The organism is Pseudomonas sp. PDM01 (assembly GCF_014852325.1).
Classification (GTDB): Bacteria; Pseudomonadota; Gammaproteobacteria; order Pseudomonadales; family Pseudomonadaceae; genus Aquipseudomonas; species Aquipseudomonas migulae.
The window spans coordinates 402,255-517,597 of record NZ_JACVBK010000004.1; the positions used below are offsets into that span (position 1 = coordinate 402,255).

At 60.3% G+C, this 115,343-nt stretch carries 91 protein-coding genes and 2 pseudogenes (1 of these 93 only partly in view); 49 read left to right on the forward strand and 44 right to left on the reverse strand.

Annotation, left to right across the window (positions count from 1 at the left end; translation table 11 throughout):
• The 8 genes from IB246_RS12620 to IB246_RS12655 form a co-directional block, all read left to right on the forward strand.
• Positions 1-219, forward strand: partial view of an amino acid ABC transporter permease gene (locus IB246_RS12620; RefSeq protein WP_032832562.1) — the final stretch only. 453 nt of this gene lie to the left of the window's left edge; the window shows 219 of its 672 coding nt (coding positions 454-672); its start codon lies off the left edge, out of view; its stop codon occupies positions 217-219.
• Positions 216-950 carry an amino acid ABC transporter ATP-binding protein gene (locus IB246_RS12625; RefSeq protein ID WP_008032183.1) on the forward strand — a complete coding sequence of 245 codons (735 nt, stop codon included), beginning with the start codon at positions 216-218 and terminating at the stop codon, positions 948-950. The genes IB246_RS12620 and IB246_RS12625 overlap by 4 nt, the downstream gene beginning before the upstream one ends.
• A gap of 151 nt (positions 951-1,101) precedes the next feature.
• Positions 1,102-3,003 (forward strand): sensor histidine kinase, encoded by a 1,902-nt coding sequence (locus IB246_RS12630; protein WP_008040854.1) that lies wholly within the window; start codon positions 1,102-1,104, stop codon positions 3,001-3,003.
• The gene (locus IB246_RS12635) at positions 3,000-4,328 is read left to right on the forward strand and encodes a sigma-54-dependent transcriptional regulator (protein ID WP_008040853.1); all 1,329 of its coding nucleotides are present in this window, start codon (positions 3,000-3,002) and stop codon (positions 4,326-4,328) included. The genes IB246_RS12630 and IB246_RS12635 overlap by 4 nt, the downstream gene beginning before the upstream one ends.
• A gap of 8 nt (positions 4,329-4,336) precedes the next feature.
• Positions 4,337-4,666, forward strand: a complete 330-nt coding sequence (locus IB246_RS12640) for a GlpM family protein (protein ID WP_177318184.1) — start codon at positions 4,337-4,339, stop codon at positions 4,664-4,666.
• A gap of 243 nt (positions 4,667-4,909) precedes the next feature.
• A complete protein-coding gene (locus IB246_RS12645; RefSeq protein WP_008040851.1) occupies positions 4,910-5,830 on the forward strand; it encodes a hypothetical protein in 921 nt (306 codons plus the stop codon).
• Positions 5,827-6,201, forward strand: a complete 375-nt coding sequence (locus tag IB246_RS12650) for an EamA family transporter (RefSeq protein ID WP_008032192.1) — start codon at positions 5,827-5,829, stop codon at positions 6,199-6,201. Before IB246_RS12645 ends, IB246_RS12650 begins: the two co-directional genes overlap by 4 nt.
• 10 nt (positions 6,202-6,211) lie before the next feature.
• Positions 6,212-6,610 (forward strand): transporter, encoded by a 399-nt coding sequence (locus tag IB246_RS12655; protein ID WP_008040850.1) that lies wholly within the window; start codon positions 6,212-6,214, stop codon positions 6,608-6,610.
• Positions 6,611-6,724: 114 nt separating this feature from the next.
• Here the strand turns inward: IB246_RS12655 and IB246_RS12660 are convergent, their stop codons facing one another.
• A complete protein-coding gene (locus IB246_RS12660) occupies positions 6,725-7,486 on the reverse strand; it encodes a MipA/OmpV family protein (protein ID WP_008040849.1) in 762 nt (253 codons plus the stop codon).
• Between the two features lie 231 nt (positions 7,487-7,717).
• On the opposite strand from IB246_RS12660, the gene IB246_RS12665 reads away from it, so the two are divergent.
• Genes IB246_RS12665 through IB246_RS12690 form a run of 6 tightly spaced genes read left to right on the forward strand, consistent with a single transcriptional unit; the run spans position 7,718 to position 14,984 of the window.
• The gene (locus tag IB246_RS12665; protein ID WP_008040848.1) at positions 7,718-8,416 is read left to right on the forward strand and encodes an MtnX-like HAD-IB family phosphatase; all 699 of its coding nucleotides are present in this window, start codon (positions 7,718-7,720) and stop codon (positions 8,414-8,416) included.
• Positions 8,409-9,803: an aspartate aminotransferase family protein gene (locus tag IB246_RS12670; RefSeq protein WP_008040847.1), complete on the forward strand. Its 1,395-nt coding sequence runs from the start codon at positions 8,409-8,411 to the stop codon at positions 9,801-9,803. The genes IB246_RS12665 and IB246_RS12670 overlap by 8 nt, the downstream gene beginning before the upstream one ends.
• The gene (locus IB246_RS12675) at positions 9,800-10,678 is read left to right on the forward strand and encodes an alpha/beta hydrolase (protein ID WP_008040846.1); all 879 of its coding nucleotides are present in this window, start codon (positions 9,800-9,802) and stop codon (positions 10,676-10,678) included. The genes IB246_RS12670 and IB246_RS12675 overlap by 4 nt, the downstream gene beginning before the upstream one ends.
• Positions 10,679-10,692: 14 nt before the next feature.
• Entirely contained in the window at positions 10,693-11,820 is a 1,128-nt protein-coding gene (locus IB246_RS12680; RefSeq protein ID WP_008040845.1) for a GNAT family N-acetyltransferase, read from the forward strand.
• Positions 11,821-11,830: 10 nt separating this feature from the next.
• Entirely contained in the window at positions 11,831-13,603 is a 1,773-nt protein-coding gene (locus IB246_RS12685; RefSeq protein WP_008040844.1) for a sensor histidine kinase, read from the forward strand.
• Positions 13,593-14,984 carry a sigma-54-dependent transcriptional regulator gene (locus tag IB246_RS12690; protein ID WP_008040843.1) on the forward strand — a complete coding sequence of 464 codons (1,392 nt, stop codon included), beginning with the start codon at positions 13,593-13,595 and terminating at the stop codon, positions 14,982-14,984. Before IB246_RS12685 ends, IB246_RS12690 begins: the two co-directional genes overlap by 11 nt.
• A gap of 889 nt (positions 14,985-15,873) precedes the next feature.
• Here the strand turns inward: IB246_RS12690 and IB246_RS12695 are convergent.
• From IB246_RS12695 to metE, 3 genes are all read right to left on the reverse strand, one after another.
• Entirely contained in the window at positions 15,874-16,539 is a 666-nt protein-coding gene (locus IB246_RS12695; RefSeq protein WP_008043582.1) for a DsbA family oxidoreductase, read from the reverse strand.
• Positions 16,540-16,762: 223 nt separating this feature from the next.
• On the reverse strand, positions 16,763-17,797 hold the full coding sequence (locus IB246_RS12700; RefSeq protein WP_008043579.1) for an alpha/beta fold hydrolase: 1,035 nt from the start codon (positions 17,795-17,797) through the stop codon (positions 16,763-16,765).
• A 227-nt stretch (positions 17,798-18,024) separates the two neighbouring features.
• Entirely contained in the window at positions 18,025-20,337 is a 2,313-nt protein-coding gene (metE, locus tag IB246_RS12705; protein ID WP_008032214.1) for a 5-methyltetrahydropteroyltriglutamate--homocysteine S-methyltransferase, read from the reverse strand.
• Between the two features lie 108 nt (positions 20,338-20,445).
• Between metE and metR the strand changes: the two genes are divergently transcribed.
• Positions 20,446-21,363, forward strand: coding sequence for a transcriptional regulator MetR (gene metR / locus IB246_RS12710; RefSeq protein ID WP_008032216.1), 918 nt, complete (start codon positions 20,446-20,448; stop codon positions 21,361-21,363).
• 120 nt (positions 21,364-21,483) lie between these two features.
• On the opposite strand, the gene IB246_RS12715 is transcribed toward metR, so the two are convergent.
• The 4 genes from IB246_RS12715 to IB246_RS12730 form a co-directional block, all read right to left on the reverse strand.
• On the reverse strand, positions 21,484-21,981 hold the full coding sequence (locus tag IB246_RS12715; RefSeq protein WP_008043578.1) for a GNAT family N-acetyltransferase: 498 nt from the start codon (positions 21,979-21,981) through the stop codon (positions 21,484-21,486).
• Positions 21,982-21,983: 2 nt separating this feature from the next.
• Positions 21,984-22,622 carry a LysE family translocator gene (locus IB246_RS12720; RefSeq protein ID WP_008032220.1) on the reverse strand — a complete coding sequence of 213 codons (639 nt, stop codon included), beginning with the start codon at positions 22,620-22,622 and terminating at the stop codon, positions 21,984-21,986.
• Positions 22,623-22,644: 22 nt separating this feature from the next.
• On the reverse strand, positions 22,645-23,079 hold the full coding sequence (locus IB246_RS12725) for an NUDIX hydrolase (RefSeq protein WP_008043577.1): 435 nt from the start codon (positions 23,077-23,079) through the stop codon (positions 22,645-22,647).
• A 201-nt stretch (positions 23,080-23,280) separates the two neighbouring features.
• Positions 23,281-24,660, reverse strand: a complete 1,380-nt coding sequence (locus IB246_RS12730) for an HD domain-containing phosphohydrolase (protein WP_008043575.1) — start codon at positions 24,658-24,660, stop codon at positions 23,281-23,283.
• 258 nt (positions 24,661-24,918) lie between these two features.
• Here IB246_RS12730 and IB246_RS12735 point away from each other — a divergent pair, with 258 nt between their 5' ends.
• Genes IB246_RS12735 through IB246_RS12755 form a run of 5 tightly spaced genes read left to right on the forward strand, consistent with a single transcriptional unit; the run spans position 24,919 to position 33,290 of the window.
• On the forward strand, positions 24,919-27,204 hold the full coding sequence (locus IB246_RS12735; RefSeq protein ID WP_008043573.1) for a putative bifunctional diguanylate cyclase/phosphodiesterase: 2,286 nt from the start codon (positions 24,919-24,921) through the stop codon (positions 27,202-27,204).
• Complete coding sequence (locus IB246_RS12740) at positions 27,201-29,075, forward strand: putative bifunctional diguanylate cyclase/phosphodiesterase (protein WP_008043572.1); 1,875 nt, start codon at positions 27,201-27,203, stop codon at positions 29,073-29,075. Before IB246_RS12735 ends, IB246_RS12740 begins: the two co-directional genes overlap by 4 nt.
• A gap of 44 nt (positions 29,076-29,119) precedes the next feature.
• Positions 29,120-30,079: a cytochrome-c peroxidase gene (locus tag IB246_RS12745; RefSeq protein WP_008043570.1), complete on the forward strand. Its 960-nt coding sequence runs from the start codon at positions 29,120-29,122 to the stop codon at positions 30,077-30,079.
• Positions 30,076-31,887 (forward strand): DAHL domain-containing protein, encoded by a 1,812-nt coding sequence (locus tag IB246_RS12750; protein ID WP_008043569.1) that lies wholly within the window; start codon positions 30,076-30,078, stop codon positions 31,885-31,887. Before IB246_RS12745 ends, IB246_RS12750 begins: the two co-directional genes overlap by 4 nt.
• A complete protein-coding gene (locus IB246_RS12755) occupies positions 31,884-33,290 on the forward strand; it encodes an ATP-binding protein (protein WP_008043568.1) in 1,407 nt (468 codons plus the stop codon). The genes IB246_RS12750 and IB246_RS12755 overlap by 4 nt, the downstream gene beginning before the upstream one ends.
• 113 nt (positions 33,291-33,403) lie before the next feature.
• Here the strand turns inward: IB246_RS12755 and IB246_RS12760 are convergent, their stop codons facing one another.
• The gene (locus IB246_RS12760) at positions 33,404-34,729 is read right to left on the reverse strand and encodes an APC family permease (protein ID WP_008032234.1); all 1,326 of its coding nucleotides are present in this window, start codon (positions 34,727-34,729) and stop codon (positions 33,404-33,406) included.
• Between the two features lie 224 nt (positions 34,730-34,953).
• Positions 34,954-35,775, reverse strand: a complete 822-nt coding sequence (locus IB246_RS12765) for a carbon-nitrogen hydrolase family protein (protein WP_008043565.1) — start codon at positions 35,773-35,775, stop codon at positions 34,954-34,956.
• Positions 35,776-35,901: 126 nt separating this feature from the next.
• Here IB246_RS12765 and IB246_RS12770 point away from each other — a divergent pair, with 126 nt between their 5' ends.
• The 3 genes from IB246_RS12770 to IB246_RS12780 all read left to right on the forward strand — a co-directional run bounded on the left by IB246_RS12770 (position 35,902) and on the right by IB246_RS12780 (position 38,816).
• The gene (locus IB246_RS12770; RefSeq protein WP_008032237.1) at positions 35,902-36,702 is read left to right on the forward strand and encodes a helix-turn-helix transcriptional regulator; all 801 of its coding nucleotides are present in this window, start codon (positions 35,902-35,904) and stop codon (positions 36,700-36,702) included.
• 152 nt (positions 36,703-36,854) lie between these two features.
• The gene (locus IB246_RS12775) at positions 36,855-38,474 is read left to right on the forward strand and encodes an FMN-binding glutamate synthase family protein (RefSeq protein WP_008043564.1); all 1,620 of its coding nucleotides are present in this window, start codon (positions 36,855-36,857) and stop codon (positions 38,472-38,474) included.
• 57 nt (positions 38,475-38,531) lie between these two features.
• A complete protein-coding gene (locus tag IB246_RS12780) occupies positions 38,532-38,816 on the forward strand; it encodes a putative quinol monooxygenase (RefSeq protein WP_008043562.1) in 285 nt (94 codons plus the stop codon).
• Between the two features lie 9 nt (positions 38,817-38,825).
• Here IB246_RS12780 and IB246_RS12785 read toward each other — a convergent pair whose 3' ends face one another.
• Both IB246_RS12785 and IB246_RS12790 read right to left on the reverse strand, forming a co-directional pair.
• Positions 38,826-40,334 (reverse strand): glucosyltransferase domain-containing protein, encoded by a 1,509-nt coding sequence (locus tag IB246_RS12785; protein ID WP_008043560.1) that lies wholly within the window; start codon positions 40,332-40,334, stop codon positions 38,826-38,828.
• 1 nt (position 40,335) lies between these two features.
• Entirely contained in the window at positions 40,336-41,277 is a 942-nt protein-coding gene (locus IB246_RS12790) for a glycosyltransferase family 2 protein (protein WP_008043559.1), read from the reverse strand.
• Positions 41,278-41,525: 248 nt separating this feature from the next.
• Between IB246_RS12790 and IB246_RS12795 the strand changes: the two genes are divergently transcribed.
• Positions 41,526-42,674, forward strand: a complete 1,149-nt coding sequence (locus tag IB246_RS12795; RefSeq protein ID WP_008043557.1) for an OpgC family protein — start codon at positions 41,526-41,528, stop codon at positions 42,672-42,674.
• 820 nt (positions 42,675-43,494) lie between these two features.
• Here IB246_RS12795 and IB246_RS12800 read toward each other — a convergent pair.
• Complete coding sequence (locus IB246_RS12800; RefSeq protein WP_008044175.1) at positions 43,495-44,916, reverse strand: amino acid permease; 1,422 nt, start codon at positions 44,914-44,916, stop codon at positions 43,495-43,497.
• 877 nt (positions 44,917-45,793) lie between these two features.
• On the opposite strand from IB246_RS12800, the gene IB246_RS12805 reads away from it, so the two are divergent.
• Positions 45,794-48,910: a transglycosylase domain-containing protein gene (locus IB246_RS12805; protein ID WP_008043448.1), complete on the forward strand. Its 3,117-nt coding sequence runs from the start codon at positions 45,794-45,796 to the stop codon at positions 48,908-48,910.
• A 408-nt stretch (positions 48,911-49,318) separates the two neighbouring features.
• Positions 49,319-54,145: an NEL-type E3 ubiquitin ligase domain-containing protein gene (locus tag IB246_RS12810; RefSeq protein ID WP_332841061.1), complete on the forward strand. Its 4,827-nt coding sequence runs from the start codon at positions 49,319-49,321 to the stop codon at positions 54,143-54,145.
• A 44-nt stretch (positions 54,146-54,189) separates the two neighbouring features.
• Here IB246_RS12810 and IB246_RS12815 read toward each other — a convergent pair whose 3' ends face one another.
• From IB246_RS12815 to IB246_RS12835, 5 genes are all read right to left on the reverse strand, one after another.
• Positions 54,190-55,419: a hypothetical protein gene (locus IB246_RS12815; RefSeq protein WP_032832805.1), complete on the reverse strand. Its 1,230-nt coding sequence runs from the start codon at positions 55,417-55,419 to the stop codon at positions 54,190-54,192.
• 89 nt (positions 55,420-55,508) lie between these two features.
• Entirely contained in the window at positions 55,509-56,000 is a 492-nt protein-coding gene (locus tag IB246_RS12820) for a CS1 type fimbrial major subunit (protein ID WP_008043445.1), read from the reverse strand.
• Positions 56,001-56,005: 5 nt separating this feature from the next.
• The gene (locus IB246_RS12825) at positions 56,006-56,746 is read right to left on the reverse strand and encodes a hypothetical protein (RefSeq protein ID WP_008043444.1); all 741 of its coding nucleotides are present in this window, start codon (positions 56,744-56,746) and stop codon (positions 56,006-56,008) included.
• Positions 56,747-56,785: 39 nt separating this feature from the next.
• Positions 56,786-59,308, reverse strand: a complete 2,523-nt coding sequence (locus IB246_RS12830; RefSeq protein WP_192230046.1) for a CS1-pili formation C-terminal domain-containing protein — start codon at positions 59,306-59,308, stop codon at positions 56,786-56,788.
• A gap of 109 nt (positions 59,309-59,417) precedes the next feature.
• Positions 59,418-59,909 carry a CS1 type fimbrial major subunit gene (locus IB246_RS12835; RefSeq protein WP_008043263.1) on the reverse strand — a complete coding sequence of 164 codons (492 nt, stop codon included), beginning with the start codon at positions 59,907-59,909 and terminating at the stop codon, positions 59,418-59,420.
• A 506-nt stretch (positions 59,910-60,415) separates the two neighbouring features.
• Between IB246_RS12835 and IB246_RS12840 the strand changes: the two genes are divergently transcribed.
• Both IB246_RS12840 and IB246_RS12845 read left to right on the forward strand, forming a co-directional pair.
• Entirely contained in the window at positions 60,416-60,991 is a 576-nt protein-coding gene (locus IB246_RS12840) for a PadR family transcriptional regulator (protein WP_008026701.1), read from the forward strand.
• Positions 60,988-61,773: a siderophore-interacting protein gene (locus IB246_RS12845; protein WP_008043265.1), complete on the forward strand. Its 786-nt coding sequence runs from the start codon at positions 60,988-60,990 to the stop codon at positions 61,771-61,773. Before IB246_RS12840 ends, IB246_RS12845 begins: the two co-directional genes overlap by 4 nt.
• A gap of 103 nt (positions 61,774-61,876) precedes the next feature.
• Here IB246_RS12845 and IB246_RS12850 read toward each other — a convergent pair whose 3' ends face one another.
• Positions 61,877-62,527 (reverse strand): Pr6Pr family membrane protein, encoded by a 651-nt coding sequence (locus IB246_RS12850; protein WP_032832785.1) that lies wholly within the window; start codon positions 62,525-62,527, stop codon positions 61,877-61,879.
• Between the two features lie 2 nt (positions 62,528-62,529).
• On the reverse strand, positions 62,530-62,760 hold the full coding sequence (locus IB246_RS12855; protein ID WP_008043269.1) for a VF530 family DNA-binding protein: 231 nt from the start codon (positions 62,758-62,760) through the stop codon (positions 62,530-62,532).
• Between the two features lie 387 nt (positions 62,761-63,147).
• Here IB246_RS12855 and IB246_RS12860 point away from each other — a divergent pair, with 387 nt between their 5' ends.
• Together IB246_RS12860 and IB246_RS12865 are read left to right on the forward strand one after the other, a co-directional pair.
• Positions 63,148-64,530 (forward strand): carbohydrate porin, encoded by a 1,383-nt coding sequence (locus tag IB246_RS12860; protein ID WP_032832786.1) that lies wholly within the window; start codon positions 63,148-63,150, stop codon positions 64,528-64,530.
• Positions 64,531-64,741: 211 nt separating this feature from the next.
• Positions 64,742-67,150, forward strand: coding sequence for a glucose/quinate/shikimate family membrane-bound PQQ-dependent dehydrogenase (locus tag IB246_RS12865; RefSeq protein ID WP_008042488.1), 2,409 nt, complete (start codon positions 64,742-64,744; stop codon positions 67,148-67,150).
• Positions 67,151-67,382: 232 nt separating this feature from the next.
• On the opposite strand, the gene IB246_RS12870 is transcribed toward IB246_RS12865, so the two are convergent.
• On the reverse strand, positions 67,383-67,694 hold the full coding sequence (locus IB246_RS12870; protein WP_032828634.1) for a YqfO family protein: 312 nt from the start codon (positions 67,692-67,694) through the stop codon (positions 67,383-67,385).
• Between the two features lie 5 nt (positions 67,695-67,699).
• Positions 67,700-71,596: a phosphoribosylformylglycinamidine synthase gene (gene purL / locus IB246_RS12875; RefSeq protein WP_008042487.1), complete on the reverse strand. Its 3,897-nt coding sequence runs from the start codon at positions 71,594-71,596 to the stop codon at positions 67,700-67,702.
• Positions 71,597-71,870: 274 nt separating this feature from the next.
• Here purL and mltF point away from each other — a divergent pair, with 274 nt between their 5' ends.
• A complete protein-coding gene (gene mltF / locus IB246_RS12880; protein WP_032832725.1) occupies positions 71,871-73,331 on the forward strand; it encodes a membrane-bound lytic murein transglycosylase MltF in 1,461 nt (486 codons plus the stop codon).
• A 129-nt stretch (positions 73,332-73,460) separates the two neighbouring features.
• Here the strand turns inward: mltF and pdxJ are convergent, their stop codons facing one another.
• The 8 genes from pdxJ to lptF form a co-directional block, all read right to left on the reverse strand.
• Positions 73,461-74,207, reverse strand: a complete 747-nt coding sequence (pdxJ, locus tag IB246_RS12885) for a pyridoxine 5'-phosphate synthase (protein ID WP_008042485.1) — start codon at positions 74,205-74,207, stop codon at positions 73,461-73,463.
• Between the two features lie 91 nt (positions 74,208-74,298).
• Positions 74,299-74,982, reverse strand: a complete 684-nt coding sequence (recO, locus tag IB246_RS12890) for a DNA repair protein RecO (RefSeq protein ID WP_008042484.1) — start codon at positions 74,980-74,982, stop codon at positions 74,299-74,301.
• Positions 74,983-75,141: 159 nt separating this feature from the next.
• Complete coding sequence (gene era / locus IB246_RS12895; protein WP_008026691.1) at positions 75,142-76,044, reverse strand: GTPase Era; 903 nt, start codon at positions 76,042-76,044, stop codon at positions 75,142-75,144.
• Positions 76,037-76,726, reverse strand: a complete 690-nt coding sequence (rnc, locus tag IB246_RS12900) for a ribonuclease III (RefSeq protein ID WP_032828632.1) — start codon at positions 76,724-76,726, stop codon at positions 76,037-76,039. The genes era and rnc overlap by 8 nt, the downstream gene beginning before the upstream one ends.
• Positions 76,727-76,910: 184 nt before the next feature.
• Positions 76,911-77,765: a signal peptidase I gene (gene lepB, locus IB246_RS12905; protein ID WP_008026689.1), complete on the reverse strand. Its 855-nt coding sequence runs from the start codon at positions 77,763-77,765 to the stop codon at positions 76,911-76,913.
• Between the two features lie 5 nt (positions 77,766-77,770).
• Positions 77,771-79,570: a translation elongation factor 4 gene (lepA, locus tag IB246_RS12910; protein WP_008026688.1), complete on the reverse strand. Its 1,800-nt coding sequence runs from the start codon at positions 79,568-79,570 to the stop codon at positions 77,771-77,773.
• A 265-nt stretch (positions 79,571-79,835) separates the two neighbouring features.
• Positions 79,836-80,897 (reverse strand): LPS export ABC transporter permease LptG, encoded by a 1,062-nt coding sequence (gene lptG, locus IB246_RS12915; RefSeq protein ID WP_008042483.1) that lies wholly within the window; start codon positions 80,895-80,897, stop codon positions 79,836-79,838.
• Entirely contained in the window at positions 80,890-82,008 is a 1,119-nt protein-coding gene (gene lptF, locus IB246_RS12920) for an LPS export ABC transporter permease LptF (RefSeq protein ID WP_008042482.1), read from the reverse strand. The genes lptG and lptF overlap by 8 nt, the downstream gene beginning before the upstream one ends.
• A gap of 311 nt (positions 82,009-82,319) precedes the next feature.
• Between lptF and IB246_RS12925 the strand changes: the two genes are divergently transcribed.
• The 5 genes from IB246_RS12925 to rlmF all read left to right on the forward strand — a co-directional run bounded on the left by IB246_RS12925 (position 82,320) and on the right by rlmF (position 89,040).
• Complete coding sequence (locus tag IB246_RS12925; protein ID WP_008042481.1) at positions 82,320-83,810, forward strand: leucyl aminopeptidase; 1,491 nt, start codon at positions 82,320-82,322, stop codon at positions 83,808-83,810.
• A gap of 60 nt (positions 83,811-83,870) precedes the next feature.
• Positions 83,871-84,299: a DNA polymerase III subunit chi gene (locus IB246_RS12930; RefSeq protein ID WP_008026678.1), complete on the forward strand. Its 429-nt coding sequence runs from the start codon at positions 83,871-83,873 to the stop codon at positions 84,297-84,299.
• Positions 84,300-84,307: 8 nt separating this feature from the next.
• Complete coding sequence (locus tag IB246_RS12935; RefSeq protein WP_008042480.1) at positions 84,308-84,697, forward strand: hypothetical protein; 390 nt, start codon at positions 84,308-84,310, stop codon at positions 84,695-84,697.
• A gap of 223 nt (positions 84,698-84,920) precedes the next feature.
• Positions 84,921-87,767: a valine--tRNA ligase gene (locus IB246_RS12940; protein ID WP_008042478.1), complete on the forward strand. Its 2,847-nt coding sequence runs from the start codon at positions 84,921-84,923 to the stop codon at positions 87,765-87,767.
• A gap of 247 nt (positions 87,768-88,014) precedes the next feature.
• Complete coding sequence (rlmF, locus tag IB246_RS12945; protein WP_008042474.1) at positions 88,015-89,040, forward strand: 23S rRNA (adenine(1618)-N(6))-methyltransferase RlmF; 1,026 nt, start codon at positions 88,015-88,017, stop codon at positions 89,038-89,040.
• Between the two features lie 206 nt (positions 89,041-89,246).
• Here the strand turns inward: rlmF and IB246_RS12950 are convergent, their stop codons facing one another.
• Positions 89,247-89,528, reverse strand: coding sequence for an HU family DNA-binding protein (locus IB246_RS12950; RefSeq protein ID WP_007905514.1), 282 nt, complete (start codon positions 89,526-89,528; stop codon positions 89,247-89,249).
• 406 nt (positions 89,529-89,934) lie between these two features.
• Here IB246_RS12950 and yejK point away from each other — a divergent pair, with 406 nt between their 5' ends.
• Positions 89,935-90,939, forward strand: a complete 1,005-nt coding sequence (gene yejK, locus IB246_RS12955; RefSeq protein ID WP_008026670.1) for a nucleoid-associated protein YejK — start codon at positions 89,935-89,937, stop codon at positions 90,937-90,939.
• Positions 90,939-91,289, forward strand: a complete 351-nt coding sequence (locus IB246_RS12960) for a glutaredoxin family protein (protein ID WP_008042471.1) — start codon at positions 90,939-90,941, stop codon at positions 91,287-91,289. The genes yejK and IB246_RS12960 overlap by 1 nt, the downstream gene beginning before the upstream one ends.
• 149 nt (positions 91,290-91,438) lie before the next feature.
• Here IB246_RS12960 and IB246_RS12965 read toward each other — a convergent pair whose 3' ends face one another.
• The 4 genes and pseudogenes from IB246_RS12965 to IB246_RS12980 all read right to left on the reverse strand — a co-directional run.
• Positions 91,439-92,374, reverse strand: coding sequence for a glutathione S-transferase family protein (locus IB246_RS12965; RefSeq protein WP_008042469.1), 936 nt, complete (start codon positions 92,372-92,374; stop codon positions 91,439-91,441).
• 88 nt (positions 92,375-92,462) lie between these two features.
• Complete coding sequence (locus IB246_RS12970; RefSeq protein ID WP_008042467.1) at positions 92,463-92,783, reverse strand: GIY-YIG nuclease family protein; 321 nt, start codon at positions 92,781-92,783, stop codon at positions 92,463-92,465.
• A 40-nt stretch (positions 92,784-92,823) separates the two neighbouring features.
• Positions 92,824-93,294 carry a nuclear transport factor 2 family protein gene (locus IB246_RS12975; protein WP_008026662.1) on the reverse strand — a complete coding sequence of 157 codons (471 nt, stop codon included), beginning with the start codon at positions 93,292-93,294 and terminating at the stop codon, positions 92,824-92,826.
• A gap of 114 nt (positions 93,295-93,408) precedes the next feature.
• Positions 93,409-93,597: pseudogene (locus tag IB246_RS12980) on the reverse strand (LuxR C-terminal-related transcriptional regulator); the annotation flags it as partial.
• A 59-nt stretch (positions 93,598-93,656) separates the two neighbouring features.
• On the opposite strand from IB246_RS12980, the gene IB246_RS12985 reads away from it, so the two are divergent.
• Entirely contained in the window at positions 93,657-94,307 is a 651-nt protein-coding gene (locus IB246_RS12985) for a DUF1120 domain-containing protein (RefSeq protein WP_008042454.1), read from the forward strand.
• Here IB246_RS12985 and IB246_RS12990 read toward each other — a convergent pair whose 3' ends face one another.
• From IB246_RS12990 to IB246_RS13015, 6 genes are all read right to left on the reverse strand, one after another.
• Entirely contained in the window at positions 94,308-95,615 is a 1,308-nt protein-coding gene (locus IB246_RS12990) for a CynX/NimT family MFS transporter (RefSeq protein WP_008042452.1), read from the reverse strand.
• Complete coding sequence (locus tag IB246_RS12995; protein WP_008026635.1) at positions 95,605-96,264, reverse strand: FadR/GntR family transcriptional regulator; 660 nt, start codon at positions 96,262-96,264, stop codon at positions 95,605-95,607. Before IB246_RS12995 ends, IB246_RS12990 begins: the two co-directional genes overlap by 11 nt.
• 1,161 nt (positions 96,265-97,425) lie before the next feature.
• The gene (locus IB246_RS13000; RefSeq protein ID WP_008026633.1) at positions 97,426-98,190 is read right to left on the reverse strand and encodes an amino acid ABC transporter ATP-binding protein; all 765 of its coding nucleotides are present in this window, start codon (positions 98,188-98,190) and stop codon (positions 97,426-97,428) included.
• A 10-nt stretch (positions 98,191-98,200) separates the two neighbouring features.
• Positions 98,201-99,298, reverse strand: coding sequence for an amino acid ABC transporter permease (locus tag IB246_RS13005; protein WP_008037316.1), 1,098 nt, complete (start codon positions 99,296-99,298; stop codon positions 98,201-98,203).
• 10 nt (positions 99,299-99,308) lie between these two features.
• On the reverse strand, positions 99,309-100,490 hold the full coding sequence (locus IB246_RS13010; RefSeq protein ID WP_008026631.1) for an amino acid ABC transporter permease: 1,182 nt from the start codon (positions 100,488-100,490) through the stop codon (positions 99,309-99,311).
• A 65-nt stretch (positions 100,491-100,555) separates the two neighbouring features.
• Positions 100,556-101,590 carry an amino acid ABC transporter substrate-binding protein gene (locus IB246_RS13015; RefSeq protein ID WP_008026630.1) on the reverse strand — a complete coding sequence of 345 codons (1,035 nt, stop codon included), beginning with the start codon at positions 101,588-101,590 and terminating at the stop codon, positions 100,556-100,558.
• 467 nt (positions 101,591-102,057) lie between these two features.
• Between IB246_RS13015 and IB246_RS13020 the strand changes: the two genes are divergently transcribed.
• The 5 genes from IB246_RS13020 to IB246_RS13040 all read left to right on the forward strand — a co-directional run bounded on the left by IB246_RS13020 (position 102,058) and on the right by IB246_RS13040 (position 107,383).
• Positions 102,058-102,714, forward strand: coding sequence for an alpha/beta hydrolase (locus IB246_RS13020; protein WP_008026629.1), 657 nt, complete (start codon positions 102,058-102,060; stop codon positions 102,712-102,714).
• A 98-nt stretch (positions 102,715-102,812) separates the two neighbouring features.
• Positions 102,813-104,300 carry an ATP-dependent RNA helicase RhlB gene (gene rhlB, locus IB246_RS13025; protein WP_008026628.1) on the forward strand — a complete coding sequence of 496 codons (1,488 nt, stop codon included), beginning with the start codon at positions 102,813-102,815 and terminating at the stop codon, positions 104,298-104,300.
• A gap of 143 nt (positions 104,301-104,443) precedes the next feature.
• Complete coding sequence (locus IB246_RS13030) at positions 104,444-105,391, forward strand: ornithine cyclodeaminase family protein (protein ID WP_008037315.1); 948 nt, start codon at positions 104,444-104,446, stop codon at positions 105,389-105,391.
• Positions 105,392-105,538: 147 nt separating this feature from the next.
• Positions 105,539-106,666 (forward strand): NAD(P)/FAD-dependent oxidoreductase, encoded by a 1,128-nt coding sequence (locus tag IB246_RS13035; RefSeq protein ID WP_008037314.1) that lies wholly within the window; start codon positions 105,539-105,541, stop codon positions 106,664-106,666.
• Positions 106,667-106,756: 90 nt separating this feature from the next.
• Positions 106,757-107,383, forward strand: a complete 627-nt coding sequence (locus IB246_RS13040; RefSeq protein ID WP_008026625.1) for a transcriptional regulator — start codon at positions 106,757-106,759, stop codon at positions 107,381-107,383.
• Positions 107,384-107,822: 439 nt separating this feature from the next.
• Here IB246_RS13040 and hmpA read toward each other — a convergent pair whose 3' ends face one another.
• Positions 107,823-109,004: an NO-inducible flavohemoprotein gene (gene hmpA / locus IB246_RS13045; protein ID WP_008037313.1), complete on the reverse strand. Its 1,182-nt coding sequence runs from the start codon at positions 109,002-109,004 to the stop codon at positions 107,823-107,825.
• 156 nt (positions 109,005-109,160) lie between these two features.
• Between hmpA and norR the strand changes: the two genes are divergently transcribed.
• The 5 genes from norR to IB246_RS13070 all read left to right on the forward strand — a co-directional run bounded on the left by norR (position 109,161) and on the right by IB246_RS13070 (position 113,624).
• Positions 109,161-110,711, forward strand: a complete 1,551-nt coding sequence (norR, locus tag IB246_RS13050; protein ID WP_008037311.1) for a nitric oxide reductase transcriptional regulator NorR — start codon at positions 109,161-109,163, stop codon at positions 110,709-110,711.
• A gap of 222 nt (positions 110,712-110,933) precedes the next feature.
• Positions 110,934-111,836 carry a chemotaxis protein CheV gene (locus IB246_RS13055; RefSeq protein WP_008026621.1) on the forward strand — a complete coding sequence of 301 codons (903 nt, stop codon included), beginning with the start codon at positions 110,934-110,936 and terminating at the stop codon, positions 111,834-111,836.
• Between the two features lie 25 nt (positions 111,837-111,861).
• Positions 111,862-112,320: a GNAT family N-acetyltransferase gene (locus IB246_RS13060; protein ID WP_008037310.1), complete on the forward strand. Its 459-nt coding sequence runs from the start codon at positions 111,862-111,864 to the stop codon at positions 112,318-112,320.
• A gap of 144 nt (positions 112,321-112,464) precedes the next feature.
• Entirely contained in the window at positions 112,465-112,791 is a 327-nt protein-coding gene (locus IB246_RS13065; protein WP_008037309.1) for a hypothetical protein, read from the forward strand.
• Between the two features lie 83 nt (positions 112,792-112,874).
• Entirely contained in the window at positions 112,875-113,624 is a 750-nt protein-coding gene (locus IB246_RS13070; protein ID WP_008037308.1) for a YkgJ family cysteine cluster protein, read from the forward strand.
• Here the strand turns inward: IB246_RS13070 and IB246_RS13075 are convergent.
• Entirely contained in the window at positions 113,621-114,664 is a 1,044-nt protein-coding gene (locus tag IB246_RS13075; protein ID WP_411740534.1) for a methyl-accepting chemotaxis protein, read from the reverse strand. The genes IB246_RS13070 and IB246_RS13075 overlap by 4 nt on opposite strands.
• Before the next feature lie 258 nt (positions 114,665-114,922).
• Positions 114,923-115,204 (reverse strand): annotated as a pseudogene (locus IB246_RS29070) (PAS domain-containing protein); the annotation flags it as partial.
• Positions 115,205-115,343: the final 139 nt, after the last annotated feature.

Sequence of the window (115,343 nt, forward strand, 5' to 3'; positions counted from 1 at the left end):
ATGACCCCGCTGCTGCTGCAACAGAGCATCATCCTGTTTCAGGACACCTCGCTGGTCTACGCCGTCGGCCTGGTGGACTTCCTCAATGCCTCGCGTGCCAGTGGCGACATCATCGGCCGCTCGAATGAGTTCCTGATCTTCGCAGGTCTCGTGTACTTCACAATCAGCTTTGCCGCCTCGCTGCTGGTCAAGCGTCTGCAAAAAAGGTTTGCCGTATGATCTCTATCAAGAATGTCAACAAGTGGTATGGCGACTTCCAGGTACTGACTGACTGCAGCACCGAGGTCAAAAAAGGCGAAGTGATCGTGGTGTGCGGGCCGTCCGGCTCCGGCAAATCCACCCTGATCAAATGCGTCAACGCCCTGGAACCGTTCCAGAAAGGCGACATCGTGGTCGACGGCACGTCCATTGCGGACCCGAAGACCAACCTGCCGAAGCTGCGTTCACGCGTGGGCATGGTGTTCCAGCATTTCGAGCTGTTCCCGCACCTGACCATCACCGAAAACCTGACCATCGCGCAGATCAAGGTGTTGGGCCGCAGCAAGGAAGAAGCCACCAAGAAAGGCCTGCAACTGCTGGAGCGCGTCGGCCTCTCGGCACACGCTCACAAGCACCCGGGCCAGCTCTCCGGTGGTCAGCAACAGCGTGTGGCGATTGCCCGTGCGCTGGCGATGGACCCGATCGTCATGCTGTTCGACGAACCGACCTCCGCGCTCGACCCTGAAATGGTCAACGAAGTGCTCGACGTGATGGTGCAACTGGCCCACGAAGGCATGACCATGATGTGCGTGACCCACGAAATGGGCTTCGCCCGCAAAGTGGCGGACCGGGTGATTTTCATGGACGCCGGCAAAATCATCGAAGACTGCAAGAAAGAGGAGTTCTTCGGCGACATCAGCCACCGCGCCGAGCGTACCCAGCACTTCCTCAACAAGATTCTGCAGCACTAAAAAACACCGCTCCCCTGTAGGAGCCGGCTTGCTGGCGATGGAGTGTCAGTCGACATCAATGTGGCTGACCCACCATCGCCAGCAAGCCGGCTCCTACAGGGGTCGGTGATGGTTTTGAGATTTGTGTTGTGGTTGACCCAAGGCATCTGTGATGAAATGCGACCCCACTCTCTATCGCGCAGCGCCGCCATCACTCGTCGTGAAACCCCGTCTGATCCGCCACTTGTTCCTGCCGCCACTGGTCATCGCCCTGATGATCGGATTGGGTTACCTCGGCTTCTGGGTCAGCGAGCACTACGGGATCCGCAGCCTCAGCGAGAACGGCCAGCGTCAGCTCGAACTGCACGCCCGCGCCGTCGAGAGCGAGATCAGCAAGTACACCTACCTGCCCAGCCTGCTGGAACTCGAAACCAGCGTTTCGAAGCTGCTGGCCGACCCGTCGCCGGAACACCGGCAAACGGTCAATGAATACCTCGAAGGCCTGAACCGGCGCAGCCGCAGTCGGGCCATCTACGTGATGGACACCACCGGTCGCGTCATGGCCACCAGCAACTGGCGCGACGTCGACAGTTACCTCGGTGAAGACCTGTCCTTTCGCGCCTATTTCCAGAACGCCGTGCGCGGCCAGCCGGGTCGCTTCTATGGCATCGGCAGCACCAACGGCGAACCCGGTTATTACCTGGCCCATGGCCTGGAAGAACACGGCAAGATCATCGGTGTCGCGGTGGTCAAAGTCCGCCTCGAAGCCATGGAAGAACGCTGGCAGCGCGCGCGCCTCGAAGCCTTCGTCAGCGACGAAAACGGCATCATCATTCTCTCCAGCGATCCGGCGCGACGGCTGAAATCAGTCGTTCCATTGAGCGACGAGACCAAGGAAAAACTCGCCCGCAGCCTTCAGTACTACTGGTTTCCACTGAACGAACTGCAACCGCTGGCCCGTGAAAGACTGGCCGAAGGCGAGGAAAAACTGACCTTCCCGGCCAACAGTGAAGTGGAGTCCGACGAAGAGGACATCAGTTACCTCTCGCAAACCCGTCCCTTGAGCGACACCCCGTGGAATTTCACCCTGCTCACGCCGCTGCAGGATTTGCGTCGCGAAGCGATCAATCAGGGGATTCTGGTGGCCGTGGCGTTTGCCCTGGTGGCGTTCCTGCTGATCGCCTGGAACGAGCGCCGCAAGGTGATCGCCACCCGTCTCGCCGCCCGGGAGGCTTTGCAGGAAGCCAACAATCAACTGGAGCGTCGGATTACCGAACGCACCACCGACCTGCGCGCCAGCAACGAACGGCTCAAGGGCCAGATTCGCGAACGCCGTCAGGCCGAAGAGACCTTGCGCCGCGCCCAGGATGAACTGGTGCAGGCCGGAAAACTCGCAGCCATCGGCCAGATGTCCACCAGCATCGCCCACGAATTGAACCAGCCGCTGGCGGCGCTGCGCACCTTGTCCGGCAACACCGTGCGCTTTCTCGAGCGCGGGCAACTGGATGTGGCCAGCACCAACCTCAAGACCATCAACGAACTGATCGACCGCATGGGCCGGATCACCGCAAGCCTGCGCTCCTTCGCCCGGCGCGGCGACGACAAGGGCCAGGCCTGCCTCGGCAAAGCGGTGGACGCCGCGCTGCAACTGCTCGGTGGACGCGTGGAAAGTGTCCCTCTGCACTTGCATCGCGAGTTCGCCGACGTGCAGGTGCAGATTGACCAGACCCGCCTGGAGCAGATTCTGGTCAACCTGATAGGCAACGCCCTCGACGCCATGCAGTCGCAGCCCCAACCGGAATTGTGGCTCGAAGGCGAAGCGTTCGACGGCAAATATCGCCTGCGGGTACGCGACAACGGCCACGGCATCGATGCCGAAGCGCGCAAGCATCTGTTCGAACCGTTCTTCACCACCAAACCCGGCGAGCAAGGCCTGGGCCTCGGCCTGACCCTGTCCGCCAGCCTGGCCGCCGCCACCGGCGGACACCTGGGTGTCGAACACCCGGCCAGCGGTGGTACCACCTTCGTCCTCAGTTTACCGTTGGTAAGCCCCCTTCAAGCCGAGCCAATATGAACAACGACCTTAGTGTGCTGATCGTCGAAGACGACCCTCATGTGCTGCTCGGCTGCCAACAGGCGCTGACCCTGGAAGACATTCCCTGCGTCGGCGTGGGCAGCGCCGAAGAAGCGCTGGAGCGGGTCGGCGACAACTTTGCCGGCATCGTCATCAGCGACATTCGCCTGCCGGGCATCGATGGCCTGGAATTGCTGACCCGGCTCAAGGCCCGTGATCGCAGCCTGCCGGTGGTGCTGATCACCGGCCATGGCGACATTTCCATGGCCGTCGGCGCGATGCAGAAAGGCGCCTACGACTTCATGGAGAAACCTTTCTCCCCCGAACGCCTGGTGGATGTCGCCCGTCGTGCGCTGGAGCAACGCAGCCTCGCCCGGGAAGTCTCTTCGCTGCGCCGGCAATTGGCGGAACGGGATTCCCTGGAAGGCCGGATCATCGGTCGTTCGCCAGCCATGCAGAACCTGCGGGAATTGATCGCCAACGTCGCCGATACCTCGGCCAACGTGCTGATCGAAGGCGAAACCGGCACCGGTAAAGAACTGGTTGCGCGCTGCCTGCACGACTTCAGTCGGCGTCACACCAAACAGTTCGTCGCCCTGAACTGCGGTGGCCTGCCGGAGAACCTGTTCGAAAGTGAAATCTTCGGCCACGAAGCCAACGCCTTCACCGGCGCCGGCAAGCGGCGGATCGGCAAGATCGAACACGCCGACGGCGGCACGCTGTTCCTCGACGAGGTGGAAAGCATGCCGCTGCCGTTGCAGATCAAGCTGCTGCGGGTGTTGCAGGAACGCACTCTGGAACGCCTCGGCTCAAACCAGAGCGTGGCGGTGGATTGCCGGGTGATCGCGGCGACCAAGTCCGATCTCGACGAGTCGAGCAAGGCCGGCGAATTCCGCAGCGACTTGTATTACCGGCTGAACGTGGTGACCCTGGAACTGCCGCCGCTGCGCGAGCGCCGCGAAGACATCCTGCAACTGTTCGAGCACTTCCTGCAGCAATCGTCCTTGCGTTTTGACCGTGCCGTGCCGGAGCTGGACAACCAGACCGTGTCGAACCTGATGAGCCACGACTGGCCGGGCAACGTCCGTGAACTGCGCAACGTTGCCGAGCGGTATGCCCTCGGTCTGCCGGCCTTCAAGAAGTCGGGCGCCAGCGGCAGCAATCAGGGCCTGGCCTTCGCCGAAGCGGTGGAAGCCTTCGAGCGCAACCTGCTCGGCGACGCCTTGCAACGCAGCGGCGGCAACCTGACCCAGGCCAGCCTGGAACTGGGCATGGCCAAAACCACGCTGTTCGACAAAGTGAAGAAGTACGGGTTGAGCCACTGATGGACCTGATGCTCAAGGCAACCCTGGGCGCAGCGGTGGTGTTGATCCTCGCTGCGCTGGCCAAGACCAGAAACTATTACATCGCCGGCCTGGTGCCGCTGTTTCCGACCTTTGCGCTGATTGCGCACTACATCGTCGGCAAGGGTCGCTCGCTGGACGACTTGAAGACCACGATTGTGTTTGGCATGTGGTCGATCATTCCGTACTTCATCTATCTGGCGACGTTGTACGTGATGGTCGACCGGATGCGGCTGGAGGCTTCGCTCGCCGTGGCGGCGGTGGCGTGGTTGATCGCGGCGACGATCCTCGTCAGCGTCTGGGTACGCTTCCAGACCTGACCAAATCCCCTGTAGGAGCGAGGCTTGCCCGCGAAGAACGATAACGCGGTGTATCAGTTGCTCCGCGGCGGACCATTCGCGGGCAAGTCGGATCGCCGCACCGCTCGCTCCTACAGGATCTGCGTTGTTTCGAGACTGGAGGCTGGCCCGCCCCTTGCATTTACCCCCAAAAGCCCTCTCGGCCGGCCTTCATGATGGATGGAGCCGGTGTCTGGGAGGGTCTGCCAAGGGTGAATTGCGACCTTGAACATTTTAGATCTCGACCACAGCCTGACTGCCCAGGCCCCCATCGCACGGTTGCTCGACAGCGGCCGCGCGAAACGCCTGGACCTGCTCGACCTCGGCCCGAAATTGCGGCTCTGGTCCAGCGAACGCACCTGGCGCCGCTTCGCCGAACGCCTGCAACAACGTCCGCGCCACAGCGGTCCGCAACCGGAAATCTTCTTCGTCGGCTCCGGCGATTACCACCACTTGACCCCGGCCTTTCTCACTGACTTGCCGGCGCCGGTGAGCCTGATCCACTTCGACAATCACCCCGACTGGGTCCACTTCGCCCCGCGTCGGCATTGCGGTTCGTGGGTCAACCAGGCGCTGAAACTGCCGAACGTCCAGCGCATCGTCACCCTCGGCCCGTGCAGCGATGACCTGCAAAATCCACAGCTCAAGGGCGGCAACCTCAGCGCCCTGAAACGCGGGGTGTTGCAGCTGTTTCCGTGGCAGCATCCGCCCTCGAAAGTCTGGGGCCGGGTCGGCGATGGCGCCGGACATCAGCAACTGGAAAACCAGCTGCACTGGCGCAACCTCGCCGAGCTGGATTGGCCGGTGTTTCTCGATCAGTTGATCACCAGCCTGCCCACTGAGGCGGTGTGGATCACCATCGACAAAGACGTCCTGGCCTGCGAAGACGCGGCGACCAACTGGGATCAGGGCGGCATGCGCCTGAGCCATCTGCTGCAAGCGATACGTGTGCTGGCCGCGAACAAGCGGATCCTCGGCATCGACATCTGCGGCGAATACGCCCGCCCCGCCTTCAGCAACGCCTTCAAACGCTGGGAAGCCAAGGCCGACCAGCCGCCGGCGGAACGCTGGAGCGCAGACGATCTGCTGCGAAACTCGGCCACCAATCAGGCACTGATCGAGCTGTTCGAGGAGCTGTTCCCATGACCATTACCGTGATTGTGCTGGTGGCGTTTTCCATCGTGCTGGACGTCATTGGCCAGCTCTGTTTCAAGCTCGGACTCGACCGCTTGCCGGAACTTGAAGGCGGTTTTCGCCTGAATGCATTCTGGGGCCAGGTGTTCAACGCGCCGCTGCTGTGGTGCGGGATCGGCGCCTACGTGATCGAGTTTTTTGTCTGGCTCGAAGCCCTCTCCCGCGCGCCGCTGAGCCTGCTGTTTCCGGCTGCGGCGTTGGCGTATTGCGGGGTGGTGCTGGCCGGCAAACTGATCCTCGGCGAAACCGTGAGTCGTCGGCGCTGGCTCGGCACCTTAGTGATTACGGCGGGCGTGATGCTCGTGTGTGTCGCCCATGCATGAGGCTCAATCGATGATCAGAGGCAAGACCGACTGGCTGCATGAGCGCTTGGGCACCATCGTGCTGTGGGCGCTGTTGATCGCTTTTGAAAGTGCCGGACAGATCGCCACGAAGGTCGGCGGCGATCAACTGGGGCAGATGGATTTCAACCTGAAGTGGCTGATGGCCGTGGCGGTGAATCCTGGGGTGTGGCTGGCGATTGCCTGTTACATCGGGGCGTTTTTCGTGTGGATGCTGATTCTGCGGCGCAGCAGTCTGTCGCTGGCGTTTCCGTTGAGTTCGCTGGTGTTCGTCGGGGTTTTGCTTGGGTCTTGGCTGGGGCTGGGCGAGCAGATCAGCGTGCTGCACTGGGTGGGGGTGGCGGTGATCATGGGGGGGATTGCGTTGCTGGCTGAAGGTGAAGAAACCTAGATTTCAGTGATCTCAAGGGCCCCATCGCAAGCAGGCTCGCTCCCACATTTTGACCGCATCCCCCTGTGGGAGCGAGCCTGCTCGCGATGGCGTCAGACCAGCCAATGAACCTTTCTATTCAAACTTGTAAGCCACCGCCGCCTGCACTCCACCCTGATGGGTATCCCCGACCGCTTTGACAATGCTGCTATCCGCCGCCGCCCCTGTCAGGTGAATCCAGCTCGCGCTCGTCAGCAGTGACCATTGCGGCGCCAGGGGAAATTCGAAGCTCTGGGTCAGCGCCACGTTCTGTAAGCCACCACCGGCGTTGTACGGGCGGATCCCCGAGGCTTGAGACTCGTCGGCACTGACGCCGAAGAACGTCTGAGCCTGCCGGGCATTGGCAAAATGTGCGGTCAGGTTTGAGCTGCCGATCACCCCGCCACCCAGCGGATAACCCACCTCCCCACCCAGCCGTCCCAATACCCCGCCCTGCCCGCCTCGCCCGCCAACCGCCTGGCCAACCGAAGCAAATACCCGCCAGAAGTCGGCCGGCGCGTACTGCACAAACCCGCCCACTTCGCCCATGTCCGGCACATCGCGCAAGCCTTGCAGCTCACCGTTGGAGGTCCGTCCCGGCAGGTAATTCAGAAACGGCCCGGCGCTGAAGCCACTTGCGTTGAACGCGTCCCAGGTCAGCCCGTCATCGGTGCTCAGGCTGACATCGCCCCAGTCCAGATCGAGGTACGGCACGGGCCGGGTTTCGTAACGGCTGCCGGTTGGGTCGTGCGGCTGATAGCTGAGGCCAACCCCTGCTTCGCCGGTGATGCCGTCTGCTGAAACGTTGGCCGAAAGGCACGTCAGCGCGGCGAATAGAGCAACAGTAATCCTCGACATGAGGCAATTCCTTGAACGGGACATGCGCGCATCAATCCCCGGATCGCGCTCCCGGCGCAAGCACTCATGTTGTTTGTAGCGACCTACAAAAATTGTAGCTTCGCCGACACGAACACACGCCAGAACCCCGCCCCCGCTGGGCCAAACCCGGTTGGCACAGTCCCTGCTCTACCCCTTGTGCAGCGCAGACAGCACACCCGGCGCACACTTTTTACAAGATAGGTAACGCAGATGATTGACTGGCATATCGTGTGTGATTTCGACGGGACCATCACCCGCACCGACGTGATCGACAGCATCCTCCAACAGTTCGCCGACCCGAGCTGGGAAGCGATTGAAAACGAGTGGCTGGCGGGCGACATCGGTTCCCGTGAATGCCTCAGCCGCCAGCTCTCGCTGGTCAAGGCCACACCGTCCGAGCTGCTCGGGTTCTTCGACACGGTCGAGATCGACCCGGACTTCCCCGACTTCGTCGACCACGTAATCGGCCTCGGCGCCTCCCTCGAAGTGGTCAGCGACGGCATCGAACAAGGCATCGCACGGATCCTGGCGCGCAACTACGTCAGCCTCTTGCCGATCCTCGCCAATCGCTTGCGCCAACTCGATCACGACAGTTGGCGCATCGACTTCCCCCATGCCAGCGACGCCTGCCGCGCCGCCTCCGGCAACTGCAAATGCAAATCCACCCCCAGCGCCAAACGGGTGCTGGTGATCGGCGACGGCCAGTCCGACATGTGCGTGGCCGCCACCGCCGATTTCGTGTTCGCCAAGGATCGCCTGGCCGAGCACTGCGAGCGCAACGGCATCGCCTATGCGCGCTTCGACAGCTTCGCCGAACTGCCTGCGCTGCTGGCCTTGCTGCCAAGCGCCAACGCCGCCAATGCCACCTCTTTCAACGTTGAAACACAGGAACTCCTCCACCATGTCTGATATTCGAATCGCTACCGCAGAAGACCAGATCCTTCTGGATAAAGAAGCCAAATACTGCTCCTACGGCGACACCGTTCACTACATCGACCCGCCGCGTATCTTCAGCCGATGCGAAGGCTCCTACGTCTGGGACACCGAAGACCAGGCCTACCTCGATTTGCAAATGTGGTACTCGGCGGTCAACTTCGGTTACGCCAACCCGCGTCTGAACAATGCGCTGAAACAGCAGATCGATACGCTGCCGCAAATCGCCAGCCAGTACCTGCACAAAGGCAAGATCGAGCTCTCGGAAATGATTGCGGTCGACGCGAAGAAAAAATTCGGCCTCGACGGTCGCGTGCACTTTAACGTCGGCGGGTCGCAGTCCATCGAGGACTCGCTGAAAGTCGTGCGTAACGCCACCAACGGCAAGAGCCTGATGTTCGCGTTCGAGGGCGGTTACCACGGGCGCACACTCGGCGCGTCGTCGATCACCTCCAGCTACCGCTATCGCCGCCGCTACGGCCACTTCGGCGAGCGCGCCAATTTCATCCCGTTCCCGTACCACCTCCGTGGTCCGAAAGGCATGACCAAGGAAGAATACGGCAGCCATTGCGTGCAGCAATTCGCCCGCCTGTTCGAGACCGAATACAACGGTGTCTGGGACCCGAAAGTCGGCCAGAGCGAATACGCCGCGTTCTACGTCGAGCCGATCCAGGGCACCGGCGGCTACGTGATTCCGCCGATGAACTTCTACAGCGAACTCAAGCATGTGCTCGACCAGCACGGCATTCTGATGGTGGTCGACGAAATCCAGATGGGCTTCTATCGCACCGGCAAGCTGTGGTCGATCGAGCACTTCGACGTCAAACCCGACGTTATCGTCTTCGGCAAAGCGCTGACCAACGGCCTCAACCCGCTGGGCGGCATCTGGGCAAAAGAAGAGCTGATCAACCCGAAAATCTTCCCGCCAGGCTCAACCCACTCGACGTTCGCCTCCAACCCGTTGGGCACGGCGGTGGGCCTGGAAATGTTCAAGATGACCAGCGAAGTCGACTACGGCGCGATGGTCATGAACAAGGGCAAGTACTTCCTCGAAGGCTTGAAAGACTTGCAGAAACGCTACCCGATCATCGGCGACGTCGACGGCCTGGGCCTGGCGCTGCGCTGCGAAATCTGTGGCCCGGACGGTTTCACGCCGGACAAGGCCACGCTCGATTTCATGGTCGAAGAAGGCATGAAGGGCGACATCGAAATCGACGGCAAACGCCTGGGCCTGATTCTCGATGTGGGCGGTTACTACAAGAACGTCATCACCCTCGCGCCGTCGCTGGAAATCAGCTATCCGGAAATCGATTTGGGCATCGCCCTGCTCGACCGCTTGCTGCACCGGGCGATGACACGATGAACGAGCAAGAGATCGACATGGGCGAAGGCAGCGCCGGTTTCGTTCTCGGCAGCGGGGAGGTCGCGGTGTTGTTGATCCACGGCCTCACCGGCACCCCGACCGAGTTGCGTCGGGTCGCCATCGGCCTGGCCAAGGCGGGCTGCACGGTCTACGTGCCGACGCTGGCCGGGCACTGCGGAGACAACGCCGACCTGCAAGCCACCGGTTGGCGTGACTGGTACGAGAGCGCACGCAATACCTTCATCGGTGTGCGGCGCAAACACGAGCACGTGTTCGTCGGCGGTTTGTCGATGGGCGCGGTGCTGTCGATGTACCTCGCCGCCGAGCATCCGGGGCAGATCGAAGGCTTGTTGCTGTATTCGACGACCCTGCGCTACGACGGCTGGAACATGCCCAAGGTCGCCGTGCTCACGCCGTTGCTGATGGCGATTCCGTTTGGTGTGCACCTGTGCCGCTTCAACGAAAAATCACCTTTCGGCATCAAGGACGAACGCTTGCGAGCGGTCGTCGAACGGCAGATGAAGGCCGGAGAAAGCAGCAACGCCGGGCTGCTGACCATGTCCGGGGTGAGTGTCCGGGAACTGCATCGACTGGTGGCGGCGGTGAAAAAACGCATGCCGCAGATCACCACGCAAACGCTGGTGCTGCACTCGCGCGAAGACGACATCACCAGCCGCTGGAACGCCGATTATGTGGAACGCAAACTCGGCGGTCCGGTGGTGAAGGTGCTGCTCGACGACTGCTACCACATGATCACCGTCGACCTGCAATACCGCCGCGTGGTGGAGCTCAGCGCGGACTTCATCCGGCAACGTTTCATTCAACAGCGCTGCGCCCCCAAACCCATGCGCCAGGACTATCGGCAACTGGCCTGACTCAAGGAAACGATGTGATCACAGCCCTTGCCTTTTCGACGATCGAGGCCATCGACCGCGATGCCTGGAATGTCTGTTTCCCTGCCGAGCTGGAGGATTGGAATTACTACCGGGCGGTTGAACGGGCCGGCATCGCAGACTTTCAATGGCGCTATCTGGCGCTGTACGAAGACGAGGTACTGATCGCGGCGGCCGTGGCGTTCACCACCGCTTACTCGCTGGACACCACGGTTCAGGGGCTGGGCAAACGCATCAGTGAACGGCTGCGCCGTGTGTGGCCGGGGCTGTTCGACGTGCACCTGTATGCCCTCGGTTCGCCGGTGGCCGAGCAGTGCCATGTCGGGACCGCGCCGCACATCGAACCGGCCCGGCGCGTGGACCTGCTTCAACAATTGTTACGGCTGGCGCGTCACGATGCCGATCAGGCCGGGATCGGTTTGCTGGCCGTCAAGGATGCCTCTCACCGCGACCCACAATGGTTGCAGGTTTGTCAGGACGCGGGTCTGCAAAGCATGCCCGGCCTGCCCAGCGCCGAGCTGCCGATCCGTTTTGGCTCGGTGGACGCCTACCTCGGCACGCTCGGCAAATCCACCCGCAAAGACCTGCGCCGTACCCTGCGTGGCCAGGGGCCGCGCATCGAATGGCGGCGCTCGGTCGATGACCTGCTGCCACGCATGATGGCGCTTTACGAGGCCACGCTGAGCCGCAGCGACCTGACCTTCGAACGCCTGCCGCCCGGCTACTTCCGCCAGGTCCTGGAACACCTCGATGAACGTGCCGCGTGCGTGTTGTATTGGGTCGGCGAAGAGCTGGTGGCGTTCAACCTTGTGCTGTTCGACGAACTGCGACTGGTCGACAAGTTCTTCGCCCACGACCTGGCCCGGACCCGCGAACACAATCTCTACGTGCGCAGCTGGCTGGCCAATGTCGACTACTGTATTGAGCACGGCATCCCGATCTACGCGTGCGGCCAGGCCGGTTATGCCAGTAAGCTGCGCCTGGGTTGCTCGTTTACCGGCAACACCGTGTTTTTCCGCCATCGCAACCGCTTGCTCGACAGCCTGTTGCGTGTGGTGAAATTGTTTATCCGACCGGACCGTTCCGACCCTGCCATGGCCGCCGCGATCAGCGAGCAGCAATAAGCGAAGCACAATGACCAAAGACTCACGCACCAACGCTCGACCTTTCGCCCTCTCCGGCTGGAGCCTGCAGCGCAAACTGGTGCTGGCGTTCTGGCTGGTCAGCGTCATTCCGACGATGATCGCCGCCGAACTGGCGGCCACCACGCTGTCGCAGATTTTCGACAGCAACGTACGCATCTGGCTGCAGGAATCGACCAAGATCGTCGAGGACGAGATCAGCGAAATCCTGCGCGACAACGCCCGGGTCGCGCAGCTGTTCCTGCGTTACACGCGCCCGCCCACCGATCGGCTGGCGAACAAACACGACAAGCTGACCACCGACATCGCCGACTCCATGGGCATCGACGTCGTGGCGCTGGTGCGCACCAGCGATCACAAAGTGGTGTTCAGCACCGCCGCCGACGACATCGTCCGCCAGATCAGCACCGCGCCCAAGGCGGTGCTGCAAACCCTGCAAGTCGGTGGTGTGGCGACCGGCACGGTGGTCTCGACCTTCGAAACGGATCAGGACGGCGTCGAGTACAAACTGGTGATTGCCACCTACCTCGACAACAGTTTCCTCACCAGCGTGGCCGACGTGCACTCGCTGGACCTGCGCCTGTATCTGGCCAAGGCCAATGACTTCTCGGAGATTTTCTCCACCCAGCGCTTCGAGGATCATCCGGCGGCCGTGCCGGAAAAAATCGAGCAGATCCTGCGCAGCACCAAACAGCCAATCGAACAATTCACCAACCGCTACAGCGGTATCTACCGGCCGATCCTCAACGAGAACGGCGAGCTGCAAGGGGTGATTTTCAGCGGCCTGCTGCGCCACACCAGCCTGGTCGGGCTGGTCAATCAGAGCAACCTGTTCATCCTGATTTTCCTGCTCAGCTCGGCGGCGTCCCTGGCGGTCGGCTGGCTGGTGTCGCAGCGCCTGACCAAGCCGTTGCGCGGGCTGTCCAAAGGCGTACAAGCGGTGATCGCCGGGGATTATCGCCAACGCCTGCCGGTCACCGGCGGCGACGAACTGGCGGAACTGAGCAGCACCTTCAACCACATGAGCGAACGCCTCGGCGAGTTGCAGCATCTGGAATCGCAACTGCGTCGGCGTGACCGCCTGCATGCGCTGGGCGAAGTGGCGATGGGCCTGGCCCATGAAATCCGCAACCCGCTGGGCATCATCAAAACCGCCACGCAACTGCTGCACCGACGCGCCGATTTGCCCGAGACCGACAAGCGTCATCTGGAATACGTGGTCAGCGAAGTCAGCCGGATCAACGACCTGATCACCGACTTCCTCGACTTCGCCAAACCCAGCGCACCGATGCGCTCGACCCAACTGGCCCGCCCGCTGGTGGATGAACTGGTTGGCTTCTGCGCGCCGGAGCTGGCCAGCCACAACATCGATGTACAAATCGATGATCAATCGCCCACCGCGACGCTTTACGCCGACGCGCGGCAAATCAAGCAGGCCGGGCTGAACCTGATCGTCAACGCCATCGACGCCATGCCCGACGGCGGGCGGCTGACCCTGGGCATCAGCAGCGACCGGCACTACACGGTGATCAGCATCAGCGACACCGGCCAAGGCATCGAACCGGACATGCTCGAACGGATCTTCACACCGTTCGTCACCACCAAGGCCTCGGGCACCGGGCTGGGTCTGGCCAAGGTGTTCTCGATCATGGAGAGTCATGACGGGCGCATCGAATGCGTCAGTGAAAAAGATGCCGGGGCCACATTCACCCTGTACATTCCGGCCAACGGTGAAGACTTCGACGAGGGCAGCGATGACACATAACGTACTGGTGGTCGACGACGAGCCCAAGCTCTGCGACCTGCTGGCCTCGGCGCTCAGTCAGAACGGCATTGTGGTGTTCACCGCCGGCAACGGCCTGCACGCGCTCAAGGTGCTGGAGTGCGAAGACATCGACCTGGTGATCAGCGACTGGCGCATGCCCGGCATGGACGGCCCGCAACTGCTGGCGGAAATCAAAAGCCGTTTTCCGCAGTTGCCGGTGATCGTCATGACCGCCTACAGCACCGTGAAAAACGCCGTGCAGTCGATGCGCAACGGCGCCTTCGACTACATCGCCAAGCCGTTCGACATCGACGAGCTGGACATCACCGTCAACAAGGCCCTGCAATTTCGCGACATTCTCAAAGACAACCAACGCATGCGCGCCGAGCTCGACGAGCACCGGCAGATCGACAGCCTGATCGGCGACAGCCCAAGCTTTCGGCGGGTGCTGCACGCCATCGACTCGGTGCGCGAAAGCAACGCGACTATTTTGCTGACCGGCGAAAGCGGCACCGGCAAGGAAATGGTCGCCCGGGCGATCCACACCCACGGCAATCGCGCCGACAAACCTTTTGTCGCGGTGAACTGCGCGGCAATCCCCGAAGGGCTGCTGGAAAGCGAAATGTTCGGCCACCGCAAAGGCGCGTTTACCGGCGCGGTGGCGGATCGCGTCGGGCGTTTCCAGCAGGCCGACAAGGGCACGCTGTTTCTCGATGAAATCGGCGAAATGCCGCTGGCCTTGCAGGCAAAAATCCTTCGGGCGTTGCAGGAGCGAGTGATCGAACCGGTGGGCGATCCCCGCGAGCGCAAGGTCGATGTGCGGGTGATCGCGGCGACCAACAAGAACCTGCTGGACGCGGTGGCCAACAAGGAGTTTCGCGAAGACCTTTACTACCGCCTCAACGTCTTCCCGATTCCGCTGCCGGCCCTGCGCGAACGGGTTGAAGACATTGCGCCGCTGGCCCGGCATTTCGCCCATACGCTGGGGGCTGCGGCCGGCAAACGTTTCAGCGGTTTCAGCGCGCAAGCGTTGCAGGCCATGGCCCGGTATTCATGGCCGGGGAATATTCGCGAACTGCAGAACTGCGTGGAACGCGCGACCATTGTCGCCTCGGGCGCGGTGATTGAAGAGGAAGACCTGCCGGCGTATCTGTTTGCTTCGAGCTCTGCCGACGGCGGCGGCACTTTGATCGCTGAGGGCAGCGTGCCGGCAGACCTGGAAGCGGCGCTGGCCGAGGTGGAAAAAACCTACATTCTGGCGGCGCTGGCACAGAGCAACGGCGTGCAGGCAGCGGCGGCGCAGTTGATCGGGATTTCCGAACGCAGCTTTTGGTATCGGTTGAAGAAGCTGGGGATTCATGTGGACAAGATTGTGCGCTAATCCCTCTGTTCACTTAGGCGCTAACAGTAGGCTTTGAATGGGACATATCCGTTGCTGAGGTAACGGCTGCTATTGGTTTCGCCCTTACGGCGAGTCACTTTCGAAAAGCGCGAAAGTAACCAAAGCGCTTTTGCCCCTTTCGTTCGGTGCCTCGCTGTGGCTCGGCATACCCTCGCTCCGGTCCTGCTCCGTGGGCCCGCCGCCATCGGCCATCCATGGCCGGGGGCGGCTAACCCGGCATCCATGCCGGGTTGCCCACTGCGCAGAACCTCCACTCGGCCTCTCGAGGGGGCGACTACCGCCACAGCCGCCGAGGCGGCCTGAAAGCCGACCTGGCTCTTCGGTCGTGTACACACTCCTGCACTGTGGTAGCCGCACTAGTTTTGGATGTTTGCACATTCCCCCTGTAGGAGCCGGCTTGCTGGCGATGGACGTCAACGATAACGCGGGCTGTCTGAATGAACGCGTCGTCCGGACGCTTTTCGCCGGCAAGCCGGCTCCTACAGGGCGCGCGTACGCCTTTGATCTTCACCACTCATCAGGCCGAGCGTTAGCTCGCCTTCCGCTTTTGATCTGAGCGCCCCCTCGAGAGGCCGAGTGCAGGTTCTGCGCAGTGGGCAACCCGGCATGGATGCCGGGTTAGCCGCCCCCGGCCATGGATGGCCGATGGCGGCGGGCCCACGGAGCAGGACCAGAGCGAGGGCATGCCGAGCCTAGGCGAGGCACCGAACGAAAGGGGCAAGAGCCCTTGGTTACTTGGGGCTTTTCCAAGTGACTCGCTGTAAAAGCGAAACCGTCAGCCGCCATTACCGCAGCAACAGATATGCCCCCCATCCAAACCGTGGGAGCAAGCCCGCCCCCCCAGTAATCAATCCAGTCAACCAAGCGATCAGCTTACAGTCCCGCCTTTTGATTCACTCATGATCTGCCGAATCGCCCCCACAAACGTCTCCACCGGCTGCCCGCCACTGACGGCGTATTGCCCGTTGAACACCACCGTCGGCACCGAACTCACCCCCCGCGACAACCACAACTGCTCTTCCTCACGCACCTCTTTAGCGAACTCGTCCGAGGCCAGAATCGCCTCAGCCCGCTCCCGGTCCAGACCAACGCTTTGCGCAATCTGCACCAACTGAGCATGGTCAGACGGATTGCCGCCCTCCGTGAAATACGCCTTGAACAACGCCTCTTTCAAATTGAACTGCAACCCCTCCAGCCCCGCCCAGAACAACAACCGATGCGCATCGAACGTGTTGTAGATGCGACTGTTGCCGTCGGTGCGAAAGGCGAACCCGACTTCGGCGCCACGTGCACGGATCATTTCGCGGTTCTTCTGCGACTGCTCGGGGGTCGAGCCGTATTTCTCGGTGATGTGTTCGGTGATGTTCTGCCCTTCCGGGCCCATCTTCGGGTTCAGCTCGAACGGCTGGAAACGGATCTCGGCCTGGACCTCGTCCCCCAGCAGATCCAGGGCACGGGTCAGGCCGTACAGCCCGACAACGCACCAGGGGCAGGACACGTCGCTGACGAAATCGATTTTCAGGGGGGTACTCATCACTCACCTCGCAGGCTGGATACGGGCCGGAAAAGTTGAACGATACACCTGTGGGTCTGAGTACATCTGCTAGAAATTGGTTGGCTGTCAGACCGCCATCGCTGGCAAGCCAGCTCCTACAAGGTCAGCGTGTGCACATAGATTTCGGTCAACCCGGTCTGTAGGAGCCGGCTTGCTGGCGATGGGGCCTTCAAACCCCGCATCGTCGTCGAGGGCATCATCGTTACAAGAGGTTGTGTTCGGCCACCGGATCGATCTGCGCCCAATGCGAAGTGTCCTCGCGGTGAGCCTGCAAATAGGGCAGCACCGCCGCGAGCAATGGCGCTTTGAAGGCCTCCTGAAAACGATGGGCCAGCCCCGGAATCAGCTTCAACTGGCTGCCACGAATATGCGCCGCCAGGTGCACGCCATGCATCACCGGCAACAGCGGATCGGCAGTGCCATGAACCACCAGCGTCGGCACCCGCAGTTGATTGAGCAGTGCCACCCGGCTCGGCTCGGCGAGGATCGCCATGATCTGACGCTTCACGCCCTCGGGGTTAAACGCACGGTCATAGGACTGCGCCGCCTGATGCAGCAACGCTTGCCGATCATCACTCACCGACGGGCTACCCAGCGCCGCCAACAAATCAGCCTGCTGCTCCAGCGCCACCTCACGATTCGGCGCGCCACGCCGCGAAAGCAATTGCACCAGCGCCGCGTTCGGCGCCGGCAAGCCTTCGGCACCGGAACTGGTCATGATCAGCGTCAGGCTCTCGACCCGCTGCGGCGCCATGGCCGCCATGTGCTGGGCGATCATCCCGCCCATGCTCGCGCCCAGTACGTGGAATTGCTCGACGTGCAAGGCATCCATCAAACCCAGCGCATCGTCGGCCATGTCGGTCAGGGAATACGGCGCCGATACCGGCAAGCCGAGTTTGTAGCGCAGCACTTCGAAGGTCAGGTTGGCGTCGGCAGGCGATTGCCGCCAGGTGGACAGGCCGACATCGCGATTGTCATACCGGATGACCCGAAACCCCTGCTGACACAGCGCAACCACCACCTCGTCCGGCCAGTGAATCAACTGCCCGCCCAGGCCCATCACCAGCAGCAACGCCGGATCGGAGGCGCGGCCGATGCTCTGGTACGCCAGGCTCACCTGCGCCAGATCGACCCGTTCGGTCGGAACATTGACATCGCATCGAGACGCCGCAAAGGACGGAAGGCCAAAGAACAACGCGGCCAGGAAGGCCGCCGTTGATAAAAATCGTGCACGCATGAAAAACACCGAAACGCAGAACCCCAGTAGAGCGCGAGTCTGATGAAGTTTGTTGAAGCGCGCTGCCACAGTTACGTGACAGTTTGATGAAGAGTGCTGAACGGTCGTATTCGTCGCGCAGGCAACGATCTGTAGGAGCCGGCTTGCCGGCGATGAACGATAACGCGGTGAGTGCTAATCATCGCGGTGCGGCCATCGCCGGCAAACCGGCTCCTACAAGGACGGTGTCAGGCCAACTGACTGCGCAACTGCCGCGCCGCCGCCACCATGTTCACCAATGCTGCTTCAGTCTCCGGCCACGCCCGGGTCTTCAAACCGCAATCCGGGTTCACCCACAACCGCTCTGCCGGAATGCGCTTCACGGCCTTGCTCATCAACTTGACCATCTCGGCCGTGTCCGGCACCCGTGGCGAGTGAATGTCGTAGACGCCCGGACCGATGTCATTCGGGTAGTCGAACGCTTCGAAGGCTTCCAGCAATTCCATGTCCGAACGCGAGGTTTCGATGGTGATCACATCGGCATCCATGTCGGCAATCGCCTTGATCACGTCATTGAATTCGCTGTAGCACATGTGCGTATGGATCTGGGTTTCATCGCGCACGCCGGAGGCGCTCAAGCGGAACGCTTCCACCGCCCAATCGAGGTATTCCTGCCATTGCGCCCGACGCAGTGGCAAGCCTTCGCGGAACGCAGCTTCGTCGATCTGCACGATCTTGATGCCGGCGCTTTCCAGGTCGACCACTTCGTCACGCAGGGCCAACGCCAACTGCTGCGCCTGGACTTTGCGCGAAACGTCTTCACGCGGGAACGACCACATCAGCATGGTCACGGGACCGGTGAGCATGCCTTTCATGACCTTGTCGGTCTGGCTCTGCGCGTAGCTGATCCAGTCGACCGTCATGGCTTTCGGACGACTCAGGTCGCCATAGATGACTGCCGGTTTCACGCAGCGCGAGCCGTAGCTCTGGACCCAGCCAAAGCGGGTGAACAGGTAGCCGTCCAACTGCTCGGCGAAATACTCGACCATGTCGTTGCGTTCGGCTTCACCGTGTACCAGCACATCCAGCCCCAGACGTTCCTGGACTTGCACGGCGTGGCGAATTTCGTGGTGCATGGCGTCGGTGTAGTCGTTGGCTGACAGCTTGCCTTGCTTGTAGGCCTGTCGCGCCAGACGAATCGAACCGGTCTGCGGGAACGAGCCGATGGTGGTGGTCGGGAACGCCGGCAGTTTCAAGCGCGCACGTTGTTGCTCGATGCGTTTGGCGAACGGCGATTGGCGTTGGCTGTCCGCTGCACTGATGGCATTGATGCGCGCCTGCACTTCAGCTTTGTGAATACGCGGGGACTCGGCACGGCTGGCCTGAATTGCCCGGCTTTGAGCCAGCGCGGTTTGCACTTTGGGCGATTGCGGATCGTTGAGCGCGTCGCGCAGCACGGCGATTTCGCCACACTTCTGCACCGCAAACGCCAGCCAGCTTTTCAGTTCCGGATCGAGTTTGTCTTCGCGTTCCAGGTCTACCGGGCTGTGCAGCAGCGAGCAGGAACTGCTGACCCACAGGTTGTCGCCGAAACGCTCCTGGGCCAATTGCAGTTGTGCGAGCACCGGTTCCAGTTCGCAGCGCCAGACGTTGCGGCCATTGACCAGGCCCACCGAGAGAATCTTGTAGGTCGGCAGACGATCGAGCACGTGCAGCAGTTGGTCGGGGGCGCGCACCGCATCGATGTGCAAGCCTTGTACGGGCAAGCCGACGGCCAGGCCGAGGTTGTCTTGCAGGCCGCTGAAGTAGGTCGCCACCAGCTTTTTCAGCGGCGAATACTGGAGGATGTGGTAGGCGCGTTCGAAGGCGTTTTTCCATTCTTGCGGCAGGTCGAGGGTCAGGATCGGTTCGTCGATCTGCACCCACTCCACACCTTGTGCGGCGAGGCGACCGAGGATTTCACCGTAGATCGGCAGCAGGCGTTCCAGCAGGTCGAGTTTGTCGAAGTCGTTGCCTTTGGCCTTGCCCAGCCACAGGTAAGTCAGCGGGCCGATGATCACCGGTTTGACGTTGTGGCCGAGGGCCTTGGCTTCGTCGACTTCGTCGAACAGCTGTTCCCAGCTCAGCTTGAACTGCTGGTCAGCGCTGAATTCCGGGACCAGATAGTGGTAGTTGGTGTCGAACCACTTGGTCAGTTCCTGGGCATATTGCGCTTTGCTGTGTTCGCCACCGCAGCAAGTGGTGGTGGCGCCACGGGCCATGGCGAACAACGTGTCGAGCGTCGGCAGGCCCCTGGCATTCTTGGCGCTGTCGAAACGCTCCGGGATCACACCGAAGGTCAGGGAATGCGTCAGGACCTGGTCGTACCAGGCGAAGTCGCCGACCGGCAGCAGGTCGATGCCGGCGTCTTTCTGTAGTTGCCAGTGGGTGGCGCGCAGTTGGCGGCCGACGCTCTTCAGCGCTTCCTGATCGAGATCGCCCTTCCAGTAGGATTCAAGGGCTTTTTTCAGTTCGCGGTCAGCGCCGATGCGTGGAAAACCAAGTGTGTGGGCCAGAGCCATGGTGAGTTTCTCCTTGTAAAAGATGGCGCTATTGTCGACAGCCAACCCAACATGAGACAAACTCAACCTTTTCGTGTTGATCACAAGTTTTCCTCATGGAGCCCTCCGGTGCTTGAAATCCGTCACTTGAAGACCCTGCACGCCTTGCGCGAAGCCGATAGCCTGGTCGATGCCGCCGACCGCCTGCACCTGACGCAGTCGGCGCTGTCCCACCAGTTCAAGGAGTTGGAAGAGCGCATGGGCATGCCGCTGTTCGTGCGCAAGACCAAACCGGTGCGCTTCACCAGTGCCGGTTTGCGCCTGCTGCAACTGGCCGACGCCACCCTGCCACTGCTGCGCGGCGCCGAGCGTGATATCGCGCGGCTGGCCGGTGGCACCGCCGGGCGCCTGCACATGGCGATCGAGTGCCACAGTTGCTTTCAGTGGCTGATGCCGACCATCGACCAGTTCCGCGATGCCTGGCCGGAAGTCGAGCTGGACCTGGCCTCGGGCTTCTCTTTCGCGCCGCTGCCGGCGTTGGCCCGTGGTGATCTGGATCTGGTGGTGACCTCCGATCCGCTGGAACTGGCCGGGATCACGTATGTGCCGTTGTTCACTTATGAAGCCATGCTCGCGGTTGCCAATCAGCACCGCTTGGCGAACAAGGCGTACATCGTTCCGGAGGATTTGCTCACGGAAACCCTGATCACTTACCCGGTGGAACGTGACCGGCTGGACATCTTCACCCGCTTCCTGGAGCCGGCCGACATCGAACCGGCCCAGGTCCGCACCTCGGAACTGACGGTGATGATGATGCAGTTGGTCGCCAGCGGTCGTGGCGTCTGTGGCATGCCGCACTGGGCGCTGCATGAATACAGTTCACGGGGCTACGTGAAGGCCAAGCGGCTGGGCGAGAAGGGATTGTTTGCGACGTTGTACGCGGCGGTTCGCGCGGACATGCTGGATGCGCCGTATATGCGCGACTTCCTGCTGACGGCAAAAGATACGTCGTTCTCGACCTTGGACGGGGTCAGCGCCGTCCGCTAGCACAACACGGACTTGTAGGAGCGAGGCTTGCCCGCGAAGAACGATAAAGCGGTCTGTCCAAATAACCGCGTCGTTCCTTTCGCGGGCAAGCCTCGCTCCTACAGGGTGATTCTGTGATCTTTAGATCTCGCGCCACATATGAATCTTGTCGAAGTAATCCTCGCCCACCCGCACCGCCAGTGGTTCGAGGCCGAACTGGATGAAGCCGCAACGCTGGTACAGGCTGAACGCCGCGTCATTGCCGGCGGTAACGGTCAGTTGAATCAGCCTCAACCCCGGGTGGGTTTGCGCTTCGGTCAACGCCGCCTGCACCAGTTGATACCCGAGCCCGCGCTGGCGGACCTGACTGGACACGTACATGCCAAACAGCGTCGCCTTGTGCCGGGCCTTTTCCCGAGGATCGAAGGCAAGGCCGACGATGCCCGACAGCTTCCCTTCCTCAAACGCCCCGAACACCACATCGAGTTTGTTGTTCAGGCGCGATTCCCACCAGCTCAGCGGCATCGTGGCGCGTTCGCGCACGGTAGAGGTAAACGCCTGGGGATGCAGGTCGTAGGCTTCGAGCATCAACGCCCGATAGTCCAGGGCATGGCTGGCATCAAGCCGTTCAATCCACATGTTCACGCCGTCCGTCGTTGCTCAAGCATCAGCCGTACAGCCAGCGCCGCCAACACAAACCCCATGAAGTAACGCTGCACCGCCAGCCAGGTCGGGTTGTTGACGAACCACGACGCGATGCCGGCGGCGAACACCGCGATCAGCAGGTTGACGCTGAAACTGACGCTGATCTGGGTCAGGCCGAGGATGATGCTTTGGTTGAACACCGAACCGTGCTCAGGGGTGATGAATTGCGGAAACACCGAGAGGTAAAACACCGCGATTTTCGGGTTCAGGGCGCTGGTCAAAAAGCCCATGGTGATCAGTTTGCGCGAGGAGTCCGGTGGCAACTGTTGTGCCTCGAACGGCGAACGCGCGCCCGGTTTGACCGCCTGCCAGGCCAGCCACACCAGGTACAGCGCGCCGGCCCACTTCAACACTTCATAAGCCATCGGCACCGCGAGGAACACCGCCGTCAATCCCGCTGCCGCAGCGAACAGGTGCACAAAAAAGCCCGCCACCACACCGAGCAACGAAGTGACTCCGGCCTTGCGCCCCTGGCAGATCGAACGAGAGATCAGGTAGATCATGTTCGGTCCCGGCGTCAGTACCATCAGCAACGCGGCAGCGGCGAAGATCAGCAAGTCTTGAAGCGGGATCATGGCGGTTCCTTGGCGTGAATGATCAGGCGATTGCGCTCAGCGAGGCTCGATAAAACGGCAGGATCAGGTCTCGTGTCAATGGCGCCAGCGTCACATCGCCGTCGGTGGCGGGGTCGATCCAGCGCACCTCTTCGATTTCCGCCGCAGGCGATACGTCTGAATCGATGGTCAGCAGAAAGAGTTCGGCCTGTACGACAAAACCTGGCTCGTTGGCGGCCGGTGCCGAGAACTGCCCCAGATAAGTGGCGTGCGCCGGATCGATGGCCAATCCCAACTCTTCTTCCAGCTCACGCACCAGGGCGTGAACCGGTTGTTCATGGGCTTCGATCTTGCCACCCGGTTGCATGAAAGCTTCAGTGCCACGTTTGCGCACCAGCAGCGTGCGACCGTCAGGGCCGATCAACAAGGCGGCGGCGATGTGGATGATGCGGGGGGAAGTGGCGGATGCAAGCGTCATGAGTGAGGCGAGGCCTTGGCTAAAAGGTGCAAGCATCACATGAGTGGCGGGACATCGTCACGCCGAAAAAACCTCTGGCAGAGCATACCCGCCCCTTGTAGGAGCGAGCTTGCTCGCGATGATCGTCAACGATAACGCGGTAGGCCCGGCAGCCCGCAGCGTTCTCAGGTTCATCGCGAGCAGGCTCGCTCCTACAGAGGATCAGTGCTGAGCCTGGGGAACCTGTTCCATCTCGAGAATCGCGCTGTTCACTTCTTCCGGCACCTTCACGAAAATGCTGTATTTCGCGCCCTCCATGGCCTCGAAGGCGATCAGCTTTTCCACCAGCGGTCCGTTCAGCACCTTGCCGGCGTTGAGCAACAGCATGCCGTTGTCGGCGTTGAGGTTGCGCGCCAGGACCATCCCCGCTGCCAATTCCCGGGTGGTCATGACCTTGACCATCGGATCGGCCAGGGACACATCACTCAGGTACGCGGCACACACCTTGATGAAATCCTCCACCATCTCGGGGTCGTAGAGTTTTCCGGCGTAGCTGCGGATATACACCAGCGCCTCATCGCTGTTCATCTGCCGCTCCAGGATCAACCCGCGTTGCAACTCGATGAAATCCACTGCCAGTTTCAACAGCCGGGAACCGACCGGTATCGCTTCGCCCCTGAGCCGGTCGGGAAAACCGCTGCCGTCCCAACGCTCCTGATGGTGAAGAATCAGACGGGCAGCGTCCTTCATCGGATCGAGCGTCATCAACAGGGATTCGCTCTGCTTCGGGTAATTGCGATAACGCTCGCGATCATTGTGATGCAACAGGTCCGCGGGGGCGGTCATCATGCTGTCGGTCCAGCTCAGCTTGCCGATGTTGTAGAGCGCCGCCGCCATGGTCAGGTCGCGGCTGGTGCCTTCGTCCAGGCCATGAAGTTTGCAGTACACCCGCACCAGCTCGATGATCTGGCGGTTGGTCTGCTTGGCCGGCGGCATGCGCAGGTTGGCCAGCAGCGAGAACATTTCGGTGCCGGTGACATAGCTGTGCTTGAGCTCTTCGTAGGCCAGGTCGAGCATGTCGGCGGTCTGCTGCAACTCAGCGGTGCGGGAGGCAACGCGTTTGTCCAGGGTGATGTTGAGCAGTTTCAATTCCTGGTTCTGATCCCACGTTTCCTGGACCAGACGCAACCGTTCACGCTCGGAATGCTGATACGCGAGTGATTGTCGCAGTACCAGCAGCATTTCCTCATCGTGCCAGGGTTTGCTGATGTAACGGTGAATTTGCCCGTCATTGATGGCTTTGATAATGGCTGACGGATCGGCATAACCGGTCAGCATGATGCGCACGGTATCGGGGTAATGCTGATGGATGAGGGCCAGCAGCGTGGCGCCGTCCATGTTGGGCATGCGCGCGTCACTCATCACCAGGTCGATGGGCTGCTGCGCCATGATTTCCAGGGCCTGGGCGCCGCTGGTGGCCAGCAACACGTCGTAGGGCTGGCCGCGCAACAGTCGACGCAGGCTATTGAGGATGGACTCCTCATCGTCGACCAGCAGCACTTTGGGTTTATAGGTGGACCTCGTGGGGAGTTGCTCTTCCATGGCATTACCTCGGGCGAAAACGGTTACAGCGATATGTCGGGAACCGGGCAAACATCCCCTATTGCCGGATCCTGACCTACAGGCTAGATGATTTTCGACCCACCACTGCAATGATTCGTTTCAGTCGGTTGCGCGAAGTCTGATCCGGGCGACTATGCTCACGTCACTCGGATCCATTATCTGTACGCTCGGCCAAGTGGTCAGGGAAAGGATGCCCCTTATGAACACGGTGTATCAAAACGCTGTCGGTCCCGGCATATGGCGATGAATACGCTGTTGTCGCGGACCAATCGTCGGATTCTTATCGTCGACGACACCGCTTCAATCCACGAGGACTTCATCAAGATCCTCAGCCCGCCTTCGTTTGACGACGACAGCCTGACCAGCGCTGAAAATGCCCTGTTCGGCACCACGGCGGCCATCACGTTGCAGAGCTTCATCCTAGATTCGGCGTTTCAGGGCCTTGAAGCACTGGACAAGGTCGAGACGGCCCTGGCCAACGACCTGCCTTATGCGATGGCCTTCATCGACATGCGCATGCCGCCGGGCTGGGACGGCCTGGAAACCATCGAACGGCTGTGGCAGGTCGATCCGAAGCTGCAAGTGGCGCTGTGCACGGCCTACTCCGACTATTCCTGGGAAGACATCGACGAGCGCCTGGAACTCGGCGACCGCCTGCTGATTCTCAAGAAACCGTTCGATGCCATCGAAATTCGCCAGATGGCCAGCGCGCTGACCGCCAAGTGGCAAATGACCGAAGACGCGGCGCTGAAGATGTCGCTGCTCGAACAAGCGGTCGAGGAGCGCACCCGGGAACTGTCCGATGCCAACATCATCGTGCAGAACAGCCCGACCATTCTCTATCGGTTGCGGGGCGAACCGTCGTTTCCACTGATGTACATCTCGCACAACATCACCAAATACGGGCATGTCGCGGCGAAACTGGTGGCCTCGGCCAACTGGGCCCGGGAGCTGATTCATCCTGACGATCAAGCGAAGGTCGACACGGCGATGGCGCGGGTGCTGGACCGCCATGCCGCCGGAGCGTCCATCGAGTTTCGGATGCGCACTGGCGAAGGGGCCTGGCGTTGGGTGGAAAACCGCTACATCCCGGTGCGCGACGATGAAGGCCGGCTGCTGGAAGTCGAAGGCATCATCATCGACATCACTGAGCGCAAGCTGGCCGAGGAGAAAATCTTCCTGCTGGCGCGCACCGACGGGCTGACCGGGCTGGTCAACCGCGCGACGCTGATCGAACGGCTGCACCAGGCCTTCGCCGCTGCGCGTCGTGGCGCGACCCCGTTTGCCATCTTTTATCTGGACCTGGATCACTTCAAACGCATCAACGATACCCTCGGGCACCCGGTGGGCGATCTGTTGCTGCAAGAAGTCGCCCGGCGGATCAAGGCGTGCGTACGTGAGAACGATATCGTCGCCCGCCTTGGCGGCGACGAGTTCGCGATCCTGCAACTGGACGTCAGCGACCCGACCCACTCCGCGTCCCTGGCCACCAAGGTCCGCGACGCGCTGGTGCTCCCCTACTCCCTGGCCGGCAACGATGTCCGGGTGTCGGTCAGCATCGGCATCAGCAGCTACAGCCCGGCCTGCACCAGCGCCGACGGCCTGCTGACCCAGGCCGACATGGCGCTCTATCGCTCCAAGGAAAAGGGCCGAAACCAGTACCACTTCCACTCCGAAGAGATCAATCAGGAGATGGTCGAGCGCATGACCATCGCCAGCGAATTGAGAGAGGCCATCGAGCACGATGAACTCGAACTGCGTTACTGGCCGGAAGTGGACCTGAGCAGCGGCAAGATCCTCGGGATGGAAGCGCAGGTCACCTGGAATCACCCCGGGCGCGGCTTGCTGGAAGCCTCCGCGTTCCTGCCTGCCGCCGAAAAGACCGGCACCATCATCGCCCTCGGTCACTGGGTGCTCGATCGCGCCTGCCGGCAAATGCGCCAGTGGCGGGATGAAGGTGTCGCGCCACCGGTGATTGCGATCAAGCTGTCCCTGGCCCAGCTCAAGAGCGGCCCGGAACTGATTTATGACGTGTTGCGCACCACCGCGCGCTGGGAGCTCTGCGCCTGGGACCTGCGCTTCGACGTCACCGAGGCGACGCTGGCCCAGACCAAATGGACCCACAACGATGTGCTGCCGCGCCTGCGGGAGCTGGGGGTGAAGATTGCCATCGACGACTTCGGCACCGAGTATTCGTCGTTCGATTACCTCAAGACCTATCAGGTCAATCACCTGAAGCTCGCTCAACCTTTCATCGATACCGCCGCCCGCGACCCGGCCAGTGCCAACACCTTGCGCGCCATTATCAATTTTGCCCGGGAGGTAGGGATCGGAATCATCGCCGAAGGTGTCGAAACCCAGGAACAGCGCAGTTCATTGATGGCCACCGGGTCGCCGATGAACGCCCAGGGTTACTTCTTCAGCAAAGCGGTCAGCAGCCAGCAGGCCGCCGAGCTGCTGAAAGCCGGAAGCATCGTGCCGATCCGGGACAACCCGCACCGGTCCACGGAGGACAAAGGATGAAAGTGCCTTGCGTGCGGACCAACCGGCGCATCCTGATCGTCGACGACACGCCTTCGATTCATGATGACTTCCGCAAGATCCTCGGCCCCGAAACCGACGATGAACAGACCCTCGCTGGCACAGAAGCCGCACTGTTCGGCACGCCGCATACGGATCGCCTGACGTTTCAGCTCGACTCGGCGTACCAGGGCCAGGAAGCCCTCGAACTGGTCAAACACGCATTGGCTGAAGGTCGCCCCTATGCGCTGGTGTTCACCGACATGCGCATGCCGCCGGGCTGGGACGGCCTGGAAACCATCAAGCAAATGTGGCAAGCCGACCCGCACCTGGAAATCGCGCTGTGCACCGCTTTTTCGGATTACACCTGGGAAGCCATGACCGAACGGCTGGAGTTCGGCGACCAGATGCTGGTGCTGAAAAAGCCCTTCGACAGCCTGGAAATCCGCCAGATGGCCAGTGCCCTGACCTGGAAATGGCAGATGGCGCAGGACGCGGCGATGAAAGTGCTGAGCCTGGAGCAAACCATCGAGGCGCGGGTTCACGAGCTGCTCAAGGTGTCGCACTTGCTGCAGTACGACGTGTTGACCGAGTTGCCCAACAGCACGTTGCTGGGTGACCGGTTGAACCAGTCGCTGGCCCTTTCACGACGCAATGACAAACAACTGGCAGTGATGTTTCTGGGGCTCGACCGCTTCAAGCGCATCAACAATGCGCTCGGCCATCCGGCCGGAGACGAGATGTTGAAACAGGTCAGTCGCAATCTGGTGGCCACCGTGCGCGAGTCGGATTCGGTGTTTCGCTATGGCTCCGACGAGTTCGTGGTCATCCTCGCCGACATTCGCCACCCTCAACAGACCAGGGGCATCGCCGAAAAACTCTTGAACGCCATTCGCATACCCCTGCATATCGCTGGCCACGACTTGAGCGTGACCGCGAGCCTGGGCATCAGCATTTATCCCGATGACGGCCTCGAAGCGATCGAGCTGATCAAAAAAGCCGAGACCGCGATGCGCAACATCAAGGAAATCGGCCCGAATGATTTCAGCTTTTTCATCGATGAAATGAACCAGCGCGCCAGGGATCAGCAAAGTATCGAAACCGGTATTCGCCTGGCGCTGGAGCGCAACGAGTTTGTCCTGCACTACCAACCCAAACTGGACCTGAGCAGTGGTCAGGTGGTTGGTGCCGAGGCGTTGATCCGCTGGCAGAAACCGGGGCACGGGTTGATCTACCCCTCGGAGTTCATCGGTGTGGCCGAAGACAGCGGTCTGATCGTGCCGCTGAGCAAATGGGTGCTGGCCGAGGCCTGTCGACAAGCCTGCGCCTGGCAAGCCGAAGGGCTGCCAAAAATATGCATGTCGGTGAATATGTCGGCCATCGATTTCCGCCAGCGCGACTTTGTCGACGGCATCGGACTGACCCTCGAACAAACGGGCCTGGAACCGGCGTTGCTGGAACTGGAAATCACCGAAGGCGTGTTGATGCAAAACATCGACACCACCGTCACCGCCCTGACCCGACTCAAAGTCATGGGTATCCGGCTGGCCATCGATGACTTCGGCACCGGCTACTCCAGCCTCAGCTACTTGCGGCGCTTTCCCATCGACGTGCTGAAAATCGACCAGTCGTTCATTCGCGGTTTAAGCACCGACAGCAACGACGCTGCACTGGTCAGCGCCATCATCAGCCTGGGCCGCAGCCTCAAGCTGACCATCATCGCCGAAGGGGTGGAAACCCTCGAACAGCTGGATTTCCTCAAGGCCCATCGATGTGAAGAAGGCCAGGGTTACTACTTCAGCAAAGCCGTCGAACCGGACGCCTTCGCCCGATACCTTGAGTCGGTGAAACCTGCTCCATTTACCGCCACGTGAACGATGCGCAACGACACACGGGCTATCAGCCAAGGAATTATCAGATGTCGCCGTCCATTCACTACCTGCTCCTGGTGCCGCTGCTCGGTTTCTGTCTGAGCACCGTCGCCGCGCCGCTGGACGAACCCCTCAAGCCACTGCCAACGGCGCCTGCACAGAATCCTCTGCGCGTCGAACTCGGTCGCCAGTTGTTCAATGAAACGCGGTTGTCGGTCAACAACACGCTGTCCTGCGCCAGCTGCCATCGACTGGAAAACGGCGGGGCCGATACCCAGGCGTTCTCCATCGGTTTCGCCGGTCAGCCAGTGACGATCAACACCCCCAGCGTGTTCAACGCCACCCTGAACTTCCGGCAGTTCTGGAACGGACGCGCCGACACCCTGGAAACCCAGGTCCATGAAGTGGTGAAAAGCCCCAGCGAAATGGGCAGCAACTGGGAGCACGTAGTGGAAGTGCTGTCCGCAGACACGGGTTACCGCAGCGCATTTACCAACGCCTACCCGGACGGCGTGACCATGAACAATGTGCAAAACGCCCTGGCCACCTACGAACGAACGCTGCTCAGCAGCAACTCGCGGTTTGATCAGTATCTGCTGGGTAACACCGACATCCTCACGACCGAGGAAAAGTACGGCTACCAACGCTTCAAGGATTATGGCTGCATCGCCTGCCATCAAGGCGTGAACATCGGCGGCAACATGTTCCAGAAGTTCGGTGTCATGGGCGATTACTTCAAGGTTCGCGGCAACCCGACCGACTCCGACCTGGGTCGCTATCTGGTGACCAAGGATGAAGAGGACCGCAACGTGTTCAAGGTACCGAGCCTGCGCAATGTCGCGGTGACCGCACCGTATTTTCACGACGGCTCGGCCAACACGCTGGAAGAGGCGGTGGACGTGATGTTCAAGTTCCAGCTCGGTCGCATTCCTTCCGCCGAAGACAAAACCCTGATCATCAAATTCCTCAAGACCCTGACCGGTGAGTGGGGAGGCAAACCCTTATGAAAATGTCCCGCCGTCGCAGCCTCGCACTGCTGGGCGTCGTCGCTTTGTTACTGGCCTCGACGCTGCTGTTCCTGTACCTCAAGTCGAATTCGAACGAGACGTCGACCTACGCCGAATCCCGGGACCTGATCGGCCGGATCAAACAGCTCAACGCGCAATGGGAAACCGAGATTCTCAAGGCCAGGATCGCCACCAACCACAACTACGATCCGTTGGTCGCGCCGCTGACCGAGATGACAAAGCTGTGGGAGCGGTTCGACACCATGGAGTCGAACCACGGCCGCAACGACTCGCCGATCTGGCGCGCCAGCCATGATGCGTACCTGGCCGCCATCGAGGAAAAGACCCGGCTGGTGGAACAGTTCAAGTCCCACAACGCGCTGCTGCGCAACTCACTGGCGTTCCTGCCCACCGCCGAGGACGACATTCAGGAGCCCCTGGCCCGGTTGGTGGATGGCGACAAACTGCAACTGCAGAACATCGCCACCGACACTTACGATTTGCTGCTCAGCAGCCTGGAGTTCGCCCAGGTCACTTCCGACGACAAGGCCGCTGACATTCTGGTCGGGCTGAACAAGCTAGGGGTGAACAAGCTGCGCCTGCCCGAGCAGTTTCACAGCCCGATCGATATTCTGAGCACCCACATTTCACTGATTCTGCGCGAACAACCGGTGGTCAACCGCTTGCTGGGAAATATCGAAGCGATTCCCGTCGCCGAGCGTCTGGACGACATCACCAGCCTGTTGAACAAGGACCAGCAACAGGCCGATGTGGTCGAGCAGCGTTATCACTTTTACATGCTGGTGTTCTCGGTGTTGCTGGTCCTGTTGCTGGTGTACCTGGCCATTCACTTGATGCGCAGTTTCAGCATTATCAATCGCGTCAACAGAGCCCTGAAAAACGCCAATGACGAACTGGAATTGCGGGTAGAAGAACGCACCCGTGAACTCAAGGATACCCAGAGCGAGCTGCTCGACACCGCGCGGCAGGCCGGCATGGCCGAGATCGCCACCAACGTGCTGCACAACGTCGGCAACGTGCTCAACAGCGTCAACATCTCGGCCGACCTGGTCTCGCGCAAACTGCGCGCCAGCAAGGCCCAGGGGCTGGGCAAAGCCATGCAATTGATCAACGAACACCCCGGCGACCTCGGCACCTTCCTGACCCAGGACGAGAAAGGCAAGTTGCTGCCCGGCTACCTCAACCAACTGGTCGAAGCCATCGCCCTCGAACAGCAAGGCATGAGCGACGAACTGGCCCAACTGAGCAAAAGTGTCGACCACATCAAGGACATCGTCGCCACCCAGCAATCCTACGCGGGCGCCAACAGCCTGGTGGAGCCGCTGCACATCAGCGAATTGCTGGAGGATGCCCTGCGCATGAATTCCGGCGCGCTGACCCGGCATCACGTCACGGTGGTCAAGGAGTACGGCGAGGTGCCGCAGGTCATGGGCGACAAGCACCGGTTGCTGCTGATCCTGATCAACCTGATCAGCAACGCCAAGTACGCGATGTCTGACCTCAGCAACCGCCCGCGACAAATGACCCTCGGGGTCAAAGTGGTCGACGACGCCACGCTGCAAGTCAGCGTCAAGGATGACGGCGAAGGCATCGCCCCGGAAAACATGACGCGCATCTTTGCCCACGGTTTCACCACCCGCAAGGAAGGTCACGGCTTTGGTCTGCACAGTTGCGCACTGGCAGCCATCGAGATGAATGGCCACCTCACCGCCCACAGCGACGGGCCGGGCAAGGGCGCGCTGTTCACCCTGCAGATCCCGCTGAAAACCGTCATGGAGGAGGCATGAGCGAACTGTCGAACCGCCGCATTTTGCTGATCGATGACACGCCGTCCATTCACGTGGATTTCCGCAAGATCCTCACGCCGACGCCCGTGCAGACCGTCGAGCTGGACGAGATGGAGGCCGCGCTGTTCGGCAGTGAAGTGAAATCCACCCGCGCGCTGTTCGAGCTGGATTCGGCGTATGGCGGCCAAGAGGGTCTGGGCAAACTCCAAGAAGCCTTGCAGCAAAACCAGCCCTACGCGCTGGCCTTCGTCGACATGCGCATGCCCGAAGGCTGGGACGGCGCACAAACCATCGAGCATCTGTGGCAGGAAGACCCGCGCCTGCAAGTGGTGGTGTGTACCGCCTACTCCGACTATTCCTGGGATGAACTGCTGGACCGTTTGCAGGCGCACGACCGTCTGCTGATTCTGAAAAAGCCGTTCGACAACATTGAAGTCCAGCAGATGGCCAACACCCTGCTGACCAAATGGGACATGACCGAACGGGCCTTTGTGCAGATGAGCCACCTGGAGCATCTGGTGGATCAGAGAACGACACAGTTCAAACAGGCCAGTGAGGCATTGCAACGGGAAATCGACGAACGCAAACAGCTTGAATCGCAATTGGTGCAGTCGGAAAAACTCGCGTCACTGGGGCAACTGGCGGCCGGCGTCGCCCATGAAATCAACAACCCCATCGGCTTCATTTCCTCCAACCTCGGCACCCTCGATGGCTATTTCAAACAGCTGCAGGAAATGCTCGACGCTTATCGGGATGCGGAAGAGGCGATCGGTTCCGGCGAGCTGGTCGAGCGCTTGAAACAGCTGCGTAAGCGGATCGAACTGGAATTCCTGCGCGACGACATCCCGTTGCTGATCAAGGAATCCAAGGACGGTATCAGCCGCGTCGGGCAGATCGTCAAAGACCTGAAGGAATTCTCGCGGGTGGACTCCAACCAGGAATGGCAGTGGGCGAATCTGCAGCAAGGCATCGAATCGACGCTGAACATCGTGGCCAATGAACTGAAGTACAAGGCCGATTTGGTGAAGGACTATCAAACGCTTCCCGACATCGAATGCCTGCCCTCGCAGATCAACCAGGTGATCATGAACCTCATCGTCAACGCCTCGCAGGCCATCGGCCCGGAACGTGGCACCCTCACCCTGCGCACGGGGATCGACGGTGAAAAGGTGTGGATCGAAGTCGCCGACACCGGCACCGGCATCCCGCCGGCCAGCCTGCAAAAAATCTTCGACCCGTTCTTCACCACCAAACCGGTGGGCCAGGGGACCGGGCTGGGGTTGTCCCTGTCCTATGGCATCGTGAAGAAACACCGGGGGGACATTTCGGTGGTGAGTGAAGTCGGCGCTGGCAGCACTTTCCGCGTCGAATTGCCGATCCACCAATCAAAACCCACTGCCTGAACACAGCCCCCCCTGTAGGAGCTGGCTTGCCAGCGATGGCAATCTCAAGACCTGCGTAAATCTTGAGACCGCCATCGCCGGCAAGCCAGGCTCCTACAGGAGTTCGGCGTACCTCAGGTGGCTTCCTGAAAATCCATCTCCGGTGGCTGGCGACGGAATCCGCCGGTCAGCACCGCCAGGTACACCACGCCAATCGCCAGCCAGCTCAGGCCCAGGTAAATCGCCAGGTGATCGAGGCTGACCATCAGCCACAAATCCGCTGCCAGGCCAATGAACGGGAAAATCAGGAACAGCACCAACTCACGCAGCCCCTTTTTCTCGCCGCCAATCCAGTAGTGAAAAATCACCGACAGGTTCACCAGGCTGAACGCCAGGAACGCGCCGAAGTTGATGAACGAGGTCGAGGTGGTGACGTCCAGTTTCAGCGCCAGCAACGCAACCACTGCGCACAGCAGGATGCTGTTGATCGGCGTCCCGAAACGCTCATGCAACGTACCGAAGAAGGATTTCGGCAGCACGCCGTCGCGGCCCATGGCGTAGAGCAGGCGCGAACCGCTGGCCTGAGCCGACAGCCCCGAGGCGAATTGACCGACGATCAAGCCGATCAGGAAGATCGACACAAACAGGTCGCCACCGATGTTGCGGGCAATTTCATAGGCCGCCGAATCGACGCTGTCGAACTGGAACGACGGGTGCGCGATCTGCACGAAGTACGACACGCCGACAAAGATCAGCCCGCCGATCAGGGTAATCAGCATGATCGCCCGCGGGATGGTGCGGCGCGGATCGCGGGTTTCTTCGGTCAGGGTACTGACCGCGTCGAAGCCGAGGAACGAGTAACAGGCGATGGCGGCACCGCTCATGATCAGTGGCATCTGCATGTCGCCGTTGAAGAACGGCTTCACCGACCACAACGGCGTGCTCGCATCGCCGCCAACGTAGTGGACGCACAGCGCCACGAAGGCAATCAGCACCAGAAACTGCACCAGCATCAGCAAGGCGTTGATGCCGTTGGCCAGTTTCAGGCCGACGATGTTGATTGCGCTGGTGATGCCGATGAACGCCAGCACCCAGATCCATTGCGGCACGGCCGGGAATGCGGAGTTGAGGTAAGCCGCGCCGATCAGCCAGATTGCCATCGGCAGGAACAGGTAATCGAGCAGCACCGCCCAACCGGCGATGAAACCGAGTTTCGGGCTGATCGCCTTGCGCACGTAGCTATAGGCCGAACCAGCGACAGGGAATGCCGAGGCCATCCGGCCGTAACTCATGGCGGTAAAGAACATCGCCACCAGCGCCGCGAGGTACGCGGCCGGTACCATGCCAGCGGTGGATTGAGCGAGGATGCCGAAAGTGCCGAGCACAATGATCGGCGTCATGTAGGCGATGCCAAACAGCACCACCGACCCCAATGACAGGGTGCGTTGCAAACGAGCCATGAGCGACTACTCCGAATTTTATTGGATTTATGGCAGAGCCGAGTTCGGCGCAAATTACGGGTGTTGCGTTTGTTGTTCTTGGTTTCAGACCGACAAAGATGTGTTGCCTGTCAGGGCCCCATCGCCGGCAAGCCAGCTCCTACAGTTGATCGCGGGCGGTCACAAACTCTGTGTTCACTAGAGATCCCTGTAGGAGCTGGCTTGCCAGCGAAAGCGTCAGCCGCTCAGCGCACAGGAATCAGCAGCTCCCTCAATCCAGAAGCATGCTCAACCATCTCCCCCGGCAACTTCAGCCGCTGATCATCCAGGTACCGATAATCTTGGCGCGCCGCTTCCAGCTGACTGAAATCCAGCTCCACCGCAAACTGCCCCTCCTCCCGCCCGGCCTCGAACAACAGCGTGCCCAGCGGATTCACCAGCGCACTGCCGCCGGCAAACAACAACCCGCCATCGCCCTCTTCCACCCGGTTGACCATCAGCGCAAACGCCTGGTTTTCCTGGGCGCGGGCCATGATCGCGGTGCGGTGCGTCGGGCCGTACGGGTCCATGTTGCCGTTGGTGACGATCAGCAATTCGGCGCCCAGTTGCGCCAGGGCGCGGGCGGTTTCCGGGAATTCGATGTCGTAGCAGATCAGCAGGCCGACCCGCACGCCGTTCCACAGGCACGTGGCGTAGCGGTCGCCCGGCTCGTACACGCCGCGATCCGACGCCCACAGGTGCGTCTTGCGGTATTTCAGCGCGATGCCTTGCGGGGTGATCAGCAGTGTGGTGTTGAAAAAACGCCCGTTGTCGTTTTCCGCCGTACCGATCACCACGGCGATGTTGCGCTCGCGGGCCGCGGCGACGATTGCGCTGACGGTCGGACCGTTCAGCGGTTCGGCAACGGCTGCCACGGTCTCTGCCGACGGGAAGCCCATCAAGTGGCTTTCGGGAAACATGATCAACTGCGTGTCGGCGGCGCAGGCACCAATCGCCGCCAGCGCGCGTTCGAGGTTGTAAGCCGTGTCGTTGTCACGGCCCGCCAGTTGGGCGAGTTCGACCTTCATGGGTAGTCCTTGTTCTAGTGGCCGGGCGGCAGAAAGATTGCCCGGTCGTTGTCTGTGCGCCAGTATGCGCAGCAAGCAACCGGCCAGGGAATCACGCGGCTGGGGTAACCCGATAGGGGTAGATGCATGACACTTTCGTTAGACGACATCGCCTGGCACCGTTCGGTCGGGCAACTGATCGACGCCCTCGACAAGCCGAATTTCTGGACGCAGCTTGTCCGGTTACTGGATCAATACGTCACCTTCGACAGTTGGGTGGCGCTGCTTTTCAGCGCCGATCAGCACCCGCAAGTGTTCGCCGAATGTCCCGGTGAAGACGGCAGCCCGGATCAGTTGTTCCAGGATTACCTGCGCGGTTTGTACCTGCTCGACCCGTTCTACATCGCCTGCCGCGAGCAATCGCGCACCGGGCTGTATCGCCTGTCGGAAGTGGCGCCGGAGCACTTTGAGCTGACCGAGTATTACCAGCGCTACTTTCGTCTGAATGTGGTGGCCGATGAAATCCAGTTCAATTGTCAGCTCGAAGGCGACCGCACGTTGTGCCTGTCACTGGGCAGCAAACAGCGTTTCAGCGGCCAGCAGATCGCGTTGCTGTCGCTGATTCAGCCATGGGTGCTGGGTTTGTTGCGTCAGCGCCTGCCCTACGAAATCAACGAAGTCGTGGCACTCGCGCCGGCACCGGTCCAAGGTGACTGGCGCGTTCAGCTGGAAGCCTCGGTGCAACAACTCAAGGGCGCGCAATTGACCGCCCGGGAGCTGGATGTCGGGCGTTTGATGCTCAGCGGTTGCTCCAGTAAAGAAATCGCCCGTAAGCTGGAAATCTCTGTCGAAACCGTGAAAGTCCATAAGAAACACATGTACAGCAAGCTGGGGATCAAGTCCCAGTCCGAGCTGTTTTCGATTTTCCTCCAGGCGCAGAATGCCTGACATAGCACGGTCCCGTAGGAGCGAAGCTTGCTCGCGAAGAGGCCATCACATTCAACATTGATGTTGGCTGAAACGTTGCTTTCGCGAGCAAGCTTCGCTCCTACAGGGATAGGTGTGCCGAACACAACCGAGTCCGAACCCAAGGAAACCGTATGAGCCTGTCACTCCTGAGCCGCTACGCCTTCTTTGCCGTCTGTGTGATTTTCACCCTCGCCAGTCTGCCGTTCCTGGAACACGACTGGCTCTGGCCGATCACCGCTGTCACCGGCGTCCTGAGCCTCGTGGGCCTGTTTGATCTGCTGCAAAGCCCTCACGCCGTACGCCGCAACTACCCGATCCTCGGCAACATCCGCTATCTGGTGGAGGGCATCCGTCCGGAAATCCGCCAGTACCTGCTCGAATCCGACAGCGACGCCCTGCCCTTCTCCCGGGCCCAGCGTTCGCTGGTCTATTCCCGCGCCAAGAACGAAAGCGCCGACAAACCCTTCGGCACGTTGATCGACGTGTACCAATCCGGTTTCGAATTCATCGGCCACTCGATGCGCCCGGCGCCGTTGAGTGACCCGAACAGTTTCCGAACCCTGGTCGGCGGCCCGCAGTGCACACAGCCGTACTCGGCATCGGTGTTCAACATCTCGGCCATGAGTTTCGGTTCGCTCAGCGCCAACGCCATTCGTGCCTTGAACCAAGGCGCCAAGCTCGGCAACTTTGCCCACGACACCGGTGAAGGCAGCATCAGTGCCTATCACCGGGAAAACGGTGGCGACCTGACCTGGGAGCTCGGCAGCGGCTACTTCGGTTGCCGCACCGCAGACGGTCGCTTCGACCCGGAACGCTTCGCCGCCCAAGCGCAAACCCCGCAGGTGCGGATGATCGAAATCAAAATGAGCCAAGGCGCCAAACCCGGCCACGGCGGGATTCTGCCCAAGCACAAGGTCACCAAGGAAATCGCTGAAACCCGTGGCATCCTGATGGGCGAAGACTGCATCTCGCCATCGCGGCACAGTGCGTTTTCCACGCCAATCGAACTGATGCACTTCATCCAGCAATTGCGTGAACTGTCCGGCGGAAAACCGGTGGGCTTCAAGTTCTGCCTCGGCCATCCGTGGGAATTCATGGGCATCGCCAAGGCCATGCTGGAAACCGGCATCCTCCCGGACTTCATCGTCGTCGATGGCAAGGAAGGCGGCACGGGGGCAGCGCCTGTGGAGTTCACCGACCACATCGGCGTGCCGATGCGCGAAGGTCTGCTGTTCGTGCACAACACGCTGGTGGGCCTGAACCTGCGGGACAAAATCAAACTCGGCGCCAGCGGCAAGATTGTCAGCGCCTTCGACATCGCCAGCGTGCTGGCCATCGGCGCCGACTGGGCCAACTCGGCGCGCGGCTTCATGTTCGCCATCGGCTGCATCCAGTCGCAGTCGTGCCACACCAACAAATGCCCGACCGGCGTCGCCACGCAGGACACCCTGCGCCAGCGCGCCCTCGTCGTCCCGGACAAGGCTCAGCGGGTGTTCAACTTCCACCGCAACACCCTCAAGGCACTCGCGGAAATGCTCGCCGCCGCCGGCCTCGATCATCCGTCGCAGTTGTCGGCCAAGCACCTGGTGCGGCGCATGTCGGCGACCGAGATCAAGCTGTTCTCGCAGCTGCATGTGTTTTTGAAACCGGGGGAATTGCTCACAGGAGAAGTGAACGGCGAGTTCTACTCACGCATGTGGCAGATGGCGCGGGCGGACAGTTTTGAGCCCAATGAGTTGGCTGCGGCGTAAACACTGTTTGAACGCCAGTCTCGTAGGGAGGCTGGCTTTACACCAAGGAAGAACATTTTGCTGAAAGTAATCGCTCAGGATTTCATCAAACCCGAATACATTGAAACGGTTCGCCCGTGGTACACCGAACTGGTCGAGAAGACTCGAATGGAGCCCGATTGCATCGCTTACGACCTGTTCATCGATCAAAAAGACCCTGGCCACTTTATCTTCGTCGAACAATGGCCGAATCAGGCGGCGCTGGATGCTCATTGCCAGTCTGAGCACTTTCGGCGGTTGGTGCCGCAGATCAACCGTTTCCAGGCCCGGGATTGCATTATCGTGCTGATGGATGCGTTCTGAGGCCCGTCGTCACCAGCGAAGCGCCTTGATCGGGGCCGGTTCTTTCATGACGATAAAACCGTAGTCCCCCAGCAGGTAAATCCGGTAGTACGGGCGCTCCAGCAACGGCGGATACCCCAGATAACCCACCCGTGTCGCATTGCGGCGCTCCTTCTCCGCGACCACGTTGGTGATGCCGAGCTTCGGCAGATTCTCGGCCAGCATGAAAAAGTCGATGTTCAGCAGATAGTGCAACACCGGCATCTGCTTGAACGAACCTGCGGCCCCCGACAGCCAGTGATCGGAATACGTCACCGACATGTAAATCCGCTTGGCCTCGCGCAATTCCCGATGCGTCGAAATGTCGTGCTCAAGGCTGAACAGCGCGCTGGTGCTGAAGGCTTTCTGTACCGTCAGCACCCGACCGTAGGCAAACGACAACGACAGCATCGCCAGCAGTGGCACCGCCAGCAACAGCGTCAGTCGTTCATGGAGTTGCGCCAGCGCCAGATGGCTCAAGTAGAACAACAGCATCAATAAAACCGCGAAGCCCATCAGGGTTCGAGCGCCCTCGTTGAAGTCGCGGAAAAACAGCGCGACGCCGGATACCAGCAGCGTCACGACCGGCAAGGTCAGCAGACACAACAGGCCGATCAACGCTTTCTTCGGCCCACTGTCCTGACGCTTCCACACCTTCAGCCCCAATTGCACAGCGCCGGCGATGGCGCACAGCAACAGCGCGGCGAACACCCAGACCAATCCGCCATGAAACAGCAGCACGACTTTTTCCAGCACTCTGCCGATGTTGATCTGCAGTTGCAGCAGCGGCGCGGCGGTCCAGTTCAACAGCAGCGCGCGATCCTGCGCCATGAACGCCACGGCGCTGACGCAATACATCAACCAGCCCATGGTGACCTGCGCCAGTTTCCAGCCGATCAGCCTGTACAACTGCGGCCAGGCCAAACGGTCATTTACGCCGCGCAGCAGTTCCAGGCAACACAATCCCACAAACACATTGAGGCTGATCTGATACAGCCCCAGCGCCAGCGCAATCAGGAGCGAAGGCACCAGCCATTGCAGGCTGCGCGAAGGATGACGAAAGGTGATCGCGTAGATCACCGCCACCAGGCTCAGCGCCATGGCGGGACCGTCATATTGATAAGACAGGTTTTGCAGAAAAAACGGGTTGTACCAGAGTGGCAAGGGCACCAGGCAACAGGCGAGCGTCGGTTGCGCAAAGTAATGAAACGTCAGCCGGGTCAGTGCCGAGGCCATGGCCAGCGTGGCGATCAATAGCGGCAAGGGAAAGATGTTCGGCGCCGCGCTGCCGAAGGTGAGCAGGTTGTAGAACAGCTGGGTAAACAGGCGACCCTGCTCCGCCCAGGCCATGCCCGCCGACAGCGAACGCCAGTTGTCATCGATGTACGGGTAGTCCGCGAGGATCAGCGGCAGCACATACAGCAACGTCGCGAGCAGAAAAAACAGCCAGACCTGCCGGCCGCCGAGTTCCTTGCCGAGCACATCGCGGAATCGGCCCATGCTAAAGCCCGAGCCGGTCTTTGCCGCCGACGATGTCTTTGACCACGTAGCGCGGCCGGTGCTTGGCCTCGATGTAGATCCGGCCGACGTACTCACCGAGGATGCCGATACCAATCAACTGCACACCGCCAAGAAACAGAATGGCGGTCATCAACGATGGGTAACCGGGTACGCTGTTGCCGAAGAAAATCTTGTCCAGCACCATGTACACCGCGTAAAGCACCGCGAAAATCGAAATGCCGCCGCCGACATACGTCCACAAACGCAGCGGCACGGTGCTGAACGACGTCACGCCTTCGAGTGCCAGGTTCCACAGTTTCCAGCCATTGAACTTGCTGCTGCCGGCCACGCGCCCGGCGCGTTCGTACTCCACCACCGCGGTGGTGAACCCGGCCCACGACAACACGCCTTTCATGAACAATTGATGCTCGGGCAGTGCGCGGATCACGTTGACCACCTTGCGATCCATCAACCGGAAATCACCGACGTTCTCTTCGATCCGGGTGTACGCAATACGGTTCAGCACGTGGTAGAACAGCGCCGCGCTGTGGCGCTTGAGGTAACCGTCGGTGGCCCGGTTGCGGCGTTTGGCGAGCACCACGTCCGCGCCCTTTTGCCACTCGTCAATCAACAGCGGAATGACGCTGATCGGGTCCTGCAAGTCGACGTCCATGGGGATCACCGCATCGCCAGAAGCGTATTCCAGGCCGGCGAACAACGCCGGTTCCTTGCCGAAGTTGCGCGAAAAATTGATCAACAACACACGCTCGTCGACCTGCGCCAGGGCCTTGACCTGTTCGGCCGTCCGGTCGGAGCTGCCATCGTTGATGAATACGATCTCGATCTCGTCGCCGCCCAGCCTCAACTCGCGCTGCACGGCCTGATAAAACAGGCTGATCGCTTGCTCTTCGTTGAAGACCGGAACGATCAGCGAAACCTTCACGTTTCACGCTCCTGAACCATGCTCGGTAAAGATTCGACAGCTGCCATGCACCATTATTCGGGCGCGCCATCGCGCGGGCAGACCAGCGGATGGATTCTTTCAGCCAGTCACATCTGAGACATTCAGTAATAGCGTGTTTTTTGCAATTGTCGTCGAATCGCGCCACCCTGCGCGCCGCCGATGCGCGGCGCGCACCTTTTGCCGCGCTGACCACTCCTTATTCAACACCCGTTCACGAGCCCGCTGTCATGACGTTTGAACGCGATCACCGAATCGACTTTTTTCGAGGCCTGGCGCTGATCTTCATCTTCTGGGATCACGTGCCTCACAACCCCCTCGGTCAAATCACCCCGCGTAACTTCGGTTTCAGCGATGCCGCGGAAATTTTCGTGTTTCTCGCCGGTTACGCGGCGGTCCTGGCCTACGGGAAAATCTTCCGACGGGACGGTTATCTGATTGCTTGCGTGAAGATTCTGCGCCGCGCCTGGGTGCTCTACGTGGTGCATATTTTCTTGCTGGCGATGCTGATGGGTATCGTGTTCTTCGCCAACAGCCACGTGGAAACGAGGGATCTGGTGGAGGAAATGGGCATGCACCACTTCATCACCAACCCGCAGCAAGCCCTGGTCGATGAACTGCTGCTGCGCTTCAAGCCGAACCTCATGGACCCGCTGCCGCTGTACATCGTGCTGCTGGCCGGCTTGCCGCTGGCGCTGCCGATGCTGGTGCGCAAACCATGGGCGGTGGTGGCCGTGTCGTTGACCGTGTACCTGTTGGCGCCGTGGTTCGGCTGGAACCTGGCGGCCATCAAGGATGGCGTGTGGTACTTCAACCCCGTGGTCTGGCAACTGCTGTTTGTGTTGGGCGGCGCGGCGGCGACTTACGGGCAGCGCCCCCGGTTACCTGACGCGCGCCCGTTGCTGCGCCGGCCGTTGTTTGTCAGTGCCGTGGTGTATGTGGTGGTTACCGGCGTGCTGACCGTCTCCTGGCGATGGCCGGAAATACATGATGCGCTGATGCCTGCGTGGCTGAGCAACCTGTTGTACCCGATCAGCAAGACTGACTTGTCGCCGGTGCGGTTGCTGCACTTCCTGGCGCTGGCGTATGTCACGGCGAAACTGTTGCCCGATACCGGCTGGACGCAAAACTGGCTGGCGCAGCAAAGTTGTCGCATGGGGCGTTATTCGCTGGAAATCTTCTGCCTCGGCGTGTTGTTGGCGCCGCTGGCGGATATGGTCAATGCCATGACCGACGATGCGTTTGCCATGCAGATATTCACCGCCTTGGTGGGTGCGGGGTTGATGGCGTTGCTGGGGGCCTGGCTGGAGTTCAATAAACGGTTGAACCAGCCGGTCAACAGGTCGCAGCGTTCGGTAGCTGAACGGATCTCTCTGTAGGGGCTGGTTTGTCGGCGATAGCGGTCTATCCGGCGACCATTTTCTTTCGGGTGTACATATCCGTTGCTGCGGTGACGGCGGCTATTGGTTTCGCCCTTACGGCGAGTCACTTGGAAGAGCCCCAAGTAACCAAGGGCTCTTGCCCCTTTCGTTCGGTGCCTCGCCATGGCTCGGCATACCCTCGCTCCGGTCCTGCTCCGTGGGCCCGCCGCCATCGGCCATCCATGGCCGGGGGCGGCTAACCCGGCATCCATGCCGGGTTGCCCACTGCGCAGAACCTGCGCTCGGCCTCTCGAGGGGGCGCTCAGATCAAAAGCTGAAGGCGAGCTAACGCTCGGCCTGATGAGTGGTGGAAATCAAAAGCAAACGCGATTCCCTGTAGGAGCCGGCTTGCCGGCGAAAAACGTCCGGACAACGCGTTTATTCAGACAGCCCGCGTTATCGTTGACGTCCATCGCCGGCAAGCCGGCTCCTACAGGGGAATGCGTACGCTCATTGAGACAGGTCGGCTGGCAGGCCGCCACGCTTTGGCTTTTGCTTGGCTTTTGATTTTGATCTGCCCCGTCGGGAGGCCGAGTGGAGGTTCTGCGCAGTGGGCAACCCGGCATGGATGCCGGGTTAGCCGCCCCCGGCCAGGGATGGCCGATGGCGGCGTGCCCACGGAGCAGGACCGGAGCGAGGGCATGGCGAGCATTAGCGAGCCACCGTACGTCAGGGGCGCGGGCGCTTGGTTACTTGGCGCTTTTCCAAGTGACTCGCCGTAAGGGCGAAACCAATAGCCGCCGTCACCGCAGCAACGGATCTGCCCCCCATCCACCCCCTATGAAGCCGAACGCACAGCACCTTGCGACACACCAGTCGGCTGCAACTTGAACACATAAAACAACACCGTCAGCAGCACCAAAAACGCCGGCCCCACATACAGCGCCACCCGAGTGTCCGGGAAGTACGCCATCAACCCAACCACCAACACCAAAAACGCCAGTGCAAGATACGAACTCACCGGGTACAACCACATCTTGTATTTCAACCCGGCCCGTTCGCTGGCGCTCAGACCTTTGCGAAACTTGAGCTGAGCCAGCAGGATCATCACCCAGGTCCAGATCGCGCCGAAAGTAGCAATGGCCGTCACCCAAACGAAGACTTTTTCCGGCACCAGGTAATTAAGCAGCACCCCCAGCAACAAGGCGAAAATCGACAGCAGCAGCGCGCGACGCGGCACCCCATTGTTCGACGTCTTGGCAAAACCGGCCGGAGCCTGACCATTCTGCGCCAGGCTATAGAGCATGCGCCCCGTACTGAAAATGCCGCCATTGCAGGACGACAGTGCAGCAGTGATCACCACGAAGTTGATGATGCCAGCGGCGGTCTTGATGCCCAGACGCTCAAAGGTCATCACGAACGGACTGCCCTGGGTGCCGATTTCATTCCACGGGTAGATCGACAGAATCACAAACAGCGCGCCGACGTAGAACAGCAGAATCCGCCAGAACACCGAGCCGATCGCGTTTGGAATGGTCTTCTGCGGGTTCTTCGCTTCACCGGCGGTCAGGCCGATCATCTCGACGCCGAGGTAGGCGAACATCACCATTTGCAGGGACATCAACACGCCTTGCACGCCGTTCGGCATGAAGCCGCCGTGAGCCCAGAGATTGGAAATCCCCAACGCCACGCCGTCGTTGCCGAAACCGAACGCGATCACGCCGACGCCGCCGATCACCATCGCAATGATGGTGACGATCTTGATCAGGGCGAACCAGAATTCGAATTCACCGAAGGCTTTTACGGCGATCAGGTTGATCGAGCCCATGCTGACCAACGCGGCGAGTGCCCAGATCCAGCGCGGGACCTCGGGAAACCAGACGCCCATGTACACCGCCACTGCGGTGATTTCCGCGACACAGGTCACCAGCCACAGGAACCAATAGTTCCAGCCCGTCAGGAACCCCGCCAACGGGCCAAGGTAGTCTTGGGCATAACGGCTGAAGGAGCCGGCGACCGGGTTGTGCACAGCCATTTCGCCGAGGGCGCGCATGATCACCAGGATCGCCAGACCGCCGATGATGTAGGACAGCATGATGGCCGGGCCAGCCATTTCGATGGCCTTGGCCGAACCGAGAAACAGACCGACACCGATACAGGCACCGAGTGCCATCAAGCGAATATGCCGTTCGCCGAGTTCGCGTTTAAGCGGGCCGCCCTGAGCGGTCTCGCCGTGGGGCAGGTGATTGCCGACTGGCATAGGGGTACAACCTCGTCTTGTTATTGGATATGACCACCGAGTGTCGAAGCGCTGACCGATAAGCCATTGCTTGCCTGAAACCGGACCTGCTTCGTGGGCAGAACCGTCCGTAAGGGCAAAACCCTCCAAGATCAGCGGGACGTGCAGTCTAAAAAGACTCCTGCAGGATATTTCACTCTACAACCCACAATATTCAGCGAGAAATCTCGGAGAAAACGCGGTTTTTGGAGGCGCATTACCTGACTTTTTGTAGGAATTTTTACCGTTAAAACGGCACGGAGTATTGCACAGCATTGGTGCATCGTCATGCCCCTACCTAGGCAGCATTTACGTGGCGATGGCTCTAGTACGGCCCTCCTGTAGGAGCTGGCTTGCCGGCGATGGCGCCCGTGAAACCGCCATCGCCGGCAAGCCGGCTCCTACGGATCGGGGACACTGTCCAAAATGTGGGAGTCACCTCCCCCCTGTAGGAGCCGGCTTGCCGGCGATGGCGTCCGTGAAATCGCCATCGCCAGCAAGCCGGCTCCTACGGATCGGGGGCGCTGTCCAAAACATCGGGCTCACCTCCCCCCTGTAGGAGCCGGCTTGCCGGCGATGGCGTCCGTGAAATCGCCATCGCCAGCAAGCTGGCTCCTACGGATCGGGGCGCGACTCAAAATATCGGGCTCACCTCCCCCCTGTAGGAGCCGGCTTGCTGGCGATGGCGTCCATGAAACCGCCATCGCCAACAAGCGAGTCCCCTGCAAAAAGAACATTCGCTCATCCCTCGTCAGGGTGAATATTCGATATCCGGGTGTTCACAATTTTTTCACCGGCAGCATCCACCGTCTAAGCTTCAAACAAGTCCGATCAATCTGCGTGAATGGATCAGTCGACTATGGGCGCGTTATGGCAAACCGATACGAGTAAAACTGTGGTCCCGACTGAACGTGTGGATGAAGCGCCTATCCCCGAAAAACCCCGTCGTAGTCGTACCAAACACGGGTGGAAGGCGTTTTGGTTGCTGGTGTTGATTATCCTGATTGCTCTGGGGTTGGCCGCTGCCAGGGAAATGCGTACCTCGAAGTTTCAATCCCGGGAAGCCAGCAAATATGCCGCTACCCTGAGTTACGAACTGAAGCCAGGCCCAAGCGACTCCATTCGCTATCCAGGGGCCGGCCCTTTTGACTTGCGTCTGGGCTACAGCTCTCTGGGTGAATTCCTGCCGCGCCTGATCAAGCGCGACTACGTCGTTGCGGCACAGACCCGCTTTTCCCAACCGTTGATGGACTACACCGACAAAGGCTTTTTCGTGCCCTATGCGGAAAAGATCCAGGCAGGATTGTCGATCACCGATTGCCATGCGGCGCCGCTTTATCAGTACAAATACCCGCAGCAGCTCTATTCAAGCTTTGACGCGATTCCGCCGGTGGTGGTCAGCAGCTTGCTGTTCATCGAAAACCGCTTCCTGCTCGACCCTCGTCAGCCCCGGGCCAACCCCGCCGTGGATTGGCCACGCTTCGGCATGGCGGCGTGGTCGCAGGTCGCCAAAATGCTGCACATGCCTGGCCAATCGGCGGGCGGCAGTACCCTCGCGACGCAACTCGAGAAGTATCGACACTCGCCCGACGGCTTGACCGTGTCCGGCGGGGAAAAAATCCGCCAGATGATTTCCGCCAGCGTGCGCGCCTATCAGGCCGGGCCGGAAACGCTTGCGGCGCGCCAGAACGTGGTGCGTGATTACCTCAACAGCGTGCCCCTGTCCGCCGTGCCCGGCCACGGGGAAGTGCACGGCATGGCCGAAGGTTTGCGTGTCTGGTACGGCGCCGATTTCAACAAGGCCAACGAACGGCTGGCCAGTACCGACACGGATCCAAAGGCCATGGCGGAAAAAGGCCTGGCCCTGCGTGAAATGCTGTCGTTGATGATTGCCCAGCGCCGCCCTTCCCACTACCTGACCAAGGGCCGCGATGAGCTGGCCGACCTCACCGACAGCCACATTCGCCTGTTGGCGCAAAACTTTGTGATCGACGCGCCGTTCGCCGCCGCCGCATTGGCCAGCAAAGTGACCTATCGCGACTGGCAGACCCAGCCGACCATTCAACCGATCGAAACCAACAAAGGCATCAGCGTGGCGCGCAGTCGCCTGGGCGGGTTGCTCAATCGTCCGCTGTACGACCTCGATCGCCTGGATCTCTCGGCCACCAGTACCCTGCAAGGCGAACTGCAAACCCAGGTCACCGAGTACCTCAAGCACTTGGCCGACCCGGCGTTTGCAACGCAGATCGGTTTGATGGGCGAACGCCTGCTCACCCCCACCAGCACCACGCAAGTGCGCTACAGCTTCACGCTGTTCGAACTGACCCCGGACGGTTCGCGGGTGCGCGTGCAAACCGACAGCACCGATCAGCCATTCGATATCAACGAAGGCAGCAAACTGGAATTGGGCTCCACCGCGAAAATGCGGGTGCTGACGACTTACCTGCAAATCATTGCCGAGCTGCACGACAAGTACGCCGAAATGACCGTCCCGGAACTGAAGAAAGTCGACGTCCCGGATCAGGACCGCCTGAGCCGCTGGGCCGTCGATTACCTGATCGAGAACAAGGACCACAACCTGTCGGCCATGCTCAGCGCCGCGCTGGACCGCAAATACTCGGCCAGCCCCGGCGAAGCCTTTTTTACCGGCGGCGGGCTGCATACCTTCGTCAACTTCCGCAAGGAAGACAACGGTCGCATACCGACCTTGCGCGATGCCCTGCGCGAATCGATCAACCTGCCGTTCATTCGGCTGATGCGCGATCTGGTGCGCTACACCACCTATTCCGGCCCGAACAACAGCGCTGCACTGCTCGGGGACGACCGCGATCCTCGGCGTCAGGAATACCTGGCCGAGTTCGCCGACCGCGAGGGCACTTCGTTCCTGCTGAAGTTCTGGAAGCGCTACAAAAACAAGGACACCCAGGCACGGCTCGAAACCTTCCTCGACAGCATGCGCCCGACGCCGATTCGCATGGCTGCGGTGCATCGCTACCTGTTGCCGCAAGCCAGTCAGGAAAGCTTCAACACCTTCGTGCGCTCGCACCTCTCAGGCGCCAAGCTCACCGAGAAACTCACGGACGAACGCCTGCAACGGCTTTACGAAAATTACAGCCCAGGCATCTACGATTTGCCGGACCAGGGCTTCATCGCCAAGGTCCACCCGCTGGAATTGTGGCTGATCGGTTATTTGTTGAATCATCCTGACGCCAAGTGGAGCGAAATCGTCAAGGCCAGTCAGTTTGAACGCCAGGAAGTCTATAGCTGGCTATTCAAAAGCAAACATAAGGGTGCCCGTGATGGCCGCATCCGCACCATGCTGGAGATCGAGGCGTTTCTCGACATTCACGCGCGCTGGCAGAAAGTCGGCTATCCGTTCGATCACCTGGTGCCCTCGCTGGCCACCGCCATCGGCAGTTCCGGCGACCGGCCAGCGGCATTGGCGGAGCTGATCGGCACCATCCTCAACGACGGCGTGCGCATGCCGACACTGCGCATCGACAGCCTGCATTTCGCGGCGAATACGCCCTATGAAACCAAGCTGATCAACGACCCGGATGTGGGTAAACGGGTGATGCCGTCCGAAGTGGCCACGGCCATGCGCGAGGCCTTGTCGCACGTGGTGGACGCGGGTACGGCCAAACGTGTTTCCGGCAGTTTCATCACCCCCGATGGCAAGCCGCTGGCCATGGGCGGCAAGACCGGGACCGGTGACAACCGCATCGAAGCCATTGGTTCCGGTGGGCGAATCTTGAGTTCGAAGTCGATCAACCGCACGGCCACCTTTGTGTTTTACATCGGTGATAGCCACTTCGGTACGTTGACCGCATTCGTACCCGGTCGCACGGCCGAAGCCTTCAAGTTCACCTCGGCCTTACCGGTGCAAGTGCTCAAGGGCATGGCACCGATTCTCACGCCGTATCTGCAACCGGGCACACATACGCAATGCCTGCCCGTGGAGGTCGCACGACGCTGAAAAACGATGGCGGTAAATAACTATTTTCGGCATTGAAAATTCCAATGCTTTGCCGGGAAGAACGCGTTTCAAGCAGCGGGAATTCAGACTTTTACTTTGAACCTCGGGCGTTAGGCTGGTCACTCCACTTAATGCTCAAGGTTTATTGAAAGCATGACTGACTTACACGGACGTATATCAGCGCTACCGTCACTCGTGGCCGACGACAATAAAGGTCACCATTACGCGTTCATCAAGAACCGTATCCACCCCGTTTTCAAAGGCGCTTCAGTGCGACGGGCTCATGAACTGAGCCGCACACAAACGACTTCAGGACATTGGGTCCGGAGCGTCACAGACTTCGACCATGCGCCGTTACAAAAAGCCAATCTTGACCTCTGGTCCGCGCAGAATGCAGTCGACCGGTTCATGGATGAAGCGCAGGACGTTTACACGTTCGCCAAACCGTTACTCACCGACGCACTGCAAAAAAAATTCAACGTCGATGTCGATGTCACCCGCACGTTCCTGCATCTGTACTTACCCAAAGCACGCCCGTGGTATGTCTTCGACGTCTCCGGCGGTGTTGTTACCCGAACCGTCTCATTGCTGGACGCCGCCCTGCACAACTTCGCACGTCACGAAACCTGCGAACCGGACTCGGTCTTCATCAGCCAGCCCGACGCACGCGGGCACTTCGACGTCCTGCCGATCAAACACAAAATGTCCATTGCCCAGTTCCAGAACCTCTGCCGCGAACTGGACATCGGCGCGCGCTACACGAAATACCTCGAAGAACAGTTGCTGCCCAGTGACGGCCTCGCCCGAGGTTTATTGAAGTTAAAAATCGTCGAGAGCGAGAAAGCCGCGTTCAAAGCCGCCGCCCAATTGGCGGTTCTGAAGGGCGACATCGACGCCGAGGCCAGTGACCTGATCCTGAAAATGCTTGATGGCCAGCGCAACCTCACCCGTAAAGGCCGGGTGATGCAATTTGCCGAACTGTCGATTCTCGACAGCCCGCTGAGCGCAATCGTGTTGATCACACCCAGGCCGGAACAACACATCCGTGAGGTGACGCCGGTGATTGTTTACGTCCCGCAGGACCCTGAGCACCCACTGAAAGAGTACCCCTCGACCGTCGCGTTCATGAATGAACTGACGCGCCAGCTGCGCGACAACAACGTCGTTTCATCCACCGGCATGACCTATCAGCAGTACTTCAGTCGGTTCGTCGATCAATCGGAGCGCGGGCATTTTTTCGGCGGGCTGCAGCAGCGTCTGTTCGAGGTGAAATGGCATCAGAAAGCGCCGCTGGAGCAGGGCCCGAGCTGGCGGGAGGTGCCGGTCGACAACCCCAATCTGCATTTCAAGGCGGCACCGATCCAAGGCGAACTCTGGGAATACCTCTTTCAGCAGAAGCTCAACAAGGTGCTGAACGACGCTCGACACATTGCCGTGTCCACCGCCGATAGCGATAGCAATGCCCGATGGGCTTGGTGGGAAAACTTCAAGAAAATAGTCTCGGACATCTTCAACGTCGCGCTGATGGTCGTCACGCCGTTCGTTCCGGGGCTGGGTGAATTGATGATGGTCTACACGGCGTATCAGATGGCCAGTGACGTCATCGAAGGCATCGTCGATATGACCCTGGGGCTGTGGACCGAAGCTGCCGAACACATCATCGGCGTGGTGACTGACGTCATTCAGTTGGTGGCGTTCGCCGCCGGGGTGAAGATTGGCAACGTTGCGCGCCTGAAGCTTTCGCCGCTGATCGAAGGCATGAAACCGGTGGCTCTGCCCAATGGCGAACCACGGCTTTGGCATCCCGATCTCAAGCCTTATGAGAGGCCGGATGTAAAACTGCCCGCTAAAGCGAAACCTGACGCATTGGGTCTCCATGCCCACGAAGGCCAGGACATTTTGCCGCTGGATGACAAACACTATGCCGTGCAAAAAGATCCGCAAACCGGCAACTACCGCGTCCAGCACCCGCACCGCGACAACGCCTATTTACCCGAGTTGAAACATAACGGCCAGGGCGCCTGGACCCACGAAGCCGAGAACCCGCGAGCGTGGCAGCGCCCGACATTGATGCGTCGCCTCGGCCATTCCGTGGACGGCTTCAGCGACGCAGAACTGGACCATGTGCGCATCGCCAGCGGCACCGACGACGCTGCGCTGCGCCGGATGTACGTCGACAACACGACCCCGCCACCGCTACTGGACGACAGCCTCACACGCTTGAAAATCCAGCGCCAGACACGCGAGGCCATTGAACGGATTCGAACCGGTCAACCTCTGGATCCTGCCTCCTGGTGGTTTGAACCCCTGGCGACTTATCTGGACGGCTGGCCTGTGGATAAAGCCCTGAAGGTTTACGAAGACGCCGACATGACGGGGCGCTTTCGCCAGTACGGCAATCCCGAGGCGAGCGAGGCGCAGACACTGTCCACCAGCCAGTCGCAGCTCATGAGCGAGCAATTTGCGCCGAGGCTTGTCGAGTTTCTCAGTGAAGAAGAGCTGCAAGCGATGCTCGGTCGGTCAACCGCCAAAAGTGAACAGGTGCAAGCCCTGCGCAATCGACTGGCGGACGAAGCCAATCGATTGAACGCAGACATCGTCAATCAGCTTTACCAAGGTGCAGAAGCGTCCGACGACCCGCAGGTCCGACTCATTCGCCAGACATTCCCCGAGCTGCCGACCCGCGCGGCACAGACGCTGCTGAACAGTTCCGACGCGGCCGACCTCACGCGCATGACCCAGGAACGACGCCTGCCGTTGAGCCTAAAGAGCCGCGCCCGTGAAGCCGCCTTCGAAGCCCGGACCAACCATGCGTACGAGGGCTTTCATGACGGCGCGCAGTGGGTGGCGCAAACCGAAAGCCTGGTGCTGAATGCGCTCAGGATTCATACCGACACCTTCGCGCAATTGCGTATCGAGGTGCGTGAAGGCAACGATGCCGGACCACTGCGCGGCAGCGTGGGGGCACATGATGCGACGACGGTGCGGGTGCTGGTCAAGGACGACGCCAACCGGTTCGAAGTCTGGGACGCCGACAACCACAAACTGCACGACGCCGCTGATTTTTTCGAAGCCGTGCTCACGGCGTTACCGAAAAACAAACAGGCGCAGTTGGGTTATCGGCCAGGCCAGGGGGCGTTTTTCAAGCAATGGGTCATGGCCAGGACCGATACTCCGGCCGAACGCCGCACCGCACTCGCCGCCCCGCCGATCCGCCCGATGGCGAACCACGAAGACATGATGCTGCTCCGCGGTCCCGGCTTCTCCATCACTGCCGCCACGCTCACCGAACGGGTGCAGGATGTGTACCCGCACTTCAACGAACGAGAGGTCGACACCTTCGTTCGATCCCTGGGTTCGCCAGAACAAGGACGTCAGACGCTGACGAGGCTGGATCGAGAGCTCGATGACCTGCGCGTGATACTCAATCGGTGGCAATTCCAGCGACCGGAGACATGGGGGCCTGATCGACAAGGGTTCGTACGCGGTGGAGGACAGCACATTGCCGAACGGCTCATCGATTGTTTCAAAAGAAAATCCACCGTTTTCGGTGAGCGCAGTACCACGGTCGACGGCGGTTATGCGCTGGACCTGTCCGTAGAGTTCGATGTGCCCGACCTCGAACGCTGGTGGAAGGAACTGCCGCCGGATATCAAACATTACGTCGATCAGATCAGCACCCTGAATCTGGATCGCACCCACTTTTCCGAAACCTCTTCCGGCCTGTTGGGCGAATTCCCACACCTTCGTCAACTGAGCGCCCGCAACTGCGGGTTGACGCGACTTCCCGAGACCATCGGCAAGATGCACCACCTGCGGACGTTGCGGCTGATGAACAATGACATCACGTTGACGCCGTCGGCCGTCGAGCAACTGCGAAACCTGACTCACCTGGAAACCATCAGGCTCGATGACAACACGCGGCTGGGCAATCTTCCGAACGTCGGACGCATGCCCAAACTGAGAATCCTGAGTTTGAGCAACACAGGGGCAACCACCTGGCCCGATGGCCTGTTCGGGCCCTTCAGCAAACGTCGACCACGGGGCTTCTATCTGGATTTGCAGGAGAACCCGATCAGCGTCATTCCAACGGTCGTGCCAGGCTCGGAGGAGGCCTTCCTCGTGGCGCGGACCCGCTTGTTTCCAAAGAGACTTTCGCAGGAAAACCAGATCACGTTCAAAGCCTATCGGCGTTCGGTCGGCATTGCTCCCGACCAGCCCTATGTCGATGCGGCCGCCAACACGATGCACCAATGGCCGACGAAGGACGACTCTGTCTGGTGGAGTCCCGAGGTCGGAGGGCTGGGTACTTTCCGCGAGGACGCCTGGCACGATCTGATGACCGAGCCTGGCTCCGAAGATTTCTTTGCCTTGATCCAGAAACAGACACTCTCCGCCGATTACCGCGCCGGCGGTGAATTGCGCCAACAACTCAGCAGCCGGGTATGGCGCATGGTCGAGGCCATCGACCTGGACACTCCGTTACGCAACGAACTGTTCGAAATGGCCAAGGCGCCCACCACCTGCGCCGATGCCGGGGCCCAAGTGTTCAACCACATGGGCATCAAGGTGCTCGCCTCCGAAGCCTACGCCTTGTCGACGTCCAACGCCGTCCTCGAAAACAAACTGGTGAACCTGGCAAAAGGTGCCGCTCGCCTCGCCCGCGTGGATGACATCGCCCGTGCGGATTTCGGCGGCCGTGAAGGCACTCCCGATGAGGTGGAGGTTTACCTCGCCTACGAAACCGGCCTGGCTCAACGCCTCGGCTTGCCGTGGCAATCGGAGTCGATGCTGCATCGCCCCTTGGCCCGCGTGAGCGCCAAGACCCTCGACACGGCTTTCGATACAGTGATGGCGATGGAGGCCGGCGACGGTTTGATCAACGACATGCTCGAACAGCCGTTCTGGGAGAAATACCTGCGTGACACTTACCCGAACGAGTTCAGGCGCAATGCCCGACTGTACGAGAGCAAGAGCGATTTGCTGGACGAGTTGCGTGAAGTACAACATACCTGGGCCAACTCAAAAGGCCTGGAGATTGCACAGCGACGAGCCCTCAAACAACGTCTGCAAGACCTCGCCCGCCGCCTGGATGTCGATGACAGTGTGGTGCTCACCGATGAAGACATGAGTGATGAGGTCTACTTCCGACTGCTTCACGACATGGGCTACGAAGAAAAAGAGCTGAGCAGAAAACTGACCCGCGCAGCGCTGCAGAAAGCCGCAGAGCAATAATCGGCAACCCCTGATGCATCGGACGATGCATCAGGGTTCATGCCTTAACCCACTTCGGAATCCCAGACCACTGTGACATTGCCCGAGTAAGATCTGGCGGTACCGGGCTTGAGCATTTCGTCGACTTCGTCCTTCGCGACCTCGAAATGCAGCGTTCCAGGCTTGCGATCGACATAAAAGCGTGGCTGGAACAACTCGGTGCCACTGCCGTCGCGCCGCAACGGCCGGTGACTGACCGGTTGCGCGGCGGCATCCACCAGGCCATTGGGCAGGGTCACGCTGACGTCTAGCGGCACGACATGTCCTGAAACCGGATCACGCACCGCGCAGCGATTGCCATCCAGGCTGTACTGACAGTCCAGATTCATTTTGAAGCGACTTGACGATGACACATTGAATGTCTGATCCCGGAACAGCCGTGTCGGCTTGCGCCCCTGTGTCAGCCAGGCTTGCCAGCCACCCTTCGGGACCAATTCGACGCGATTGCCGCCCGGTGGAATCTCCACTTTGAGCGCATGTTCGACACTTAGAGTGAAATTAAGGCTTATCAAATCGTCATCGGGCAACATGATATCGCCCATATCAAAATCGCCAAGAGGACCCACGACATAATTCAAAACACCCCTGTAAGTTCCCGTCGACATCTGCAAGGGATTGGGCGTTGCCAGCTCGTATGAAAAGCTCATATTTTCATAGGCAAAACCATAGTCTTGCGTTATCGGCAACTGAGCTTGCTTCGAACAAACACCTCCATCCGCCGGGATCCTCCAGAAAAAAGCGAAATAATAGGCGTTGCCGTAGCTCGTTCCGCCCTTGACACAGGGTGGCGACGGCCATCCCCAGTGGTCGATCCAGGTGCTAGAGTCAAGAGGTGTCTTGATTGTATAGGCCGCCCCGATTCCGCTGAAACGCATTCTGACCGTCGCAGACTCACCCGTTTCATCATGAATGACCGTCGTGTCCTTCCATGAGGACGGAAGCCGAAACATAGGCCCCTGGCGTTCTTCGTGCAAAGCCTGAATGGGCGCTACAGCCCTGAACCGGATCGGCACCCCAATACTGAAGACACCAGGCCCACAGTACGTTGGGTGCTCTTTGCAATGACCACCTTGCGGTGTGGTGTTCTCGAAAGCATTACGCATGGGGTTTGCCGGATCAGGTCGAAACACGGCACTCATTTCCAGGGTGACTGCGAAAGCCGAACCCGTAGCTCCAACAATCAAGCTCACCAGGGCAAACAAGATTAACGATCGCAATCGTTTGGATGATTTCATCAATACGAACTCCACCGTCCCATTAGAACCATGCCAGCACTTTCCCGGCATAAACATACGAAAACATCTGCTGCGACAAAACCAAACATCTATGCCCCCGGCAACACTGCGTTGAAAAGCAAGTTGACGCTGCCGAAATAACTGCCCGGCTTATAAACCCCATCGACAGGCGGCACCGGCGCGATCTCCAGCAACACACGTTTACCCGGCGCGGCCTCGCTCATCGACACCACCTCGCTACTCTCCAGTTCGCTCAGCAACTTGCCGTTGAACAGCACGCGCAATCCAATGTCATCGGCCGCGGTCCCGTTGGACAGGTAAGGCCGGCCCTCAAGCCGGGCTTCGATGGAGCCGGCTTCATTCTTCACATCGAAATACTTGCGCAAGCCGCCCAGGGTCGAGGTCGCCAGATTCCACGGCAACCGCTGCTCGCGGTGAATCCAGCCGGGGTCTGCGGGAATGACGTAGAACGCCTGGTTCGGAATCGTCACGAACACGTCGAAGTGGTGCACTTCGCGGGCAGCAAACGCTGAATGGCAGGCCACTGCCGACACCATCAGAACCATCAGTTTTTTGAACATGGTCATCAGCCCTTCACATCGAGTTTCTTGCTGCTCTCGCCTTCAACCAGTGTGAAGCGATACTCGCGACCGGCTTGTTTTTCGAACTGAAAACTGCGGCCCGCGAGGATGTGATGCTTGGTGGTCGGCATACACTCCTGCTCGTTCTTGACTGAGCAATCCTTGAACTCATCGATCACCACCACGGTGTTGCCGTCGTTGCGGATGCGGTAATCCTTCGCGCCGTTCTCGATCATGCTGGCGTAACGCGTGTCCTTGGGCCGGACGAAAAACACCGCGCCATACCCGGCCAGCACCGTGACCCCGGCGGACAGGGTCTTCTTGTATTCCTCACGCTCTTCGCCAGAGACTGCGAACTCGTCTTCTTTCTCCGGCACCACCGGCACGAAACGCACGCGGAAATAGCGCTCGCGGTCGCGCTCGCCCATGTACAGCAACCGGGTGCCTTGCATGCCACTGGCAGGCACGATCAGCCGCGCCGGGCTGGCCATCAAGCCGTCCCGGGCGCTGCCGTCGGCACTGGATTTGAGCGGTACTTCCTGCGACTTTCCGTCAGCGTCGTAAAGGATTTCCAGGATGTTGACCTTGACGAAAGCGGTGCTGTCGCCGCCATTGAAGACACGTTTCAAATAGGTACTTTTATCACCGTCCAGGTAGTCGTAAACCGTGCCGATATTGATGCTCGGCCCGGCGTGTGCCGTCTGCGTGAACAAACAAAAACCAATCAGTGCCAACCGACGTTTCATCGTCATTTACCTCGTAGATAAAGTGCGTATTGCCGGGCATCAGCCTGCCGTCGGCGTCTGTGTCGTTGCGTCCGCCAACGTATCCGGCGTGCAACGCAGGTCGCCGATCATCAGCACATTGTTTTCCGTGCGGCCACGGCTCGGGTCGAGCCGGAACTGGCACAGCAACTGGTTGCCGTGGCGCACTTCCAGGGTCGGTGAACCGGCGTTCATTTCCATGGAGAAGAAGCCGTCCACTTCACTGACCCCGCGGCTGGCGTGGTTGATGATGTGGTGGCCTTTGAGCGGACTGCCCTGGAAATCCACCAGGCGACCGAGCACGGTGAGGGTTTTCATCACGCGAACCTGGCGATACTCGACGCCGCCCTTGTTCAGGTGATAGCTGGAACGGGCCGGCTGGATGGTCGCGGCCGGCACGTGATTGCCCTCGAAATCGAAACTGACCGAGCTGCTTTTGTAGGCGGTGATCGGCACGAAATTGCGCCCCGGTCTGAGCACTGCGCTGCCACCGCTCAAATCGTCGGCACGCAGGGCAATGTCGTCGATGTCCGATTCGACATCGATGATCATGCCCGCACCGTTGCGGTGGTACTGGCTGGTCACGACCATTTTTTGCCCGCCGACGGCGACGGTGCTGTCGAGGTTCAAACCACCGGTGAAGTCGTTGTTGAATGAGGAGCGCTGGATAAAACCATCAGCGTTGACCCGCTCCGATTGCATCGTCGCCATCGCGTTCATACCGATGCCATAGGTGTCGGTGATGGCCGTGGCGGAAACGCTTTGCAGCAGGTGATCCTGCAAGTCTTTGCGGTAGGTGACCGAGGCATTGTTATCGCGTCCGCCGTCGCGATCGGTGCGGGTGCCAATGCTGCCGGAGATCTGTTCGCCCGGCCCGCCCAGGGCGATGTTGACGCTCAGGTCGACGCCACGATTGCGGTCATTGCCCGAGCTGAAACTGCCCGGCCTGTCGAACAGCGACAAGCGCCAGTTGGCGTCGCTGCCGAACAATCGGCTTCGCTGGCTCCACCCCAGATCCACGCCGACGCCTTCGGTGTTGCCCTCGCTGTGGGACACCCTGGCATTGACCGAGCTTTTGCTGGTGAGCCGATGGTTCAGCGACAACGACGAGTTGCTGGTCTGGCCGATAAACACGTTGCGCTGTCGTACTCGCGTGCCGTCCGGCAGCGTGTCGTAGAGCCGGGTCGTGTCGAGCCAGCTGCGGTTGTGGCTGGCGACGATGCTGCCGCTGCCGTAGGAATAAAGCCCCTGCACGTCGAAACCGGTGCCGTGGTCCTCGGTCTTGTAGACGTTGGCATAGACGCTGGCATTGTTGACGACGGCCCAATCGACCGAGGTGCCATATTGCAGGCTGTCACGCACCTGTCGACCTGACAGGCCGAGGATGACTCGCGGGTGCAGCAGAAAGTTGAAGGCGGCACCGGCCGTCATGTCGCCGTCGTTCTGATCGTCCCAGTTGCTGAGAAATTTGGATTCACGCCCGGCGAACAGGTTGTAGCGCCATTGCTCGTCGTGGTTGCGCCAATTGTTCGGTTTGTAGACCAGTTCCTGGGTGCTGGAGGTGATCTGGCCGTCTTCGATCAGGCGCACTTCCACTTCATAGATACCGCCGGGCAACGGCCGCGTGTCGAGGGTTTGCAGGCCTGCGGGCATCGCCTGCGTATTGATCAGCAAACCGTCGCGGTAAATCTCCACCGAGCCCTGGCGATTGGCGGTGACGTAGATCGGGTAGACCGCCGGCGTCGGCTGATTGATGGCCAGGCTGTCGGAGCTGCCGTACATCACACCCAGCGCCGTGTCGGGACTCGCGCCGAAGGAGCGCGGCTGGCGAGTCAGCCCTTCGGAGGTGGGGGTGAAATAGCCCAGGCGCACAAAGCTGCCTTCCAGCTCACGCTGGGTATAGAGCTCATGCACGGCGTGATAGGTCTGGTTATCCACACCACCCAGTCGCGACAGTTGCAGGTTCACCGCTTGAGTCCAGTTACCGAGGCTGCTGCTGGCTTCAAGACCATAGCGCCCGCCAAGGTCCTGGTTTTGCCCGCCGTTGAGGTTCAATTGGTTGCGCAGGATCAACCCGCTGCTGCCGCCTTCGGGCTGGTTGTAATAACGCTGGACCTGATCGTCGCGCTCGGCGTTTTCCGTGAGGATCGACACCAGCGAGTTTTCCAGGCTGTAGTGCACGGCCAATAGCGACTCGGGGCATTTCGCCTCGCAGTTGCCCAGCGCCACGCCTTGCTTCAAATAGCTAGACCAGGTGTCGCGTTCACTGGCTTTGATCGTGCTGTCGCTGACATCGGTGAAGTCAACGAGGGTGATGCGGTCGTCGCGGGTCAACACGACCATCGCCTCCCCCAGAAATTGTTGATCAAGTTCCACGCGCACCGCCAACGGTACATCGAAGAAGTGTTCTTCGAACTCGCTCGGTAAACCCTTGGCCTGCGCCAGCAAACTTCGAGGTGTATGGCCGTTATCCGCTGGCGCGGCCAGGGCAGTTGCGCAAAAACACAAGGCAAGCGCCGTCGCGATGGGAGTCATCGGGAACATGAATGAAATACTCTGTGGATAAAGACGGTGAAACCCGATCGACAGGGACTACGGCCCTATCGATCGGTGAGCGTTATCAAGCAAGAACTTGCTGACAGAACGCTGTCATTCAGATGCGCGGAATGGCATCAAACATGACGACGGGGTTGGCGGTGTAAATACCCACCTGATTGTTGCCCGGCTTTTCTGCAGTAATCACCAGGTCGGCGCGCATGCCACCGTTGGACTCGACGTCGCCGACCACTTCCTTCGAATCGGCAGTCAGTACGGTGCCGTTGAAGGTGTAGGTCAGCGGAATGTTCAAGCTCGCATTACCGTTGAACAGCGGCGTCGGGCCGCCGACGACGTATGCGCCCACCGAGCCGTTGGTGTGCTGGATATCGTAGGTGCCACGGACCTCCGACAGGGTGCCGGCGCCAATTTGGTACTGCATTCTTTCGTCTTTACCGAAGTTCAGGTCCACGGGTTGAGCGTGAAACACTTTGCTCGGGATTTCCGCAGTGATGTTGATGGAGGTGCGCGATTCATCCGCAGCGAACGCCATCGAAGAACTCAGGGCCAGGAGGGTCATCGGAACGGCGATTGCAAACTTCTTGAACATTGTTTAGTACCTGTCTTTTTCAAAGGATTGGTCCGTGGAAAGCGTGAATCGTCCCTATTGCCGGTTTAAATAGTGGCAATTTGGCTCAACTTTCGACGAGGAGAATGATCGGCCAATTACTTGAGAAAGTAAGTACGCAACTTCCGAAGAACATGTAGTAACAACCGCCCGCGACCCAGTAGAAAAAACCCGAAAAATCAATAATTAAACCGTTCACCCGACAGAAACATACTACAAACAGTTTTAACAAAAAAAGCACACAGTCAAACTAAATACAGTCTCTGTAAGACAAAGACTACTTAGGTCTAATTATTAATAATCACTCTCTGTTAGTTACGCATAATTAGATCAAACACTCTAAAACAGCAAGCTGCAAAACGCCTTTTTCCCGCCCCGCACTGAAATCCGCCACGACGTCCTTCGGCGACGACCGTTGGTCCCTTTCGCTTGCCCTCTCGATAAGATATATCTTAAGTTGTATCTAAACACGACAGAGAGAAGGAAAAATGAGAGACCATCATTCCCCCCACCGCGAACACGGTGACGGCCGCGACGGCTTCGAGAAACGCCCCGGTCGCGAACGCGGCGGTCGCGGCCCACGGGTGTTTGCCCCCGGCGATCTGAAATTGCTGCTGCTGGCGCTCATTGCCGAACAGCCCTGCCATGGCTACGACTTGATCCGCCAGATCGAAGGCATGTTCGACGGCGCCTACAGCCCCAGCCCCGGCGTGATCTACCCGACCCTGACCTTTCTGGAAGAAAGCGAAATGATCCAGGGCGATGCCGAAGGCGGAAAAAAACGCTACAGCGTGACCGACGCCGGTCGTCTGTCTTTAAGTGAGCAAGCGGTTGCACTGGACGGCGTGCGGATGCGCATCGATGTCAGCAAGCGCTCATTGCGCGGCCATGACCGTCCGCCCGAGATCCACGAAGCGGTGCATAACCTGCGTCACGCGTTGCAACTGCACCACGGTCGCTGGAGCGCAGAAGAAATCATTCGGGTCGCCGCCCTGCTCAACAACACAGCCAAAGCCATCGTCGACGGCCCCTTGGTTCAACCCGCTCAGGAGAAAGCTGAATGACTGAAGTGATCGAGCACACCATTCACCGCGTGATGCATGAAATCAAACGCCGTCGCCTGCAAGTGTTGCGCGTGGTTGACCTGACCCCGCGCATGCGCCGGATTACCCTGGGTGGGCCTGAGCTGGCAGGTTTCATCAGCCTCGGCACAGACGACCACGTCAAACTGCTGTTCCCGCAGAACGCGGCAGAACAAGCGGCGCTGGAGACCCTGGTGCTCGGTGCCGGTAAGGACAACGGCCCGATGCCGGCGATGCGCGACTACACGCCGCGTCGCTACGACCTCGACACGCTGGAACTGGACATCGATTTCGTGTTGCACGGCGACGGCCCTGCTTCGACCTGGGCGGAACAGGCCAAACCGGGACAGTTCCTGCACATTGGCGGGCCACGGGGATCGATGATCGTGCCGGACATGTTCGACAGCTATTTGCTGATCGGTGACGAGACGGCGATCCCCGCGATTGCGCGGCGCCTGGAGGGTTTGGCGGCCAATCGCCAGGCGCTGGTGATCATTGAAGTGGAGAACGGCGCGGAACAGCAAAAGCTCGAAAGCCCGGCGCAGGTCAATGTGATCTGGGTGTTGCGCGAGGGTGGCAAGAACAACTTGCTGACCACCGTGAAACAGCTGCAAGTGCCCAGCGGCAATCTATACGCGTGGGTGGCGACCGAGACCAAAGTGTCGCGGCAGATTCGTCGGGTGCTGCTGGACGAGCACGGGCTGAACGAGCAGTTCGTCAAAGCCGTCGGCTATTGGCGCCTGGACGACACCGACGAGGAATAAACACAGACCTTGTAGGAGCCGGCTTGCCGGCGATGGGGCCCTTGAATCTTGTATCGATCTCGAGGCCGCCATCGCCGGCAAACGGAACGCCGCCCGGCCGCTCCTACAGGTCCGTGTGACTCAGCCGCCACCGATCCAGCGCGATCACCAACAACGCAATAACCACAAACCCCGCCAACAATCCTCCTGCATTCGCAAACACCTGTGGATAACCCAGCTTGTCGACATCAATGAACGGATAGGGATAAACCGCCAGCAGATGCCCGCGCAGCAGCGCGTAAGCGAAGTACAGCAACGGGTAAATCACCCACAACGCAATGTGCCGCAGACGCAGGGTGCCTTTGGGCACACACAACCACCACCAGGCCAGAAACAGCAACGGCATGACGTCGTGCATCAGCTCATCGGCCAGCCATTGCCAGCCTTCGGGATGCCACAGATGGCGCAACAGAATGTTGTAGGCAAGGCCGACCACGGCGATGCTCACGGCAACCCCGCTGCTCACCCACGGCTGCAAAAACCAGCGTCGCGCAGCCGACTCGCGGGACGTCAGCGCGCAGGTCAGCACGGTCGCCACCAGCGTGTTGCTGAGCACGGTGAAGTAGCTGAAAAAACTCACCAGCCCGCCCAGCAGACTGGCGCCCAGCGTCCAGCGCGAATAGAAAATCAGGTACAGCTGAATGCTCAATCCCGCCCAGCCGAGGACAGCAGCCACGGCCACAAAACGACGGCGCACGGCAGGTTGCATGATCATGCTCAGAGCGGTCGCTTGGTACGCATCAACTTGACGTACAAGCGTTCGACCTTCTCCCGCGCCCACGGGGTCTTGCGCAGGAAGGTCAGGCTCGACTTGATGCTCGGATCACTCTTGAAGCAGCGGACATCGATGCGCTCGGCCAGCCCCGACCATTCGTAATGTTCAACCAGCGCGTTGAGGATCTGCTCCAGTGTCACGCCATGCAGCGGGTTGTTGTTCTGTTCGGTCATGCCGGGCCTTCGAGCGATAGATGAATTGGAAGCCGCGCACCTTAGCCGAGGGCCGCCTTGGGGGAAAGGCGTCTGTGCGCTATCTGCTAAATGTAGGTCAAAGGTAACGGATCATCTGAACGCAATTCATTGTAGGAGCCGGCTTGCTGGCGATGGCGGTGTGTCAATCAACATTGATATTGCCTGACAGACCGCTATCGCCAGCAAGCCGGCTCCTACAGGTCGCGGTGATCTGTGGACTGTTACCGAATCAACAAAAATTCATCTCGGCAAAAGGCCTTTCTCTATTTGTAACAGAACATTATCCTTACGCCCGAACCTGCTGAAACGCTTCCGCTAACCGCTTCGCCCCTCACTCCCCAGAAAAAGATCAAGAATTTCTCCTCTATGCCTTATGTTCAATTTTTGCGAGACAGCGCTGTCTGCATGCCTGTTTCCCAGCGAAAAGCCCTTAACCTGATCAGCGGATTCACCGCGCTGGGCCTCGCCACCTGCGTTCAGGCCGCCCCGGCCTTCGATAGCGAATCGCCGTGGATGCTCGGCGACTGGAACGGTACGCGCACCGAACTTTCGGAAAAAGGCTACGACTTCAAAGTCGATTACACCGGTGAAATGGGCAGCAATCTGCACGGCGGCTACGACCATGATCGCACCGCGCGCTACAGCGATCAGTTCGGCCTCGGCACGCATCTCGATCTGCAGAAGATCCTCGGTTGGGACGACGCTGAATTTCAGCTGACCATCACCGAACGTAACGGCAACAACATCAGCAACGACCGGATCAACGATCCGCGGGTCGGCGGTTTCACTTCAGCGCAAGAAGTCTGGGGTCGCGGGCAAACCTGGCGCCTGACGCAGATGTGGTATCAGCAGAAATTCTTCGATCAGAAGCTCGACATCAAGGTCGGCCGTTTCGGCGAAGGCGAAGATTTCAACAGTTTCCCCTGCGACTTCCAGAACCTGGCGTTCTGCGGCTCCCAGGTCGGTAACTGGGTCGGGGGCATCTGGTACAACTGGCCGGTCAGCCAGTGGGCGATGCGGGTCAAATATCACCTGACGCCAGAGCTGTACGCGCAGGTCGGCGCGTATGAGCAGAACCCGTCGAACCTCGATCGCGGCAATGGTTTCAAGCTCAGCGGCAGCGGCACCCAAGGCGCAATTTTGCCGGTGGAGCTGGTGTGGACGCCGAAGCTCAACGGCCTGCCGGGCGAATACCGCGCCGGTTACTACTATAGCAACGCCAACGCTACCGATGCCTACAAGGACAGCAATGGCCAGCCCGCCGCCTTGAGTGGCGAGGCCTACCGCAGCGCGTCGAGCAAACACGGCGTCTGGCTGGGTGTGCAGCAGCAGATCACCAGCCGCGCCAGCGACAACTCCCGTGGCCTGAGCGTGTTCGCCAACGGCACGATGCACGACAAGAAGACCAACGCCATCGACAACTATGTCCAGGCGGGCGTCGTCTACAAAGGCTTGTTCGATGCGCGCGCCAAGGACGACATCGGTTTCGCCCTCGCCCGTGTTCACGTCAACCCGGCCTATCGCAAAAATGCAGAGGCGAGCAATCAGGCCCACGCGGTCTCCGACTTCGACGATCCGTCCTTCCTGCCGCCGCAGGACACCGAATACAGCGCCGAACTCTATTACGGGGTGCACGTCACCAACTGGCTGACCGTGCGCCCGAACCTGCAATACATCCGCCACCCCGGTGGCGTGGACAAGGTCGATGACGCGCTGATTGGCGGGATCAAGATCCAGTCGCAGTTCTAACAAACACCGCAAACCCTTGTAGGAGCCGGCTTGCCGGCGATGGCGGTGTATCAGCCAAACAGATGTCGACTGACACACCGCTATCGCCGGCAAGCCGGCTCCTACAGGGACCGCATCAGCCGAACTTCTTTATATGAACCCTGCCCGCGCCAGATCGTCATCTACAGTGAACTTGCGCGGGACTACTTGAAACGTCACGGAGAACCACACTATGAGCACTGATGGTGCTTTGAGTCGAAGCCGTCTATTGCCGACCCTGCTCGGCATTCTGCTTCTGCTAATGGGCCTGGCCATGCTGGCTGGGGGGATCAAGCTGAGCATGCTCGGCGGCTCGCTGTATTACCTGCTGGCCGGTATCGGCCTGGCGCTGACCGGCGTGTTGCTGATCCTTGCCCGCCGCGCAGCCTTGGGGCTTTACGCGCTGGTGCTGTTTGCCAGTACCGTTTGGGCCTTGTGGGAAGTCGGCCTCGACTGGTGGCAACTGGTGCCACGTCTGGCAATGTTGTTTGCGCTGGGCATCGTCATGTTGCTGCCGTGGTTCCGTCGTCCGCTGCTGCGCGAAGGCGCTGCACCGAAAGGCACCGGCGCACTGAGCGTGGCCGTGGTGCTCGCAGGCTTGGCCGCACTGGCCAGCCAATTCACCAACCCTGGTGAAATCAAAGGCCAACTGGACCGCGACAGCGTGCCGGGCATGACCAACACCGCCCCGGCCATGCCCGACGGTGATTGGAACTCCTACGGCCGCAGTGCCCACGGTGATCGTTATTCGCCACTGGCACAGATCACTCCGCAGAACGTCAACAAGCTCGTTCCGGCCTGGACCTACCGCACCGGCGACCTGCCGGGGCCGAACGATCCGGGTGAAACCACCGCTGAAAACACTCCGCTGAAAGCCAACGGCATGCTCTATGTGTGTACGCCGCACAGCCAGGTGATCGCACTGGACCCGGACACCGGCAAGGAAATCTGGCGTTTCGATCCGAAGCTCTCCACGCAAAACGCGGCGAACTTCAAGGGTTGGGCGCACATGACCTGCCGTGGCGTGACGTATCACGATGACACGGCTTACGCCTCCGAGCAGAGCCCGACCGGCAGCGCCAGCGCGCCTGTCGCCAGCGTCTGCCCACGCCGGATCTTCCTGCCGACCGCCGACACCCGCCTGATCGCCCTGAACGCCGACACCGGCAAGATGTGCGAAGACTTCGGCGACAAAGGCCAGGTCGACCTGCGCGCCAACATCGGTGGTTTCACCGCCGGCGGCTACTACTCCACCTCGCCTCCAGCGGTCACCAAGGACCTGGTGGTGATTGGCGGCCACGTCACCGACAACGTCTCCACCGACGAGCCGAGCGGCGTGATCCGCGCGTTCGACGTGCACACCGGCAAACTGGTGTGGAACTGGGACAGCGGCAACCCGGACGACACCACGCCGATTGCCGAAGGCAAGGTCTACACCCGCAACTCGCCGAACATGTGGTCCATGTTCGCCGTCGACGAAAAACTCGGCATGCTGTACCTGCCGATGGGCAACCAGACGCCGGACCAGTTCGGTGGCGCTCGCACCCCGGAATCGGAACTGCACGCCGCCGGCCTGACCGCCCTCGACATCGGCACCGGCAAAGTGCGCTGGCACTTCCAGTTCACCCACCATGACCTGTGGGACATGGACGTCGGTGGCCAGCCAACCCTGATGGACCTGAAAACCGCAGACGGCGTGAAGCCGGCGGTACTCGCGTCCACCAAGCAAGGCAGCATCTACGTACTGGACCGCAGCACCGGCCAGGCGATTGTGCCGATCAACGAAGTGCCGGTTCCGCAAGGCGCTGTCGAAGGTGATCACACCTCGCCGACCCAACCGAAATCCGACCTCAACCTCATGCCGCCGCCGCTGCAAGAGCGCGACATGTGGGGCGTGACGCCGTTCGACCAACTGATCTGCCGGATCGACTTCAAATCCATGCGCTACGACGGCCCGTTCACCCCGCCGTCGCTGCAGGGTTCGATCGTGTATCCAGGCAACTTCGGCGTGTTCGACTGGGGCGGCATCTCGGTTGACCCGGTGCGTCAGATCGCTTTCGTGAACCCGAGCTACATGGCGTTCAAATCGAAACTGATCCCGGCCGCCGAAATCGCAGCCCAAGGCCCGCGTAAAAGCGAAACCGAAGGCGTGCAGCCCAACAAAGGCGCGCCGTACGGCGTAGTCCTCGAAGCATTGCTGTCGCCAATGGGCCTGCCGTGCCAGGCGCCGGCATGGGGTTATGTAGCGGCGGTTGACCTGACCACCGCCAAAGTCCTGTGGAAACACAAGAACGGCACCGTGCGCGACAGCTCGCCGGTTCCGATCCCGCTGAGCATGGGCGTGCCTAGCCTGGGCGGCACCTTCACCACCGCCGGTGGCGTTGGCTTCCTGAGCGGCACCCTCGACCAGTACCTGCGAGCCTACGACGTGAAAAACGGCAAGCAACTGTGGGAAGGTCGCCTGCCTGCGGGCGCGCAAACCACACCGATGACCTACACCGGCAAGGACGGCAAGCAATACGTGCTCGTCGTGGCGGGCGGTCATGGATCGCTGGGCACCAAGCAAGGTGACTATGTGATTGCGTACAAACTGTCCGAATAAGTTTTAGCGGCAGTTAAAGCAAAGGCGACTCCCGTGAGGGGGTCGCCTTTTTTTGTGATCCCTTGTAGGAGCCGGCTTGCCGGCGATGGCGGTTCAACATTCAACGTTGATGTTGGCTGACAGGACGCTATCGCTGGCAAGCCAGCTCCTACAGGGTTTGCGTGTTGATCTATAAATTTGTGGGCAACAAAAAACCCGCCGTAGCGGGTTTTTCATTACAGCGGTCAGCGGATCAGAAATCCTCCAGCCGCCACACTTCATAAGCCGGTGTCTCGTAGGGGTGGCTCTGTTTCAAAGCCGCCACCACCGAACGGATCAACTCATCCGCCACCACCAGCTCAACTTTCCATTCCTCAACCTGTTCGACCTGCCCTGCTTCGCCAATGAACGGCTGACTGCCCTCCATTGGACGAAACTGACCCAGGCCCAACACCTGCCATGCGCAGTGCTCGTAAGCACCGATTCGCCCGCCACCGGCAGCGAACACAGCGCTTTTGACCACTTCGACATGACTGGTCGGAACAAAGAAGCTGAGCTTGTACACGGCGCTTAGTTCACCCACACGCGAGCGTTACGGAACATGCGCATCCATGGCGCGTCTTCGTTCCAGTCTTCCGAACGCCACGAGTTCTGCACGGCGCGGAACACACGTTCCGGGTGCGGCATCATGATCGTCACGCGACCGTCGCGGCTGGTCAAACCGGTGATCCCGCGCGGCGAGCCGTTCGGGTTGGCCGGGTACTTCTCGGTGACCTTGCCATGGTTGTCGACGAAACGCATCGCCACGCAACCCGACAGATCGGCTTCCAGCAACGCTTCTTCACTGGAGAACTCGGCATGACCTTCGCCGTGTGCGATGGCGATCGGCATGCGCGAACCGGCCATGCCTTGCAGGAAGATCGAGTTCGACTCCTGGACCTGAACCATCGCCACACGGGCTTCGAACTGCTCGGAACGGTTACGCACGAAGTGCGGCCAGAACTCGCTGCCCGGGATCAGCTCGTGCAGATTGGACATCATCTGGCAACCGTTGCACACGCCAAGGGTGAAGCTGTCGCTACGTTCGAAGAAACCCTGGAACGCATCGCGGGCGCGGCTGTTGAACAGCGCGGACTTGGCCCAGCCTTCACCGGCGCCCAGTACGTCGCCGTAGGAGAAACCGCCGCAAGCGACCATGCCCTTGAAGTCGTTCAGGTCGACACGGCCGGCCAGAATGTCGCTCATGTGCACGTCGATTGCGTTGAAACCGGCGCGGTCGAACGCGGCCGCCATTTCCACCTGACCGTTGACGCCCTGCTCACGCAGCACGGCAACCTGTGGGCGGATGTTTTTCTTGATGTAAGGCGCGGCGACGTCCTGGTTGACGTCGTAGCTCAGCTTGACGCTCAGGCCCGGGTTGTCTTCTTCCAGCAGCACGTCGAACTCTTGCTCGGCGCAGTCGGCGTTGTCACGCAGACGCTGGATCTGGTAGCTGGTTTCAGCCCATGTACGCTGCAGCAGACGACGCTGACCTTCGAACACGGTTTCGCCGTTGAAGGTGATGCTGATCTCGCCGTTGTTCATCGGCTGACCGATCACCGACACGCACTCGCCCAGACCGGCAGCACTGAACTGCGCGAGGATGTCCGGAGTCGCGTCCTGGCGAACCTGGATCACGGCGCCCAGTTCTTCGTTGAACAGGATCGCTGCGATGTCGGCGGAGGTTTCCGCCAGACCGTCGAGGTTCAGGCTCAGGCCGCAGTGACCGGCGAAGGCCATTTCCACGGCGCTGGTCAGCAGACCACCGTCGGAACGGTCGTGGTAGGCCAGCAGGTGACCGTCGGCGTTCAGGCCCTGGATCACTGCGAAGAAGGCTTTCAGGTCTTCGGCATCATCGACGTCCGGCGCTTGCGAGCCGAGCTTGCCGTGAACCTGGGCCAGGATCGAGGCGCCCATGCGGTTCTGGCCACGGCCCAGATCGATCAGGATCAGGTCGGTGGTGCCCTTGTCCATGCGCAGTTCCGGGGTCAGGGTCTGACGGATGTCAGCCACTGGCGCGAAACCGGTCACGATCAGGGACATTGGCGAGGTGACGGTCTTGTCTTCGCCGTTGTCGCTCCAGCGCGTGGCCATGGACATGGAGTCCTTGCCCACCGGAATGGTGATGCCCAGCTCAGGGCACAGTTCCATGCCGACCGCTTTCACGGTGTCGTACAGACGCGCGTCTTCACCCGGGTGACCGGCAGCGGACATCCAGTTCGCCGACAGCTTGATGTCGGAGATCTTGTTGATGCGCGAAGCGGCGATGTTGGTCAGGGTTTCGCCGATGGCCATGCGGCCCGACGCCGGAGCGTCCAGCAGAGCCAGCGGAGTGCGCTCGCCCATGGCCATGGCTTCACCGGTGTAGACGTCGAAGCTGGTGGCGGTGACGGCAACGTCGGCCACCGGAACCTGCCACGGGCCGACCATTTGGTCACGGGCCACGAGGCCGGTGATGGTGCGGTCGCCGATGGTGATCAGGAAGCTTTTGCTCGCCACGGCCGGGTGATGCAGAACGCGCTCGACGCAGTCTGCAATCTCAAGGGTCGACGGATCGAAATCGTCGCCCAGCTCGTTTTCACGAACGGCCGAACGGTGCATGCGCGGGGCTTTGCCCAGCAGCACTTCCAGTGGCATGTCCACCGGGCTGTTGCCGAAGTGGCTGTCGGTGACGGTCAGTTGCGGCTCGGCAGTGGCTTCGCCGACCACGGCGAACGGGCAACGCTCGCGCTCGCAGATCGCCTGGAAGCGTTCGAAGTCAGCAGGGCCAACCGCCAGAACGTAGCGTTCCTGGGATTCGTTACTCCAGATTTCGTGCGGGGCCATGCCCGGCTCGTCGTTTGGAATGTTGCGCAGTTCGAAGCGGCCACCACGGTTGCCGTCGTTGACCAGTTCCGGGAAGGCGTTGGACAGACCGCCCGCACCCACGTCGTGGATGAAGCTGATCGGGTTCTTGTCACCCAGTTGCCAGCAACGGTCGATGACTTCCTGGCAGCGACGTTCCATTTCCGGGTTTTCGCGCTGTACGGACGCGAAGTCCAGGTCAGCCGAGCTGGTGCCGGTGGCCATGGAGGAAGCAGCGCCGCCGCCCAGACCGATCAACATCGCCGGGCCGCCGAGCACGATCAGCTTGGAGCCGACGGTGATCTCGCCTTTCTGTACGTGTTCGGCACGGATGTTACCCATGCCGCCGGCCAGCATGATCGGCTTGTGGTAACCGCGAACTTCGTCGCCACGCGGAGTGGTGATCGATTGTTCGAAGGTACGGAAGTAACCGGTCAGGGCCGGACGACCGAATTCGTTGTTGAACGCGGCGCCACCCAGTGGGCCTTCGATCATGATGTCCAGCGCGGTGACGATGCGCTCAGGCTTGCCGTACGGCACTTCCCACGGCTGTTCGAAGCCAGGGATCTGCAGGTTCGACACGGTGAAACCGGTCAGGCCGGCCTTTGGCTTGGCGCCACGACCGGTAGCGCCTTCGTCGCGGATCTCGCCACCGGAACCGGTGGACGCACCCGGGAACGGGGCAATCGCGGTCGGGTGGTTGTGCGTTTCGACTTTCATCAAAATGTGCACCGGCTCCTGTACCGCGCCGTACTGGCGGGTTTCAGGGTCCGGGAAGAAACGGCCGGCGACATTACCGACGATCACCGAAGCGTTGTCCTTATAAGCGGACAGAACGCCTTCGCTGTGCATCTGGTAAGTGTTTTTGATCATGCCGAACAGGCTTTTTTCCTGGCTCTGACCGTCGATGTCCCAACTGGCGTTGAAGATCTTGTGACGGCAGTGCTCGGAGTTCGCCTGGGCGAACATCATCAGTTCGATGTCGTGCGGGTTGCGCTTCAAACCAACGAAGGCGTTGACCAGGTAGTCGATCTCGTCTTCGGCCAGGGCCAGGCCCAGCTCGGTGTTGGCTTTTTCCAGCGCGGCGCGGCCGCCACCCAACACGTCGATCGCGGTCAGCGGCTTCGGTTCGGCGTGGCTGAACAGGCCGGCGGCCTGTTCAAGGTTGGCGAGGACGATCTGGGTCATGCGGTCATGCAGCACATCGGAGATCAGCTGCGCTTCGGCGTCGCTGAACTGGCCGGCGACGTAGAACGCGATACCGCGCTCCAGGCGCTGGATCTTGCTCAGGCCGCAATTGCGAGCGATGTCGCTGGCCTTGCTGGACCACGGCGAGATGGTGCCGAAACGCGGCAACACCAGGAACAGGCGACCGGTCGGTTCTTGAACCGGTACGCTTGGACCGTACTTCAGAAGGCGCGCGAGCACCTGCTGTTCGTCGCCGGTCAGGACGCCGGTAACTTCGGCGAAGTGAGCGAATTCAGCATACAAGCCGCTGACAGCCGAAACCTTCTGGCTCAGTTGCTCAAGGAGTTTGCTGTGGCGAAAGGCAGAAAGGGCAGGAGCGCCGCGCAGGATCAACATCTTCGGGACAGCCTCGGGAAGGGGTGTGCTTTGAGGCCGTGCATTCTAGCCTAAACCGCCCGCGACATCACCCGAAACGGTACGGGCGGCGTCACCCGGACGTCGGGCCGGGTATCCGGACCTGAAACAGCGGTCGGCCAGGTGTTATTTTTTGTGTCACAAAAAGCCATTCGAGCCCATTCCTGCGGGCTCCAGAGCGGTTTTTCGCTCTCTAGCAGACAAGGCCTTCGCTGTCGAGATATGGCGCTCGTGGTCCTTTGCGTATACTGCGCAGATGTTTTCCCCAACGGCTTTGCGTCCGCGGTACGCCAAATGGCTGATCGCAACCGGACTCTTCCTGATGCTCAGTGGCTGTGTTGATAAACCCAACACGCTGGAGCGCGTAAAGGAGGATGGCGTGCTGCGGGTGGTTACCCGAAACAGCCCCGCTACCTACTTTCAGGATCGCAACGGTGAAACCGGCTTCGAATACGAGCTGGTGAAGCGCTTCGCCGACGATCTGGGGGTCGAACTCAAAATCGAAACCGCCGACAACCTTGACGACCTGTACAGCCAGGTGGGCAAGCCCAACGGTCCGGTGATCGCTGCGGCCGGCCTGGTCAGCAGCGAAGCGCGCAAACAGCAGGTGCGGTTTTCCCACTCCTATCTGGAAGTCACCCCGCAGATCATCTATCGCAACGGCCAGTCGCGGCCGACCGATGCAAAGGATCTGGTGGGCAAGAAGATCATGGTGCTCAAGGGCAGCACCCACGCCGGGCAACTGGCGGAGTTGAAACAGAAGTTTCCCGGCATTGAATACGAAGAGTCCGACGCGGTTGAAGTCGTCGACCTGCTGCGCATGGTCGATGAAGGTCAGATTGACCTGACCCTGGTCGACTCCAACGAAGTGGCGATGAACCAGGTCTACTTCACCAATATCCGGGTCGCCTTCGACCTTGGTGACGCCAGCGACCAGAGCTGGGCCGTGGCCGCCGGCGACGACAACAGCCTGCTCAACGAGATCAACGCCTACCTCGACAAGGTGAAGAAGAACGGCACGCTGCAACGCCTGAAGGACCGCTATTACGGGCACGTCGACGTACTCGGCTACATGGGCGCCACTACCTTCGCCCAGCATTTGCAGCAACGACTGCCCAAGTACGAGCAACACTTCAAGACCTACGCCAAGAAAGAGAAGGTCGACTGGCGCCTGCTGGCGGCAGTCGGTTACCAGGAATCCCTGTGGCAAGCGGCCGTCACGTCGAAGACTGGCGTGCGTGGCCTGATGATGCTGACCCAGAACACCGCGCAGGCGATGGGCGTGTCCAATCGCCTCGATCCGAAGCAGAGCATCATGGGCGGCGCCAAGTACCTGGCCTACATGAAGGAACAACTGGATGAGTCGATCCAGGAACCGGACCGTACCTGGTTTGCGCTGGCGGCCTACAACGTCGGCAGCGGTCACCTGGATGACGCGCGCAAACTGGCGGCCAAGGAAGGGCTGAACCCGGACAAGTGGCTGGACGTGAAGAAAATCCTGCCGCGCCTGTCCGAGAAAAAGTGGTACAGCAAAACCCGTTACGGCTACGCCCGCGGCGGCGAGCCGGTGCATTTCGTGGCGAACATCCGTCGCTACTACGACATCCTGACCTGGGTGACGCAGCCTCAGCTGGAAGGCAATCAGGTGGCCGAAGGCAATCTGCATGTGCCGGGGGTCGACAAGTCCAAGCCGAGCCAGGAAACCCCGCAGCTTTAGATTTGTGTTGCTTTTGAGGACGCCTTCGCGGGCAAGCCTCGCTCCTACAGGTCCGTGTTGTGCCGCAATTTTGCGTATGGCACCGCCCCTGTAGGAGCGAGGCTTGCCCGCGAAGGCAGCGCCGCGGTCTTAGCCTTTTAGCGCTGCTGCCAGAATCAACGCCTTCATTTCAGACACCGCCGACTTGAACCCGACAAACAACGCATGCGCCACCAGCGCATGGCCGATGTTCAGTTCGTTGATGCCCTTGATCGCTGCGACCGCTTCGACGTTGTGATAGTGCAAACCGTGACCGGCGTTGACGATCAAACCCTGCGCCAGACCAAATGCCACGCCATCGGCCACGCGCTTGAGCTCTTCAGCCACGTCGGTTGGTGTCTCGGCATCGGCATAACGACCGGTGTGCAATTCAATCGCCGGAGCACCGACACGACGGGACGCTTCGATCTGCCGCTCGTCCGCATCGATGAACAGCGACACTTCGCAACCGATCTTCGCCAGGCGATCCACTGCCGCCTTGATCCGCGCTTCCTGCCCCGCTACGTCCAGACCGCCTTCGGTGGTCAGTTCCTGGCGGGTTTCCGGCACCAGGCAAATGTGCGCCGGGCGGATGCGCTCGGCGAACACCATCATTTCTTCGGTGACGCCCATTTCGAAGTTCATGCGGGTTTGCAGCACATCCTTGAGCACCAGCACGTCACGTTCCTGGATATGCCGACGGTCTTCGCGAAGGTGCACGGTGATGCCGTCAGCGCCCGCCTCTTCCGCGTCCAGTGCGGCCTTGACCGGATCGGGATAGCGAGTGCCCCGGGCCTGGCGCAGGGTGGCAACGTGGTCGATGTTCACGCCAAGAAGAATGCGATTGCTGGTGGTCACGGAAGCGCTCCAGAAGAAGAGAAAGTTCGGTGCACAGCATACACGGGGCAACAGGGTCTGTTGATCCTTGGTGGGAGCGAAGATCAAGCCCCTACGGCTTTCGAAACAACTCTCTGGAAACCAGGGGACGACCGCCCAGGTGAACGGCCAATGCCTGGCGCATCAAACGCTTGGCGGCGGACAACGCGCCGGGAGCAGACCAGTCGGCGTCGGCCATGGCCAGCAACTCGGTGCCGTTGAACAGACCGGGTTGCAGCAGGTAGACCCGTTCCAGGCCGGCATCCACCTGTAGACGATACAGACCATCCGGCGCGATGGGTTCGCCGTGGATGTCGGTGTTCAGCGCGAAGCCGTAACCGAGATCGTCGAGCAAGCGCCATTCGAAGGAACGCAGCAGCGGCTCCAGCGGACGGCCTTCGGCCAGCGCAAGCAAAGTCGCGGCGTAGTGATCGAAGACAGCGGGATGGGGATCTTCTGATGGCAACAGGCGAATCAGTAGCTCATTGAGGTAAAGCCCGCTGAACAGCGCCTCACCGATGAGCCATGTCGACGTACCGGCACTTTCCATGCGCCCGACATTCTTCAGTTCGCCCCGCCCCCGGAACTCGACTTCCAGCGGCACGAACGGCCGCGCCAACGTCCCGGCCTTGCCCCGCGCACTGCGCAACACCGCCCGCAGCCGACCTTGCGGCGTGAGGAAATCCACCAGTGCGCTGTTTTCGCGGTAGGCGCGGGAGTGGAGGACGTAGGCGGGTTGGCCGATGGGCTGGGACATGGTGCTCTCAATGACGGATCGCGATTTTACTAACACCCCAAAACCACTGTGGGAGCGAGCCTGCTCGCGATGAGGGACTGACATTCAACAAAATTGTTGACTGACAGACCGCTATCGCGAGCAGGCTCGCTCCCACAGTTTTATCACCTGGGCTCAGGTTTACAGGTCGCCGTAACCCAGCGAACGCAATGCGCGCTCATCGTCGGACCAGCCGCCTTTCACTTTGACCCAAAGGTTGAGCATGATCTTGGAGTCGAACAGCAGCTCCATGTCCTTGCGCGCCTCGGTGCCGATGCGCTTGATGCGCTCGCCCTTGTCGCCAATGATGATTTTCTTCTGGCCGTCACGTTCGACGAGGATCAACGCATGAATGTGCAGGGTTTTCCCCTGCTGCTTGAACTCTTCGATTTCCACGGTGATCTGGTATGGCAGCTCGGCGCCCAGCTGACGCATGATTTTCTCACGCACCAGTTCAGCGGCGAGGAAGCGGCTGCTGCGGTCGGTGATCTGGTCTTCCGGGAAGAAGTGATCGTTTTCCGGCAGGTGCTCGGCGATCACTCGCTCCAGCGTGTCGAGGTTATGCCCGTGCTGGGCCGAGATCGGCATGATCTGCGCGTTCGGCAGCTGTTCCTGCAACCAGGTCAGGTGCGGCATCAGCTCGGCTTTGTCTTCGATGCGGTCGGTCTTGTTCAGCGCCACGATCAGTGGGCCGGTCACGTACTGGACGCGCTCGAGCACCATCTGGTCTTCGTCGGTCCACTTGGTGCGATCCACCACGAAGATCACCACGTCGACGTCTTTCAACGCCGCCGAAGCGGTCTTGTTCATGTAGCGGTTCAAGGCCTTTTCGCCGCCCTTGTGCATGCCCGGGGTGTCGACGTAGATCGCCTGGACGGCGCCTTCGGTCTTGATGCCCAGCATGTTGTGGCGGGTGGTCTGAGGCTTGCGCGAAGTGATCGCCAGCTTCTGGCCGAGGATGTGGTTCAGCAGCGTGGACTTGCCCACGTTGGGACGGCCGACGATGGCAACATAGCCACAGCGTGTTGCGGTTGAATCAGTCATTGCCATTCTCCACACCCAGGGCTATCAGTGCTGCGGCGGCCGCTACCTGTTCGGCAATACGACGACTCACACCCTGACCTCGGCTTTTTTCATTCAGTAAGGTGATTTCGCATTCGACGAAGAACGTCCGGCAATGCGGCTCACCCTGGATATCCACCACTTCGTAACGCGGCAGCTCACAACCACGGGACTGCAGGAATTCCTGCAGGCGGGTTTTTGGATCTTTGTTGGTGTCGACCAGTGTCAGGCCTTCGAACTCGCCGGCCAGCCAGGCCAACACGCGCTCGCGCGCCACGTCCATGCCGGCGTCCAGGTAGATCGCACCGATCAGCGCTTCCAGGGCATCGGCCAGAATCGACTCGCGACGGAAACCGCCGCTTTTCAACTCGCCGGAACCCAGACGCAAGTAATCACCCAGATCGAAACCGCGGGCCAGTACAGCCAGAGTCTCACCTTTCACCAGACGTGCGCGCAAACGCGACAACTGGCCTTCGCGGGCCAGCGGGAAGCGATCGAACAGCGCCTCGCCAGCGACGAAGTTGAGGATGGCATCACCGAGGAATTCCAGGCGTTCGTTGTTGCGCCCGGCAAAGCTGCGGTGAGTCAGGGCCAGGACCATCAGTTCCTGATCCTTGAAGGTGTAGCCGAGCTGACGCTCTAGACGGCTTAAGGAGACGCTCACGGTTTACCCACGCTGAGTTCGTGGCTGGATTCCACCGCCATCGCCGTGGTGCGGCGCAGGCTTGGGACAATTAACGCTGTGTTCAAAAATTACGTCCTGAATATCATTGTTTTCATGCGTCTGGCGCCGATTGTGGCAGTTCCAGAAATGCATTCGGCGCTGTGTTCAACAGCGCCGTGTGTGATTACTTGATCAGGCCAACCCGCGAGAAATTCGGCAGGTGACTGAGTTTGGGTTCCGGCCAGCTCATCCAGACTGCGAAGGCCTTGCCGACGATATTCTTGTCGGGAACCATGCCCAGCAGATCCTTGGGAATAGTCGGATCATCCCAGTAACGACTGTCGTTCGAGTTGTCGCGGTTGTCGCCCATCATGAAGTAATGCCCGGCAGGCACGGTCCACGTATGGTCAGGCGATGCGCGATAACGGCTCATTTCCTTGCGGATCAAGTGCTCGGCGGCGCCGAGTTTTTCCTTGTAGAGCTCGGCGCTGCCCAGCGTGCCCGGCTCGGAGCCGACCAGTTGCTCGGCAATCGACTCGCCGTTGACGAACAGGCGCTTGTCGGCGGTGTAGCGAACCTGGTCACCCGGCAGGCCGACCACACGCTTGATGTAGTTGACGTTCGGATCACTCGGGTAACGGAACACCATCACATCGCCGCGCTGCGGATCACCGACATCGATGACTTTCTTGTCGATCACCGGCAGGCGGATCCCGTAGGAAAACTTGCTCACCAGAATGAAGTCGCCGACATCCAGCGTCGGTTTCATCGAGCCGGAAGGAATCTGGAACGGCTCCACCAGGAACGAACGCAGGACCAGCACGATGAACAACACCGGGAAGAACGACTTGCCGTATTCGACCAGCAGCGGCTCTTTGTTCAGCTTCTCGACCACCACCACATCCGGCTGGCTGACGCTGCCCTGATAGGAGGCGATGGCGGCACGCCGACGCGGCGCCAGGAAAACCAGATCAAGCAACGCCAACAGGCCGCAGACGAACACGGCGATGACCAGCAACAGCGGGAAATTTAGTGACATAGGACCTAACTATCCAACCTGAGCACTGCAAGGAAGGCTTCTTGTGGAATTTCCACGTTGCCGACTTGCTTCATGCGTTTCTTACCGGCCTTTTGCTTTTCCAGCAGCTTTTTCTTACGGCTGACGTCACCACCGTAGCATTTGGCCAATACGTTCTTTCTGAGTGCCTTGACGGTTGTCCGCGCCACAATCTGACCGCCAATGGCGGCCTGGATTGCCACGTCGAACATCTGCCGTGGAATCAGTTCTTTCATCTTCTCGGTCAACTGGCGACCTTTGTAGTTCGCATTGTCACGGTGCACGATCAACGCCAGGGCGTCGACCTTGTCACCGTTGATCAACACATCCAGTTTCACCAGATTAGCCGATTGATAACGATCGAAATGGTAATCCAGCGAAGCATAGCCACGGCTGGTGGATTTCAGACGGTCGAAGAAGTCCAGGACCACTTCGTTCATCGGCAAATCGTAGGTCACCTGAACCTGAGTGCCAAGGAACAGCATGTCGTGCTGCACGCCACGCTTCTCGATGCACAGGGTAATAACGTTGCCCAGGTGTTCTTGCGGCACAAGAATGTTGGCCCGCACGATCGGCTCGCGCATGTCTTCGATCGTGGACAGGTCCGGAAGCTTCGACGGGTTATCGACGTAGATCGTCTCACCGGTTTTCAGCAACAGCTCGAAAATTACCGTCGGCGCCGTGGTGATCAGGTCCAGGTCGTACTCGCGCTCCAGGCGCTCCTGGATGATTTCCATGTGCAGCATGCCGAGGAACCCGCAACGGAAGCCGAAGCCCAGGGCGTCGGAGCTTTCCGGGGTGTACTGCAGCGACGAGTCGTTGAGCGTGAGCTTTTGCAGGGCTTCACGGAAATCTTCGAAGTCGTCGGAGCTGACCGGGAACAGGCCGGCGTACACCTGCGGTTGAATGCGTTTGAAACCTGGCAGCACGTCTACGTCGGGGGTGGAGCTCAAGGTCAGGGTGTCGCCCACTGGCGCACCGTGAATGTCCTTGATGCTCGCGATAATGAAGCCCACTTCACCGGCCTTCAGGTCGGCGGTAGGGGTGTGTTTCGGGTTGAATACACCGACGCTGTCCACCAGATGGATCTTGCCGGTGGACTTGACCAGGATCTTGTCGCCCTTCTTCACGCGACCGTGGCGCACGCGCACCAGGGACACAACGCCCAGGTAGTTGTCGAACCAGGAGTCGATGATCAACGCTTGCAGCGGATCGTCGTAGTTGCCGGTCGGCGCCGGAATGGTGGTGACCAGGCGCTCCAACACTTCATCGACGCCCAGACCGGTCTTGGCACTGCAAGTGACCGCGTCGGTGGCATCGATGCCGATGATTTTTTCGATTTCTTCCTTGACGCGGTCCGGATCGGCCTGTGGCAGGTCGATCTTGTTCAGGACCGGCATGACTTCCAGGCCCTGCTCGATCGCCGTGTAGCAGTTGGCAACCGACTGCGCTTCAACGCCCTGACCGGCATCGACCACCAGCAAGGCACCTTCACAGGCCGCCAGCGACCGGCTGACTTCGTAGGTGAAGTCAACGTGGCCCGGGGTGTCAATGAAGTTCAGCTGGTACTTGATGCCATCGCGAGCGGTGTAATAGAGGGTGACGCTATGGGCCTTGATGGTGATCCCGCGTTCACGTTCCAGGTCCATGGAGTCCAGCACCTGGGCTTCCATTTCGCGCTCGGCAAGGCCGCCGCACATCTGGATGAAGCGATCGGCCAGCGTCGACTTGCCATGGTCAATGTGGGCGATGATGGAGAAATTGCGGATATGACTCAAATCACTCACGGATCAACACTCAAAAAGGCTGCAGGCATGGCCCGCCGAAAAATAGCCGGGAATTGTACCTGATCCACGGCGCAAGCGTCACGTTCGCAGGTCAGACGGCACCTACAAAAAACGCCCCGGTCTTGCGACAGGGGCGTTTTTGAAGGCTTTTGTAGGAGCCGGCTTGCTGGCGATGGGGGCGCCGCAGTGGGTCTGGATGACCGCGGTGATGCGCTATCGTCGGAACGCCGCCCGCACCAAGCCGGCTCCTACAGGTTCGTGTGTTTCAACCGGCTCGGCGCAGGAGGTAGACACCTGCCAGGGCACACACACCCGCCGGCACCAGCACCGCAAACAGCGGCGAGAACCCGAACACCAGGCTCGAAGGCCCCAGCAGGTCCTGGACGATGCGGAAGGTGAAGCCCACCAGCACGCCGGTGAATACCCGCTGACCGAGGGTAACCGAGCGCAGCGGACCGAAGATGAAGGAGATCGCCATCAGTACCAGGGCGGCAGTGACCAGCGGCTGCAACACCTTGACCCAAAATGCCAACCAGTAGCGGCCATTGTTCAACCCCTGATCCGCCAGGTAGTGGATGTAACTCCACAGGCCGGTGATCGACAGCGAATCCGGCGACATCACCACGGTGCTCAGCAGTTGCGGGCTCAGCGCCACGTTCCAGCGCTCGACCGGGGCCGTGACCACTTCGGTGCTCTTGTCATGGAACAGCGTGGTCGTGACATCGCTCAACTGCCAGTGATCCTGGTCGAATTTCGCGCGTTTGGCGAAGCTCGAGGACAGCATGTGCCGCTGATCGTCGAAGCGATAACGGGTCACGCCGTACAGCACGCCGTTGGGTTGTACCGAGTTGACGTGGATGAACTCCTCGCCCTGACGGTGCCACAGGCCATGCTTGGCGCTTTGCGCATCACCACTGCCTTGAGCCAGCGAGCGGTTGGCCTGCGCGGTGCTTTCGGTCGCCGGCGCGATGTACTCGCCAATCAACACGCCCACCACCATCAGGATCAGCATCGGCTTCATGACGGCCCAGACGATCCGGCCGATCGACACGCCCGCAGCGCGCATGATGGTCAGCTCGCTGTGGCTGGCCAGACTGCCGAGGCCGATCAGGCAGCCGATCAGTGCTGCCATCGGCAACATGTCGTAAAGACGACGCGGCGCAGTCAGCAGGACGTAACTCAAGACATCGACCAGGGTGTAGGTATCGCTGACTTCACCCATCTCGTCGATGAAAGCGAACAGCGTGGCCAGACCGAGAATAATCCCCAGTACCGCCAGGATCGCGATAAAGACGCTGCTACCGATGTAGCGATCGAGCTTAACCACGGGCCACCTCCAGCGCGCTGCGGCGACTCGCACGCTTCAACTGCCAGGGTTCCCAATAGAGCAAGCCAAGGCCGATGGCCAGGAAGATTGCGTGAACCCACCACAAGCCCAGCGCGGGCGGGATCTTGCCCTTTTCGAGGGCGCCGCGAGCGGCAATCAGGATGCTCAGGTAAGCCATATAAAGAAGAATCGCCGGCAGCAGCTTGAGGAAACGACCCTGGCGCGGATTGACCCGCGACAGCGGCACCGCCATCAGGGTCACGATGAAGACCAGCAAGGGCAAGGACAGGCGCCATTGCAGCTCGGTGCGCGAACGCAGGTCATCACTGCCGAGCAACGAACTGGTGGGCATTGCATCGCGGTCGGTGACTTCGTCGCTGACGTCCGGTTTAGGCAGCAACACGCCGTACTCTTCGTACTTGATCGCACGATAGTCGGCCTGCCCCGGGTTACCGTCGTAGCGATAACCGTTGTCGAGAATCAGGTAACGGTTACCGTCGGGGCGGATTTCCTGACGGCCCTTCTCGGCCACCAGCACGGAAATCCCGCGATCCTTCTTGTCCGACGAGACGTTCTTTTGCGAAATGAACACGCCGCCGAGGTGGATGCGGTCATCCGACAGGGTTTCGGTGTAGGTCACCCTGGTGCCGTCACGCAGGGCCTGGAAGCGGCCCGGCTCGAGGGTATCGAACTCGGTCAGCGCATCTTGTTTGTTCAGCAGTAACTGAAACTGATTGGCCCCTTGTGGCGCCAGGCTCAGGCTCAACCATGCCACCACCAGTGCCACCAGGGTGGCCGGAAACAGGGTCATGGTGAACAGGCGCTGTTGGCTCATGCCCGTGGCGGAGAGCACGGTCATTTCACTTTCAAGGTACAGGCGACCGTAGGCCAGCAGGATCCCGAGGAACAGGCCCAGCGGCAGGATCAGTTGCAGAAAGCCTGGCAGGCGAAAGCCCATGATCAGGAACAGCGAGCCCGGATCCAGAAGGCCAGCCGCCGCCTGGGCGAGGTATTTGATGAAGCGTCCGCTCATGATGATGACCAGCAGCACGGCACTGACGGCGCTCAAGGTCAACAGGACTTCGCGGGATAGGTAACGGAAGACGATCAAACCAGACACTCCAGGGTTGTCAGGCTAAGGCGGCCAAACAAGCAAACGTATCAGGCAGCCCGCAAGACAGAGCTGCCGAAAAAAGTTGGCGCATTATCCTGTGATTGGACGCGCCTGTCACTGCGCATGGTTACGCAGGCGGCCAAAGCGCAGAAGATCGTACAACCGAGGGTTGTCAGGCGCCGGTAGCGAGGTTCAAACTGCGGCCTTTGTCGCAAGCCGTGACTTGCGTCTTTCACTCTATAAATAAGCAGGCTCGAACGTCTGTCGTCGAGCACTTGCGTGTTGACCCATCATTCAGGGACCCGGACATGGAACTGGTTGTAAAAAGCGTTAACCCAGAAACGTTGAAAACCGCCACCCTGGTAGTCGCCGTCGGCGAAGGCCGCAAGCTCGGCGCCGTTGCCAAACAACTCGACGAACTGAGCGGTGGCGCCATCAGCGCAGTGCTCAAGCGCGGCGACCTGGCCGGCAAGGTTGGCCAGAGCCTGTTGCTGCACAGCCTGCCGAACCTGAAAGCCGAGCGCGTGTTGCTGGTCGGCGTGGGCAAGGACGAAGAACTGGGTGACCGCCCGTTCCGTAAAATCATCGCCGGCGTCCTCAACACCCTTAAAGGCCTGGGCGGCAGCGATGCCGTGCTGGCGCTGGACGAAGTGATCGTCAAGGGTCGCGACAGCTACGGCAAGACCCGTCTGCTGGCCGAAACCCTGGTGGACGGCGAATACACTTTTGATCAGTTCAAGAGCCAGAAAGCCGAACCTCGCGCCCTGAAGAAAGTCACCCTAGTGACCATCAAGGCGGCCCAGGCTGAAGTCGAGCGCGCCGTGGCCCACGCCACCGCGATCGCCAACGGCATGGCGTTCACCCGCAACCTGGGCAACCTGCCGCCGAACATCTGCCACCCGACGTTCCTCGGCGAGCAAGCGAAAAACCTCGGTAAAGAATTCAAAAGCCTGAAAGTCGAAGTCCTTGATGAGAAGAAAATCAAGGAACTGGGCATGGGCTCGTTCTACGCCGTCGGCCAGGGCAGCGCCCAGCCGCCGCGCCTGATCGTCATGCAATACAACGGTGGCAAGAAATCCGAGAAGCCGTACGCCCTGGTCGGCAAAGGCATCACCTTCGACACCGGCGGCATCAGCCTGAAGCCGGGCGCCGGCATGGATGAAATGAAGTACGACATGGGCGGCGCCGCCAGCGTCTTCGGCACCCTGCGTGCCGTGCTCGAACTGAAGCTGCCAATCAATCTGGTGTGCATCCTGGCCTGCGCCGAGAACATGCCGAGCGGCAACGCTTCGCGTCCGGGCGACATCGTCACCACCATGAGCGGCCAGACCGTAGAAATCCTCAACACCGACGCCGAAGGCCGTCTGGTGCTGTGCGACGCCCTGACCTACTCCGAGCGCTTCAAGCCGCAAGCCGTGATCGACATCGCAACCCTGACCGGCGCTTGCGTCGTTGCATTGGGTGCGCACACCTCCGGCCTGCTGGGCAACAACGACGAACTGATCGGCCAACTGCTGAGCGCCGGCCAATCGGCTGACGACCGCGCCTGGCAACTGCCGTTGTTCGACGAGTATCAAGAGCAGCTGGACAGCCCGTTCGCCGACATCGCCAACATTGGCGGCCCGAAAGCCGGCACCATCACCGCTGCCTGCTTCCTGTCGCGCTTCACCAAGAACCTGAACTGGGCGCACCTGGACATCGCCGGTACCGCCTGGACCAGCGGCGGCAAGGATAAGGGCGCCACTGGCCGTCCGGTTCCATTGCTGACCCAGTACCTGCTGGACCGCGCCAAAGCCTGAAACCGATGACCTCGGGCGGCGTTGCTTTCGGGCGACGTCGCCTGGGGCTCAGGAACCGCAATGACCAAAGTCGACTTCTATATCCTGCCCAGCGCCGATCCTTCGGCACGGCTGGATTTCGCCTGCAAGCTCACCGATAAAGCCTGGCGCATGGGCCATCGCATCTACCTGCATTGCAGCGATGCCGCCCAGCGTGACGATCTCGATGCGCGCCTGTGGGCCTTCAAGGGCGAAAGCTTCGTGCCCCACGGCCCCGCCGAAAGCGAGCCGGACGGTTTGATTGTGCTGGGTCTTGGCGATGACTGCGGTCAACATCAGGATTTGCTGGTCAATCTCGACCTGAAAGTCCCGGCCTTTGCCAACAAATTCGCCCGGGTGGCGGAAGTGGTGGTGGAGGATCCGGCGATACGCACGGCTGCGCGGGAGAGTTTCCGTTTCTACCGCGAACAGGGCTATCCTCTGCAAGATCACCGTTTACAGCGACTCTGAGCATTCCGATGGACACTCCAAAACCGCTGCAAAAGTCCGCGCACCTGCTGGACGACCTTGAGTCGATCCGCCAATTGCTCGGCGATGACAACCTGCAACCACCGCTGCTGACCGACACGGTCGACGATGGAGAGCAGGAACAGATTCCGATGTTGTTCGACACGGTCAGCGCCAGTCAGCCCACCGTCGCACCGACGCCAGTCGCCGCTGCCGCGCAACCGGCACCCGCTGCCAGCAAAGGTCCCGACGACCTGCTGCACCTGGACAGCGAACTGCGCGCCGCCGCGCAACTGATCATGCAAGACGTGATCGACGACTTCGCCCCGCACATCGAAACCGAAATCAAACGCCGCCTCAGCGCGCGTCTTGAGCGGTTGCTAAGCCAGTACAACGATTAATCGAACACCCCCCTCCCGTAGGAGCGAGGCTTGCCCGCGAAGGCGATATGTCAGATACATCAATGCTGACTGACACACCGCCTTCGCGGGCAAGCCTCGCTCCTACAGGGTGTTTGTGCGTTTTTTGATACTGCGCCCTGTCCGCCCCCGCTCGCCCTGCGCCCCATGCCCCGCTATACTCGTCGGCTTTTCCTGAATTAATGCCAATAGGGTCCCGCCGCGCATGGATAAGACCTACCAGCCGCACGCCATTGAAACTTCCTGGTACAACACCTGGGAGTCTGAGAATTACTTCGCCCCGCAAGGCGCGGGCGAGTCCTACACCATCATGATCCCGCCGCCGAACGTCACCGGCAGCCTGCACATGGGTCACGGCTTCAACAACGCGATCATGGACGCCCTGATCCGTTTCCGCCGCATGCAGGGTCGCAACACCCTGTGGCAGCCGGGCACCGACCACGCCGGTATCGCCACGCAAATGCTGGTGGAACGCCAACTCGAAGCCCAGGGCCAGAATCGCCACGACCTGGGCCGTGAAAAATTCCTCGAGAAAGTCTGGGAATGGAAGGATCAGTCCGGCGGCAACATCAGCCGTCAGATCCGCCGTCTCGGCTCGTCCGTGGACTGGGGCCGCGAGCGCTTCACCATGGACGACGGTCTCTCGGAAGCGGTGAAAGAAGCGTTCGTGCGCCTGCACGAAGACGGCCTGATCTATCGCGGCAAGCGTCTGGTCAACTGGGACACCAAGTTGCACACGGCAATTTCCGACCTCGAAGTGGAAAACCACGACGAGAAAGGTTTCCTGTGGAACCTGAAATACCCGCTGGCCGACGGCGCCAAGACCGCTGAAGGCAATGATTACCTGATCGTCGCGACCACTCGCCCGGAAACCATGCTCGGCGACGCCGCCGTCGCGGTTAACCCGAACGATGAACGCTACAAAGCCCTGATCGGCAAATTTGTCGAGCTGCCGCTGGTTGGCCGCCGCATCCCGATCATCGCCGACGATTACTGCGACCCTGAATTCGGCACCGGCTGCGTGAAAATCACCCCGGCCCACGATTTCAACGACTACGAAGTCGGCAAGCGCCACAACCTGCCGCTGCTGAACATCTTCGACAAGAACGCTGCCGTGTTGCCGGCCTGCCAGGTGTTCAACCTCGACGGCACGCTGAACGAAAGCATCGACGGCAAGATCCCGGCTGAATACGTCGGCCTCGACCGCTTCGAAGCGCGCAAACAAATCGTTGCTGCGTTCGACGCTGCCGACCTGTTGGTCAGCGTCAACGATCACGCGTTGAAAGTGCCGAAAGGCGACCGTTCCGGCACCATCATCGAGCCGTGGCTGACCGACCAGTGGTACGTGTCCACCAAGCCTTTGGCTGAACCGGCGATTGCCGCTGTTGAAGACGGCCGTATCCAGTTCGTGCCTAAACAGTACGAAAACATGTACTTCTCGTGGATGCGCGACATCCAGGATTGGTGCATCAGCCGTCAACTGTGGTGGGGCCACCGGATTCCGGCCTGGTACGACGAGTCGGGCAAAGTCTACGTCGGTCGCGACGAAGCCGAAGTGCGTGCCAAGCACAACCTCGGTCCGGACGTTGCGCTGCAACAGGACAACGACGTTCTCGACACCTGGTTCAGTTCGGGCCTGTGGACATTCTCGACGCTCGGCTGGCCTGAGCAGACCGAATTCCTGAAGAAATTCCACTCCACCGACGTGTTGGTGACTGGCTTCGACATCATTTTCTTCTGGGTTGCCCGGATGATCATGCTCACCATGCACCTGGTGAAAAACGAAGACGGCACGCCGCAGGTTCCGTTCAAGACCGTTTACGTTCACGGTCTGGTGCGAGACGGCCAGGGCCAGAAAATGTCCAAGTCCAAGGGCAACGTCCTGGACCCGCTGGACATCATCGACGGTATCGAGCTGGAAGACCTGGTGCAGAAACGCACCTCCGGCATGATGCAGCCGAAACTGGCGAAGAAGATCGAGAAGCAGACCCGCGACGAGTTCGCCGACGGCATCGCCAGCTACGGCACCGACGCCCTGCGCTTCACCTTCTGCTCGCTGGCGTCCACCGGTCGCGACATCAAGTTCGACATGGGCCGCGTCGAAGGCTATCGCAACTTCTGCAACAAGATCTGGAACGCCGCGCGCTACGTGCTGGACAAGGGCGAAGACTGCGGCCAGAACGGCGAAGCCTACGAGCTGTCCCTGGCGGATCGCTGGATCATCTCGCAGCTGCAACGCACCGAAGCCGAAGTGACCCGTCAACTCGACCAGTTCCGCTTCGACCTCGCGGCACAAGCCTTATACGAGTTCATCTGGAACCAGTATTGCGACTGGTACCTGGAACTGTCCAAGCCTGTGCTGTGGGACGAAAACGCACCGGTCGAGCGTCAGCGCGGCACCCGTCGCACGCTGGTGCGCGTACTGGAAGTCGCGTTGCGCCTGGCGCACCCGTTCATGCCGTTCATCACCGAAGAAATCTGGCAGCGCATCGCGCCGCTGGCCGGTATCGAAGGCAAGACGATCATGCTGCAACCTTGGCCAGTGGCCAATGAAGAGCGCATCGATCCGGCGGCCGAGAACGACATCGAGTGGCTCAAGGAACTGATGCTCGGCACGCGCAATATCCGTGGCGAGATGAACATCGGCCCGGGCAAGCCGCTGAACATTTTCCTGAAAAACGTCAGCGCCGAAGATCAGCGTCGTCTCACCGAGAACGAAGCCCTGTTGAAGAAACTGGCGCGTCTCGAATCGATCACCGTGTTGGCTGCCGGCGAAGAAGCACCGCTGTCCGCCACCGCGCTGGTGGGTGAGATGGAAGTGCTGGTGCCGATGGCCGGCCTGATCGACAAGGACGCCGAACTGGCCCGTCTGGACAAGGAAATCCTGCGTCTGCAGGGCGAAGTCCAGCGCGTGGGCGGCAAGCTGTCCAACGCCGGTTTCGTCGACAAGGCTCCGGCCGAAGTCATCGAGAAGGAACGCGCCAAACTGGCTGAAGCCGAACAGGCTTTGGGCAAACTGGCCGAGCAGCATGCGCGGATTGCCAGCCTGTAACGGCAGATCGCAATGAAAAAGGGAGGCCCGCAACGGCCTCCCTTTTTTATGCCCGCCACTTTTTGCTTTCTGTAGGAGCGAGCGATGCGGCGACCCGACTTGCCCGCAAAGAACGATGATGCGGCATGCCTGACAGACCGCATTATCGTTCTTCGCGGGCAAGCCTCGCTCCTACAGGTCCCCCGCCAAGTCATGGTCTGTGGGACAATACCCGCCACTTTCAGCCATACCCGAATCGACAACGCCCATGACCGCCCCCCGCACACCCCGCCCTGCGCGCAAGAAGCCTGACCCCGCCACCCCGGCCAAAGCCGTGGAACCGCGTGAAAAGGCCAGCTTGCACCCGCGCAACCGCCATCAGGGTCGTTACGACTTCCCGGCGCTGATCAAAACCACGCCGGAACTGGCGAAGTTCGTGATCATCAACCCGTACGGCAAGGAAAGCATCGACTTCGCCAGCCCGGACGCGGTGCGGGTGTTCAACCGGGCGCTGCTGAAATCGTTCTATGGCATCGCCCATTGGGACATTCCGGCCGATTACCTCTGCCCGCCGGTGCCGGGCCGTGCTGACTACGTGCACTTCCTGGCCGACCTGCTGGCCAGCGTCAATGACGGCGAAATCCCGCGTGGTGCGCCGGTCAAGGTGCTCGACATCGGCATGGGCGCCAACTGCGTCTACCCGCTGATCGGCTACAGCGACTACCGCTGGCACTTCCTCGGTTCGGAAATCGACCCGACGGCCGTGGCCGCCGCCAAAGCCATCGTCCAGTCCAACGGCCTGAACAAGGCCATCCAGCTGCGCCAGCAGACCAATCCCAAGCACATTCTGCTGGGCTTGCTCGAACCCGGCGAACGCTTCGACCTGACCATGTGCAACCCGCCGTTCCACGCTTCGATGGACGAAGCGACCAAAGGCAGCGAGCGCAAATGGCGCGCACTGGGCCGCGCCGACCCGAAACGCAAACTGCCGGTGCTGAACTTTGGCGGTCAGTCGGCGGAATTGTGGTGTGAAGGTGGCGAAGCCCGTTTTGTGACGCAGTTGATTGCCGAGAGCGCGCACTTTCAGCACAAAGTGCTGTGGTTCAGCACCCTGGTCTCGAAAGCCTCGAACCTGCCGGCGATTGAGACGGCGCTGAAAAAGGCCGGGGTTCTGGAAAGCCAGGTCGTGGAAATGTCCCAGGGCCAGAAGCAAAGCCGCTTCGTTGCGTGGACCTTCCAGACCAAATCCGAACAGCAGGTCTGGCGGCGCGAGCGTTGGGTTAAAAAAAGCTGAGTAACTGACCAACGGAGATCAACTGTAGGAGCGAGCCTGCTCGCGATGGCGGTATGTCAGTGACAATAATATTGCCTGACACACCGCAATCGCGAGCAGGCTCACTCCCACATTGGTTTTGTGTTGTCTGCGGGTCAATCGCCAAATCACAGGCACAAAAAAACCGTGCCCGGATCACTCCGGAGCACGGTTTTTTTTACTGCGTCTTACTTGTTAACAGCGTCAGTCAGGCCTTTGGCCACAACCAGCTTGATAACTTTCTTGGCAGCGATTTCGATGGCAGCGCCAGTCGAAGGGTTACGGCCGGTACGGGCAGGACGCTCAGTCACTTTCAGCTTGCCGATACCTGGCAGAGTGATTTCGCCGCCGTTTTCCAGCTGATCGGCAACGATTTGGCCCAGTTGGTCCAGAGCGTTACGCGCGGTGGTTTTTGGCGCGTCGATAGCTTCAGCGATGTCGGCGATCAGTTGGTCTTTAGTAAGAGCCATGTAGTGTTCCTTCCCTATCAAATTCATATGGATTGCAGAGTGCAGTGTCAGCCATCGAGCCCGATCTTCTGGATCTGGCACCCTCGGCCAATAACCACGGGATCGGGGTTATAGATACCGAAATCAGGGTTTGGTTCGACCTGACAAATGCTGAATGCACGCTTAACGCAGTGACTTCGCGTAAGACCGGGCAAAACTAGCACAGAGACGGGGAAATATCCGCCTCTAGCTACCCATTTGGTCAGCTTTATTGCTCTAAAACAGGAAAAAACTGCATAAGGGCCGTCGGTCGGCTACGAATTGCCCTTCGCACCACGCCAAAACCAGCGGTTGCGGTACACTTGGCACTTTTTTGGGAGCCTGCCCTGCTCTCTCCAACCAGCCGTATCAAACAGCCGAGAAGCCCATGCCGATCCGTCATTGCATCGTCCACCTGATCGACAAAAAACCCGACGGCACGCCCGCAGTTCTCCACGCTCGCGACTCTGAACTGGCCGAGTCGAGCGCCATCGAGAACATGCTTGCCGACCTCAACGAGAGCTACAACGCCAAACAAGGCAAGGCCTGGGGTTTCTTCCATGCCGAATCCGGGGCGCACCCGTTCAGCGGCTGGCTGAAGGAATACCTCGACGGCGGCAAGGACTTCACGGCGTTCAGCCGCGTGGCGGTGGAGCACCTGCAGAAGCTGATGGAAGAGTCGAACCTCTCCGTGGGCGGCCACGTGCTGTTTGCGCATTACCAGCAGGGCATGACCGATTACCTGGCGATCGCGCTGCTGCACCACAGTGAAGGTGTTGCCGTGACCGATCAGCTGGACGTGACCCCGTCCCGCCACCTCGACCTGGGCCAGTTGCACCTCGCAGCGCGAATCAACGTCTCCGAGTGGCAGAACAACAAACAGTCCAAGCAGTACATTTCGTTCATCAAAGGCAAGAACGGCAAAAAGGTTTCGGAGTATTTCCGCGACTTCATCGGCTGCCAGGAAGGCGTCGACGGCCCGGGCGAAACACGCACGCTGCTCAAGGCGTTCAGCGACTTCGTGGAAAGCGAAGATTTGCCGGAAGAGTCCGCCCGCGAAAAAACCAAGACCCTGGTGGATTACGCCAGCAGCCAGGCAAAAATGGGCGAGCCCATGGGCCTGGAAGAACTCTCCGAGCTGATCGACGAAGAGCGTCCGAAAGCTTTCTACGATCACATTCGCAACAAGGACTACGGGCTTTCGCCAGAGATCCCGGCGGATAAACGCACCCTGAACCAATTCCGCCGCTTTACCGGTCGCGCCGAAGGTCTGTCGATCAGCTTCGAAGCGCACCTGCTGGGCTCGAAGATCGAGTACGACGAAGAAGCCGGCACGCTGATCATCAAAGGCCTGCCGACTCAGCTGACTGACCAGCTCAAGCGACGCAACTGATGCTGGGCAGCGTGCTGAAGAAATTCCTGCTGATCCTGCTGGTGGTCGTGGTTTATCAGAACTGGGGCAAGATCGAGCGGGTGTTCAACCCATCGCAGGTGGTGTCGGAACAGACTCAGGCCAAGGCTAACGTCGTGCTCTACGCCACCGAGTGGTGTGGTTACTGCAAACTGACCCGGCGCTTTCTTGATCAGAAAGGCATTCCGTACAAGGAATTCGACATCGAGAAAGACGCCGAGGCGCGCAAGGCTTATGAAGCGTTGGGTGGCGGCGGGATTCCGATCATCGACGTCAACGGAACGCTGATTCGCGGGTATGACCCAGATACCATCCTCGCGGCCCTGAAGTAACTCTCCGGCCCCACACCCCCTTGTAGGAGCCGGCTTGCCGGCGATAGCGTCCGTTCAGTCGATGAATAGGTTGACAGAACCACCGCCATCGCCGGCAAGCCGGCTCCTACAGGGGATTGCGTAGTTGTCCGGAAACCAAGCAGGACCGGTCAGCGTTTTTCAATACGAAACCCGAACCGCGGAAAGTGCACATGCACCACCCCGCCACGCTCGTCTTCACGGCGCAGAATCAATTCCTCACGCCCGGCAAACAGCAACTCCCCGGCCACCGGATCAACACCGTAATCGGTCGCCGTGATAGCCACCTGCTGACCCGCCTCTAACCCGTTCGGCTCTTCGAACTGCTCATCCGGCAATGCGGCAGGCGTGGCATTACGCGCCACCGCCAGCGCCTCCTCGGATGTCATCTCGCTGAACGCACCATGCCCAAAGCCCAAGACCCGTGCATGCCACGCGGCAACCGCCGGGTACGCATCGACCAGCGGTGCAGTCACCGGTGTCGCTTTCAGGAACCACAGCGAATGAGCCAGGGCGAAGTCGGCAATCGACGGTTCACCGAACAGAAAGTCGCCCTGCTCGCGCTGCAGCTGTTGCTCCAGGCGTGTCATGATCGTCGGCCATTGATGCCGCGCCTGTTCGGCCGACAACTTTGTCGCACTGCCACCGCTGAAAAAACTGGCGCGATCGGCGAGGAACGCCTTGATTGCTTCCGGAGGCAAATGACCGAAACGCACCGCGACCGACGCAGGCTGAAACACCAGGCTTACGGCATGCTGGAACACCACCGAATCGGCCCACGCGGCGAAGCTCGCGGCGATCATTTCCTGACCTTCCGGGAAGAACGCCGGCAAGGCTTTTTCCTGCTCCAGTCGACGGGCGATCAGCGACGTGTCGCAATAAATATCCGCACCAATCTGCAACACCGGCGTCTTGCGATAGCCACCGGTCAAAGCCGTCAGATCGGGTTTTGGCATCACCGGCGAGATCTTCACCGAGCGCCAGGACAGGCCCTTGAAGCCCAGCAGCAGGCGGGCCTTTTCGGCGAAAGGGGACGTCGGGTAATGATGAAGAATCAACTCGGACATGCTCGGCTCCGCCGCACGAATCAGGAATCTGCAGCTTAGCGCGCAATCCGCGAGCAGCCTACAGATCTGCCTGATGGGAACTGATCAATCAGATTGATAAGCCCGCAGCAAAGGTCGCCACCAGACATTCCTTGGCGCTTTTCTTGAGTTTTTTGATCAGCCGTTCCTGGCGCAGCGCTTCGCTTTTGTCGCGGCAGACTTCGGTGTAGACCAAGGCCACCGCCGGGCTGGAAAGGAAGAACCGCGCGCCTTTGCCGCTCTGGTGAGTGGCGAAGCGGCGGACGGGATCGTCGCTGATCCCGCAGTAGAGCGAACCGTTGGCCGCGCGAACGAGGTAGACGAACCAGGGTTTGCTGACGGGCAGCGTCGGTTCGGCGGCAATGGCGGCGGGTTCGCTCGGCGTGTTCACGTGACGATCATGGCTTGAAAGAAAACAAGCCGCGATCTTATCAGCGACTGGCCTGAAATGCCTTCAGCCCCTTCAAGGCCTGAGCGCGAACGGCGTTTCTCACCAGCGGCGTCCAGCCCAGCAGCAGGCCCTTGAACCCCAGCGCCTGACGCGACCAGGTCCACAGATCAAAACGGTCGTGATGCTCGCAGATCTTGCCATCGCGAAACACAAAACGCGCCTGAATATCGTTGACCACGGTATTGCCGGTCTGGCTGAACAGGTACGTCGCCACCCAATGCGCGCCGCCGCTGCGATCATCGCTGCGCACGTTATCGAAAGTCAGGGAAAAGTCCTTGGCCCGGGTGGTGAGCATGCGCCACATGTCGCCCGCATCGCGCCCGCGCAATTCGCCAAATGCCGGATCACTGAACACCACGTCGTCGGTGTAGCAGGCGCTCATGGCCTCGGCATCCAGGCGCTGGAAGGCCTCATAGAATCGGGTGATCAAGGCGTTGTGGGCATCACTCATGGGCAAGCTCCCTGGTTTGAAAACGGGTTTCGTAGAATTGCCTGCACGATAGTCAACTAATGAACGGAACACTACCGGCATTCGTGGCGGGAATACCCTCAGGTGTGCCGAAGCCTAATGCACCATGCCACTCTCACGGGCATACGCAAACAGGTCCACATCCGTGGAAATGCCCAGCCGCTGCATGGCCATGTTTTTCTGTTTGCTGATGGTCGATACGCTGCGTTTGAAGTAGCCGGCGATTTCACTGACGGTCATTCCGCTGGCGAGCATTCTCACCACCTCGTGCTCTTTTGCCGACAGTGCAGCTCCGCAGACTCCCGGCACAGGCAGAATAAAATCAATGAAAAGGACTTTCACAAATGAATCATTACTTCGCTGTCCTTGCGACAACCTTGCTCATCAGCACCACCCAACACAGCTTCGCGGCGTCCACCGTTGACCTGACCGTCAAAGGCACCCTCACCCCGCTCGCCTGCACACCGATGCTGTCCAACAACGGCCTCGTCGACTACGGAAAAATCTCCCGGCAGGACCTCAGCGTCGACAAACGCACGCGACTGCGCGACCAGACGCTCGACCTCACAATTCAGTGCAATGCGCCCGCGCGTTTTGCCTTGCTGATGCGCGACAACCGCGACGGCTCGGCGATCGTCAACAGTGAGATTTACTACGGCCTGAACCACGACCACAGCCAAAATAAAATCGGCTTGTATTCACTGAACTTCGATCCGGCCAGCACCGTGGTGGACGACCTGACGCAGGTCTATCGAACCGACTCCACTACGGGCGGCAAGGCCTGGAGTTCGTCGAACAGCCAGGCCATTCCGATTGGCGCCCGAAGTTATCTCGGATTCACTGACATTGCCGGGAGCAGCGCCGGCCCGATTGCCATCCGCACGCTGACCAGCCGGGTGACGGTCGAAACGGTCATCGCGCCCACCTCCGAGCTGGATCTCAGCGCTGAGGTGCAACTCGACGGTTCGGCAACGCTGGACGTTGTTTACCTGTAGTCAGACCTTTTCGCTGACCACCTGCACGTACAGCGAACGCCCGGCACCGAGGCCGGCAAGGATGGCGCCGAGGCCGATCACCGCGAAGATCCAGCCCACGGCGTTCCAGCCACCGGTCCAGTCATGCACGATGCCGACCGCGAACGGCCCCATGGACGCCAGGGTGTAACCGAAGCCCTGGGCCATGCTCGACAGGTTGGCCGCCACGTGCGAGTCCCGCGAGCGCAAAACAATCAGGGTCAACGCCAGGCTGAACGTTCCGCCCTGCCCCAGGCCGAGCAGGATCGCCCAGCCCCACAGGCCTTCGATGGGTGCATAAAGGCAACCGAACAGACCGCCGAGGGTCAGCGCCATGACGATGACGATCGCCAGACGCTGATCCTTGCCGCGCGTCGCCAGCCACGGTGCGGCCAGCGAACTGGCGAGTTGAACGATCACCGAACCCGACAGCACCAGACCGGCCTGGGTCGGCGTCAGGCCGCGACCGATCAGGATCGATGGCAACCAGCCGAACACGATGTACGCCAAGGACGATTGCAGGCCCATGTACAAGGTCACTTGCCAGGCCAACGGGTCACGCAACAGACCGCGTACCCGGTAAGCCACGTTGTGGGAGCCGTGTTTCTGACCGACTTGCGGCAACCAGAACATCACCGCCACCAGTGCCGGAATCACCCAGAAGCCCAGCCCCAATGCCCAGCTCTTGTCGAAGTGTTCGCTCAACGGCACGGTCGCGCCCGCCGCCATCGCCGCCCCCAGGCACAGGGCCATGGTGTAGACGCCGGTCATGGTCCCGGCGTGTTTGGCGAAGTCGCGTTTGACGATGCCTGGCAGCAAAACGCCGATCACGCCGATGCTCGCGCCGGCCAGCACGCTGCCGCCAAACAAGCCGATTTCACCGAACGAACTGCGCAGAATGATCCCGCCGGCCAATGTCAGAAGGATGCCCAACACCACGCGCTCAGCGCCGAAACGTCGCGCCAGAATCGGCGCCAACGGCGCAAAAAGACCGAGGCACAGCACTGGCAACGTCGTCAGCAAACCGGCCTGCGCCGCCGACAGGCCCAAGCTTTTCGAGACCTCGCTGAGCATCGGCGCCATGCTCGACAGCGCCGGACGCAAGTTCAGCGCGACCAGAATCAGCCCCAGCAACAACAGCCACGGGCGACGCAGGATTGGCTGACTTTGCTGGACCTGTTCGTCATCGGCCTCGGCGTCGATCAGCAGCTCTTCGAGCTCCGCCGTGCGTTTGGCTTCGGTGATCGTGCTGTGGCTGCTGGACATGGCGTTCTCGGTTTCAAGGTTCATTGATCAACTGCCTCGACAAGGCTTTCGCGCGTTCCGGGTCGCGTTGCTCGACGGCATCGAGCAATTCGATATGCAGGTCGAACACTTCCTGGCGGCGTGGCGTGATGCTCAAGGTCTGGCGCAGTTGTGCACCGACGACGCTGGAGAAATAGCGATACAACTCGCTGAGGGTGGGGTTGTGCGCGGCGTCAACCAGACGACGGTGAAACACCAGGTCGCAGGCGATGTAGCTGTCGAGATCGCCGTGGTAGTGATCGCCGCTGACGTTGAGCGCTTCGCGCAAGGCCACGAGGTCTTCGTCGGTCCTGCGCAGCGCGGCAAGGCCGATGGCCTCGACTTCAAGGATGTGCCGGGTTTCCCTGGCCTGCTCAAGCGAGCAGCGCGACAACGCTTTCAGGGTGTCCAGCGGATCGATCACCGCCCGCAGATAGCTGCCATCGCCCTGACGGATTTCGATCAAACCGGAAAACGCCAACACGCGCATGGCTTCGCGGACAGTGTTGCGGCTGATGCCCAATTCGGCAGACAGCTCAGGCTCGGTGGGCAGGCGCTGACCGACAGACCAGACGCCTTCGGTGATACGCAGGCGCAACTGGTCCAGAGCCTGATCAACCAGGGAACGTTTAATGAGTGGAGACATGTCTGACATAGGATTCGCCCTTTCATCCAATCATAGGATGAATTTTCTGACATGTTAGTCAGCATCGCCCCACAGGGCAAACGGTTTACACAAACCCTGTAGGAGCCGGCTTGCCGGCGATTCGGTCTGGCATCCCACATGGATGTCGCCTGACCCTCCGCCATCGCCGGCAAGCCGGCTCCTACAATTCCGCGCCCGGCTCGCCATCTCGCACATTACACAAACCCTGTAGGAGCAGGCTTGCTGGCGATTCGGTCTGACATCCAACATGGATGTCGCCTGACCCACCGCTATCGCCAGCAAGCCGGCTCCTACAATTCCGCGTTCGGCTCGCCATCTCGCACACGACACACCCCCTGTAGGAGCCGGCTTGCTGGCGATTCGGTCTGACATCCAACATGGACGTCGCCTGACCCACCGCTATCGCCGGCAAGCCGGCTCCTACAATTCCGCGCCCGGCTCGCCATCTCGTGCATCGCGCAAACCCTGTAGGAGCCGGCTTGCTGGCGATTCGGTCTGACATCCAACATGGATGTCGCCTGACCCTCCGCTATCGCCAGCAAGCCGGCTCCTACAATTCCGCGCCCGGCTCGCCATCTCGCACACGACACAAACCCTGTAGGAGCCGGCTTGCTGGCGATTCGGTCTGGCATCCCACATGGATGTCGCCCGAACCACCGCCATCGCCGGCAAGCCGGCTCCTACAATTCCGCGTGCGGCTCACCATTTCGCACACAACACACCCCCTGTAGGAGCCGGCTTGCCGGCGATTCGGTCTGACATCCCACATGGATGTCACCTGACCCACCGCTATCGCCGGCAAGCCGGCTCCTACAATTCCGCGTGCGGCTCACCATTTCGCACACGACACAACCCCTGTAGGAGCCGGCTTGCCGGCGATTCGGTCTGACATCCCACATGGATGTCACCTGACCCACCGCTATCGCCGGCAAGCCGGCTCCTACAATTCCGCGTCCGGCTCGTTATTTCGCACGCGACACAAACCCTGTAGGAGCCGGCTTGCTGGCGATTCGGTCTGGCATCCCACATGGATGTCGCCCGAACCACCGCTATCGCCAGCAAGCCGGCTCCTACAGGGATCGTGGTGTGTTTTTTCGGGCAAAAAAAACCCGGAACAGCGTCCGGGTTTTTTTCACTGCCTGGCTTCGATCAATGCAGGATCTGGCTCAGGAACAGTTTGGTGCGTTCGTTCTGCGGATTGTCGAAGAAGTCGTTCGGCGCGGCCTGTTCAACGATTTCGCCCTTGTCCATGAAGATCACGCGGTTGGCCACGGTGCGGGCGAAGCCCATTTCGTGGGTCACGCAGAGCATGGTCATGCCGTCTTCGGCCAGACCGATCATGGTGTCCAGCACCTCTTTCACCATTTCCGGGTCAAGGGCCGAGGTCGGTTCGTCGAACAGCATGATTTTCGGCTTCATGCACAAGGCACGGGCAATCGCCACACGTTGTTGCTGACCGCCGGACAGTTGCCCCGGGAATTTATGCGCCTGCTCCGGAATGCGTACGCGTTCCAGGTAATGCATGGCGATTTCTTCGGCCTGGCGCTTGGGCATCTTGCGCACCCACATCGGCGCCAGGGTGCAGTTCTGCAGGATGGTCAGGTGCGGGAACAGGTTGAAGTGCTGGAACACCATGCCGACTTCACGGCGGACCGTTTCGATCTGCTTGAGGTCGTTGGTCAGCTCCACGCCATCGACCACGATGCGGCCCTGCTGGTGTTCTTCCAGACGGTTGAGGCAGCGAATGGTCGTCGACTTACCGGAACCCGACGGGCCACACAGGACGATACGCTCGCCTTGCTTGACGTTCAGGTTGATGTCTTTCAACACGTGGAACTGGCCATACCACTTGTTCACGCCCTGCATCTGAATAATGCCTTCAGGGCTCACAGGCTTTTTGATTGCTTCGCTCATTACAGAACTCCTAACGCTTGTGGCCAGTGTCGAGCTTGCGTTCCAGATGCATGGAATAGCGCGACATACCAAAACAGAAAATCCAGAACACCAGGGCCGCGAACACATAGCCTTCAGTGGCCATGCCCAACCATTTCGGGTCGGCGGCGGCTTGTTTGACGCTGTTGAGCAAGTCGAACAGGCCGATGATGATCACCAGGCTCGTGTCCTTGAACAGCGCAATGAAGGTGTTGACGATGCCAGGGATTACCAGCTTCAGGGCTTGCGGCAGAATCACCAGGCCCATGCTGCGCCAGTAACCGAGGCCCATCGCCGCAGCCGCTTCGTACTGACCTTTTGGAATCGCTTGCAGACCGCCGCGCACCACCTCAGCCACATAGGCCGACTGGAACAGGATCACGCCGATCAGCGCCCGCAGCAGTTTGTCGAAGTTCATGCCTTCAGGCAGGAACAACGGCAGCATCACCGAGGACATGAACAGCACCGTGATCAACGGCACGCCGCGCCAGAATTCGATGAAGGTCACGCAGACCACGCGAATCGCCGGCATGTTCGAACGACGGCCCAGCGCCAGCACAATGCCCAGCGGCAACGCACCGGCAATACCGACAGTGGCGATCACCAGGGTCAGCATCAGGCCGCCCCATTGGCTGGTCGCCACTTGGGTCAGACCGAAAACGCCGCCATGCAACAGGCACCAGGCAATGATCGGGTACAGCACCAGGAAGCTCAGGCCATACACGGCTTTACGGTGAAAGCGCGAGATGAACAATGGCGCCACGCCGATCACCGCCAGCCACACGGTCAGGTCCACGCGCCAGCGCAGGTCCATCGGGTAGTAGCCGTACATGAACTGGCCAAAACGCTGCTGAATGAACACCCAGCAGGCGCCTTCCTTGGTGCAGTCGGCGCGGGTGGTGCCGACCCAGTTGGCGTCGATGATTGCCCATTCCAGGATCGGCGGGACAATCAGGTAAATCAGATAGAACGCAAACAGGGTCAGCAGGGTGTTGAGCCAGCTGGAGAACATGTTTGCGCGCATCCATGCGACCACACCGATGCTACTGCTCGGTGGAGGCATGTCAGGCTTGAAAGTATGAGTACTCATGCGCTTTTCCTTACCGCTCGATCAGCGCAATGCGCTTGTTGTACCAGTTCATCAGCAGGGAAATGCTGATACTGATCGCCAGGTACACGCTCATGGTGATGGCAATTACTTCGATCGCCTGCCCGGTCTGGTTCAGCACCGTACCGGCAAACAACGAGACCATCTCCGGATAACCGATACCGGCCGCCAGCGAAGAGTTTTTCGCCAGGTTCAGGTATTGGCTTGTCAGCGGCGGAATGATCACGCGCAGTGCTTGCGGGATGATCACTTTGCGCAGGGTCGGACCGTTACGCAGACCCAGCGAGTGCGCCGCTTCGGTCTGGCCGTGGCTGACCGACTTGATACCCGAACGCACGATCTCGGCGATGAACGCCGCGGTGTACACGGTCAGGGCCAGGGTCAACGCCAGCAGTTCCGGGATCAGCACCCAGCCACCGACAAAGTTGAAGCCTTGCAGCTTGGGCATTTCCCAGTGCACGGGTGCACCGAAGATCAACGCGCACAGCGCCGGGATCGCAAAGAACAGCGCCAGGCCAACCCAGAACTTGTGGAACGGCACACCGGTCGCTTCGAAGCGTTTGGTGGCCCAGCGGCTCATCAGCACGATCGCGACAATGGCCACGACGATGCTGATCACAAACGGCCAGAAACCGTCCGCCATCAACGCGGCCGGCATGTTCAGGCCGCGGCTGCTGACGAAGAAGGTGTCGCCGAAGTTATGGCTGTTGCGTGGCCCCGGCATGGTCAGGAACACCGCGAAGTACCAGAACAGGATTTGCAGCAGCGGCGGAATGTTGCGGAAGACTTCCACATAAACAGTCGCCAGCTTGCTGATGATCCAGTTCTTCGACAGCCGTGACACGCCGACGATGAACCCGAGGATTGTCGCCAGGATCACGCCGATGAAGGTCACCAGCAGCGTGTTGAGCAGGCCGATGACAAACACCCGGGCATAACTGTCCGATTCGGTGTAGTCGATCAAGTGTTGAGCGATGCCGAAACCGGCACTGCGCTCCAGAAAGTCGAAACCGGAGGTAATGCCCCGGTGTTGAAGGTTGGTCTGCGTGTTGTCGAACAGGTACCAGCCCATCGAGACCACCGCCACAATGGTGATGATCTGAAATAGCCACGCACGCACTTTGGGATCGCTGAGGCTGAGCCTCTGCTTTGGTGCGCCGATTGAATTTTGCATGAAGTGCCCCGGATGTAATGGAACAGAACATCACCCGGTGGTTGGCCCACCGGGTGATAGAACCATCAGCGCACTGGTGGTGCGTATTGAATGCCGCCGTTGTTCCACAGAGCGTTCAGCCCGCGGTCGATGGCCAGCGGAGTGTCCTTGCCGAGGTTTTTCTCGAACACTTCACCGTAGTTACCGACTTGCTTGACGATCTGCACGACCCAGTCTTTCTTCACTTTCAGGTCTTTGCCGTATTCACCGTCGGTACCCAGCAGACGAGCGACGTCCGGGTTCTTGGTGCCTTTGGCTTCAGCTTCGACGTTTTTCGAAGTGATGCCGGCTTCTTCAGCGTTGAGCATGGCGTAGCCAGTCCAGCGCACGATGGCCAGCCACTCGTCGTCGCCATTACGTACGACCGGGCCCAGAGGCTCCTTGGAGATGGTTTCCGGCAGAACGGTGTAGTCGTTCGGGGTCGCCAGCTTGCTGCGTTGTGCGTAGAGCTGGGATTTGTCGGAGGTCAGCACGTCGCAACGACCGGATTCCAGCGACTTGGCGCTTTCATCGGAGGTGTCGAAAGTGATTGGGGTGTATTTCAGACCGTTGCCGCGGAAGTAGTCGGAAACGTTCAGCTCGGTGGTGGTACCGGCTTGAATGCAGATGGTGGCGCCGTCGAGCTCTTTGGCGCTTTTCACGCCCAGAGTCTTGCTGTTTACCAGGAAACCGATGCCGTCGTAGTAAGTGATGAAACCAGGGAATTTCAGACCCATGCCCGAATCACGGGAGCTGGTCATGGTGGTGTTGCGCGACAGGATGTCGATTTCGCCAGACTGCAGCGCGGTGAAGCGCTCTTTGGCGTTCAACTGACTGAACTTGACCTTGGTCGCGTCGCCGAAGACGGCAGCGGCCACAGCGCGGCAGTAGTCAGCATCGATACCGACGATCTTGCCATTCGCGTCCGGAACCGAGAAACCAGGCAGGCCATCGCTGACGCCGCACTGTACGAAACCTTTCTTCTGCACTGCATCCAGGGTTGCACCCGCCTGAGCGAACCCGCTGACACCGAGTACTGCGGCTGCAGACACGATAGCCAGGGTGGATTTCAACATCTTCATTCAAACCTCCAGTTTTGCTCTTGTTGTGTCGGAGCTTGAGTCCAGTCGCACCCTTATGAGGCGTAGTTGACCCGTGTTGGTTTTTTTTGGGGTCAACCGACGTAGGACCTGCGCTATGAGTCTAGTAGGAGAAAATCCAAATCATGGACCACTCACTTCTCACCAATCGGCCGAACGGGCTGTAGCCCTTTCACGTTCGCGAAGCCCGTAGCGGCCACTGGCGAACATCCATCACCGGATTTTTTGCTATCCCACCACGAACAATGGCCTGATAGTGTTACCGACAGGCGTGGGATTTTTCGTACAGGCTTCCTATAGCAAAGCCCGTACCAGACCGCTCGCCAAAGCGTTTAAGGGACAGGTCAATAGCAAAACTTGTAGCCTTGCGACATCTTCTTAACGGATCAACCAGACGCGCACTCATCTCTCGCACTCAATGAGAGCGCACGCACACAATTGGAGCAGCCATGACCGAGCCCTTGATTCTTGAACCCGTCAAGCCCGCAGACGCCTGCGTTATCTGGCTGCACGGGCTGGGCGCCGACCGTTACGACTTCCTGCCGGTGGCCGAAGCGTTACAGGAAACCCTGCTGAGCACTCGCTTCGTTCTCCCTCAGGCACCGACCTGCGCCGTCACCATCAATGGTGGCTACGAGATGCCGAGCTGGTACGACATATTGGCCATGAGCCCTGCACGCGCGATCAACCGCGAGCAGCTGGAAGCGTCGTCAGACCGGATCATCAAATTGATCGAAGTACAGCGAGCCGGCGGAATAGACGCTTCGCGGATTTTCCTGGCAGGTTTTTCCCAGGGCGGCGCCGTGGTGTTCCACACTGCGTTCCTGAAATGGCAGGGGCCGCTGGGTGGCGTACTTGCCCTCTCTACTTATGCACCGACCTTCAGCGAAGGACTGGAGCTTTCGGCCAGCCAACAGCGGATTCCGGTGTTGTCGTTGCACGGTCAGTACGATGACGTGGTGCAAAACTCGATGGGACGGACCGCCTACGAGTATTTAAAGCAGCATGGTGTCACCGTGACATGGCAGGAATACCCAATGGGTCACGAAGTGTTACCCGAAGAGATTCGCGACATCGGCACCTGGCTCGGCGAGCGCTTGCGTTAACGGCTGAGCTGAAAAACAGCCCATTGATCCATCCCCCTACGCCGCGCCCGATTCTTGCATTACACTGGCCGCCGTATATTCCTTAACCAATTGATGAGATGACCGTGCTCAAAGCACTCAAGAAAATGTTCGGTAAAAGCGAGACTGAGCAGCTCGCGCCAGTCTCCAGCGCTCCGTCTCACAGTCCCAGCCACCGCACCGACGGTAATCAGCCTGGCCGGACCGCCCCCGTAGCGGCACCGAAACAAGAGCCTGTGGCGACACCGGCCGTCCAGCCTGTTGAAGCGGCGGCTGCCGAGCAACCACGCAGCGAAGCGCCGAAGCCCGCCAAACCGCGTCGTGAACCCAAGCCAAAAGCGCCGGTCATCCCCTGGAAACTCGAAGACTTCGTCGTCGAACCCCAGGAAGGCAAAACCCGATTCCACGATTTCAAACTTGCCCCGGAACTGATGCACGCCATCCAGGACCTCGGCTTCCCGTATTGCACGCCGATCCAGGCTCAGGTGCTGGGCTTCACCCTCGCGGGCAAAGACGCCATCGGTCGCGCCCAGACCGGCACCGGCAAAACCGCGGCGTTCCTGATTTCGATCATCACCCAGTTGCTGCAAACCCCGCCGCCGAAAGAGCGCTACATGGGTGAGCCACGGGCGCTGATCATCGCGCCGACCCGAGAACTGGTGGTGCAGATCGCCAAGGACGCCGCTGACCTGACCAAGTACACCGGCCTCAACGTCATGACGTTTGTCGGCGGCATGGACTTCGACAAGCAGCTCAAGCACCTCGAAGCGCGTCATTGCGACATCCTCGTCGCCACCCCGGGCCGCCTGCTCGACTTCAACCAGCGCGGCGACGTGCATCTGGACATGGTCGAAGTGATGGTCCTGGACGAAGCCGACCGCATGCTCGACATGGGTTTCATTCCGCAAGTGCGTCAGATCATTCGCCAGACGCCGCCAAAGAACGAGCGCCAGACGTTGCTGTTCTCCGCGACCTTCACCGATGACGTGATGAACCTCGCCAAGCAATGGACCACCGACCCGTCGATCGTCGAGATCGAAGCGCAGAACGTGGCCAGCGAAAACGTCGAGCAGCACATCTACGCGGTGGCCGGTGCCGACAAATACAAACTGCTCTACAACCTGGTCAACGACAACGGCTGGGAGCGGGTGATGGTCTTCGCCAACCGCAAGGATGAAGTACGACGCATCGAAGAACGCCTGGTGCGTGACGGCGTCAACGCCGCGCAATTGTCTGGCGATGTGCCGCAGCACAAGCGCATCAAGACCCTGGAAGGTTTCCGCGAAGGCAAGATCCGCGTGTTGGTAGCCACCGACGTAGCCGGTCGCGGCATTCACATCGACGGCATCAGCCACGTGATCAACTTCACCCTGCCGGAAGTCCCGGACGACTACGTGCACCGTATCGGTCGTACCGGCCGTGCCGGCGCCGATGGCGTGTCCATCAGTTTTGCCGGTGAAGACGACTCCTACCAGCTACCGTCCATCGAGGCGCTGCTGGGTCGCAAAATCAGCTGCGAAACCCCTCCGACGCATCTATTGCGGGCGGTTGAGCGCAAGCGCCCGTAACAACGGGTCGCAATAAAAGAAGCGCAGCCGGCAACGGACTGCGCTTTTTTTCGTTCGTCGTTTTTTTTCAACAGGAGCTTGCCCGGCAGAACTAAAAGTCCATAATGGACAAATTAGTTTACTTGCCATTCCCGGAGCCGACCATGTCCAGCACGCCCTATGTGATCACCCAACCCCAGGCCCGCGAACTGCTGGCACAGGTCGACGTTCCGCAGATCCTGCGCAAGCTGTTCCGCGACCTGGCGGCCGGGCAAGCGGTACAACCGGCGCAGCAACTGGTCGAGTTCCCCAAGGGCGCCGGCGATTTCATCAACTACCTGGGCGTGCTGGCCGAAGACGGGGTGTACGGGGTCAAGACCTCGCCTTACATCGTCCGCGAACAAGGCCCACTGGTAACCGCGTGGACCTTGTTGATGTCGATGCAGACCGGCGAGCCGCTGCTGTTGTGCGACGCCGGCGAACTGACCACCGCGCGCACCGCCGCGACAACCGCCGTCGCTGTCGACGCCCTGGCTCCATTGAATGCGCAGCGCCTGGCAATCATCGGCAGTGGCAAGGTTGCGCTGGCGCATCTGCATTACGTCAAAGGCCTGCGCGACTGGGAAAGCATCAATCTCTACTCGCCCGGCTTGAACGAATTGAGTGCTGAAGCACTGGCGCAGATTAAAGCTCTCGATACACGACTGACTCTTGTCGACACGCGCGAAGCGGCCGTTCAGGACGCCGACGTGATCATGCTGTGCACGTCGTCCGCCGGCCCGGTGATCGACCCTTCCAGCCTGACCAAACCGGCATTGATCACGTCCATCAGCACCAATGCCCCACGCGCCCATGAAGTGCCGCCGCAGAGCCTCAATGACATGCAGGTGTTCTGCGACTATCGTCTGACCACGCCGGGCTCGGCGGGTGAAATGCTGATTGCCGGCGAACAGCACGGCTGGGACGCAAGCGCCATCGTCGGCGACCTGCCGGGCTTGATCAGCGAAAAAGTCCAGCGCCCCGGGTATGACCGTCACGTGTTCTTCCGCTCCATCGGCCTGGGCCTGGAAGACATCGCACTGGCCAATGCCATCTACCGCCTGAAACCCTGACACCACCCCCTGTAGGAGCGAGGCTTGCCCGCGAAGGCGGTGTGTCATTAAACATATATTGAGAATGACACACCGCCTTTGCGGGCAAGCCTCGCTCCTACAGGGGGCACCGACACTATTGGCATTTGCGCTCGACAGGAGACATTCATGAGCCAGGCAGACTTCATCATCATCGGCGGCGGGATCGCCGGCGCTTCCACCGGTTTCTGGCTGTCGCAGCACGCCCGAGTGATCGTGCTCGAACGCGAATCCCATCCGGCCTACCACTCCACCGGACGCTCGGCGGCGCTATTCACCGCCGCTTACGGCACACCGCAGGTCCGGGCGCTGACCCAGGCCAGTCGCGATTTCTTCGACGCCCCGCCTGCCGGCTTCTGCGAACATCCGCTGCTGACCCCGCGCGGCGAAATGACCGTGGACTTCACCGGCGACCCGGCCGAACTGAACAACCAATACCTGAGCGCCAAAGCCACGGTGCCGGAGATGCAACTGCTCAGCGCCGACGAGGCCTGCGCGCGCCTGCCAATCCTGCGCCGGGAAAAAGTCCACGGTGCGATCTACGATCCGACCGCCAGCGACATCGACACCGACGCCTTGCACCAGGGTTACCTGCGTGGCATCCGACGCAATAAAAGTGAAGTGCATACCGACACTGAAGTCCTGAGCCTGACCCGCGACGGCGATGGTGTGTGGCAGGTTCAAACCAACGGCCAGACCTTCAGCGCCCCGGTCATCATCAACGCTGCCGGCGCCTGGGCCGACAAGATCGGCGAACTGGCCGGCGCGAAGCCGCTGGGCCTGCAACCGAAGCGCCGTGCAGCATTCATCTTCGCCGGGCCGGAAGGCGCGGACATCCACCATTGGCCGATGCTGGTCAGCCTCGACGAGTCGTTCTACATGAAGCCGGACGCCGGCATGTTCCTCGGCTCGCCAGCCAACGCCGACCCGGTTGAACCACACGACGTGCAGCCCGAAGAACTGGACATCGCCATGGGCATCTACCAGATCGAAGAAGCCACCACCCTGACCATCCGCCGCCCGACCCGCACCTGGGCCGGCCTGCGCAGCTTCGTCGCCGACGGCGATTTGCTGTCCGGTTTCGATCTGCAGGTGCCGGGGCTGTTCTGGGTTGCGGCGCAAGGCGGTTACGGCATCCAGACCTCGCCCGCCATGGGCCAGGCCAGCGCCGCGCTGGTACGCGGCGAAGCACTGCCCGAGCAACTCAAGCGTTTTGGCCTGGACGCCGGGATGCTGTCCCCTGCTCGCCTGGGCTGACCGGCGTCCTCAGGTGACGTGTCGACACGATTACGGCAAACTTCCAGCGCCCTTTTTGCAGGGCGCTGACGCTGCCTGGAGCTCCATTGTATGAACGCACCTGTAAAAGACCCGGCCCTGGACAACTTCCGCGCGATCGCCGATGCCATCGCTACGTTGTTCTTCCCCCACGCCGAGGTGGTGCTGCACGATCTGCGCACACAGAAAGTTGACTACATCGCCAACAACCTGTCGAAACGGGAAGTGGGTGACGACTCGGCGCTGGAAGACATGCTCAGCGATGACATCAGCGAACGAAACATCGGGCCGTACGAAAAGTTGAACTGGGATGGTCAGAAAATTCGCAGCTTGAGCAGCGTGCTGCGCGACAGCGACGGTCATCCGCTGGCGGTGCTGTGCATCAACCTGAATATTTCGCTGTTCGAAAACGCCAAGGCCGCGCTGGACCTGTTCCTGTCGCCGAGCAAGCTGATTCCGCAACCGGACTCACTGTTCCGCGATGACTGGCAGGAGCGCATCAATACCTTCCTTCACGGCTGGCTGCGCGAACGTCAACTGAGCCTGAACCTGCTGACCCGCGACCACAAACGCGAACTGGTACTGGCCCTGCACGCCGAAGGCGCCTTCAAAGGCAAAAGCGCCTCGAACTATGTGGCCAACGTGCTGAACATGGGACGGGCGACGGTGTACAAACACCTGAAGGAATTGAAAGGCTGAAACACCCCGGATTACCAGCGACACACGCCCTGTAGGAGCACGGCTTGCCTGCGATGGTGTCTTCAAAATCGCCATCGCCGGCAAGCCAGCTCCTACAAGGTTCTGCGCAAACCACACGATGTTGAGCCCCCCCCAAAAACCTGTAGGAGCCAGCTTGCTGGCGATGGCGATTTTGAAGACACCATCGCCGGCAAGCCGGCTCCTACAAGGTTCTGCGCAAACCACACGATGTTGAGCCCCCCCCCAAAAAACCTGTAGGAGCCAGCTTGCTGGCGATGGCGATTTTGAAGACACCATCGCCGGCAAGCCGGCCCCTACAAGGTTCTGCGCCAGTCACACAACTCTGATGCGTCCCCAAATCTGTAGGAGCACGGCTTGCCGGCGAAGGCGATCTCAAAGACGCCTTCGCAGGCAAGCCTTGCTCCTACGGGTTTTGTGTTTATTCCAACGCCGAAGCCGGGCCGAAGAACTCGTAGCGGCTTTGCTTCTCCGGTACACCCAAGGCTTTCAGGTGACGCTTCACCGCCGCCATGAAGCCTTTAGGCCCCAGGAAGTACGCATCCAGATCACGCTGCTGTGGCAACCACTCGCCCAGTTGCTCCTGACTCAACAACCCGACCTTGTGCGCCGCCGGGCTCACGCCGTCATCTTCGTCGTAGCAGTAGAAACGCTTGAGTTGCGGGTGACGCTCGGCCAATCCATCAATCCAGTCACGGAACGCGTGAACGCTGCCATTGCGTGCGCAGTGGATGAAGTGCACCGGCCGCTTGGTTTCCAGCGCCGCTTCCAGCATGGCCAGGGTCGGGGTAATACCAACGCCGCCGCTGATCAGCACCAACGGTTTATCGCTGTCGATCAGGGTGAATTCGCCCGATGGCGGGAACAGCTGAATGCTGGCGCCTACATGAAGCTGATCATGCAAATGGTTCGAGGCGCGGCCACCGTGTTCACGCTTGACGCTGATGCGGTACTGACCTTTGTTCGCCAGGGCCGACAGCGAATAGTTACGACGAATCTCTTCGCCATCGAGGATCAGTTTCATGCCGATGTACTGGCCGGGTTCTGCCGCAAGGATCGGACCTTTGTCTGCCGGTTCGAAGTAGAACGAAATGATTTCCGCGCTTTCCTCGACCTTGGCCGCAACGATGAACTCCCGCGCACCGCGCCAGCCGCCCGGGGCCTGTTCTTTCTGGTCGTAGATGCTGGTTTCAGCGCCGATCAGGATCTCGGCCAGTTGACCGTACGCCGCGCCCCAGGCACTCATCACTTCCGGCGTGGCAATCTCGTCACCCAACACTTCGGAAATCGCACGCAACAGGCAGGTGCCGACAATCGGGTAGTGTTCCGGGAGGATTTGCAGCGCCACGTGCTTGTTGATGATTTTGGCCACCAGGTCGCCCAATTGGTCGAGCTGATCGATGTGGCGCGCATACATCAACACGCCGTTGGCCAGGGCGCGAGGTTGATCACCGGTGGCCTGGTGCGCCTGGTTGAACAGCGGGCGGACTTCCGGGTATTCGGAGAGCATCATGCGGTAAAAATGCGTGATCAATGCTTCGCCGCCGCTTTCCAGCAACGGTACAGTGGATTTGACGATTGCACGGTCTTGAACGCTAAGCATAAGGTGACTCCTGGACGACTTGGTTTTCTAACTGACTGCCCTATGCTTATCAGTTTCCGTGCCAGTTATTTAATCGTTATAAATCAATAAGTTAAAAACATTCTGGTCATAACGACACCCCCTGCCTTATAGTCATACCGACTACATGGAGTCACTATGACTGCAAAATCCTTGCTCACCACACTGCTTCCCCTGGTCTCGGACCTGTCCCGCGAACTCCCCGAGGGCGAGCGCTATCGGCGCCTGCTCGAAGCCATGCGCGCCTTGCTCCCCTGTGACGCCGCCGCGCTGCTGCGCCTCGATGGCGAGTGGCTGGTGCCGCTGGCCGTCGACGGCTTGAGCACCGACACCCTCGGCCGACGCTTCAAGGTCAGCGAACACCCGCGCTTCGAAGCCCTGCTCAGTAGCCCCGGCCCGACCCGTTTCGCCGCCGACAGCGACATGCCCGATCCTTATGACGGACTGGTCGATGGCCTCGACGATCACCTTGAAGTCCATGACTGCATGGGTTGCCCACTGTTTATCGACGAACGTCCGTGGGGTTTGTTGACCCTCGACGCCCTCGACCCGGAACGCTTGGAACCGATCGAACTGGACGCCCTGCAAGCCTTCGCCAGCCTTGCCGCCGCCACGGTCAATGCCGCCGAGCGCATCGAACGGCTGGCCAATCGTGTTGAAGACGAGCATCAACGCGCCGAGGTGTACCGACAGGCCAGCGGCCAGCAGAACCGCGAAATGATCGGTCAGAGCAAGGCCCATAAACGCTTGGTGGAAGAGATCAGCCTGGTCGGCGGCAGTGACCTGACCGTGTTGATCACCGGCGAAACCGGAGTCGGCAAGGAGCTGGTGGCCCAGGCGATTCACGCCGCCTCGCCCCGAGCCGACAAGCCGATCATCAGCCTTAACTGCGCCGCGCTGCCGGACACGCTGGTGGAAAGCGAATTGTTCGGTCATGTGCGCGGCGCCTTCACCGGGGCAACCAGCGACCGTCGCGGCAAATTCGAACTGGCCAATGGCGGCACGCTGTTTCTCGATGAAGTCGGCGAACTGTCGCTGACGGTGCAGGCCAAATTGCTGCGCGTGCTGCAAAGCGGTCAATTGCAGCGACTGGGTTCGGACAAGGAACATCAAGTCGATGTGCGGCTCATCGCTGCGACTAACCGTGACTTGGCTGAGGAAGTGCGCAGTGGCCGTTATCGTGCCGACTTCTACCACCGGTTGAGCGTTTACCCGCTATTGGTGCCGGCCCTGCGGGATCGCGGGCGGGATGTGCTGCTGCTCAGCGGTTTCTTCCTGGAGCAGAACCGTTCGCGCATGGGCCTCAACAGCCTGCGCCTGAACAGCGATGCCCAGGCGGCGCTGCTCGCGTATGACTGGCCAGGTAACGTGCGAGAGCTGGAGCATTTGATTGGGCGCAGCGCGTTGAAAGCGCTGGGTAACTGCAGGGAACGGCCGAAGATTCTCAGCTTGAGTGCGGCGGATCTGGATTTGCCCAGCGGCAGCGTTGAGGTAACGCCCGAGTCGCCGACCGCGACGCCAGTGACGTTGGTGTCAGGGGATTTGCGCGAGGCGACTGAAAGCTATCAGCGGCAATTGATCAGCGCGTGCCTGGATCGGCACCACAATAACTGGGCGAGCGCGGCGCGTGAGCTGGGGCTGGATCGGGCGAATCTCGGAAGAATGGCCAAAAGACTGGGCATGAAATGAACGCTTTTGTAGGAGCCAGCTTGCTGGCGATAGTATCGCCGCGGTTTGTCTGACTGACCGCGGAAATGCTATCGCCAGCAAGCTGGCTCCTACAGGTTCGGGGTAGCATTTCGATTGCGTCGGCATTTAGCCTAAAGCCTGCCCCCATCAAGTCGATAACCCGGCATCGATAGCTTTTGGCGACTTCCATTCGCCCATCACCTTTTTCCACAGAAGGTTTTTATGTCCTCCACCAAAGCCCGCGCAGACTCACTTTCGCTTCTGCTGTTTACCTTGCGCAGCGGCAAGTTGATGGCGATCAACCTGCTCAAGGTCAGTGAAATCATTCCCTGCCCGCCGCTGACCAAGCTGCCGGAGTCGCATCCTCACGTCAAAGGCATCGCCACCCTGCGCGGCGCGTCGTTGTCGGTGATCGACCTGAGCCGTGCGATCGGCGAGCGGCCGCTGGAAGACCCGAATGGCGGCTGCCTGATCGTCACCGACGTCAGCCGCTCCAAACAGGGCCTGCATGTTCAGGCGGTGAGCAAGATCGTCCATTGCCTGACCACCGACATCCGTCCGCCGCCCTTCGGCTCCGGCGGTGTGCGCTCATACATCACTGGCGTGACCTCGGTCGACGGCACGCTGGTGCAGGTGCTGGACATCGAAAAGGTCATCCACGGCATCGCCCCGGCGCAGATCGAAACGGCCCCGACCGAACTGAGCATGGAAGACGCGGAAGTACTCGGCAACGCACGCATTCTGGTGGTCGACGACAGCCAGGTGGCCCTGCAGCAATCGGTGCACACCCTGCGCAACCTCGGCCTGCAATGCCATACCGCGCGCAGTGCCAAGGAAGCCATCGATTGCCTGCTGGACCTGCAAGGCACCGCCCAGCAGATCAACCTGATTGTTTCAGACATCGAAATGTCAGAGATGGACGGCTACGCCTTCACCCGCACCCTGCGCGAAACCCCGGATTTTGCGCACCTGTATGTACTGCTGCACACCTCGCTGGACAGCGCGATGAACAGCGAGAAAGCGCGTCTGGCCGGCGCCAACGCGGTGCTGACCAAGTTCTCTTCGCCGGACCTGACCAAGTGCCTGATCGAAGCGGCCAAGGCTGTCGCCGAACAAGGTCACTGAGTTGGCCGAGGCTTTTTGTTTTCTGATGCGGCGCAACCTGGCGGAGGTTGTGCCAGCAATCACCTGGCCTCAGGGCATTGTCCTGCCCGAATATCGTCCAGAACTGGCAGAAGACGTTCATCGTTTGATGGAGCTGGGTTATCCGGACGGTGGCGGTCGTGTGCCGGCATTGGATATCTGGCAGCAGCGGTTTGAGACTGACCCTGAATACGATCCCTCCCTGTGCTTCATTGCGCAGGATACCGACGGTATCGTGGGTGTATGCCAGTGCTGGACCAGCGCCTACATCAAGAATCTGGTCGTGCACCCGCGAGCCCAGGGTCAGGGTTTGGGCCGGGCGTTGTTGTTGAATGCATTCAACGTATTTCAGCAGCGTCGCGAAGGTTTTGTGGATTTGAAGGTATTGGAAGACAACCTTCGGGCGCAGCGGTTGTATAAAAGTGCCGGGATGATTGTGGTCCGCCGGGAGCCGGTTCCGGCCTGATACATCGCCTTCGCGGGCAAGCCTCGCTCCTACATTGTGATCACCGTACCTGTAGGAGCGAGGCTTGCCCGCGAAGGGGCCGACACATTCAACCTCATCCCATCAGGCATACTCGGCCCACCCATGCCCAAGGATGCCTGACCCATGAAAGCCACCACCCTCACCTTCCTCTGCCTCACCGCCCTCGCCACCCAAACCCACGCCTCCAGCCCAGACGCCTGGGCCGCTTTCGACAAAGCCATGCTTGCCAGTTGCATCAAGGCCAGCGGCCTGACGGACGCTTCCCCCGTCGGCAAAGCCGCACAGTTCGACGACCGTGTCGACTACACCGCCGTGCTCCTGCAAGGCCGCTACCCGCAAAAACACATGAAAGGCCAGCAAGGCACCGAGCTGTGCCTCTACAACAAAAAAAGCAAAACCGCCTACGTGACCGAATGGGACTCCATCCGCCTACCCGCCAAATCCCGGTAAATGGCGCATAACTTGCTTCGTCGCTGACTTCTGCGGTGGCATTCTGTCGCCATTTCGGGCCCTGACAAGCGACTGATCTTTCAATGAATACAACGTTTTCCTGCGTAGGTTGCGGCAAATGCTGCAATGACCATCACGTCCCCCTGACCCTGGCCGAAGCCCGGATGTGGGCGGCCGACGGCGGTCAGGTGATCGTGCTGGTGGAAGGTTTCCTCGGCAACGGCCTTGGCCTGCCGGTGCAGCAACGCGAACATGCCGAGCGCCGTTCGGTGGTGGTTCAAAGCGGCGACTGCGAGGCCTACGTGGCCATCACGTTTGCGGCGTACAACGTCGGTCCCTGCCGGAATCTTGACGAAGACAACCTCTGCCGCATCTACGAACGCCGGCCGCTGGTGTGCCGCATCTATCCGATGGAAATCAATCCGCACATCCCCCTCAACCCGGCGATCAAGGAATGCCCGCCGGAATCGTGGGAAAAAGGCCCGGATCTGATCATTGGCGGTGAATTGGTCGATCACGAGCTCGCAGGACTCATCCAGCGTTCCCGTCAGGCGGATCGCGACGATATCCGCACCAAAGATGCGATTTGCGCCTCACTGGGGATTCGGACCACGGCCCTGAAGGGCGATGGATTCACTGCGTATCTGCCGGACATGAGCGCGTTCGCCACAGTCATCGATCAGGTGGCACAACAGCCGCTGACAGGATCGGACAGTGACTGGCAGTTCCACGTATCGGGTGACGACATCGCCGGGCAAGTGTTGGCGGCGGGTGCGCACGTGGCCACCGAGACGCCGCTCAACTATGCCTTCATTTCGTTGCGCGCGGCTTAACGGCGGGCTCGCCAAAACTCTTGCGCCAACAACCGCAAGTCCCCCGCCAGCCCCGCCACATCGGTGGAATTCGCCTGGCTTTGCTGCCCCTCACTGACCGTGACCTCGCAGGCTGAGCGAATACTGATGATGTTGCGGTTGATGTCTTCGCTGACGCTGCTCTGCTCTTCCACCGCCGAAGCGATTTGCAGGCTCATTTGCGTGATCTGATTGACCCGCCGACTGATCGCGTCCAGCGAATCGGCGGCGCGTCGGGCCTGTTCGACGCTGTTGTCCACCTGTTCACTGCTTTGTTGCATCACCACCACCGCGTCCCGCGTGCCGTTTTGCAGGGTGCTGATCATGCGCTGAATCTCGTTGGTCGATTGCTGGGTACGCTGGGCCAGGCCACGGACTTCATCGGCCACCACCGCGAAACCGCGCCCGGCATCCCCGGCACGCGCCGCTTCGATGGCCGCGTTGAGGGCCAGCAGATTGGTTTGCTCGGCGATGCTGCGAATCACATCCAGCACGCCGGTAATCTCGCTGCTGTGCCCCTCCAGTTGATGAATCACCTCGGTGGCGCGCGCCAGCTCCTCGGCCAGACGCAGCACCGCATGGCGACTTTCACTCACCAATTGATGACCTTCACGGGTTTCGTTGCCGGCCAGGTCAGCCGCCTGGGACGCCTGCTGCGCATGACCGGCAACCTCGGCCACGCTGGCAGACATCTGGTGAATCGCCGCCGCCACCTGATCGGTTTCAGCCTGCTGGGCCAGCGTGCTGTTATGACTGCCTTGCAGGTGTTCGACCAGTTCCGCCGCGTGCCCGGCCAAGCGCTGCGAGGCATCGCCGATGCGCCCCACCACCGCGCCGATCTGCGCTTCGAGCATCTGGAAGGCAAACTCGATCTGGCCGAACTGATCGCGGCGACCGGTGTAAACAGCCTGACTCAACGGGTTGTCGGCAATCTGCCGGGCGCGTTCGGTCAACACTTTCAGCGGACGCAACATGAATCCGGTTCCGACCGCTGCCAAACCACTGCCCACGACAAACGCCAGTACGCCGAAAACGGCTGACGAAGGGTTCAGCCACGCTTCGATACCCACCACGCAGGCCAATGTCGCGCTGAACAGCGCCGTCACCTTGAGACCCAGACCGAGCACGGGGAGCCGCTGCCACAGTGATGTACGACCACTGCGAAGCTGTGCGTAGGCTTTTTCCGCAGCTTCGATCTGCCGCGCCGAGGGTTTTGTCCGGACCGACTGATACTCCACGGCTTTACCGTTCTGCGTCACCGGCGTGGCATACGCGCTCACCCAATAGTGATCGCCATTCTTGCAGCGATTTTTCACCAGCCCCATCCATGAGCGGCCGCTTTTAAGGGTCTGCCACATATGCGCGAAAGCCGCCGCCGGCATGTCCGGGTGGCGCAGCAAGTTGTGCGTCGAGCCCAGCAACTCCTCGCGGCTGTAACCGCAGATGTTGATGAAGTCGTCGTTGGCGTAGGTGATCGCGCTGGTCAGATCAGTGGTCGAGAGGATATTCGCATCAGCCGCAACGTCGACATTACGGCCGGTCACCGGGAGGTTGATCTTCATGGAAAGCGCGCTCGTTGGATGGAAAGAGTCGGCAGGGCTGCTGACTCTAAGCGCACTGATTCCACAAACGTTGATCTGGCTCAGGATATGAGCACTTAGCCATCACCGCGATTGAAAACCGCGGCCGATGGCCAATGGC

What these genes read in the sequence shown, in the direction of transcription:
- IB246_RS12625 (WP_008032183.1), top strand. Translation starts at nt 216, where the DNA reads ATGATCTCTATCAAGAATGTCAACAAGTGGTATGGCGACTTCCAGGTA.
- IB246_RS12630 (WP_008040854.1), top strand. Translation starts at nt 1,102, where the DNA reads ATGAAATGCGACCCCACTCTCTATCGCGCAGCGCCGCCATCACTCGTC.
- IB246_RS12635 (WP_008040853.1), top strand. Translation starts at nt 3,000, where the DNA reads ATGAACAACGACCTTAGTGTGCTGATCGTCGAAGACGACCCTCATGTG.
- IB246_RS12640 (WP_177318184.1), top strand. Translation starts at nt 4,337, where the DNA reads ATGCTCAAGGCAACCCTGGGCGCAGCGGTGGTGTTGATCCTCGCTGCG.
- IB246_RS12650 (WP_008032192.1), top strand. Translation starts at nt 5,827, where the DNA reads ATGACCATTACCGTGATTGTGCTGGTGGCGTTTTCCATCGTGCTGGAC.
- IB246_RS12655 (WP_008040850.1), top strand. Translation starts at nt 6,212, where the DNA reads ATGATCAGAGGCAAGACCGACTGGCTGCATGAGCGCTTGGGCACCATC.
- IB246_RS12660 (WP_008040849.1), bottom strand. Translation starts at nt 7,486, where the DNA reads ATGTCGAGGATTACTGTTGCTCTATTCGCCGCGCTGACGTGCCTTTCG.
- IB246_RS12665 (WP_008040848.1), top strand. Translation starts at nt 7,718, where the DNA reads ATGATTGACTGGCATATCGTGTGTGATTTCGACGGGACCATCACCCGC.
- IB246_RS12670 (WP_008040847.1), top strand. Translation starts at nt 8,409, where the DNA reads ATGTCTGATATTCGAATCGCTACCGCAGAAGACCAGATCCTTCTGGAT.
- IB246_RS12675 (WP_008040846.1), top strand. Translation starts at nt 9,800, where the DNA reads ATGAACGAGCAAGAGATCGACATGGGCGAAGGCAGCGCCGGTTTCGTT.
- IB246_RS12685 (WP_008040844.1), top strand. Translation starts at nt 11,831, where the DNA reads ATGACCAAAGACTCACGCACCAACGCTCGACCTTTCGCCCTCTCCGGC.
- IB246_RS12690 (WP_008040843.1), top strand. Translation starts at nt 13,593, where the DNA reads ATGACACATAACGTACTGGTGGTCGACGACGAGCCCAAGCTCTGCGAC.
- IB246_RS12695 (WP_008043582.1), bottom strand. Translation starts at nt 16,539, where the DNA reads ATGAGTACCCCCCTGAAAATCGATTTCGTCAGCGACGTGTCCTGCCCC.
- IB246_RS12700 (WP_008043579.1), bottom strand. Translation starts at nt 17,797, where the DNA reads ATGCGTGCACGATTTTTATCAACGGCGGCCTTCCTGGCCGCGTTGTTC.
- metE (WP_008032214.1), bottom strand. Translation starts at nt 20,337, where the DNA reads ATGGCTCTGGCCCACACACTTGGTTTTCCACGCATCGGCGCTGACCGC.
- IB246_RS12715 (WP_008043578.1), bottom strand. Translation starts at nt 21,981, where the DNA reads ATGTGGATTGAACGGCTTGATGCCAGCCATGCCCTGGACTATCGGGCG.
- IB246_RS12720 (WP_008032220.1), bottom strand. Translation starts at nt 22,622, where the DNA reads ATGATCCCGCTTCAAGACTTGCTGATCTTCGCCGCTGCCGCGTTGCTG.
- IB246_RS12725 (WP_008043577.1), bottom strand. Translation starts at nt 23,079, where the DNA reads ATGACGCTTGCATCCGCCACTTCCCCCCGCATCATCCACATCGCCGCC.
- IB246_RS12730 (WP_008043575.1), bottom strand. Translation starts at nt 24,660, where the DNA reads ATGGAAGAGCAACTCCCCACGAGGTCCACCTATAAACCCAAAGTGCTG.
- IB246_RS12735 (WP_008043573.1), top strand. Translation starts at nt 24,919, where the DNA reads ATGGCGATGAATACGCTGTTGTCGCGGACCAATCGTCGGATTCTTATC.
- IB246_RS12740 (WP_008043572.1), top strand. Translation starts at nt 27,201, where the DNA reads ATGAAAGTGCCTTGCGTGCGGACCAACCGGCGCATCCTGATCGTCGAC.
- IB246_RS12745 (WP_008043570.1), top strand. Translation starts at nt 29,120, where the DNA reads ATGTCGCCGTCCATTCACTACCTGCTCCTGGTGCCGCTGCTCGGTTTC.
- IB246_RS12750 (WP_008043569.1), top strand. Translation starts at nt 30,076, where the DNA reads ATGAAAATGTCCCGCCGTCGCAGCCTCGCACTGCTGGGCGTCGTCGCT.
- IB246_RS12755 (WP_008043568.1), top strand. Translation starts at nt 31,884, where the DNA reads ATGAGCGAACTGTCGAACCGCCGCATTTTGCTGATCGATGACACGCCG.
- IB246_RS12760 (WP_008032234.1), bottom strand. Translation starts at nt 34,729, where the DNA reads ATGGCTCGTTTGCAACGCACCCTGTCATTGGGGTCGGTGGTGCTGTTT.
- IB246_RS12765 (WP_008043565.1), bottom strand. Translation starts at nt 35,775, where the DNA reads ATGAAGGTCGAACTCGCCCAACTGGCGGGCCGTGACAACGACACGGCT.
- IB246_RS12770 (WP_008032237.1), top strand. Translation starts at nt 35,902, where the DNA reads ATGACACTTTCGTTAGACGACATCGCCTGGCACCGTTCGGTCGGGCAA.
- IB246_RS12775 (WP_008043564.1), top strand. Translation starts at nt 36,855, where the DNA reads ATGAGCCTGTCACTCCTGAGCCGCTACGCCTTCTTTGCCGTCTGTGTG.
- IB246_RS12785 (WP_008043560.1), bottom strand. Translation starts at nt 40,334, where the DNA reads ATGGGCCGATTCCGCGATGTGCTCGGCAAGGAACTCGGCGGCCGGCAG.
- IB246_RS12795 (WP_008043557.1), top strand. Translation starts at nt 41,526, where the DNA reads ATGACGTTTGAACGCGATCACCGAATCGACTTTTTTCGAGGCCTGGCG.
- IB246_RS12800 (WP_008044175.1), bottom strand. Translation starts at nt 44,916, where the DNA reads ATGCCAGTCGGCAATCACCTGCCCCACGGCGAGACCGCTCAGGGCGGC.
- IB246_RS12805 (WP_008043448.1), top strand. Translation starts at nt 45,794, where the DNA reads ATGGGCGCGTTATGGCAAACCGATACGAGTAAAACTGTGGTCCCGACT.
- IB246_RS12810 (WP_332841061.1), top strand. Translation starts at nt 49,319, where the DNA reads ATGGATGAAGCGCAGGACGTTTACACGTTCGCCAAACCGTTACTCACC.
- IB246_RS12815 (WP_032832805.1), bottom strand. Translation starts at nt 55,419, where the DNA reads ATGAAATCATCCAAACGATTGCGATCGTTAATCTTGTTTGCCCTGGTG.
- IB246_RS12820 (WP_008043445.1), bottom strand. Translation starts at nt 56,000, where the DNA reads ATGTTCAAAAAACTGATGGTTCTGATGGTGTCGGCAGTGGCCTGCCAT.
- IB246_RS12825 (WP_008043444.1), bottom strand. Translation starts at nt 56,746, where the DNA reads ATGAAACGTCGGTTGGCACTGATTGGTTTTTGTTTGTTCACGCAGACG.
- IB246_RS12830 (WP_192230046.1), bottom strand. Translation starts at nt 59,308, where the DNA reads ATGTTCCCGATGACTCCCATCGCGACGGCGCTTGCCTTGTGTTTTTGC.
- IB246_RS12835 (WP_008043263.1), bottom strand. Translation starts at nt 59,909, where the DNA reads ATGTTCAAGAAGTTTGCAATCGCCGTTCCGATGACCCTCCTGGCCCTG.
- IB246_RS12840 (WP_008026701.1), top strand. Translation starts at nt 60,416, where the DNA reads ATGAGAGACCATCATTCCCCCCACCGCGAACACGGTGACGGCCGCGAC.
- IB246_RS12845 (WP_008043265.1), top strand. Translation starts at nt 60,988, where the DNA reads ATGACTGAAGTGATCGAGCACACCATTCACCGCGTGATGCATGAAATC.
- IB246_RS12850 (WP_032832785.1), bottom strand. Translation starts at nt 62,527, where the DNA reads ATGATCATGCAACCTGCCGTGCGCCGTCGTTTTGTGGCCGTGGCTGCT.
- IB246_RS12855 (WP_008043269.1), bottom strand. Translation starts at nt 62,760, where the DNA reads ATGACCGAACAGAACAACAACCCGCTGCATGGCGTGACACTGGAGCAG.
- IB246_RS12860 (WP_032832786.1), top strand. Translation starts at nt 63,148, where the DNA reads ATGCCTTATGTTCAATTTTTGCGAGACAGCGCTGTCTGCATGCCTGTT.
- IB246_RS12865 (WP_008042488.1), top strand. Translation starts at nt 64,742, where the DNA reads ATGAGCACTGATGGTGCTTTGAGTCGAAGCCGTCTATTGCCGACCCTG.
- purL (WP_008042487.1), bottom strand. Translation starts at nt 71,596, where the DNA reads ATGTTGATCCTGCGCGGCGCTCCTGCCCTTTCTGCCTTTCGCCACAGC.
- mltF (WP_032832725.1), top strand. Translation starts at nt 71,871, where the DNA reads ATGTTTTCCCCAACGGCTTTGCGTCCGCGGTACGCCAAATGGCTGATC.
- recO (WP_008042484.1), bottom strand. Translation starts at nt 74,982, where the DNA reads ATGTCCCAGCCCATCGGCCAACCCGCCTACGTCCTCCACTCCCGCGCC.
- era (WP_008026691.1), bottom strand. Translation starts at nt 76,044, where the DNA reads ATGACTGATTCAACCGCAACACGCTGTGGCTATGTTGCCATCGTCGGC.
- lepB (WP_008026689.1), bottom strand. Translation starts at nt 77,765, where the DNA reads ATGTCACTAAATTTCCCGCTGTTGCTGGTCATCGCCGTGTTCGTCTGC.
- IB246_RS12925 (WP_008042481.1), top strand. Translation starts at nt 82,320, where the DNA reads ATGGAACTGGTTGTAAAAAGCGTTAACCCAGAAACGTTGAAAACCGCC.
- IB246_RS12930 (WP_008026678.1), top strand. Translation starts at nt 83,871, where the DNA reads ATGACCAAAGTCGACTTCTATATCCTGCCCAGCGCCGATCCTTCGGCA.
- IB246_RS12935 (WP_008042480.1), top strand. Translation starts at nt 84,308, where the DNA reads ATGGACACTCCAAAACCGCTGCAAAAGTCCGCGCACCTGCTGGACGAC.
- IB246_RS12940 (WP_008042478.1), top strand. Translation starts at nt 84,921, where the DNA reads ATGGATAAGACCTACCAGCCGCACGCCATTGAAACTTCCTGGTACAAC.
- rlmF (WP_008042474.1), top strand. Translation starts at nt 88,015, where the DNA reads ATGACCGCCCCCCGCACACCCCGCCCTGCGCGCAAGAAGCCTGACCCC.
- IB246_RS12950 (WP_007905514.1), bottom strand. Translation starts at nt 89,528, where the DNA reads ATGGCTCTTACTAAAGACCAACTGATCGCCGACATCGCTGAAGCTATC.
- yejK (WP_008026670.1), top strand. Translation starts at nt 89,935, where the DNA reads ATGCCGATCCGTCATTGCATCGTCCACCTGATCGACAAAAAACCCGAC.
- IB246_RS12960 (WP_008042471.1), top strand. Translation starts at nt 90,939, where the DNA reads ATGCTGGGCAGCGTGCTGAAGAAATTCCTGCTGATCCTGCTGGTGGTC.
- IB246_RS12965 (WP_008042469.1), bottom strand. Translation starts at nt 92,374, where the DNA reads ATGTCCGAGTTGATTCTTCATCATTACCCGACGTCCCCTTTCGCCGAA.
- IB246_RS12975 (WP_008026662.1), bottom strand. Translation starts at nt 93,294, where the DNA reads ATGAGTGATGCCCACAACGCCTTGATCACCCGATTCTATGAGGCCTTC.
- IB246_RS12985 (WP_008042454.1), top strand. Translation starts at nt 93,657, where the DNA reads ATGAATCATTACTTCGCTGTCCTTGCGACAACCTTGCTCATCAGCACC.
- IB246_RS12990 (WP_008042452.1), bottom strand. Translation starts at nt 95,615, where the DNA reads ATGAACCTTGAAACCGAGAACGCCATGTCCAGCAGCCACAGCACGATC.
- IB246_RS12995 (WP_008026635.1), bottom strand. Translation starts at nt 96,264, where the DNA reads ATGTCAGACATGTCTCCACTCATTAAACGTTCCCTGGTTGATCAGGCT.
- IB246_RS13000 (WP_008026633.1), bottom strand. Translation starts at nt 98,190, where the DNA reads ATGAGCGAAGCAATCAAAAAGCCTGTGAGCCCTGAAGGCATTATTCAG.
- IB246_RS13005 (WP_008037316.1), bottom strand. Translation starts at nt 99,298, where the DNA reads ATGAGTACTCATACTTTCAAGCCTGACATGCCTCCACCGAGCAGTAGC.
- IB246_RS13010 (WP_008026631.1), bottom strand. Translation starts at nt 100,490, where the DNA reads ATGCAAAATTCAATCGGCGCACCAAAGCAGAGGCTCAGCCTCAGCGAT.
- IB246_RS13015 (WP_008026630.1), bottom strand. Translation starts at nt 101,590, where the DNA reads ATGAAGATGTTGAAATCCACCCTGGCTATCGTGTCTGCAGCCGCAGTA.
- IB246_RS13020 (WP_008026629.1), top strand. Translation starts at nt 102,058, where the DNA reads ATGACCGAGCCCTTGATTCTTGAACCCGTCAAGCCCGCAGACGCCTGC.
- rhlB (WP_008026628.1), top strand. Translation starts at nt 102,813, where the DNA reads ATGACCGTGCTCAAAGCACTCAAGAAAATGTTCGGTAAAAGCGAGACT.
- IB246_RS13030 (WP_008037315.1), top strand. Translation starts at nt 104,444, where the DNA reads ATGTCCAGCACGCCCTATGTGATCACCCAACCCCAGGCCCGCGAACTG.
- IB246_RS13035 (WP_008037314.1), top strand. Translation starts at nt 105,539, where the DNA reads ATGAGCCAGGCAGACTTCATCATCATCGGCGGCGGGATCGCCGGCGCT.
- IB246_RS13040 (WP_008026625.1), top strand. Translation starts at nt 106,757, where the DNA reads ATGAACGCACCTGTAAAAGACCCGGCCCTGGACAACTTCCGCGCGATC.
- hmpA (WP_008037313.1), bottom strand. Translation starts at nt 109,004, where the DNA reads ATGCTTAGCGTTCAAGACCGTGCAATCGTCAAATCCACTGTACCGTTG.
- norR (WP_008037311.1), top strand. Translation starts at nt 109,161, where the DNA reads ATGACTGCAAAATCCTTGCTCACCACACTGCTTCCCCTGGTCTCGGAC.
- IB246_RS13055 (WP_008026621.1), top strand. Translation starts at nt 110,934, where the DNA reads ATGTCCTCCACCAAAGCCCGCGCAGACTCACTTTCGCTTCTGCTGTTT.
- IB246_RS13060 (WP_008037310.1), top strand. Translation starts at nt 111,862, where the DNA reads ATGCGGCGCAACCTGGCGGAGGTTGTGCCAGCAATCACCTGGCCTCAG.
- IB246_RS13065 (WP_008037309.1), top strand. Translation starts at nt 112,465, where the DNA reads ATGAAAGCCACCACCCTCACCTTCCTCTGCCTCACCGCCCTCGCCACC.
- IB246_RS13070 (WP_008037308.1), top strand. Translation starts at nt 112,875, where the DNA reads ATGAATACAACGTTTTCCTGCGTAGGTTGCGGCAAATGCTGCAATGAC.